Here is a 114980-nt window from a genome sequence, read left to right as displayed (position 1 = left end):
GATAAGCCACGCCCTGATGCGCTTTTTCGCAGGAGAAATTGGTGACGATGGCGCGCTGTCCATAGGCTCGGTAATCAAGTCCGATGTCGCATTGACCGCGCACCCACGATTGGCCGCCGTCGGCGCCAACCAGCAAGGAAGCATCGAGCGTGTCGCCGTTTTCCAGTTGCAGAGTGACGCCGTGCAGATCACTGCGCAAGGACACGGCACGGCCATTGACGACACGCACGTTGGGAGAAAATTTCAGCGCCGCATCGAGCGCGGCATTCAGGTTGCGGTCCTCGACGATCCACGCCAGCGCATCGACGTGCGCCGAATAGGCGTCGAACACCAGATGGCCCGGATGGTTTTCATCGTCGCCGGTGACGTCCATGCCGTCGACCGGGGCCACGCGTTCAGCGTCGAGCGCATCCCACACCTTGATCGACGACAGCAGATCGCGCGCGATCTGATTCACTGCGTAGACACGGACGTCCCAGCTGGCTTGTCCCGCGCCTGATGCTGCAGCAGGCGCAGGAGCCGGCGCCAGCAGCGTCACGCGCAAACCGGCCTGCGCCAGCGCCAGCGCAGCGGTCTTGCCGATGGCGCCGTTGCCGACGATGCAGATATCAGCAGAAGGAGAAGACGCACCCGCAGGCTTGCGCGCGGCGGCGTGGGGAGAAGAATGAGATGAGGTGCCGTTCATGGGAAAGCATTATAAACGCCTTCGCCACAGGCCTTTCCTTGATCTCCGTCACAGGAAAGAAGTATCGGAAAGCAAAAGGCTGCAAAGAAATAAAGCCGGAAATAATTAGCCCCAAGCGACTGCAAAGCGCACTCCACATGGGGCCGGCAGACTTTTTAATAAAAAAGTGGAAGCACCCTTTGCATTCTAAAATTATCTTGCTATAATTCGGCCTCTTGGCCTGGTAGCTCAGTCGGTAGAGCAGAGGATTGAAAATCCTTGTGTCGGTGGTTCGATTCCGCCCCGGGCCACCAAGAACATCAAAAGCTTAGCTTCGGCTAGGCTTTTTTTACGTTCTGCGGGTATGAAATTTTTGCCTCCATACCCTATCTGATCCCGCCCTCGCCCAATCAGTCATCGTCATTCAACGAATTGACTCTCTGCTCCCTGAGCCTCGCCAATCCGTCTTTCATTGCTTGCACTTGCGCCGCGGGATGTCCCTGCCACAGCGTGAGTTCCCCGACCACCTTGAACGGCTCCGTGGAGCGAAACGATTGCGTCGGGTTGCCCGGGAATTTTCTGTCGGTGAGATCAGGATCGTCTTCAATTGCTCCGGTCGGCTCCACCAGGTAGATTCTTTCGCGCACTTCCCCAATCGCGAGTTCGGCGCCCCAGATGGCGGCGTCCAATGTCGACGTTAAGAAAATGTATTTCGCATTTTTTCTTTGTCCGAAGTTGGAGTTGAAACCGGCTTCAATGAAATCTCCCAGTTTCAGGTCCGCCTTGGTACCGTGGAAGTAGGTCTGGGCGAATGGTTTTTGAAGAATCGGTTTGTTCTCGTGCGGGTCTTTTTCCATGGTCATTTACTTGTGCGTCGGTGCAGTTGAGCGAGACGAAATCTTATCCTACAAATTTGCGCGCCTGAACCGGCAAATCAAACGCCACCAAAACGTCCAGTGCCAGCGTACTTTCCCGTTACCGGGTAAAATCATCAGCAGTCAGCAGATTGCCGTTAAAAATTGTTTTTTATCAACTAAAAGCCGGATGGCCCCGCGACTTCGAACAACCATCATCACGTAGCAGCAAAACATGAATATCCCCGAGCAAGGCGAATTGGTATGTCTGGCTTGTGGCCAGAAACACGGCTACAAGATTCCGCTCCCTGCAATCTGGCATTATGCGACCTGCATCAAATGCCACGATAAAAGCAGCGTCACCAAGCAAATCCACCCGACCGCGTAGTCAACACGAATTCGGCAAGAATAAAAAACAAAGCGGGGCGTTCCATCTGGAACGCCCCGCTTTTTTTGATTCTTCACCTCCATCCGTGAAGAACCGTTCTTTCACCCGCCAAAACGATCAGCGCGGCTTCAGTTCCGTCAGTCCCTGCGCCGCGAGCGCCTTGAGCCAGCCGAGGCCGTCCGAGGTCGCCGCCGCCGGCACGTACTCGCAACCGATCCAGCCCTTGTAGCCCAGCGAGTCGATCAGCTTGAGCAGGTAGGGATAGTTCAGCTCGCCGATGTCCGGCTCATGGCGTTCCGGCACGCCCGCGACCTGGATGTGGCCGACGCCGGCCATGTCGCGCTTCAACTTCACGGCGACGTCGCCTTCGACGATCTGGCAGTGGTAACAATCGAACTGCACCTTGAGGTTCTCGGCGCCGATCTCGGCGCAGATAGCTTGCGCGTCGTCCTGGCGATTGAGGAAGAAGCCGGGGATGTTGCGCGTGTTGATCGGCTCGATCACCACGGTCACGCCGGCCAGATCGGCGTGATGCGCAGCGTACGACAGGTTGTCCATGTAGACCGCGCGATGCCTGGCGCGATCCTGGTCGGGACGGATCAGGCCGGCCATCACGTGCAGCGTCTTGTTGCCGATGACTTCGGTGTATTTCAACGCGGTCTCGATGCTGCGCTTGAACTCGTCTTCGCGGCCCGGCAGCGAAGCCATGCCGCGTTCACCGGCGGCCCAGTCGCCCGGCGGTGCGTTGAACAGCGCCTGCGTCAGGCCGTTGGCGTCGAGGCGCGAGCGGATTTCTTCCGGCTGGAAATCATAGGGAAACAAGAACTCGACGCCGCTGAAGCCATCTTTGGCGGCAGCAGCGAAGCGATCGAGGAAGGCATGTTCGTTGTACATCATGCTCAGGTTGGCGGCGAAGCGCAGCATCGTGATCTCCTTTGAATGGTAGCGTGCGTGGCGCGTGCCGCATGGACGGCGCGCGCCGGATAAAGCTGTTTCAGGTTCTTATTTGTTCACCAGTGTAGGCGAAGTCTTCAACACCGCGGCGGAACCGATCACCAGCATGATCGCCAGCATGTACATGCCGGTCGCGCCGCTGTGGGTCAGGTCCTTCAGATAACCGATCAGGTAAGGGCTGACGAAACCGGCCAGGTTGCCGACCGAGTTGATGGCGGCAATACCGACAGCGGCTGCGGCGCCCGACAGGAACGAAGTCGGCAGCGACCAGAACAGCGGTGCGCAAGTCAGCACCCCGGCGGCGGCCAACGACAGCGCAGCGATCGAGATCGCGGTGTTGTCCGCGAACAGCGCCGCGCCGACGAAACCGACTGCGCCCATCAGCGCCGGCACGATCAGATGCCAGCGGCGTTCACGGCGCGCATCGGCGCTGCGGCCGATCAGGTTCATCGCAATGATGGCGCAGCCGAACGGAATCGCGCTGAGCAGACCGATGTGCAGGTTGCCGGTGACGCCGGTGGCTTTCACCAGGGTCGGCATCCACAGCGTCAGGCCGTATTGGCCCATGACGAAGCAGAAGTAGATCAGGCACATCAGCCAGACGCGCTTGTCGCTGACGATGTCGGCGAAGGAGTGCACGCTTTCCTTGCCCTTCTGGTCGGCGACGATTTCATCTTCCAGCAATTTCTTTTCGTCGGCGCTCAGCCATTTTGCCTTGGCGATGCCGTTGTCCAGGTACGCCAGCGTGGCCAGGCCGATTAGCACGGCCGGGACCGCTTCGATCACGAACATCCATTGCCAGCCGTGCATGCCGGTGGTGCCATGGAAGGCGTCCATGATCCAGCCCGACAGCGGATTGCCGAGGATGCCGGCGACCGGGATGCCGGACATGAAGACGGCGATCACCTTGGCGCGGCGATGCGAGGGATACCAATAGGTCAGGTACAGAATGATGCCGGGATAGAAGCCGGCTTCGGCCAGGCCGAGCAGGAAGCGCAGCACATAGAATTGCATCGGCGTTTCAACATACATGAAGGCGGCCGACAGGATGCCCCAGGTGATCATGATGCGGGCGATCCAGACGCGCGCGCCGACCTTGTGCATGAGGATATTGCTCGGCACTTCGAACAGGAAGTAGCCGAGGAAGAACACGCCGGCGCCGAGGCCGAACACGGTTTCGCTAAAGCCCAGGTCGACCGACATTTGCAGCTTGGCGAAGCCGACGTTGACGCGATCGAGATAGGCGATCACGTAACACAGCATGAGGAAAGGCATGATGCGCCAGAATACCTTGGCATAGACGCGGTTCTGTTCTTGTTCGTTGGCGCTGGTGTTGACACCTGCGGCGCCGATATTGGTTGATGCAGTCATGCTACGACAATCTCCTGTTGATTATGTTGATATACGGCCGCTCCCACGGCCGTTGGTTTAGAGCCGCTAACAAAACGCCGCTGGCGGCGTTGCTTCTCCTAGCCGTACTTTCGTACTGTCTTCGTCGGCGCGCCTTGCCAGCGACGTTCTGTTAGCGGCTCTTACGATGCCTGCTTTAAAAAAGCAGGCAATTTAAAAAATCTGACGTGCTGATACAAAATGGGCTGGCGTGTGGCTGGCGAAAAAAAGTGAATGCTGCGGCCGGGATGCCGGCGTGAGCCGGCGTCCTTGTCGCGTTATTTTTTTGTTTTTGTTGAAGCCGGACCGAAGCGCCGAATGTCTACCAGCGCGCGTTGAACACCTCGCGCAATTCGGTCAGCGCAGCGTCGTCCAGAGGCGCGACATTGCCGCCCGCCAGATGCCACAGCTTGGCCGTTTCTTCCAGCTCTTCCAGTGCGTAGGCCGCCTTGGACACCGAGCTTTCCCACACCACCGGACCGAGGCGCTCAAGCAGCACGCCGCGCACCTTGTTGGCGAGTTGCTTCACCTGTTCCGCCACCAGCGGGTCGCCCGGACGACGATAGGCGATGAAAGGAATGTGGCCGACCTTCATCACGTAATACGGCGTGATCGGCGGCAGCACATCGTCCTGCGACCACACGCCGGAGATCGTCAGCTTGACCAGGTAGGTCGAGTGCGTGTGCACCACCGCATGCATCTCCGGATTGTTGTCGTAGACCATGCGATGCAGCGCCAGCGTCTTCGATGGCTTGTCGCCCGAGACCTGGTTGCCGGCGGCGTCGACCTTGGCGATCTTGGCCGGATCGAGATAGCCGAGGCAGGCGTCGGTCGGCGTGATCAGCCAGCCATCGTCCAGACGCGCGCTGATGTTGCCGGCCGAGCCGACTGTGTAGCCGCGCTGATAGAGACTGACGCCGGTGCGGCAGATCTCTTCGCGCAGTTGGTTTTCCGTGCTCATGCTCATGTTCAACTTACTCCTTGGCGCCGCCGAGGAAGCGCAAGGCCTTCTCGAAGAAATCGACGCTGCCGAAGTTGCCCGACTTGAGCGCCAATGCGAGCGGTTCATCGTCGAGCGTAGCCGTCGCCGGCACGCCCGGATCGATCTGCGGTCCGATGCGCAAGGCGCGCACATCGAGCGCCTGGACAACAGCGCCCGAGGTTTCGCCGCCGGCCACCACGAAACGGCGTACGCCGCGTTCGCGCAGCCCCTTGGCGATATCGGCCAGCGCCTGCTCGACCAGATGGCCGGCCTTGGCGACGCCGAGTTCTTTTTGCACCGCCTTGACTTCGTCAGGTGTGGCGGTGGCATAGATCAGCACCGGCTCCTTGTTGATATGTTCATCGGCAAATGCCAGCGCCTGCGCCACCACGGCTTCGCCGCGCGCCAGAGCCAATGGATCGATGCGATAGGCAGGATGCTTGGCCGCCCATTCGGCGACTTGCGCGTTGGTGGCCTTCGATGCACTGCCGGCCAGCACCACCGACAAGCCATCGACCTGCGGCAGTTGTGCCGCTTCGGCGCTCGCATGCAGCAAGCCGGCGCGGCGAAAATTCTCCGGCAGGCCGAGAGCGATGCCGGAGCCTCCGGTGACCAGTTTCAGTTCGGCGCAGGCTTCGCCCAGCACGTACAAATCGCGATCCGATACCGCATCGGCAATCGCCATCTTGACGCCGTCGGTGCGCAGCGCGGTGAAGCGCTCGGTCACGGCGGCGGCATCCTTGGCCACGGTGTCGTAGCGCACCAGGCCGACTTTCGATTCGGTCTGGCGTTGCAGCACGCGCACCAGGTTGGCGTCGGTCATCGGCGTGAGCGGATGGTTTTCCATGCCCGATTCATTGAGCAAGCCATCTGCGACAAACAGGTAGCCGCGATAAATCGTGCGGCCGTTTTCCGGGAAGGCCGGGCAGGCGATGGTGAAGTCGACGCCCAGTTCCTTCAGCAGCGCATCAGTCACCTGGCCGATGTTGCCGGCGTCGGTCGAGTCGAAGGTCGAGCAATACTTGAAGAAGAACTGCGTGCAGCCCTGCTGTTGCAACCAGCGCAGCGCGGCCAGCGATTGTTCGACGGCTTCGGCGGCGGGAATCGTGCGTGACTTCAGCGCGATCACCAACGCATCGGCGGCAACCGCCGGCAATTGGTCGGGAATGCCGATGGTTTGCACGGTGCGCATGCCGCCGCGCACCAGCATGTTGGCCAGGTCGGTGGCGCCGGTGAAGTCGTCGGCGATACAGCCGAGCAGAGGTTGAGCTTGAGACATAATGAACTCCTGAAATGCTTTTACTGTTTCGACGGCGGCAGGTCGATGCCCGGGAAAATCTTGATCACGGCAGAATCATCTTCACCGCCATGACCGGCAGTCGACGCCATCATGAACATCTGATGTGCAGCGGCCGACAGCGGCAGTGGGAATTTGCTGCGGCGTGCGGTGTCGAGCACCAGGCCCAGGTCCTTGACGAAAATATCGACCGCCGACAGCGGCGTGTAGTCGCCCTTGAGGATGTGCGGCACGCGGTTTTCAAACATCCACGAATTGCCGGCGCTATGGGTAATCACATCGTACAAGGCTTCGGGATCGACGCCTTCGCGCAAGCCCAGCGCCATTGCTTCAGCGGTAGCGGCGACATGCACGCCGGCCAGCAGCTGGTTGATGATCTTAACCTTGGAGCCGATACCGTGCGTGTCACCCAGGCGGTAGACTTTTCCGGCCATGCCTTTCAGCACGTCGTCGACCTTGGCGTAAACTTCGGCCGGACCGGAGGTCATCATCGTCATCTCGCCCGATGCGGCGCGCGCGGCGCCACCGGACACCGGCGCATCCAGCAGCAGCAGATTTTTTTCAGCCAGACGCTGACCGAGTGCGACGGCGAAATCCGGCGCCACGGTGGCGCTCGAAATGACAACGCTGCCCGGCTTCAACGTGGAAGCGGCGCCGTTCTCGCCGAACAGCACGGTCTCGGTCTGTGCGGCGTTGACCACCAGCGTGACGATCACGTCGACCGCCTTGCCCATCTCGGCAGGCGAGGCGCAGGCGACACCGCCGTCGGCGGCGAACTTGTCGAGTACTTCCTTGCGCACGTCACAGGCGTGCACATTGAAACCCGCGCGCAGCAAAGAGCGGGCAACGCCCAGACCCATTGCGCCCAAACCGATCACACCTACATTTTTTGACATTGTCGACTCCGAGAAATTTGGCGGCGCTGGCTGGGGACCGGATGGCCTCTCGTCTGGCTGCGCCTGGTTGGAAATAATGAATCTGCTTTCAGGCTTGGCTCAAGCGCCTCGCTGCGTTGAACATATGCGTCTGCGCCGCTGCGCGCGCCGCCATTTCGTCGCCGGCGCGAATCGCTGCGACGATGGCTTCGTGCTCTTCGCGCACCTGGCGCGAGAAGTCGTCGCGGCGTGCTTCGTTGCCGCGCGTGACGGCAGTCGCCGCTTCGAGATACTGGCTCAGGAATTCCAACGTCTTGATGAAATAGGGATTGCGCGTGGCGCTCGCCAATGCGCGATGGAAGGCCACATCGGCGGCAACGCCGTCGCTGCCTTCACGGACGTCTTCGCCGATGCGCGCCAGCGCGTTATCGATGGCGACCATGTCGGCGTCGGTACGGCGCTTGGCGGCCTGTGCGGCGACTTCGGCTTCGATGGCGCGGCGCAGTTCAACGATCTGCAAGACCGCTTCGGGAGAACTGACCTCGGTGTAATCGATGCGCAACGGCTTGATGCCGGCCTGCTCGGTGACGAACACGCCGCTGCCCTGGCGCGGCTCGACCAGGCCTTCATGCTTGAGCCGGGAAATCGCCTCGCGCACCACCGTGCGGCTGACGCCGAACTCCTGCGCCAGCACCGCTTCGGTCGGCAACTTGCCGCCGCGCGGAAAGGCGCCGAGATCAATTTTTTCCAGCAATTGCCGCGCTACCGTGTCGCTGAGCGCCTGCACAGGGATCTTCTGAAACATGCTTGTCTCTGGCTCTTTTAAGTAAGTTATACGGTCATCATACAAATTTATGTAACGCGATGCAATCCATGACTAAAAAATACTTTTTGACAATATTTAACAAAGAAGCAAGCAATATGTCAGCTGTTGGAAGGCGAAGCCGGGAAATGCGACCATGCAGCGATCGTCACGCGTTGCCTGTCGCCATTGATTGCCGCCAAATCGCTACAAAACTAGGGGCCAAATTCCATCTGTGGCACACTGCACGGATCCGTTTTTGCGGCCCAGCCCGCTCATCAACTCTGCTTATATAGACATGGCTTACGATCTTTCCGGCATGCTGGTCATCGGCATTTCCTCGCGCGCGCTGTTCGACCTCGAACACGAAAACGCCATCTACGACACCGAAGGCGTGGACGCCTACAGCGACTACCAGCGCCAACATGAAAACGACCCGCTTGAGCCCGGCACGGCCTTCCCGCTGGTCAAGGCCCTGCTCCGCCTCAATACGCTGATCCCCGACCGCCGCCTGGTGGAGGTGGTGGTGATCTCGCGCAACTCGCCCGACACCGGCCTGCGCGCCTTCAACGCCATCGAGGCGCACAAGCTCGACATCAGCCGCGCGGCCTTCACCGGCGGCGAGCCGATCGTGCATTACCTCGACGCATTCAAGATCGACCTGTTCCTGTCGCGCGACAAGAGCGACGTGCAGGCCGCCATCGACGGCGGCGTCGCCGCGGCGCAGTTGTATACCGCGCCGACCAATTACGTCGCCCCGGAAAACCAGATCCGCATCGCCTTCGACGGCGACGCCGTGCTGTTTTCGCGGGAGTCGGAACAGATTTACGCCGAAAAAGGCCTGGAAGCCTTCGTCCGTCATGAACAGCGCCATCGCAACAAGGCAATGAAGGAAGGCCCGCTGGCCAAGCTGCTGTTCGCCCTGGCTGAAATTCAGAAGCAGTTCACGCCCGAGACCTGCCCGGTGCGCATCGCCATCGTCACCGCGCGCAACAGCCCGGCGCACAAGCGCGTGATCCACACGCTGCGCACCTGGAACGTGACCGTCGACGAGGCCTTCTTCCTCGGCGGCCTGCCCAAGGCGGACGTGCTGCATGCCTTCGGCGCGCACATGTTCTTCGACGACCAGGAAGGTCATGTGGAACTGGCTTCCGCCGTGGTGCCGTCGGGCCGCGTGCCGTATGAAGGCGGCGCGCTCGGCGTGCGCAATGCCCGCAAGAGCGCCAAGCCGATCTTGCTGACGCCGCCGGCAGCGGCCGACAGCGATGCCTCGCTGGAAACATCGAAGAACTGAAGCGCCCTCTTATATGCAGGACACCAGACCGCCGGATTACACCGGCGGCTTTTTTTTGCGCCGCGGCGGTGAGCCGCAATGATCTGATATACAAGATCCCTCAAAAAAACGCACCAAGGCAGTGACGGCGACGCTCCAAATGCAATCACCACGCCGCCCGTCCGCCTTTCCATTCCCTCAAACAATGCTGCTACGGTAAAGGCTTTGCGGCCACTTTCACCCTGTCATACGCGTCGTTCTTTCTGTACGTCAATCTGATATACAAGATTGGCATGCATATTGCTCATATCGTCGGTATGAGCACCGACGCCATCAAATCCTCGATCCAGATCGCCAACCGCATCATGGAAGCGATCCTCGCCAAGCAGCTTGCCCCCGGCACGCGCCTGGGCGAGCAGCAACTGTCCGAATTGTTCGGCGTCAGCCGCACGCTGGTGCGCGAAGCGCTGACGCGCCTGGTCACGCGCGGCATCGTCACCGTCAGCGCGCGGCGTGGCTGGTTCGTCATCGAACCGTCGCCGAGCGATGCGCGTGAAGCCTTCGAGGCGCGCCGCGTGATCGAACTCGGGCTGCTGCGTCATGCACGACCGATTACCAAGAGCGCCATCGAGCAACTGCGCGATCACATCAACCGCGAACAAGCCGCCATCGAAGGCGACGACGTCGGCGCGCGCGCCTATCTGCTCGGCGACTTCCATGTGGCCCTGTGCGAATGCCTGGGCAACACGTTGCTGTCGGACACGCTGCGCGACCTCACCGCGCGCACCACGCTGACCGCGATGCTGCACCAGTCTTCCGAACAAGCCGAAGACTCCTGCGCCGAACACGTCCACATCGTCGCGGCGCTGGAACGCGGCGACCTGGCCGCAGCCGAGCAACTGATGCACGACCATTTGCAGCACGTCGAGGCCGGTCTCACCAAGGTCGAAGTCAACGACCCGCTGGCGCCGCTGCGCCAGGCGCTGGCGCCGGTCTCCGCAGTGTCGGCCGCAGCTGCCGTCAGCAACGCTTTTGTAGCACCCGCGAAGCGCAAAAATACTGCTTCGCGCTCCGTCAAAAAGCAGGCTACTTCAGCCATTTCCCTCACTTCATCTCAACTTGGAGAATCATGATGAAACTCTCGAAACTGTTGCTTGGCCTGATGGCTGGCGCGCTGCTGATTTCCACTTCCGTTGCCCGCGCCGACGCGCTCGACGACATCCAGAAGGCCGGCGTGCTGCGCGTCGCCGTGCCGCAGGATTTCCCGCCGTTCGGCTCGGTCACTTCCGACCTGAAACCGCAAGGCCTGGACATCGACGTCGCCTCGCTGATCGCCAAGAAGCTCGGCGTCAAGGTTGAACTGATCCCGGTCACCAGCGCCAACCGCGTGCCTTACCTGCAAACCAAGAAGGTCGACCTGGTCATCTCCAGCATGGGCAAGAACGCCGAGCGTGAAAAAGTGATCGACTTCACCGCCGCCTACGCACCGTTCTTCAACGGCGTGTTCGGCCCGGCCGACCAGAAGGTCAGCGGCCCTGCCGATCTGGCAGGCAAGACCATCGGCGTCACGCGCGGTTCGGTGGAAGACCTGGAACTGTCCAAGATCGTACCGGCCAGCGCCACCGTGAAGCGCTATGAAGACAACAACGGCACCATCAGCTCGTTCCTGTCGAACCAGGTGCAACTGGTCGCGACCGGCAACGTGATCGCCGCCGCCATCATCGCCAAGAACCCGCCGAAGAAGCCTGAAACCAAATTCCTGATCAAGGATTCGCCCTGCTTCATCGGCCTGAACAAGGACGAGAAGAAGTTGCAGGACAAGGTCAACGCCATCCTCGCCGACATCAAGAAAAACGGCGAACTGAGCGCACTGACAGTCAAGTGGCTGGGCCTGCCGCTGCCGGCAAATCTTTAATACCTGCAAGCCGGATCCCGCGCAACGGGGTCCGGCGCACCTGCAAGCTGAAGTGATTCACACCACCCATACTCGGAAAATGCATCCACATGGCCTATCACTTTGATTTCCTCGCGGCGTTCGATTACACCGACGTGCTGGTCAAGGGCGTGCTGACCACGGTCGAACTGATCGCGGTCGGCGGCGTCGTCGGCATCGCCGTCGGCATCTTCGGCGCCTGGGCGCGCACGCAGGGACCGCGCTGGCTCAAGCCCATCGTCAGCGGCTACGTCGAGCTGATCCGCAATACGCCCTTCCTGGTGCAGCTGTTCTTCATTTTCTTCGGCCTGCCCAGCCTCGGCATACAGATCAGCGAGATGCAGGCGGCCATCCTGACCATGGTCATCAACCTCGGCGCCTACAGCACGGAAATCATCCGCGCCGGCGTCAATGCGATTTCGCGCGGCCAGATGGAAGCGGCGCTGAGCCTGTCGATGTCGCGTGTGCAGGCGTTCCGTCACATCATCCTGCGTCCGGCGCTGCAAAAGATCTGGCCGGCGCTGTCGAGCCAGATCGTGATCGTCATGCTGGGTTCGGCGGTGTGTTCGCAGATCGCGGTGGAAGAGTTGTCGTTCGCCGCCAACTTCATCCAGGGCCGCAACTTCCGCGCCTTCGAAGCCTACCTGCTGGCCACCGCCATCTACCTGGTGATGGCGATCCTGCTGCGGCAACTGCTGCGCCTGATCGGCGACAAGTTCATCTTTGCGCGGAGGGCTTCATGATCTCCTTTTCCCTGTGGGACATCGTCCGCAACCTGCTGCTGGCGGGTCGCTGGACCGTACTGCTGTCGCTCGCCACGTTTGTGCTGGGCGGCGTGGTCGGCATGATGATTCTGTTCGCGCGCATGTCCAAACGCCCTGCCCTGCAACGCGCCGCCAAGCTGTATATCGAAGTGTTCCAGGGTACGCCGCTGCTGATGCAGCTGTTCCTGATCTTCTTCGGGCTCGCGCTGTTCGGACTGGAAGTGCCGGCCTGGCTGGCGGCGGCGCTGGCGCTGACCTTGTGGAGCGCCTCCTTCCTCGCCGAAATCTGGCGCGGCTGCGTCGACGCGATTCCGCGCGGCCAGTGGGAAGCCTCCTCGGTACTGGCCATGGGCCACCTGCAGCAGATGCGTCACATCATCCTGCCGCAGGCGCTGCGCATCGCAATTCCGCCGACCGTCGGCTTCGGCGTGCAGATCATCAAGGGCACCGCGGTGACCTCGATCATCGGCTTCGTCGAACTGTCGAAGGCCGGCACCGTGATCACCAACGCCACCTTCATGCCGTTCACCGTGTTTGCCGTCGTCGGACTTTTTTACTTTGCCCTGTGCTGGCCGCTGTCGAAGTACAGCCAATTCTTGGAAAGGAAATTCAATGCCGCTCATCGCCATTGAGGATGTCAAAAAACGCTACGGCGACAACGAAGTGCTCAAGGGCATTCGCCTGTCCGTGGATGCCGGGGAAGTGATCGCCATCATCGGCAAGAGCGGCTCCGGCAAGAGCACGCTGCTGCGCTGTATCAACGGCCTCGAAACGATCGACGAAGGTTCCATCAGCGTGGCCGGCGCCTATCTCGGCACCAGCGAACTGGAACTGAAGACGCTGCGCCTGAAGGTCGGCATGATCTTCCAGCAATTCAACCTGTTCCCGCACCTGAGCGTGGGCCGCAACGTGATGATCTCGCCGATGATCGTCAAGGGCACGTCGGAAGCCGAAGCACGCGAGCTGGCCAAGAAGAATCTGGAACGCGTCGGCCTGGGCATGAAATTCGATGCCTTTCCCGATCAGCTGTCAGGCGGCCAGCAACAGCGCGTGGCGATTGCGCGCGCGCTGAGCATGCAGCCGCAGGCGCTGCTGTGCGATGAAATCACCTCGGCGCTCGATCCCGAACTGGTCAATGAAGTGCTGGCCGTGGTGCGCAGCCTGGCCGACGACGGCATGACCCTGCTCATGGTCACGCACGAAATGCGCTTTGCGCGTGAAGTGTGCGACCGCGTGGTGTTCATGCACCAGGGCAAGGTCCACGAGATCGGACCGCCGGAAGAGTTATTCGCCAATCCGAAGACACCGGAGTTACAGCAGTTCCTTGGCATGACACACTAATAATCAAGACAACAACAACGGCAACACCTGTTCTTTTCTGCACCTCCCCTGCACGTCATGCGATGTGCAGGGGATTTTTTTAGCGGCCTGCGTTCAATGCCCGGCGGAAGAATTCCACCACCGATTGATTCAGGCTTGCGTGAAATGCGCGACGGTCGAAACCCGGGGCGCTGTTGCAGATTTCCGGCACACGCGTGGCCAGCGCCTCGTTGCAGGGGGCCAGGAAATCGAAATGCCCGGCATTCGGCACGACGTGATATTCCGGCGGCTTGGGCAAGGCCAGTCGCACGGCTTCCGCATACGATGGATGCGGAAGGATGACGTCGTCTTCGGCGCGCCATAGCTGCACCGGCATGGTGACCTCCCGCAGTCCGTCGGGAGAGAATGTGAAACCGATGGCGGGTGCGGCAACCACGGCGGCTTTGATGCGATCGTCCTTCGTGCCGTCTTTGGCGGGTACAGCGGCAGCTACCGTGCTGACCACACCGCGATTGCGCGCAATCAACTGACAGGCGAAGTCCGCGGTGTGCGCCGCGCAAAACGGTGCGATCTTCACCATATCAGGCCGCCCGCCGATGCTGACCAGCGTCGTGAATCCTCCCGCAGAAAAACCGAACATACCGATCTTCTGCGCGTCGAGTTGCACATGCCCGCTCCAGCCCGACAGCATGTAGTCAATCACGCGACTGATATGTCGCGGACGTTCGAGGATGAACAGGCTGCGACTCTGGTCGGCATAGTTGTCTCCCGTATGCGTGACCGCGGCCACCACGAAGCCCGCTTCGGCCAGCGCAATGGCGGTGTCATAGTGCCCGAGATAAGAGCCGCCTGTACCGTGCGAAATGACGATCAGCGGCAGCGCCTTGCCGTCGACCGGCGCATCGGCGGCTACCGTCTGCGTGACGGTCCTGGTGGGCAGCACGACGGGGGTCGCGGTGCTCGGATACCAGATGCCGACTTCCAGCGGCGCACCGTCCGGATCCGGCGCCGTGACATGCTGAAAACCGACCGCACCGACGTCCGCGGCAAGACAGAGCAACATGCCCATCACGGAAATCAGCAAGGCGCGCAACAGGGATATTTTTTTCATGGTGGTCAGTCGGCAGAGGTGTCGATGGGACGTACGGGAATCAGCAGGTCGGTATGCAGCAACGCCGGCGCGGTGTCGCGCGGGCTGTTGCGATAGATCTCCAGCAGCGGACGATCATCCGGCTCGTAGCCGCTGTAGGGAAGCCACAGTGAATACAGCGCAGAGATGGTGTCGTTGATCTGGGTGTAAGGACCGATCAGCGCATGCGATGCGTAGCAACCGGCCGGGATGTCGATCAACGCGATGTCCGTCGAAATGAGCGGTTCATCAATCAGCTCGGCAGCGGCAAAATAGGAAAAATCATCGCCCGCTTCAGGATCGCCATGCGCGATGCCGAGCCACTGTCTGAACGGCCGTGGGCCGACCAGTTGGTGCAGATGGCGATGCGTATGCGGGATGGTGCCGAGCGGTCCGTGATGCCTGAGCGCCTGGACCCGCATGGCGCCCAGCTCGATCAGTTGCGCCTGCGGGCCGGACGATACCGACCGCTCGTCAGCGGCGCGTTGCTTGTCGGCGATGACGTGGATCTTCTTCTGGAATTCGCGCGGCGACAACCCCGCATACTGGCGAAAGGCGCGCGTGAACGCCTGCGGACTGTCGTAGCCGGCCTCCAGCGCAATGTCGGTCACACTGCGCCGGGTTTCCGCCAGCAGCGTGGCGGCATGCGAGAGCCGCACGCGGCGTACGGTGTCCGCTACGGTTTCGCCGATCAGGCTGCGGTACAGGCGATGGAAATGAAACGGAGAAAAATGTGCGATCGCCGCCAGGTCTTCAAGACGATGCGGCGCCATGGGGTCGGCCGCAATTGCCGCCACCACGCGCGCTATACGGCTCCGATAGTTTTTCTCTGAGCGATCCGGTTTCATGGCGCCAGTTTAACCGGCGTGGCGGCGGCAAACTTAGCCGCTTTTGCTAAACGGTGCCGCCAAAGAAAAAGCCTGAGCGACGAACTCAGGCTTTTATTCAGGCTTTACGTTGTGCAGTGCGACGAACAATTCAGCGTGCGATCTGGCAGACTTTTGAACCGTTCTCGATGAATTCCACCGGACCGGTGGTGTAGCGCTCCTTGGGGATCTCCACCAGCAGGAAGTCCTTGACCTGATAGGTTGCGCCGGAAAGCGGCTTGACGAAACGGTATTCCAGCTTCAGCACGCCGTCCCGCATGGTGACCTTGTCGGCGCTGAAGATCTGGCTGCGTTCGGCGGCGTCAGGCGCCTGGATCACGCGCGTGGCGAGCAACAGCTGACGCGTTTCGAAGTATTCCGTCGAGGGCGTCAACGCGCGCTGGGATCGCATCGTCGCCGCCGGCTGGAACCAGTAATTCCAGTCGGTCTGGGAGCGGATCAGCGCGCACAGCACCGGCTGCGCCTTGTTGTCCCAATTTTTGACAAAACTCTGATAGGCGCTGCTCGGAATGGTCGAGAACGGCACCAGGCTGGCGTCTTCCTTCTTCTTCCAGAAAAACAGCGAACAGCCGGTGAGTGCTACGCTTGCTCCCGCCAGCATGCTGCATGTCATTGTCGTCGCAATAATCTTCTTCATACCTGATCCGACCGCTCCTGTTTTGCTTCTGCTATGCCTCTTGGCCGCCTGACGGCCCAGCATTAAAACATGCATTGCCGCAGATGCGCCTCATTTCACGAAAACTTTACATTTTTCCCGTCCCCCGATACCGGGCGCTGCCCCTTAGTCAGCGCCGAAACGATTTAGTTTTCCCGAACGATTAGAATTTGCGGACGTTTTTTCGAAGCCCGTCAGCGCTTTCTGAGAAAATACGCCATTGTTCCAGTTCATCATCAAAGGCCAGCCATGACTATCTCCGCCACCCCCGCCCTGTCCGCAGCAATGCGCTCCTTCGTCGAAGCCCTGCCCAAGACCGAGCTGCACCTGCACATCGAAGGCACACTTGAGCCCGAATTGCTGTTCGCCCTGGCGCAGCGCAACAAGGTCGCGCTGCCTTACGCTTCGGTCGACGCGCTGCGCGCGGCCTACGACTTCACCGATCTGCAATCCTTCCTCGATCTCTACTACGCCGGCGCCAACGTGCTGCAGACCGAGCAGGACTTCCACGACATGACCGCCGCCTACATCGCGCGCGCCCGCGCCGACAACGTGCGCCATGCCGAGATCTTCTTCGATCCGCAGACCCACACCGAACGCGGTATCGGTATCGACGTGGTGTTCGCCGGCATCGCCCGTGCGCTGCGCGAGGCGCGCGATGAACATGGATTCTCCAGCGCCATGATCATGTCCTTCCTGCGCCATCTCTCGGAAGAAGACGCCTTCGTCACGCTCGAAGCAGCGCTGCCGCTGCGCGAGCAATACCGCGACCTGTGGAACGGCATCGGCCTGGACTCGTCCGAACGCGGCAACCCGCCGGAGAAGTTCGCCAAGGTATTCGCGCGCTGCAAGGAGCTCGGCTTCCACCTGGTCGCCCATGCCGGCGAAGAAGGCCCGCCGGCCTACATCATCGGTGCGCTCGACGTGCTCAAGGTGGAACGCATCGACCATGGCGTGCGCAGCGAAGAAGACCCGGCCCTGATGGAACGCCTGGCGCGCGAGAAGATGCCGCTGACGGTCTGCCCGCTGTCCAACCTCAAGCTGTGCGTGGTCGACGACATGGCCAAGCACAATCTGGCGCGACTGCTGCGCGCAGGCCTGGCGGTGACGATCAATTCCGATGATCCGGCTTACTTCGGCGGTTACATGAACGACAACTACCTGGCCGTCGTGGCGGCGCTGGAACTCTCTCGCGCAGAGATCGTGCAACTGGCGCGCAACGGTATCGACGCCAGCTTCCTGCCGGCGGCCGACAAAGGCCGCCTGACTGCCGAGCTCGATCAGTACGCGGCGGCGCATTAAGTTACTTACCAAGTTACGCCGACAAAAACTGGCGTCGCGACCATCAGGTCGCGGCGCCGTTTTTCTTTTCAGCGACGACAATTACTGCAGCAGCTCCGCCAGCGCCAGCGTCACTACCTTGGTGGCCTTGAACAAATCGTTGAGTCGCAGGTTTTCATCCGAATTGTGACCGCGCGCTTCCATCAGCGTGCGCGGACCGGCGCCGTACAGAATCGTCGGAATCCCTTGCTTGGTGTAGTGACGCGCGTCGGTGTAGAGCGGCACGCCGTGCGCCTTGACCGGTTCACCCAGGATGGCTTCGGCATTGCGGCTGAAGGCGCCGATCAGCTTTTCCACACCCGGCAATTCGGCCAGCGGCTCGGCCAGCAGGATGCGCTGCACACCGACTTCGATGCCTGGATAACTTGCTGCAGCGGCGTCGATCACGCGACGCAGATCGCCTTCGGCGTCGAATCCGGCTTCTTCCGGAATCATGCGGCGGTCGAGGCGGAAGCTCGCCAGGTCCGGCACCACATTGGTGTTGATGCCGCCCTTGATCAGGCCGACGTTGAGCGTGGCATGGTCGATGCCGGTGACGGCGGATTTCTTTTTTGCCAGTTCCGCACGGTAGGCGTACAGCGCCTGCAGGATGCCTGTGGCCGCTTCGATGGCGTCGATGCCGGTGTGCGGCATGGCGGCGTGCGCCTGCCGGCCCTTGACCGTGACTTCCAGATGCAGGCAGCCATTGTGGGCGGAGGTGATGCCGTAGGCAAAGCCGGCCGAGACGGCGTAGTCGGGCTCGCTCAGGCCTTGTTCCAGGATCCATTTGGGACCGATGTCGCCACCGGCTTCTTCGTCGTAGGTGAAGTGGAGTTCGATGGCGCCGTTGAGAACCACGCCTTGTTTCTCCGCCGCGATCAAGGCCAGCAGCGCCCAGGTATACGTGGCGAAATCCGACTTCGACACGGCCACACCGCGGCCGTACATGACGGGACCGTGTTCGGCGTCCTGAACAATTTCACCGCCGTAGGGGTCCTTGCTCCAGCCGAGGCCGGGCGGCACCACGTCGCCATGGGCATTCAGTGCGATGGTCGGGCCGCCGCTGCCGAAGCGCTTGCGCACGATCAGGTTGGCGGCCGAGACCATGCCGTTGGCCTTGACCAGCTCATCCGGCACCGCGTGCACTTCCACGTCGAAACCCAGTTGCTCCAGCAGGGCCTGGGCGCGTGCGCCATGCGCGGCACAATCGCCGGACGGATTGTCGGACGGCACCCGCACCAGTTCCTGCAGGAAACGTGTTTGCGCGGCGTGTTCCGCATCAAGGAAGGTAACTACGGATTGTTGCAATGAAGACGGCATGAGATGACCTGTAAAAGAAAACTGAGGGGAGCTGAAGACTGCTGTAAAAACCGCATATGTGATTGTAGAAGACTTGCGCTGCGGGCGTTCAAGCCTTGTTTTAGCCTTGCTTATTCCTTTGCCATTGCCGGCGTCCGACAAAAACATGCAGCAAGTACGCTTCTTGCATAGGAAGGAAAGTCGTTGTCAAAATGCATGGGCAATATCCAATGAAAAATACACAAATGATTGTCGACAATCACAATCGCGCCGTTGCTACGGCAATAGCGCCCGTAAAGTCGTGTGAAACAACAGCTGCCGGACGTTGTCCGTGGTGCATGCGGCATGTTGACGTATCGTTTTTGGTGCGCGAACTCACCAAATTGTCGCGGATCGTTTTTTCCATTGTCGACAATGTTGGCCGCCGGTACGACTCCTGCATCGTCGCAAACCAGCTTTCGCTTCCGTCCAACCCTTGATGCCGTCTATTCCCGCCATGACCAAACCAAGCAAGACATCCCGCTCGCCCCTGGCTTCGCATCCCGCCGTCCGCGATCATTCGCCGGCCGTCGAAGAGCGCCTCTACCAGGACATCTACGATGCCATCATGGAACATCGCCTGCCGCCGCGCACCAAGCTTACTGAGCAGGTCCTGTGCCAGATTTACGATACCGCCCGGCACACCGTGCGCAAGGTGCTGTCGCGCCTGGCCACCGAAGGCATGGTCGATCTCGAAGCCAATCGCGGCGCCTTCATCGCCAGCCCCTCGCACGCCGAGGTCAAGGACATGTTCGAGTTGCGCAACATCATCGAATACGCGGTGCTCGACAAGGTCGGCCGCGAAGCCAGTACGCGCCAGATCGCCGGCCTGCGCAAGATGGTCGAAGAAGAACGCCACTCCTACCTGACCGGCGACCGGCCGCGCTGGATCCGCCTGTCGGCGCAGTTCCACCTGGCGCTGGCCGAGCTGACCGGCAACGCGCTGCTGGTCGACACCCTGCGCAAGCTGGTCTCGCGCACCACGCTGATGATCGCCAAGACCGAGGCGCCGGGACACAACGCCTGCTCCTTCGACGAACACGATACCGTGCTGGCGGCGCTCGAAAAAGGCGACATCGCGCAGGCGCAGGAACACATGGCACACCATTTGCACTTGTGTGAAGACAGGGTCCGCCCCAGCGACGACGATCACTTCGATTTGCGATCGGTGCTGGGAAAGAGTTCCTGAACACCGTCTTTCTCATTTCAAAAGAACTCATGCAACAGATACCAGCAGCAGGCAACTATCCGCGCGACCTGATCGGCTACGGCCGCAACGTTCCTCACGCCAACTGGCCTGGCCAGGCCAGGATCGCGGTGCAGTTTGTGCTGAACTATGAAGAAGGCGGAGAGAATTCCGTGCTGCACGGCGACCCGGCTTCGGAGCAGTTCCTGTCTGAAATCATCGGCGCTGCCGCTTATCCGGCGCGCCACTTGTCGATGGAATCGGTCTATGAATACGGCTCGCGCGTCGGCGTCTGGCGCATCCTGCGCGAGTTCGAAAAGCGCCAGCTGCCGCTGACGGTATTCGGCATCGCCATGGCGCTGCAGCGACATCCCGAAGTCACCCAGGCCTTCGTCGAACTGGGCCACGAGATCGCCTGCCACGGCCTGCGCTGGATTCACTATCAGAACATGGACATTGAGACCGAGCGCGAACACATGCGCGCTGCGGTCGAGATTTTCCGTGAGCTGACCGGCGTGCATCCGCAAGGCTGGTACACCGGACGCGATTCACCCAACACACGCCGGCTGGTGGTCGAGCACGGCGGCTTCGCCTACGACTCCGATTACTACGGCGACGACCTGCCGTTCTGGACCCGGGTGGCGCTGGCCGACGGCAGCGAACAGCCGCACCTGGTGGTGCCGTACACGCTCGACAGCAACGACATGCGCTTCGCTACGCCACAAGGTTTCAATACCGGCGAGCAGTTCTTCCAGTACCTCAAGGACAGTTTCGACGTGCTCTACGCGGAAGGAGAAGAGGCGCCCAAGATGCTGTCCATCGGCATGCATTGCCGCCTGCTCGGCCGCCCGGGCCGCTTCGCCGCGCTGCAGCGTTTCCTCGACTACGTGCAGTCGCATGAGCGCGTGTGGATCTGCCGCCGCATCGACATTGCCAACCATTGGCGCGAGCGGCATCCTTACGCCGGCTGAACGCGCCGCCGAAAAGAAAAAGGCTGAACGTTGTGTTCAGCCTTTTTACTTTCGAATGCCTGCTACCTGATCATTCGCCCTTGGCGCCGGCCTCGAACCACTTGCCCAATAAGGCCCGCTCGTCATCCGTAATATTGGTCATGTTCCCCAGCGGCATTGCCTTTTGCACCACGGCTTGCTGGTAGATCTGCTGCGCATGCTGCAACACGCCGTCCTTGCTGTCGAGCAGGATGCCCTTGCCAGGCACCGGCATCAGCGTGGGCTTGGCCGCATGGCACTGGATGCAGCGCGTTTCGATCACGTGCTGCACCTGGGCGAACGAGACGACCGCTGCGCTTTGTGTCGCCGGTGCAGGCTGCAGCGCCGACTTCGGCACGATCCACGCGGCCACGCCGGCGAGGATCACCACCGCTGCAGCCGGATACTGCCACTTGATGACGCCCTTGTGCTTGAGCACGAAGAACTGCCGGATCAGCACGCCGGCCAGCATGATCAGCAGCAGCACCAGCCAGTTGTTGCCGGCGCTGTAGGTCATGCTGTAGTGATTCGACAGCATCGCGAAGATCACCGGCAGCGTGAAGTAGGTGTTGTGCACGCTGCGCTGCTTGCCGCGCTTGCCGTGGATGGGATCGGGGCTCTGCCCCGCGCGCATCGACGCCACCATCTTGCGCTGGCCGGGAATGATCCAGAACAGCACGTTGGCGCTCATCACGGTGGCCAGCGAGGCGCCGGTCATCAGGAAAGCCGCGCGTCCTGAAAACACATGGCACGCCACCCAAACCGCAGCGACCACATACAGCGTGACCAGCACGCCGACCACGCGGTCGCCGCCCGGCTTGTCGCCGAACAGGCGGCAGATGGCGTCATACACCAGCCAGCCCGCAGCCAGGTAGGCCAGCGCGGCAAACACCGCCGTCGTCGCGCTCATGTCGAGCACGTGCTTGTCGACCAGGAAGGTGCCGGCATTGAACAGGTACAGCACCGAGAACAGCGCGAAGCCGGACAGCCAGGTGCTGTACGACTCCCAGAAGAACCAGTGCAGGTTTTGCGGCAGCGTCTTCGGCGCCAGCTGGTATTTCTGCGGATTGTAGAAGCCGCCGCCGTGGACCGCCCACAGCTCGCCGCCGACACCCTTCTCCAGCAGTTCAGGATCGTCCGGCCGGGTCAGGCTGTTGTCGAGCCAGACGAAGTAGAACGAGGAGCCGATCCAGGCGATCGCCGTGATGACGTGCAGCCAGCGCAGCAAGAGATTGAGCCAGTCGAAAATATATGCTTCCATTGCGCCCCGCGTAGTGAGTCGATACCGGAATTGTTTATACCATTACTGCCGAAAAAAATGCCGGATCAAAAGACCCGGCACCGAAGGAACTGAATCGACCGGCGTGACGCCCACACCGGCCGATCCGCAGAAACGCTTAGAAGTGGTATTCGGCGCGGATCATCGGCGTCTTGGCCAGCGAACCGGGGACATTGCTAGGATTGCCGAACTTGTTGCGCCAGTATTGATATTCCAGGCCGACGCGGAAGGTGTTCTTGCCCATGCCCATCGGCATACCGACGTCATACATGATCTGGCCGTCGAAATTCAGTTCAGGGGCAGTGCCGCCGCCGAATTCGTTCTTGCCCTTGGCGGCGATGTAGTTCACGTAGCCTTCAAAGGCGAAGCCGCTGGTGCCGAACGGGATACCCCAGGCGGCGTTGAGCATCGGATGCGTGTCGTAGGAATAGCGGCTGCTCATGCGCACGCCGTTGTTGAGCGGCTGATTGCTTTCCCACAGCGCCAGCAGGCTGATGTTGAGGAAGCCTGGAACATCCAGCATCACCGTCGGGCCGGCAACGATCATGCGCTTGCGCGAGCTGTAGCCTGGATCGTTTTTGGTGTTCCAGTCAAAACCGGCAGTCAGACCAAAACCGCGCGCAGGACCGAAAGAGAGGTCCTTGCCGGCGACCTTGCCGATATCCAGTGTATGGCGATAGACGATATACGCTTCTTGCGATTCGTTGTCTTTGCTATCCGACATCAGCAAGTCGACGTTCAGGTAGTTGGTACCGTATTTGTAGCCGCTGGCATGCGTAAAGTTGACGATTTTTTTCGCGATGTCTTGCGAATTGAACGGCTCGGCAAATTGCGTACCGTAGCGAATACCGATCGAATTGTCGGCCCACTCGGCAGCGTTGGCCGACATGCTGCCCATGGCCGAGACGGCCAGCGCTGCGGTAGTCAAGCACATCCCCATTGCACTCTTCTTCATACGTTTTCTCCCTTTGCGTTTCATTGAAAAATAAATCCGGATCCCATCGCTCGTCACTAGCTGCTTGCTGCAACCTGCAACGCGCGCTCCTTCATTTGCTCACCCCTATCCAACCAGGTCTGGCATCGCACACGACAACCGCCGCTGCGCAATCCGCCGGGTCCATCAATGCAAACGTCATGCCAGCCGAAAACAAGTTGTCAGAAAACTGTCGACAATGCGCCGGTGGGTACATCGGCAATGCGAAAAAATGGATCCGGCGAAGCCGATGTCCGCGCGCCGGCCGGAGCCGGTGCACAGAGGGAAAACAACCCATCTCGCGATGCCGTTGAGATGGTTGCGGCGGAAGATTGTCGACAAGATATAGAACGACAGTACTAAACCCGTTCATCGACGCAAACCTCTATTTACAAGGCTTACGCGGCCGTAAGAATACTGTTTTTAGTGCAACTCTTGCTAGAGCGGTGCAGCAAAGCACCAAATTGTCGCAAATGAAATTTTGGATTGTCGACAAAATAAAGCCGACTCGAAAGCCGACTTCACCGCTGCCTTCGCTGTCGCCGCCATCCGACGTTCTTGGCACAGTAAATGCTTTTCATCGGACATCGTTTGTAAAAACCGGACAACAAAACCGGGCCGCATTGGCGACATCACTTCACCGCCGCCTGCGCCCGGCCAACCGATCAACTGACTCCAACGGGAAGCCCACCATGCACGCCAACAAGCTCTTCAAGTTCACCGCCGCCCTGCTGCTCAGCGCCGCCTGTTCGGCCGCCTTTGCGCAGGAAACCAAGATCAAGTTCCAGCTCGACTGGCGCTTTGAAGGTCCGTCGGCGTTGTTCCTGGTGGCCAAGTCCAAGGGCTATTTCGCGCAGGAGAAACTGGACGTCGTCATCGACGCCGGCAGCGGCTCCGGCAACGCCGTCAATCGCGTGGCCTCGGGTACTTACGACATGGGCTTTGCCGACATGGCGGCACTGATGGAATTCACCGCCAACAATCCCGGCTCGCCGGGCAAGCCGATGGCCGTGATGATGGTCTACAACGACACGCCCGCGGCGATCTTCTCGCTCAAGAAAACCGGCATCAAGACGCCGGCCGACCTGGTCGGCAAGAAGCTCGGCTCGCCGGTGTTCGACGCCGGGCGCCGCGGCTACCCGATCTTCGCCAAGGCCAACGGCCTGGATGCCTCCAAGGCCAACTGGATCAGCATGGATCCGCCGCTGCGTGAAACCATGCTGGCGCGCGGCGACGTCGACGCCATCACCGGCTTCTATTTCACCTCGCTGCTGAACCTGAACGCGCGCGGCATCAAGGATGCGGACATCAATGTGATGATGTTCCCCGACTATGGCGTCAAGCTGTACGGCAACGCCATCATCGCCAACGAAAGCCTGATGAAGACCAATCCGGAAGCGCTCAGGGGCTTCCTGCGCGCCTTCGCCAAGGCGACCAAGGACGTGCTGGCCAATCCCGAAGCCGCCATCAAGGTACTCAAGGAACGCGACGGCCTGATCGACGAGAAGCTGGAACTGCGCCGCCTCAAGCTGGCCATCTCCAGCGCCATCGCCACGCCGCACGCCAAGTCGGAAGGCTACGGCCAGGTGTTCCTGCCGCGCCTGACGCTGATGGCCTCGCAAGTGTCGGACGCCTACGGCACCAAGACCCGCGTCAATGCGGAAAAGATCTGGACGCCGGCTTACCTGCCGTCGAAGGAACTGCTCAACGTGTTCGGGAAATGACCTTGCAAGCTGACACCATCGAAGCAGGCGTGCCCGTGACGGATGCGACGGATGCGACGGATACCTTCGTCGACTTCCGCCGCGTCTTCCTGTCCTATGACGGCTCCGATGAATTTGCGGTCGAAGACATTTCCCTGCAAACAAAACAGGGAGAGTTCATCGCCATCGTCGGTCCGTCCGGTTGCGGCAAGTCGACCTTCATGAAGCTGGCGACCGGCCTGAAACGTCCCACGCGCGGTAGTGTCGCCATCGCCGGCGTCGACGTCACCGGCCCGCTCAAATTCGTCGGCATGGCCTTCCAGGCGCCGACCCTGCTGCCGTGGCGCACCACGCTCGACAACGTGCTGCTGCCGCTGGAAATCGTCGAGCCGTATCGCCGCGACTTCAAGAAGAACAAGGCGCAGTACACCGAGCGTGCGCTCAAGTTGCTCAAGACGGTCGGCCTCGACGGCTATGCCGACAAGTTTCCGTGGGAGCTGTCGGGCGGCATGCAGCAACGCGCCTCGATCTGCCGCGCGCTGATTCACGAACCGAAGATGCTGCTGCTGGACGAACCGTTCGGCGCGCTCGACGCCTTCACCCGCGAAGAACTGTGGTGCGTGCTGCGCGACCTGTGGACCGAACGCAGATTCAACGTCATCCTGGTCACCCACGATCTGCGCGAAGCCGCTTTCCTGGCCGACACCATTTATGTGATGAGCAAACGCCCCGGCCGCATCGTGGCGCGCAAGGAAAATCCGCTGCCGCGTCCGCGCGAGCTGGAGCTCACCTACACCGATCCCTTCAACGCCCTGGTGCACGAGTTGCGCGAGCATATCGGCCGCGTCAGAAATACTTAAGCCGAGGCGACCATGAAAAAACCTTCTTCCCTGAACCAGGCCGCGCGCACGATGGCGCCGTGGATATTGCTGCTGGCCATCCTGGTGGTCTGGCAAATCATCTGCAGCGCGCTGGACGTGTCCGAGTTCATTTTCCCGAGCCCGATGGCGATCATCGAGGCGATGATCGAATTCGCCGGTCCGATCGCGCATCACGCGCTGTCGACCTTCTGGGTCACCATGGTGGGCTTCGCGATTGCGGTCGCGGTCGGCGTGTCGCTGGGTTTCCTGATCGGCTCGTCGCCGCTGCTGTATGCCGCGGCGTATCCATTGATGACGGCGTTCAATGCGCTGCCCAAGGCCGCCTTCGTGCCGGTGCTGGTGGTCTGGTTCGGCATCGGCGCCGGGCCGGCGATCCTGACGGCCTTCCTGATTTCCTTCTTCCCGATCATGGTCAACATCGCCACGGGTCTGGCGACACTGGAGCCGGAACTGGAAGATGTCTTGCGCGTGCTCGGCGCCAAACGCATGGACATCCTGCTCAAGGTCGGCATGCCGCGCTCGCTGCCCTACTTCTTTGCCTCGCTGAAGGTCGCCATCACGCTGGCCTTCGTCGGCTCGACCGTATCCGAAATGAACGCCTCCAACGAAGGCATCGGCTACCTGCTGGTGTCGGCCGGTTCGTCGATGAAGATGCCGCTGGCCTTTGCCGGGCTGGTCGTCATCGGCGCGATGGCGATGGCCATGTACGAACTGTTCGCGATCATCGAAAAACGCACCACACGCTGGGCGCACCGAGGCGGCAATAAGTGATCATTTTCCTGATTGTCGACAATCTGGCTATGGTAAATTCCGCAGATCATTTGAATAACGTAAAGACCGCCTGTGCGTATCCGCGCCGGTCTCTGAAGGGGAATCCGTGACTGCACCAACTTCCCGCCTGCAAATAGCGCATATCCGCAAGGCCTATCCGGGAGTGCTGGCCAACGACGACATCAACCTGAGCGTCGCGCCCGGCGAGATCCATGCCGTCCTTGGCGAGAACGGCGCCGGCAAGTCGACGCTGATGAAGATCATCTTCGGCACCGTCAAACCCGACGCCGGTGAAATCTACTGGAACGGCGCACTGGCGCACATCGCCAATCCGCAAGTCGCGCGCAAGCTCGGCATCGCCATGGTGTTCCAGCACTTCTCCCTGTTCGACACCCTGACCGTGGCGGAAAACATCGCGCTCGGCCTGGATGCCGACACCGACATGCAGGACCTGGTCGCGCGCATCCGCCAGACCGGCGAAAAATACGGTCTCGAGCTGGAACCGAATCGCCACGTCCATACCTTGTCGGTAGGCGAACGCCAGCGCGTGGAAATCGTGCGCGCGCTGCTGACCAATCCGCAATTACTGATCCTCGACGAACCGACTTCGGTGCTGACGCCGCAGGCGGTCGAGAAGCTGTTCGTGACGCTGCGTCTGCTGGCCGACGAAGGCTGCAGCATCCTCTACATCAGCCACAAGCTCGACGAAATCCGCGCGCTCTGCCACAGCGCCACCGTGATGCGCGGCGGCCGCGTGACCGGCACCTGCGATCCGCGCAATGAAACCAGCGCCGGCCTGTCGCGCATGATGATCGGCGAAGAACTGGTTCGCTTGCGCCGCGAACGCAATCCAGAGTCACAACGCAACGAGCGCAAGCTGCACGTCAATCGCCTTTGCCTGCCGAAAGCGCATCTGTTCGCCACCGAACTGCAAGACATCGAATGCGAAGTGCGTGCCGGCGAGATCGTCGGCATCGCCGGCGTGTCCGGCAACGGCCAGCAGGAATTGCTGGCGGCGCTGTCCGGTGAAGATCAGCGCGCTGCACCCAACATGATCATGCTGGGCGGCACAGCCGTCGGCCACCTGGCGCCCAACCCGCGCCGCGCCAAGGGCCTCGGCCTGGTGCCGGAAGAACGTCTCGGCCGCGGCGCCGTGCCGACGCTGAGCCTGTCGGCCAACATGCTGCTGTCGCACCAGAAAGTCCCCTACGTGAAACGCGGCATGATCGACTTCGCCTACACGCGCAAGGTCGCCGCCTCCATCATTGAGCGTTTCAAGGTCAAGGCCGGCGGTCCCGACGCGCTGGCGAAAAGCCTGTCCGGCGGCAACCTGCAGAAATTCATCGTCGGCCGCGAGATGGAGCGCAAACCGGGCGTCTTCATCGTCGCGCAACCGACCTGGGGCGTCGACGTCGGCGCCGCCGCGCAAATCCATGCCGAAATCCTGGCGCTCAAACAAGAAGGCTGTGCCGTGCTGGTGATCTCCGAAGAACTCGACGAATTGTTCGCGCTGTGCGATCGCCTGCATGTGATCGCCAAGGGACGTTTGTCGCCTTCCGTCACGATTGAACAGGCCACGCGCGAGCAGGTCGGTTTGTGGATGAGCGGCTTGTGGAACGATGACGCGCCGCCTGCACCGAACACCGCTGCGGAGGCTGCACATGGTTAAGACTATGTTCACCTCGCTCCCTTTCCGGCTCGAACTGCGCGGCGTGCCGTCGCGCCGCATGACGTATCTGTCGCCGGTCATCGCCATCATCCTGACGCTGTTGCTCGGCGCGCTGCTGTTCATGGCGTTGGGCAAGGATCCGATTGCCGGTCTCAAGGTCTTCCTGGTGGATCCGTTCAGCAGCAAGCGCGCCGTCAGCGAACTGCTGCTCAAATCGATCCCGCTGATCCTGTGTGCGCTGGGTCTGGCCGTGTGCTTCCGCGCCAGCATCTGGAACATCGGCGCGGAAGGTCAGTTCACCGTCGGCGCCATGTGCGCGGGCGCCATGCTGGTGTGGATCGACGTGCCCAACCACGCGATCCCGGGCGGCCTCGGACTGATCCTGATGATCGTCGCCGGTGTGATCGGCGGCGCGTTCTGGGCCGGCATCACGGCGCTCTTGCGCGACAAGTTCAACGCCAACGAAATCCTGGTGTCGCTGATGCTGACCTACGTCGCGCAACTGCTGCTGATGTATGCCGTCAACGGTCCGCTGAAGGATCCCAACGGCATGAACTTCCCGCAGTCGAAGGTCTTCTCGAGCGAGTTCATGCTGCCGATGCTGATGAGCGGTACGCGCCTGCACATCGGTTTCGCGGTCACCATCGTGGCGGCGATCGTGATGGCGGTGTTCATGATGCGCAGCTTCCGCGGCTTCTCGCTGATGGTCGGCGGCGTCGCTCCTCACGCGGCGCGCTACGCCGGCTTTTCCAGCCGCAACGCCTTGTGGGTGTCGCTGCTGATTTCGGGCGGCTTCGCCGGTCTGGCAGGGGCGTTTGAAATCGCCGGGCCGATCGGCCAGCTGTTGCCGTCGGTGTCGCCGGGCTATGGCTTCGCGGCGATCATCGTCGCCTTCATCGGTCGCCTGCATCCGATCGGCGCAGTGTTCGGCGGACTGATCATGTCGCTGCTGTACCTGGGCGGCGAGCTGGCGCAATCGCGCCTCGGTCTGCCGTCGGCGATCACGGGCGTGTTCCAGGGCATGCTGCTGTTCCTGCTGCTGGCGTGCGACACGCTGATTGATTACCGCCTGCGCTGGAAACAGCAAGCTTAAGGAATACGACACATGGACCAACTCGCTCCCCTCATCGCGGCCTCGATCAACGCCGGCACGCCGCTGCTCCTGGCGGCCATCGGCCTGCTGATCAACGAACGCGCCGGCGTACTCAACCTCGGCGCGGAAGGCATGATGCTGGTCGCCGCGATCGCCGGCTTCGCAGTCGGCTACACCACCAAGAACCCGCTGCTGGGCTTCATGGCCGGCGCCATTTGCGGCATGCTGATGGCGACGCTGTTTTCGTGGCTGGCGCTGATTCTGGCGACCAACCAGGTCGCCACCGGACTGGCGCTGTCGATCTTCGGCGCCGGACTGTCGGCATTCATCGGCCAGCGTTTCGTCGGCCTCGCCCTGCCGTCGCAAAGCACCGGCATTCCCGGCCTGAACAATCTTCCCTTTATCGGTCCGGCCTTCTTCACCCAACACTGGATGGCCTATGTCGCGCTGTTGTTGTGCGCGGCGATTGCGTGGTTCCTGTACCGCACGCGCGCCGGCCTGATCTTGCGCGCGGTCGGCGAGTCGCCGGAGTCGGCGCATGCGCTCGGCTATTCGGTACGCGGCATCCGCTTCCTCGCGCTGCTGTTCGGCGGCGCCTGCTGCGGCCTGGCGGGCGCGTATTTGTCGCTGGTCTATACGCCGATGTGGGTCGAAGGCCTGGTCTCCGGTCGCGGCTGGATCGCGCTGGCGCTGACCGCCTTCGCCACCTGGCGTCCGGCACGCGTCTTGCTGGGTTCCCTGCTGTTCGGCGGCGTGACGATTCTGCAGTTTTATCTGCAGGGCGTCGGCGTGACGATTCCGTCGCAGATCCTGTCGATGCTGCCCTACGTCGCCACCATCGTGGTGCTGGCGCTGATCTCGCGCAATCCGGACTGGATCCGCCTGAACATGCCGGCGTCGCTGGGCAAGCCGTTCCGCCCGGGGGCATCCTGATTTTGTTGTTGGTTTTTACAGTTCGTTTTGCAGTGCATTTTTAATTGAACCGATTTTGATTTTTCAACAGGGAGAGAAAGTATGAAAATTTCGCGCAGGGCATCGATTGCGATGCTCGCCACACTGGCCGCCGCCACCTTGATCGGCTGTGGCAAAAAAGAAGAAGCGGCTCCCGCAGCTGCCGCCGCGCCTGCTGCTGCAGCGCCGGCCGCGGCCGAACCGCTGAAGGTTGCCTTCGTCTACATCGGCCCGGTCGGCGACGCCGGCTGGACCTTCGCCCACGATAACGGCCGCAAGGCGGTCGAAGCGAAGTTCGGCGACAAGGTCAAGACCACCTTCGTCGAAAACGTCCCTGAATCGGCAGCCGACGCCGAACGCGTGATGCGCCAGCTGGCCACCGACGGCAACAAGCTGATCTTCGGCACCACCTTCGGCTACATGGAAGCGATGCTCAAGGTCGCCAAGGAATTCCCGGACGTCAAGTTCGAACATGCCACCGGCTTCAAGACCGCCGACAATCTGGCGCAATACGACGTGCGCACCTATGAAGGCGCGTATCTGGCAGGCGTGGTCGCCGGCAAGATGAGCAAGTCGGGCAAGCTGGGTGTGGTCGCTTCGGTGCCGATTCCTGAAGTGGTCCGCAACATCGACGCTTTCACCCTGGGTGCGCGCTCGATCAATCCAAAAGCCACCACGCGCGTGGTCTGGGTCAACAAGTGGTTCGATCCGGGCAAGGAACGTGAAGCCGCCACCACACTGATCGGCCAGGGCGTCGACGTGCTGATGCAAAACACCGATTCCGCTGCCGTCGTCCAGACCGCACAGGAAAAAGGCGTCTACGCATTCGGCTGGGACAGCGACATGACCAGCTTCGGCCCGAAGGCCCATCTGGCGGCGTCGATGATCAACTGGGGCGTGTACTACACGGCGCGCGTGCAAGCGGTGCTGGACGGTTCGTGGAAGACCGGCACGACCTGGCTCGGCCTGAAGGAAAACGGCATCGACCTGGGCGGCTTCAATCCTGAACTGCCGGCCGACGTCAAGGCGCTGGTGGAAGAACGCAAGAAGGGCATCGCCGACGGTTCCGCCCCGATCTGGAAGGGTCCGATCAAGGACAACACCGGTAAGGAACAAGTCGCCAAGGACGCGGTGGCTGATGACGGCTTCCTGCATGGCGTGAAGTTCTACGTCGAAGGTGTGGAAGGCAAGGTACCGGGCTGATCGTCCGCACCGCAGTCCGGCATGACCTGCCTGACTTGCCAATGTAGCAATCTGCCGGAGACATCACTGTCTCCGGCATTTTTTTGTGCGCCCGCTTTGCCTGCGCGGCGGCATAATGGCCTCCTTGTCCAAGGAGATCCGCCATGCCCGAGCCGCTTCCCACCCGCCTCCTGCACGTCACCATCGAGCGTCCCGTACAGGACGTGTATCGCTTCGTCGCCAATCCGGAAAACATGCCGAAATGGGCTTCCGGCCTCGGCAAGGGCATACAGCAAGTCGATGGAAAATGGTTCGCCGACACCCCGGAAGGCAAGCTGGAAGTCCGTTTTGCGCCGGCCAACGACTTCGGCGTGCTCGATCATGAGGTGGTGCTGGCTTCCGGCCGGAGCGTGGCCATCCCCATGCGCGCGGTGGCCAACGGCGACGGCTGCGAGCTGACTTTCACCCTGTTCCGCCAGCCTGAGATGGACGACGCCAAATTCAATGAAGACACCGCCTGGGTGACGCGCGACCTGGAAGCCCTCAAGACCTTGCTGGAGGCCTGAGTGCCGCCGATGGCCTCTATCGCGCCGGCGCGCTGACTGTATAATGCCAATCCAACACCGGCCTCGCGCCAGACGGAACCTCCCCGAACGCAATGAACCTGCAGTTTTCCCACTAGGAAAACGCGGGCACTGAACAACTTATGCAAAAAGCACGCAAACCGATCGACATCAAGATATCCACGGTGGTCGCCATTTCCGCGATCCTGCACGAAACCGATCCGGCGGCGCTCGACCAGGCCCTCAAGGACATGACCGGCGGCGTGTCCGACTTCTTTGAAGACGAATTCGCCGTGATCGACATCGGCGCACTGGACACCGGCGCTGCCGGCATCGACTGGACCGCGCTGGTGGCTTTGTTCAAGCGCTATCGCCTCAATGCGGTCGCCGTACGTAATGCGCCGGAAGAATTGCACGCCGAGATCGCCGCGCAGGGACTGTCCATCGACGGCGGCGCGCCGCGTCCGCAACAGCCGCAGGAAACCGAAACTGCCGTTGTTGCAGAGGAAGCGCCGAAGCCGGTTGCTGTAGCTGCGGCCCCGGCTCCGGCCGCTGCTTCTGTGCAAGTTCAGGCCGCTCCGGTTGTACCGGCAGCCGCCACAATGATCATCGACACCCCGGTGCGCGCAGGCCAGCGCATTTATGCACGCGGCGCCGACCTGGTGATCATGGCGGCGGTCAACAACGGCGCCGAGATCATCGCCGACGGCAGCATCCACGTCTACGCCCCGCTGCGCGGCCGCGCCCTGGCCGGCGCCAGCGGCAATACCAGCGCGCGCATCTTCGCGGCGAGCCTGGAAGCGGAACTGGTGTCGATTGCCGGCGTCTACCGTACCTTCGAGAACGGTCATCCGCCCGAACTGGCGCAAAAACAGGTGCAGGTGCGCCTGACCGGCGACCGTATCGACGTGCTGCCGATCAATACCAGCAAATAATTCGGTAATTTAGTATTCGCATCATCAAGTATTCAAATCTGATCTTCTAAGGAGTCTTTTGTGGCAAAAATCATCGTTGTGACATCCGGTAAAGGCGGCGTCGGCAAAACGACGTCGAGCGCCAGTTTCGCATCGGGTCTGGCCCTGCGCGGACACAAGACCGTCGTCATCGACTTCGACGTCGGCCTGCGCAACCTCGACCTGATCATGGGCTGCGAACGCCGCGTGGTGTACGACCTGATCAATGTCGTCAATCAGGAAGCCACGCTGAACCAGGCCCTGATCAAGGACAAGCACTGCGACAACCTGTTCATCCTGCCGGCCTCGCAAACCCGCGACAAGGACGCGCTGTCGGAAGAAGGCGTGGAACGCGTGCTGGGCGACCTGCAAAAGATGGACTTCGAATACATCATCTGCGATTCGCCGGCCGGTATCGAACACGGCGCCGTGATGGCGCTGACCTTCGCCGACGAAGCGATCATCGTGACCAATCCGGAAGTCTCCTCGGTGCGCGATTCGGACCGCATCCTCGGCATCATCCAGGCCAAGTCGCGTCGCGCCCTGAGCGGCGGCGAGCCGGTCAAGGAACATCTGCTGATCACCCGCTATTCGCCCAAGCGCGTCGAAGCCGGCGAAATGCTGTCCTATACCGACGTCCAGGAAATCCTGCGTATCCCGCTGGTCGGCATCATCCCTGAATCGGAATCGGTGCTGCATGCCTCCAACCAGGGCAATCCGGCGATCCATCTGAAGGAGACCGACGTGTCCGAGGCTTACCAGGACCTGGTCAGCCGCTTCCTTGGTGAAGACCTGCCGCTGCGCTTCACCAGCTACGAAAAGCCGGGCCTGCTCCAGCGTATTTTCGGAGGTAAATGACATGGCTTTGCTTTCCTTCCTGTTTCCGCCCAAGGCAAAAAGCGCCACCGCTGCCAAGGAACGCCTGCAGATCATCATCGCGCGCGAGCGCGGCGGCCGCCAGGGCCAGGGGTATGATTTCCTGCCGGCGCTGCACAAGGAACTGATCGAGGTGATCTCCAAGTACACCAAGGTCAATGCCGACGACATCAAGATCTCGCTCGACCGCCAGGGCAACCTCGAAGTACTCGACGTGAACGTGGTGCTGCCGGATTCCGACGCGCCTTAAGCTCTATCCCACTGCGCCGGACGGTGCGACATCGCGGAAATTTGCAGCACAGTAAAAGTGACGAAATCGGGGCGAGACAAGGAAAAAAGCGCAGCAAGGCCGAGGCCTTGCGAGCATTTTTGACGCTGTATTCGCGCCGATTTTCGACATCTTTTACGATGCAAATTTGCGGGATGTCGCACCCAATCCGGCACGGTGCTTTTCGGGGGCCGGATTCATCGCCGCCGAAAACTTCTCCCTGCATGCCATGCACATTTCCATCTTCAGCCGCTCCGCCGACGACCTCGCCCTGATCGCGCGCAGCCTGCCTGCGCACGACTGCGAAGCCGTGCAGCAGCGCGCGGACCTGCGCCGTGCGCAGGCGCAATTGCTGATCGTGGATGTAGCCGACGCCGGGGAACATCTGGCTGAAATCGTGCAAGCGGCGACGCTGCCGGTGCTGCTGCTGGCAGGCGACGCGCTTGCCGAGCTGGCGGCGTTATCCGAATACGCCGGCCGGCGGCTGGTCGAGAGCGAGTTCAAGCCCTTGCGCCGCCACGCCCTTGCCGCGCGCGTGGCCTTGCTGCTGCAGCGCGCCTATCCCGATCACGATGCGCGACAGGTGCAGCAATTCGGCGACTATCGTTTTGAGACGCCCGCGCACGTGGTCACGCATGCAGGCGTGCCGGTCACGCTGACGCAAAAGGAATTTGCGCTGGCGCTGCTGCTGTTCGCCAGCCTCGGCCGGCCGCTGTCGCGCGTCACCCTGCTGGAAAGCGTCTGGGGCGTGGAAGACGACAACGCCGTGCCGACCCGCACCATCGACACCCACATCTCGCGCGTGCGCAGCAAGCTTTCGCTCAAGCCGGAAAACGGCTACCGGCTCAGCACCGTGTACGGCTACGGCTACCAGCTGGAGCGGCTGCACGCTCCCGCTGCCGCCGCGAAGAAGTAGACGACGTGTCAGGCGCACGCACCGATCATCTTCTTGCGCGCATGGCGGCGGCGCTGGCGCATGATCCTGCATTTCGCCACGGCCGCTTTGTCGACACTGACGCCGGCCGCGTGCACCTGACCGACTCAGCCCCCGGCGATGACGACCGCCCTTGCATCGTCTTCACTCCTGATGGCCCCAACGTGGTGGCTCACTATCAACACCTGGTTGCTCTGCTGGCGCCGCATTTCCGCGTGGTCTGCTTCGACATGCCGGGATTCGGCTTTTCATTGCCGGCGGCGAATTACACCCACTCGCTGGATCAGGGCGCACGGGTGGTGCTGGCGGTGCTGGATCAACTGCAGATCGGGCGCGCCACGTTGGCGTTCAGCTGCGCCAACGGCCTGTATGCGATTCGTGCGGCGCAACTGGCGCCGACGCGCATCGCCAGCCTGATGCTGACGCAAACACCAGCGCTGGCGGCCATGCAAGCGTGGGCCTACCGGATGATTCCGCGACCATTGCGCGTGCCGGTAGCGGGACAGCTGATCACCTGGCTGGCCCGTCGCAAACTGGCGCAGCTGTGGTATCGCAGCGCCTTGCCTGCAAACACGGATGCCGGCGCGTTTCAGGAAACCGCCCGCCGCTCGTTCGATGCCGGCGGCTGCTTCTGCCTGGCAGGCGTGGTGCAGGGGCTGTTGCGCGAAGCTTCCCTGGCCTCGTTGCCGAACGTCCCTTGCACGCTGATTTGGGGCGATCTTGATCGCTCCCATCGGGACACGTCGCCGGAGTCCCTACGCGATTGCCTGCCACGGGCGGAGATCGTGCAGTTCGGTGACTGCGGGCATTTTCCCGACCTGGAACAGCCGGAGCGTTACGCACGGCAAATTGTTGCTCATATGGAAAAATTTCCTGCGCACGGTGTCGCTTCATAGCCTGCATAAATAGTCATTATTGATACACTTCAAAACCCCTTTACCCGCAGCGGGTATAATACCGAGTTGATATTTCCCCATTTTTCGCAGCGCTTAGCCTGCAAAAACCTAGAGTCGCCATGCACTTGCTTGCCGTCGGACTGAACCACACTACCGCGCCCGTTTCCCTGCGCGAAAAAGTGGCATTCCCGGCCGACCAGATCGGCCAGGCGGTGGCGTCGGCGCGCGCCTGGTTCGGGCGAGCGGATCTGAGCTCCCATCTGGCGCAAACCGGTGAAGCAGCGATCCTGTCGACCTGCAATCGCACCGAGCTGTACGCCGCCAGCACTGCGGCAGCGGGTGGCGCGGGTGGCACGGGTGGTATTGATGCAGCCATCGACAGCACCGCGCATTTCCTCGCCGATTACCACAAACTTTCCTACGCCGAACTGCGTCCTTTCCTGTATGCCTTGCCGCAGGACAATGCCGTGCGTCATGCCTTCCGCGTCGCCTCCGGGCTCGACTCGATGGTGCTGGGCGAACCGCAGATCCTCGGCCAGATGAAAGACGCCGTGCGCCAGGCGGATGCCGCCGGCGGTCTCGGCACCTATTTGCATCAGCTGTTCCAGCGCACCTTCGCAGTCGCCAAGGAAGTCCGCAGCACCACCGAAATCGGCGCGCACAGCGTGTCGATGGCCGCCGCCGCAGTGCGCTTGTCGCAACGGATTTTCGATTCAATCTCGGGCCAGCATGTGCTGTTCATCGGCGCCGGTGAAATGATCGAGCTGTGCGCCACCCACTTCGCTGCACAAAACCCGAAATCACTGACTGTCGCCAACCGCACGCTGGAACGCGGCGAAACGCTGGCGCATCGCTTCAACGGCGCGGCGCTGCGCCTGGCGGATCTGCCGACGCAGTTGTCGAAGTTCGACATCGTGGTGTCCTGTACCGCCTCGTCGCTGCCGATCATCGGCCTCGGCCTGGTCGAGCGCGCCGTCAAGGCGCGTCGCCACAAACCGATTTTCATGGTCGACCTGGCCGTGCCGCGCGATATCGAATCCGAAGTCGGCCGTCTGGACGACGTCTTCCTGTACACCGTCGACGACCTCGCCTCGGTCGTACAGAGCGGCGTCGAAAACCGCCAGGCCGCCGTCGCCCAAGCCGAAGCCATCATCGAAACCCGCGTGCAGTCCTTCATGCACTGGATCGACAGCCGCGCCGTGGTGCCGGTGATCCAGGACCTGCACGACGCCGGCGAATCGCTGCGCATGGCCGAACTGGAACGCGCCCGCAAGCTGCTGGCCAAGGGTGAAGACATCGACGCCGTACTCGATGCGCTGTCCCGCGGTCTCACCGCCAAATTCCTGCACGGTCCGCAACAGGCCCTGCATCATGCGCAAGGCGACGAGCGCACCCAGCTGGTCCAGCTGCTGCCGCAACTGTTCCGCACCAAACGTTAGCGACTCCGTTCGCCGGCCGGCATCCTTGCGATCGCCGGCATTCTCTGCCCCCTGCTTGTAACGCGGGCATCGCATCACCCCCTCATTTCAGTAAAGTCAGTCCATGAAACCCTCCATGCTCGCCAAACTCGACCAGCTCGCCGAACGGCTGGAAGAACTCAATAACCTGCTGATGCAGCAGGAAGCCACGTCCGACATGGACAACTACCGCAAGATGACGCGCGAACACGCCGAGCTCGGTCCGCTGGTGGCGCTGTACCTGACCTATTCACAGGCCGCGAACGACATCGTCACGGCTCAGGAGCTGCTGTCGGATCCCGACATGAAGGAATTCGCACAGGAAGAAATCAACGGCGCCAAGGCGCGCATGGAAGCGCTGGAAGCCGACCTGCAAAAGATGCTGCTGCCGAAGGATCCCAACGACGAGCGCAACATCTTCCTGGAAATCCGCGCCGGCACCGGCGGCGACGAATCGGCACTGTTCGCCGGCGACCTGCTGCGCATGTACACGCGCTTCGCCGAGCGTAATCGCTGGCAGGTGGAAATGATGTCGGCTTCCGATTCGGAAGTCGGAGGCTACAAGGAAGTGATCGTGCGCATCGCCGGTTTCGGCGCGTATTCGCGCCTGAAATTTGAATCCGGCGGCCACCGCGTGCAGCGCGTGCCGGCCACCGAAACCCAGGGCCGCATCCACACCTCGGCCTGCACCGTGGCCGTGATGCCGGAAGCCGATGAGGTCGAAGACGTCGATATCAATCCGGCCGACATCCGCATCGACACTTACCGCGCCTCGGGCGCGGGCGGCCAGCACATCAACAAGACCGACTCGGCGGTGCGCATCACGCACATGCCGACCGGCATCGTGGTGGAATGCCAGGACGACCGCAGCCAGCACAAGAACAAGGCCTCTGCGCTGAAGGTGCTGGCGGCGCGCATCAAGGACGTGCAACTGCGCGAACAGCAATCCAAGGAAGCCGCCACGCGCAAATCGCTGATCGGTTCAGGCGACCGCAGCGAGCGCATCCGCACCTACAATTTCCCGCAGGGACGCATGACGGACCACCGCATCAACCTGACGCTGTACAAGCTGGATTTCATCATGGACGGCGATCTGGAAGAGCTGACCAATGCGCTGATCACCGAGCATCAGGCGGAGTTGCTGGCGCAGCTGGGCGATGAATAAACAGTGGCGATTGTTCAGCACGGCCGGCCAGTAACCCAGCATTGTCGCGGCCTGTGGCACAATGCAACCGCATCGGAACCAATTGCAAACGGACCTCTCTGAGGGTACAGCTTAGGCTAGCCATTTCCGAATAACATCAAAATCAAACGCTCATGAAATCGTCCAAATCCCTGTTCCTGTCAGTCGCCCTGTTGTGCATCGCCCTGCTCGGCGCCGCTCTTTATTTGCAGATCGTCGAAGAGATGATGCCTTGTCCGCTGTGCATCATCCAGCGCTACATCTTCGTCGCCATCGCCATCATCTGCATCATCTTCGCCTTCCTGCCGCCCGGTTCGGCCAAGCTTGGCGCCGGCCTCGGCACGCTGGCTGCGCTGGGCGGCATCGCCACCGCCGGCTGGCATCTGTGGGTGCAGGCGCATCCGGGCACTTCCTGCGGCATCGACCCGCTGGAAACTTCCCTGAACACCATCCCGACCGCCACGCTGTTCCCGACCCTGTTCAAGGCCGACGGCCTGTGCGCCAATCCGTATCCTTTCCTCGGACTGTCGATTCCGCAATGGTCGCTGATCTGGTTCGCCATCATCGCCATCGTGCTGGTGCGTCGCATCGTCAAGCGCGGTTGATTTTCTGTGAGTGATTTTCCGGACATCCGGCCAGGCGTCAGTCTGGCCGAGGCGCTGCGCAGCGCCCCGCTCGATCCGCTGGAAAATCGCATCCTGATCAGCCATGCGCTGCAACTGACGCGCATCCAGCTGATCACCCAATCCGAACGTCAACTTACACCCGATGAAGCGGCGCAGCTGAGCGCGCTGTTCCGTCGTCGCCTGCAGGGCGAGCCGATCGCCTACATCGTCGGCGAGCGTGAATTCTTCGGCCTGGCGATGCAGGTCACACCGGATGTCCTGATCCCGCGCCCCGACACCGAATTGCTGGTGGAGCTGGCGCTGGAACGTTTGCCGCAGAACGGCCGGGCGCTCGACATGGGCACCGGCTCCGGCGCCATCGCGGTGGCCATTGCGCACACGCGGCCGGATGTCTCAATGACAGCGCTCGACGTCAGTGAAGGCGCGCTCAAGGTCGCGGCGGGAAACGCGCTGCGGCATGGCGCAAAGGTGGAATTTTTACGCAGCGACTGGTACGCCGCGCTGGGTGAGGCCACGGCTCCATACCTCGACCTGATCGTTTCCAATCCGCCTTACATCGTCGCCGGCGACGTGCACTTGTCGCAGGGCGATTTGCGCTTCGAACCGATCGGCGCGTTGACCGATCACGCTGACGGCTTGTCGGCGCTGCGCATCATCATCGACGGTGCGGCGACCTATCTGAAAGCGGACGGGTGGCTGTTGATGGAACACGGCTACGATCAGTCGGAGGCCGTGCGCAAGCTGCTGGAGCAGCGCGGTTTCGCCGAAGTGCAAAGCTGGCGCGACTTGGCCGGGATCGAACGTGTCAGCGGCGGCAGGCTCACTGGTTCGTAAAAAATATTCATCTCAAAATAAAAAACCGTCGTCCTGATTTTCATCAAAACGACGGTGCTTGCTGACTTCACCTGCAAGATAAATCAGGCAGCCTGTTTGCCACCTGCCGGCACATGCGGCTTCTGACCTGCGTCGAACATCCGCAACAAATCCGTTTCCTTCTGCTTGGCCGCTTTCAGGTGGCGTTCCTTGACGTGTCCATAACCGCGAATATCTTCCGGAATGCGTGCAATCGCCGTTGCCTGAGCAAGATTGTCGGCGTTGAGTTTGCTCAACAAGCCACCGACCGTCTTGCAGTATTCGCCGATCAGCGCGCGCTCCTGCTTGCGCTCTGCGGTGTAGCCGAAGACGTCCAGCGGCGTGTTGCGCAAGAAACGCAGTTTCGCCAGCACGCCGAAGGCGCGCATCATCCACGAACCGTATTCCTTCTTGATCAGATGACCGTTGTTGTCATGCTTGGCCAGCAGCGGCGGCGCCAGGTGGAATTTCAACTGGTAGTCGCCCTCGAACATGCCGGCGATTTTTTCGCGGAAGGCCGGTGCGGTGTAGAGGCGCGCGACTTCATATTCGTCCTTGTACGCCATCAACTTGAACAGGTAAGTCGCCACTGCCGTGCTGAGCTTCATCGCCTTGCCGGCTTCGCCCAAGGCAGCTTCCGCATGCTGTGCCTGCGCGACGAAATCGCTGTACTGGCGCGCATAAGCGGCGTTCTGATATTGCGTGAGGAAGTCGATCCGCTTGGCCAGCACTTCTTCCAGCGCAGGCGGACGCTTGAAGTCGATCACCTGCGCCGTCATGCCGTTGCGACGTGCGGCTTGCGCCACCATGTCGGCGTCGTGCGCGGCGGCGCGACCCCAGCCGAAGGCCTGCTTGTTGAACTCGACCGACAAGGCGTTGAGTTCGATGGCCTTGAGCAGCGCGCCTTCCGACAATGGCACCCAGCCGCGTTGCCATGCATAACCGAGCATGAACATGTTGGTCGCGATGGCGTCGCCCATCAACGCGGTGGCGATGTTGCCGGCGTCGATCAGGGCCACGCGGTCTTTGCCACAGGCACTCTGGATGCTGCCCTCGGCGGACTCTGCCGGGAACTGCCAGTCCGGATTGCGCACGAAGGCTGCGGTCGGCATGCGGGTGGCGTTGACGGCCGCATGCGTGCGTCCCTCGCCCATGCGCGACAAGGCGTCGCGGCTGGCGGTGACGATCACGTCGCAGCCGATCACCAGGTCTGCAGCGCCGGTACCTACGCGCGTCGAATACAGGTCGTCGGGACGTTCGGACAGGCGCACGTGCGACATCACCGGCCCGCCCTTTTGCGCCAGGCCGCTCATGTCGAGCACCGAGCAAGCCTTGCCTTCGACGTGCGCCGCCATCGCCAGGATCTGGCCGATGGTGATCACGCCGGTGCCGCCGATGCCGGTGACGACGATGCCGTAGGTGTCGCCCATGGCAGGCAATTGCGGCTCGGGCAGCAGCGGTCCTTGCACTTGACCTTGACCGGCAGCTTCGGTCTTTTCCACCGCGACGCGTTTGGCTTTTTTCAGCTTGCCGCCTTCCACCGTGACGAAGCTCGGGCAGAAGCCGTTCACGCAGGAGTAATCCTTGTTGCACGACGATTGATTGATCTGGCGCTTGCGGCCGAATTCGGTTTCCAGCGGCTCCACCGAGAGGCAGTTGGACTGCACGCTGCAATCGCCGCAGCCTTCGCACACGGCTTCGTTGATGACGGCGCGCTTGGCCGGATCGGGATAGGCGTCGCGTTTGCGGCGGCGGCGCTTTTCCGAGGCGCAGGTCTGGTCGTAGATCATGGCGGACACGCCCTGCACTTCGCGCAGCTCACGCTGCACAGCGTCGAGTTCGCTACGATGGCGGATGGTCACGCCTTCGGCCCACGGCGTGCCGGCGGGATACTTGTCCGGCTCGTCGGTGACGACGATGATCGGACGCACGTTCTCGGCGGCCAGCTGGCGCGAGATCATGGCCGGATCGAGCGGGCCGTCGAACTCTTGTCCGCCGGTCATGGCGACGGCGTCGTTGTACAGAATCTTGTAAGTCATGTTGACCTTGCCCGCCACGGCGGCGCGCACGGCCAGCAAACCCGAATGGAAATACGTGCCGTCGCCGAGGTTGGAGAAGACGTGCTTCTCGCTGGTGAACGGCGCCTGTCCGACCCAGGTCACGCCCTCGCCGCCCATGTGCGAAAAGATAGTCGATTCGCGATCCATCCAGGTCACCATGTAATGACAACCGATGCCGGCCAGCGCGCGGCTGCCGTCAGGCAGTTTGGTCGAAGTATTGTGCGGGCAACCCGAGCAGAAATGCGGGATGCGGTCCTTATTCGGATCGGGCTTGGTGCTGACGTTGAGCGTGGCTTCCTTGGCTTCGAGGAAAGCGATGCGCGCCTTGACGCGCTGCTCGATCGGATGGCCGGCGTAGTACTTGGAAATGCGCGTGGCGATGGCGCGCGCGATCTGCGCCGGGCTCAGTTCATAGGTCGCCGGCAGCAGCCAGTTGCCGTGGCCTTCGCGCGGTGAACCGCTCCATTCGCCGGTGTCGTCGAACTTGCCGACCACGCGCGGACGCACGTCGTCGCGCCAGTTGTAGAGTTCTTCCTTGATCTGGTATTCGAGGATCTGGCGCTTCTCTTCGACCACCAGGATTTCATCGAGGCCTTGCGCGAACTCGCGCACTCCTTCGGCTTCCAGCGGCCAGGTCATGCCGATCTTGTAGAGACGGATGCCGATGTCGCGCGCAACTTGCTCGTCGATGCCGAGATCGTAGAGCGCCTGGCGCGTGTCGAGATAGGACTTGCCGGCGGTGACGATGCCGATGCGCGCACGCGGGCTGTCCCAGATGATCTGGTTGAGCTTGTTGACGCGGGCGTAGGCCAGCGCGGCGTACCACTTGTAGACGTTCATGCGCGTCTCTTGCTCGAGCACGGTGTCGGGCTGGCGGATATTGAGGCCGCCCAATGGCAATTCAAAATCGGTCGGAATGATCGGCTGCACGCGCTGCGGATCGATCTCTACCGACATGCCCGATTCGACGATGTCGGTCACGCACTTGAGAGACACCCACAGGCCGGTGTAGCGGCTCATGGCCCAGCCGTGCAGGCCGTAGTCGAGATATTCCTGCACCGACGACGGATACAGCACCGGGATGCCGCAAGCCTTGAGGATGTGTTCGCTCTGGTGCGCGGTGGTGGATGACTTGGCGGCGTGGTCGTCGCCGGCGATCACCAGCACGCCGCCGTGCTGCGAGGTGCCGGCCATGTTGGCGTGCTTGAAGACGTCGCCGCAGCGGTCCACGCCGGGGCCCTTGCCGTACCACAGCGAAAACACGCCGTCATATTGCGCGCCCGGGAACAGGTTGACCTGCTGCGTGCCCCACACGGCGGTGGCGGCCAGGTCTTCGTTCATGCCGGGATGGAATTTGACGTGGGCGGCGTCGAGATATTTCTTGGCCTTGGCGGCGGTCTGATCGACCGTTCCCAAAGGCGAGCCGCGATAGCCGGTGACGTAACCGGCGGTGTTCAATCCGGCCTGGAGATCGTGCTGCCGCTGCAACATCGGCAGCCGTATCAGCGCCTGGATGCCGGTCATGAAAACGCGACCGCGCTCCAGTGAATATTTGTCGTCCAGGGAAATGTCGTCCAGCAACAGGCGTTCGCTGGAAGGTAGGGGTGCGTTCATGCATTGTCTCCGTGCCAAAAATCGTGTCTTTGTTTGCACATGGATCTGTTCGAGATCCTGCTTAAAACTCGTCCGCCTTGTGGGCGAATGGTTCTGTTCTTTTGATGCGGCTACAGTAGCACAAGCCGCGTATTGCCGCTACGCACGGCGCAGCATGCGGGCGGCGGCCTTGTCAGTGTACTGACAGTGCACTGACAAGGCGCTGACGGCAAAAAAAAAGCCCCTGCGCTTGGGCAGGGGCTGATGCGCAATTGGTGTGGATCAGTTGCTGCGAATCAGGCAATGGGCAGGTTTTGTTCGCCCGGCAACAGCATGTTGGCCGGCAAGGCGTCCTGTACCTTCAGTTGCTCGTACAGCGCGGTGAAATCCGGCGCCGTGTCGTCGAACAGTTGCTGGAAGTCGCGGATGACGAAATAGGTTTCCTGGTACGAATCGATCTTGTACAGCGTGCGCATGACGCGTTCAACCTGGAACGGGATGCGGTTCGGCTGCAGATTCTGTGAACCGCGCAGAGCGTAATCGACCTCGCCGCCCGACGACAGGATGCCGGCGCCGTAGATGCGCAAACCCTCGGGACTCTGGATCAGGCCGAACTCGATGGTGTACCAGTACAGGCGCGCAAGGAAAGCCAGGCCGTCGAGCTTGAGCGCCTTGAGGCCGCCCTTGCCGTACTCCTGCAAATGCTCGGCAAACACCGGATTGAACAGCAGCGGCACATGGCCGAAGAAATCGTGGAATACGTCCGGCTCGACGATGTAGTCGAACTCGCTCTCTTCGCGCAGCCACACGGTGACCGGAAAACGGCGGTTGGCGAGATGCTCGAAGAAAGTATGGTCCGGCACCAGACCCGGCACGGCGACCAGTTGCCAACCGGTGGCCTTGTACAGCGCCTCTGTGGTGCGGTCGAATTGCGGAATGCCTTGCGAGACGTCGAGCGCCTTGATGCTGTCGAGGAAGACGTCGCAGGCGCGGCCCGGAATCAGTCTTGCCTGGCGCTCGTACAGGCGTCGCCACAGCGCATGCTGGGCGGGCGTATAAGCGGTCCAGTTCTGATCGACGACGAAGTTCTTGTCGGCGTTGCTGTAGTCGCCGCGCAAGGCGCCGCTGTCCGACTTGGCGGCCACGCTGGCAAAGAAGTCGTCGGTGCTGGCGGAGTTGTTCATGAAGTTCTGCTGGAAAATACCTGGAAGCCGCCATTATCGCCGATTTCGGCTTGGCGGCCGCATGGCTGCACGGTTTGCGGGAGAATTCGGGTGCGGTTCAGACCTTCGGTTTGCCGAGGCCGAAAACCCTGCTGATCCATTTGAACAGCGCGCGCATGTTGGCCTTGATGATGTAGTCCAGCATTGCCGCCTGCTCCTCCATGGCTTCCTGGAACAACGTGACCGGACTGGCCGGTTGCAGCTTCAGGTAAGCGTCCGCTTCGCCGTAGTCGCGATGGATTTCCATGCCGGCCTTCTTGGCGATGTGCATCATCACCTTGTTGGACGACAGGCAATGCATGTACAGCGTGTCGACATCGGCGTTGCGGCAACGGATCGCAGCGCGCACGAACAGCTTGGTGCCGACCCCCATGCCGCGCGCTGCCGAGGACACCGACACGCCGAACTCGGCAACGCGCGCCTTGAGCGTGGCGCCGCTGACGGGCGATGCTTCGCGCGGTGCGAAAGCGAGATGGCCGGCGCCCAGCAGGCGCATCTTGCGGTCATAGACGCCGAAGATCGTGTCGCGTGAAAAATCGATATTTTCGACATAGCGCGTGACCAGCTCATCGGAGAGCTTGCTACCGAAACGCAGCAGCCGGTCTTTTTCCTCCAGCGCCAGGAAATGCCGCAGCAGATGCCGCCGCGCGCGTGGCGACAGCTCCTTGACCAGGATCATCGGCTTTTCTGATGCCTCGGCGAGGGCGCTGAGTGTGTGCTTCAGGCGGTCCAGCCTGGCGCGCAATTGCGTGATGAAGGGTGACATGGGCGGGGCGGCTTAATTGGCGGCGTTGGCGGCATATTCCGCCACCGCTTCCGTGCGCGCGGCCACGATTGCTTCCGGGATGCGCTGCGGCTGTTCCTTGAACTTTGCGGCGATGGCGCCGGCGTCCACGCCCTGGGCCGCCTTGAGCGCGCCCATGAGGTAGTCCAGCTGCGGGAAGGCGACGTCCTCAAAACCGGTGCGCCCGCGCCGGTCGCATTCTGACGCCTGCAGCATGTCGTGGAAGCGCGCCGGCTTGCGGAAGCCGTCGCAGCGCGCCAGCAAATTGACGATCGTCGCCGGACGCAGTTCGAAGGCGCGGCCGACGTTGCCATGTTCGCGCGCGGTGATCACGGCGACGTCGCGGCAATCGTTGGGCACCTTGAGGCGATCGCAGATGCCTTGCACCAGCTCGACGCTGCGGCCTTCGTGGCCGTGATGGCTGGGCCACAGATCGGGCGGCGTGGTGCCCTTGCCGAGATCGTGCATGAGCGCAGCGAAACGCACACCCAGCGAATAGCCGCGGCCGGCGGCATAGTCGAGCACCATCATGACGTGTACGCCGGTGTCGATTTCGGGATGGTATTTAGCCGGTTGCGGCACGCCCCACAGCGCGTCCAGTTCCGGCAGGATGCGCGCCAGGGCGCCGCAGTCGCGCAGCACGTTGAACATGCGCGAGGGGGTCTGTTCCATCATGCCGCGCGCCAGCTCCTGCCACACGCGTTCAGGCACCAGCGCGTCGACCTCGCCGGCGGCGACCATCTTCTGCATCAGCACATTGGTTTCGGGCGCGACCGTGAAATCGGGAAAGCGCGCGGCGAAACGCGCCAGGCGCAGGATGCGCACCGGGTCTTCGATGAAGGCGTCGGAGACGTGGCGGAATACGCGTCGGCGAATATCTTCCTGACCGTGATAGGGATCGACCAGTACGCCGTCTTCGCCCTTGGCGATGGCGTTGATGGTGAGGTCGCGCCGCGCCAGGTCCTGCTCGAGCGTGACCGCGCTGTCGGTGTGGAACACGAAACCCTTGTAGCCCGGCGCCGTCTTGCGTTCGGTGCGCGCCAGCGCGTATTCCTCCTGGGTGTCGGGATGCAGGAACACCGGGAAGTCCTTGCCGACCGGACGGAAGCCTTGTGCGAGCATGTCTTCCGGCGTGGCGCCGACGACCACGTAGTCGTGATCCTGCACCGGCAAGCCGAGCAGTTCATCGCGCACCGCGCCGCCGACGACGTAGATCTTCATCTGCGGCTCAATGGTCGGGCAGGACTTCTTTTTCGACCAGCGCTTCGGCGACCCACTTGGCTACGGCAGGATGCGCCACCACGCGGTCAACATAAGCCTGCAAGGCCGGCGCCAGCGATACGTGGAAGCTGCGGAAGCGCATCACCACCGGCGCGTAGAAGGCGTCGGCGATCGAGAAGTCGCCGAACAGAAATTCATGATGACCGAACTGCGACAGGCAGTCTTCCCAGATTTCGCAGATGCGGCCGATGTCGCCCTGCGCTTCGGCCGTGCGGCCCTTGCCCGGATAGCTGCCGCGGATGTCCATGCTCATGGCGCTGCGCAGGCCGGTGAAGCCGGAGTGCATTTCGGCCGTGATGCTGCGCGCGACAGCGCGGGCAGCGGTCTCTTGCGGCCACAGTTTACGGTCGGGAAATTGTTCGGCCAGGTATTCACAGATGGCCAGCGAATCCCAGATATGGGTCTGGCCGTCGAGCAGCACCGGCACACGGCCGGCGGCGGAATATTCGGCGATCTTGCTGGCGGTGTCGGGCTGGTCGAGACAGATGCGGATTTCGCGGAATGGAATATCGAATGCCGTCAGCACCACCCATGGGCGCATCGACCAGGAGGAATAATTTTTGTTGCCGATGACCAGCGTGATGGCGTTCTTGCCGGCCTTTTCCAACGTCGCCGACAGGGTCGGATCAAGTTCGGTGTTCTGCATGGCTATCCTTAAAAAATGGTTGGCTTCAGCGCCGTGCGCCGCGGCGATGGGCGTCCATCTGCTGCTGCATGTGCACGCCGGCAAGGTAACGCGGTGCAATCGCTTCCAGTGCGGTCGGCATGATGTGCAACTCAGGCGCCATCGGCGCGCTCGCCACATTGTCCACCTGCATGGAAGCCAGATTATCGCGACTCATCATGCGTCCTGGCAAATGTTCCAGCAAAAAAGCCTGCAAGGACGCCAACGCCGGCGGCAATCCGAACACCGGACGCGGATGGCCGGAACACAATCCGGCCAGCTGCACCAACTGGCGCAGCGTGTAGACCTGCGGCCCGGCCAGCTCGTAGCTCTTGCCTTGCGTGGCTTCATTGTGCAGGGCACTGACGAAAGCCTGCGCCACGTCGCCCACATACACCGGCTGGAAACGCGCATCGGCGCAACCCAGCGGCATGACGGGGAAACGCTTCTGCAGCGCGGCGAACAGGTTGAGGAAGTTGTCGTGCTCGCCGAACACCACCGAAGGCCGGAACACCGTGGTCGCGACAGCGGCGTCCGAGAAGGCAGCAACTTCGCCCGCCGCCTTGGAGCGCTGATACATCGAAGGCGCCTGTGCCGACGCGCCCAGCGCACTCATGTGCAGGTAACGCCGCACGCCATGCCTGGCGCAGGCGGCCACGATCTTGCGCGGCAATTCGACGTGAGCGCGTTCGAAATCGGGCCCCCAGGCGCTGCCGCGCGGTCCGCTGCGCGAATGCAGGATGCCGACCAGATTGATGACGACATCAGCCTGGGACACCAGCCGATCAAGTACGGCCTCGTCATGCACGTCGGCGATGGTGGTGCGCACCGTCGGCATCACCAGCAAATGCTTGCTGCGCTCGTAGCGCCGGGTCGGCACCGTGATTCTGGCCGCCGTGCTGCGCACCAACTGGGCGACCAGCTGGCTGCCGATGAATCCGGAGCCGCCGATGATCAAGATGTTTTTGTACGCCATGGCCGTCATCGCTTTCTTTGCTTCTGGGCCGCCACGCGGTATCAAGGCAGGTCGGTCGGGGTATTGGTGCGCGGCGCCACCGTGCCGAGACGCTGCTTGAGCGACTGCGGCTTGTTCTCGAACAGGGCGGCGTAATAAGTAGCGTTGGACATCACGTTCTTGACGTAGCCGCGCGTCTCGTTGAATGGAATCGACTCAGCGAAAATCGCACCCTCAACACTGCGGTTCAGCGTCGAGCGCCAGGTGCGCGGACGTCCGGGACCGGCGTTGTAGGCGGCGGTCGCCAGCGCCTGCGAACCGTCGAGGTTGTTGAGCACCATGTTCAGGTAGCTGGTGCCCAGCAGCAGGTTGGTGTTGATGTCGTTGATCTGGTCTTGCGAAAACTCGGTCAGGCCGATTTTCTTGGCGACGTATTTCGCAGTGGACGGCATCAGCTGCATCAGGCCGGAGGCGCCGACATAGGATTTGGCGTTCTTGATGAAGCGCGATTCCTGGCGGATCAGGCCATAGACCCAGGCGTTTTCCAGGCCGAGCGGACGCGTGTTGGCGGTCATTTCGCTCAGGTGCGGCGCCGGGAAGCGCTGGGTGAAGTCCATTTCCTGCTTGGTGCGGTCGGAGGTGTTCACCATGCGGTCGAGCACATCGCTCTGACGTGCGAACTCGGCGGCGGCGAGCAACTGGCGGTCGCTCATGCGGCGCAATTCCCAGTTCCATTCACGGATGCCTTCGTAGCGCATGTTGAGGTCATAGAACTTGAGTGCGCGCTTGAAGCCGCTGTTCTGCGCCATCGGTGCGATCTCGGCCGGCGTCGGCGGCGTCGGACCGGCGGGGATCACGATTTTCTGGCCCAGCTCTTCGGTGGCCAGCTGGCCGTAGAAGCTGACGTTCGAGGCGATCGACTGGAACAGGCGCTGGGCCGATTCGGTCTGGCCGTCTTCCTTTTGCGCGCGCGCCAGCCAGTAAGTCCAGGTGATGTCGCTGCGCAGCGAAGCCGGCATGGATTCGATGGTGGATTTCACCAGCTTCCAGTCGCCGGCGCGCAGGGCGATGCGTACTTTCCACTGATACGCTTCGTAGGACAGCGGCGCGTCCTTGGTCTTGCGCCAGTAGTCGATGGCTTCCGGCATCAGCTTCATCGACGCCGGCAAGGCGATCTGGGCCCAGGCGATGGCTTGTTCCTGCGCGGTCAGGCCGGAGGCGCCACTGAGGAAAGCGGCGGCCTGCTGCGGATTGTTCTTGGCGGCGCGGCCGATGGCGATGATGTACAGCTCATGCGCGGTACGGCCCTGGCCTGGTCCGCGCGCCAGCAGCGGCGCCGGCTTGTCGATCACCTGTTGCAGGGTGACGTCGCCGTTGTCGGTAAAGATCGCGGCGCGGCGCGCCACCATGATGCCGCCGGCTTCAACCGCCTGGCGGATCTGCGCCCAGATGTCGCTTTCGCCGAACTGATGGTTTTGCGCCAGCGTGCCGATCAGGTCGCTGCAACCCTGGCCGTAGTCCTTGGGACTGGTGAGCAAGGCGCGCGCTTCGTCGGCGACATTCTGGCCCTTGAGCGCGCGCGAATTCAACGCGAAGCATTTGACCTGCACGTCGTCGTTCAACACGAACAGCGGATATTGTTCATCGAAGGTGGTCCAGTCGCCGGTCTTGCCCAGCGCCAACAGCCAGTCGTTGCGCAGGCGATCGCCGATCGCGGTGCCGTCGTAGCGAGTCAGGAAATCGCGGATTTCCGACACCGGCGCGGTGAAGTCGCGCACGCGTGGTTTCAGCCGATAATAGTCGACGTAGGAAGGAATGACATAATCGGGCAAACGCGCCGCCAGATTGAGTGCCGTGGCCGAATCGTCGACCCTTGAGGCGTCGCGCAGCGCAAGGAAAACATCATCCTGGGAAGCATTGGCGGAGGGACGTTTCTGTGCCTGTGCCGGCAGCGAAAAACTGATTGCCGCCGCAGCAGCGCATGTGATCACGACCACGCATTTCTTTAATTGCATTCTTATACAACCTTCGATTGAAACAAATGACGACTTCAAGGATAGCACGCGATTCTGCGCACACTGACGCTGTCGGGAGCACCCTGCAAACAGTGGCAGAAACAAGCGCTGCTTCGGAAAAATCCGTCTTGCGCACGCATTTGCTCGCCGCCCGCAAAGCCATGACGCCGGCCGCCAGAGCCGCGGCTGAAACGATGATCTGCAGCCGTCTGCTGGACTGGCTGCAAAAGAATCCGGTCGCTCGCCTCGGCGTGTACCACCCGATCCGCCAGGAACCGGACCTGCATCCGGCTTATAACGCGCTGGCGGCACAAGGCGTGCACCTGTCTTTGCCGATAATTCGCGGAAAAGACGCTCCGCTGGAATTCGTCCGCTGGACGCCCGGAGAAACATTGGTAAAAGACGCCATGGGCACCTCGGCGCCGGTACATGGCGAGACCGTGCGCCCACAGGCCTTGCTGATCCCCTGCCTTGGCTTCAATGCGGCGCGCCTGCGGCTCGGCTATGGCGGCGGCTTTTACGACCGCACGCTGGCGCAGGAGCCGCGCCCGCTGGCCATCGGCATCGCGTATGCCGGGGCGTTGGCCGAATTCTCAGGGCAGCCGCATGACATTGCGCTGGACCTGATCCTCACCGATGCGTGAAACGACAGCGCAATAAAAAAGCCGGCTCAAGGCCGGCTTTTTATTGCTTGCAAGCTGCGTCAATCCACCAGTCGTTGCCAGATTGCCATGGTCGCGGCGGGCTGGTTCAGCGTGTAGAAATGCAGACCAGGCGCACCGCCTTCCAGCAATTGCTCGCACAGCTGCGTCACCACGTCGAGGCCGAAGGCCCGGATCGAATCGGCATCGTCGCCGTAGCTGGCCAGCTTGAGGCGGATCCAGCGCGGGATTTCGGTGCCGCACATGTCCGAGAAGCGCATCAACTGGGTATAGTTGGTGATCGGCATGATGCCCGGCACGATGGGCGCGTTGACGCCCAGCTTTTGCGCCTCATCGACGAAATTGAAGTAAGCGTCGGGATTATAGAAATACTGCGTGATTGCGGCATCGGCGCCGGCCTTGATCTTGCGCGCAAAGTTCTGCACATCGTCCTGCGGCGATTTAGCCTGGGGATGCATTTCCGGGTAGGCGCCGACTTCGATGTGGAACCAGTCGCCGGTTTCGGCGCGGATGAACTCGACCAGCTCGTTGGCGTAGCGGAATTCACCAGACGAAAAATCGGCGGCGCCGAAGCCGCTCGGCAAGTCGCCGCGCAAGGCGACCAGCTTCTTGATGCCGTGCGACTTGTACTCGGTCAGGATAGCGCGCAAGGCGTCGCGCGAGCTGCCGATGCAGGACAGATGCGGCGCGGCCACATGGCCTTCGCGGATGATTTCCAGCACGGTGTCGAGCGTGCCCTGCTGGGTCGAACCGCCGGCGCCGAAAGTGACCGAAAAATACTTCGGCTGCAGCTCGGCCAGCTTGGCGCGCGTGACGCGCAGTTTTTCCGTGCCTTCAGGTGTCTTGGGCGGGAAAAACTCGATGCTGAAATTATGTTGTGTCATGAGAATTCGATCCAGAAACGATCAGGCCCGGCCCGACTTCAGCAGCAGCGTCGACAAGGCCCACGAAACAATGCTGTACAACAGCGCGCCGCCCACTGCGGACCAGAAGCCGCCCACATGGAAACCACCCACCAGTTGCGCCACCACCCAGAACATCAGGCCGTTGATCACGAGAATGAACAAACCCAGCGTGAGCAGGGTCACCGGCAAGGTCAGGACCACCAGCACCGGACGCACCAGCGTGTTGACGAAGCCGAGGATCAGGGCCGCGATCAGCGCGGCGCCAAAGCTGTCGACTTGCACCGAATGCAACAGGTAAGGCACGGCCAGCAAGGCCAGCGCATTGATCAGCCAGAGTATGAGCAGACGCATGTGGTTTCCTTTTAGCCGGTGCAACGGATAACACGACAGGCAAACAAACGAACGAAGAACAACCAGGCGACGGCATGGCCGCCGCCTGTCAGGCTAATTAATAACGGTAGTGATCAGGCTTGTAAGGGCCATCCGACTTCACGCCGATATAAGAAGCTTGTTCCGCAGTCAGTGTGCTCAATTGAGCATTGAGTTTCTTCAACTGCAAACGTGCAACCTTTTCGTCCAGGTGCTTCGGCAGCGTGTAGACGCCGACCGGGTAGTTCTTGGTGTTCACGAACAGTTCGATCTGGGCGATGGTCTGATTGGCGAACGACGAGCTCATCACGTAGGACGGATGGCCGGTGCCGCAACCGAGGTTGACCAGGCGGCCTTCGGCCAGCAGGATGATGCGCTTTCCGTCAGGGAAGATGATGTGATCGACTTGCGGCTTGATGTTTTCCCAGGTGTATTGCTTCAGTGCGGCGACTTCGATTTCGTTGTCGAAGTGGCCGATGTTGCAGACGATGGCCTGGTCTTTCATCTTCTTCATGTGATCATGCGTGATCACATGGTAGTTGCCGGTACATGTCACGAAGATGTCGCCGTGTTCAGCAGCGTAATCCATGGTGACGACGCGATAGCCTTCCATTGCCGCTTGCAGTGCGCAGATCGGATCGATTTCAGTGACCCAGACTTGTGCCGACAGCGCGCGCATGGCTTGCGCCGAGCCCTTGCCGACGTCGCCGTAACCAGCGATGACGGCGACCTTGCCGGCGATCATGACGTCGGTGGCGCGCTTGATGCCGTCGACCAGCGATTCACGGCAGCCGTACAGGTTGTCGAACTTGGACTTGGTGACGGAGTCGTTGACGTTGATGGCAGGGAAAGCGAGTTTGCCGTCCTTGAACATCTGATACAGACGATGCACGCCGGTAGTGGTTTCTTCGGTCACGCCCTTGACTTGCGCCAGACGCGTGGAATACCAGCTTGGCGAAGTCGCCAGCTTTTTCTTGATGGAGTTGAACAGGCAGATTTCTTCTTCCGAACCCGGGTTGTTCAGCACCGATGCGTCTTTTTCAGCGCGTGTACCCAGATGCAGCAGCAGGGTTGCATCGCCGCCATCGTCGAGGATCATGTTGGCTTGTTCGTTGTCGCCGCCTTGCCATTCAAAGATGCGGTGCGTGAACTCCCAGTACTCGTCCAGCGATTCGCCCTTGAACGCGAATACCGGCGTACCCTTGTCGGCGATTGCCGCGGCAGCATGGTCCTGGGTGGAGTAGATATTGCAGGATGCCCAACGGACCTTGGCGCCCAGCGCTTCCAGCGTCTGGATCAGCACGGCGGTCTGGATGGTCATGTGGATCGAACCGGTGATGCGCGCGCCCTTGAGCGGCTGGGCAGCAGCGAATTCTTCGCGGATGGCCATCAGGCCGGGCATTTCAGTTTCAGCAATCTTGATCTCTTTGTGGCCCCATTGCGCCAGGCTGATATCAGCGATTACATAGTCTTTTGTGGAATTGGTAGTCATGGCTGCGGCGTTGTTCACGCCCTCCTTTCGTAGAAAACAGAAAAAAAGTAACGTGAGCGCAGTTGCATATTGACGGTATCAAGCCTGGCAAGATCGATGTCTTGTCGCAACGCTCCTTGATACGGAAAGGCATTGTAAATCAGTTTACGTGCGCCGTGCCAGCGCACGACGCAATCCGGCCACAACAAGGCCGGATTGCGTCAGAGGAATTACAGACCGGCGGCAGCCTTCAGTGCAGCAGCCTTGTCGGTCCGTTCCCACGAGAATTCCGGCTCTTCGCGGCCGAAGTGGCCGTAAGCGGCGGTCTTCTGGTAGATCGGACGCAGCAGGTCCAGCATTTGCACGATGCCCTTCGGACGCAGGTCGAAATGTTCCAGCACCAGTTCGGCCAGCTTTTCGTCACTGATCTTGCCGGTGCCGAAGGTGGTGACCATGACCGAGGTCGGCTTGGCGATACCGATGGCGTACGACACCTGGATCTGGCAACGCGACGCCAGGCCGGCGGCCACGATGTTCTTGGCGACGTAACGGCCGGCGTAGGCTGCCGAACGGTCGACCTTGGATGGATCCTTGCCGGAGAACGCGCCGCCGCCGTGCGGTGCTGCGCCGCCGTAGGTGTCGACGATGATCTTGCGACCGGTCAGGCCGCAGTCGCCTTGCGGACCGCCGATAACGAAACGGCCGGTCGGGTTGATCAGGTAGCGGGTGTTCTTGATCCACTCCGCCGGCACGACCGGACGGATGATTTCTTCGATCGCGGCTTCTTCGATGGCCTTGTGTTCCATTTCAGGCGCATGCTGGGTCGACAGCACGATAGTGTCGATGGCGACCGGACGGCCGTCGACGTACTTCAGCGTGACTTGCGATTTTGCATCTGGACGCAGCCATGGCAGGCGGCCGTCCTTGCGCAGTTGCGACTGACGCTCGACGATACGGTGCGCGTAGTAAATCGCGGCCGGCATCAGTTCAGGTGTTTCATCGCAGGCGTAGCCGAACATCAGGCCCTGGTCGCCGGCGCCCTGGTCGAGGTCGAGGCCCTTGCCTTCGTCAACGCCCTGGGCGATGTCCGGCGATTGCTTGTCGTAGGCGACGAGCACGGCGCAGCTCTTGTAGTCGATGCCGTAGTCGGCGTTGTCGTAACCGATGCGCTTGATGGTTTGGCGGGCGACGTCGATATAGTCGACGTTGGCGCGTGTAGTGATTTCACCGGCGAGCACGACCAGGCCCGTGTTGCACAGGGTTTCGGCAGCGACGCGGGAGAGAGGATCCTGTTCAAAGATGGCATCCAGAATCGCATCGGAAATCTGGTCGGCTACTTTGTCTGGGTGGCCTTCCGAGACGGATTCGGAAGTAAAGAGAAATTCATTGGACATCACATGCTCCTGCAGTATAGAGATTAACCGGTGTCGCGGCCTTATCCCTAGCCTGCGACGCTTTAGCGAAATTTATATCCCGTCTCGCAAGTTGTCATTAACTCGACGGCTTTCATGCTATTTTACGCGTCTTGCAAAAATTCGGCAATTTCACAGCATTATTTACGGTAACGGCAAGTATGCTTTTTTCTTTATTCCGCCTGTTGTCATTTTTTCCGCTGCCCTTGTTGCACCTGATCGGGATAGCGATGGGATGGCTTGTTTACCTGGTGTCGCCGTCCTATCGGAAGCGCCTTAAAAACAACCTGACACGTGCCGGCCACGGACAGCATTTGTTGTCCGCCGTCAACGAAGCGGGCAAGGGCATCTTCGAATTGCCATTCGTCTGGTGCGCCGCCCCCAAACGCGTCTTGCGCACCGCGCGCGTCGAAAATTGGGAATTAGCTCAACAAGCGCTGGATGCAAAAACCGGCGTAGTCTTCCTGACCCCGCATCTGGGCTGCTTTGAAATCATCGCCCAGGCCATTGCCGAGAAAACATCTCTTACCGCGCTCTACCGCCCGCCGCGCAAGGCAGCGCTGAAGCCGCTGATCGAGGGTGCGCGTTCGCGCCCCAACCTGCATCTGGCGCCAGCCAATCTGTCGGGTGTGCGCGCTTTGCTCAAGGCGCTCAAGAAAGGTCAGGCAATCGGCCTGCTTCCGGATCAGGTGCCGCAACATGGCGAAGGCGTCTGGGCCGACTTCTTCGGCAAACCGGCCTACACCATGACATTGTCGGCCAAAATGCATCAGATGAGCGGCGCGCCGATCATCCTGTCGTACGCCGAGCGCCTGTCATGGGGCCGTGGTTTCGTGATCCGTTTCGTGGCGTTTGAAGAAACGCTGGGCGAGACGCCGGAACAACAGGCCCGCGCCATCAACCTGGCGATGGAAAAACTGATCGCGCGCTGCCCGGCGCAATATATCTGGAGCTACAACCGCTACAAGACGCCGCCCGGCGTGACTTTCCCCGGGGCGCAACAATGAGGGCGCTGATTGCATTGATGTGGTTACTGCACTGGTTGCCACTACCTATCCTCGGCCGGCTCGGGGAAGGACTTGGTTCGCTTCTGTTCATCATCATGAAGCCGCGCCGCCACATCACGCTGACCAACCTGCTCCTGTGCTTCCCCGAGAAGACCCAGGCCGAACGTGAAACCATTGCCCGCCAGCACTTCCAGGCGTACGCCCGCAGCGCGCTTGAACGCGGCGTCCTGTGGTGGGCGTCGGAGGCGCGGCTGAAGCGGCTGATGGTGGTCGAACCGCGCGTGCCGGTGGACATCATCAAGTCGGGCCCGACCATCTTGCTCTGTCCACATTTCGTCTGCCTGGAAATCCCCGGCATTGCGCTGGTGCTCAATTCCGATCTGTCGATCTGCACCATTTACTCGAAGCAACAGAATGAAATTATCGACCAGGCTCTGCTTAAAGGCCGCTCCCGCTTTCGTCCGGTGACTCTGCTGGCGCGCGAAAAAGGCGTCAAGCCCATCATCCGCGCCATGCGCGACGGCTTGCCGTTCATCATGCTGCCGGATATGGATTTCGGCATGCGCGATGCCGAATTCGTCCCCTTCTTCGGCGTACCTGCCGCAACGCTGACCGCGACTGCCCGCATTGCCGCAGCGACACATGCCAACGTTGTGCCGATGATCACGACCTTCCTGCCGAATTACAAGGGCTGGAAAACCACGTTCTATCCGGCCTGGGAAAACTATCCCGGCGGCGACATCGTGGAGGCGACCCGTCGCATGAATGCCTTCATCGAAGAGCGCGTGCTGGAAGCGCCGTCGGAATATTTTTGGGCGCATAAGCGCTTTAAAACGCACCCTCCGGGCACACCTAATGTATACGGCCTTGATTAGTGTGACCGCCTATAATTAATGTCATGAAGATCAAATTCACCAAAATGCACGGCGCCGGCAACGACTTCGTTGTCATCGACGCCATCCACCAGGACATCGCCCTGACGCCGGCGCAATGGAAGTTCATTGCCGACCGCCGCTTCGGCATCGGCGCCGACCAGATGCTGGTGGTGGAAAAGACGGAGTCCGACGGCATCGATTTTCGTTACCGGATTTACAACGCCGACGGCGGTGAAGTCGAGCAGTGCGGCAACGGCGCACGCGCTTTTGCGCGTTTCGTCAGCGACAAGGGACTGACCCACAAGCGCGTTATCCGTGTGGAAACAATGTCGGGCATCATCGAGCCGACGCTTGAAGACGATGGCCGGGTCACGGTCGACATGGGCGCACCGGTGCTGGTTGCAGAACAAGTGCCGTTCGATCCGTCCGGGCTGGAAAGCAAGGCCGAAGGCGATGATGCATTGTGGCCGCTCGACGTTGATGGCAAGACAAGCTGGATTTCAGTCGTATCGATGGGCAACCCGCATGCGGTGCAGATCGTGGCCGACACCGAGGCGGCGCCGGTACTGATCGACGGACCGCTGATTGAGCGCCATGCGCGCTTCCCCAGGCGCGTCAACGCCGGCTTCATGCAGGTAGTCGATCGGCACAACGTCAACCTGCGCGTATTCGAGCGCGGCGTCGGCGAAACGCTCGCTTGCGGCACCGGTGCGTGCGCTGCTGTAGTTGCGGGCATCCGGCGCGGCCTGCTGGACACGCCGGTAGCGGTGCAAACCCACGGCGGCGAACTGGTGATCAGCTGGGCAGGGCCGGGCAAGCCGGTCATGATGACCGGGCCGGCGGTATCGGTATTCGAGGGCGAGATCACTATTTGAACGTATCTGATATGGATACGCAAATAAGACACGCACATAGATACTCAAGTAAGACACTCAAATAAAAAGAGATGGCCGCGGCCATCTCTTTTTATTTTCCTGCGATGAGCCCTGCTCAAGACTCTTCGGCAAGGTCGCTCTCTTCTTCACGCTCGTCGTCATCTTGCGGCAACGCTGTTTTGAGGCGGTACAAGCGCTGCCGATAATTGCCTTCCGGACCGTTCAGGCTGCAATCGACGTCTTCAAACAGCCGGCCAATGCGATTAAGCACCTGCCGCTCATCGCCGGTCTCTATTAATATCAGGCGCCGTTTGCTGCGCGCGTAGTAGTCGCGAATGTCCACCACCAGGCAATGCCCGCAGTCAGCCTGCTTCAGGTCGATCAACAAGGCTTCTGGCCGGGTCAGCCCGAACAGGATCGCCAGCTCCAGCCGCGCCGCCAGGAACGGATAGGCACTCAGGAAGTCGCGCGTCATGTGGCCGCGGGCTTCGACAGCCCAGGCGGCAGCAGCCGGGCGATCGGCAATCTTGGCCAGCAGTTCCCGCGCATCGGCGTTGTCTTGCACCGCCGCCTTTTGCAGCCAGTACACCGCGCGCACATCGTTGGCGGGATCTTCCCTGCGGTTGCGCCATGCACTGCTGCCGCACTCCAGTTGCCCCAATGCATGCCCCATTTCGGCTGCGCGCTCCAAGTAATGCTGCGCATCGGCGAGATTGCGCTGGGAGAACTCCGGCTTCAGATAAATACGCGACAAGGCATACCAAGCCGCCGCAAGGCCTCGCTCGCCTGCCAGGGTCAACCAGCGAATCGCCTTCTTATAATTAGCAGAACCAAAACCGGGGAAGGAGCGCCCGCCGTTCTCATTCATGCGCGCAAAGAACAGCCCCAGCGACAGTTGCGCCGACTTGTCGTCAGCATAGGCCGCCAACTCCAGCAGAGATTGCGCTTCGTCAGCATTGACCTCGTTGATTTCGGCAAGTACTTGCGCAAGCCGCGACAACAAGGCGATGTTTCCCTCACCCAGATGCCGGGCCAGTCCTTCGGAAGGCGCATTCAGCTGCGGCAAATCCGCACCGTATTGCGCCAGCAGGGAACGCGCCAGCGGCAAGGAGCGGCGAATGAAGTCCCCCCGATCCTGACGCAGCCAAGCCGCGTCCGCCAGCGCCAATTGCGCCTGACCGACGCCGGCGTCGGCAGCTTTCTGCGCCCATTGGGTTGCAGTGACCTGTTCGGCCGCGTGTTGTTCGCCGGTCGCAGCGGCGACGTCGGCCGGCTTTCGGCCGCCCTGTTGCTGCGACAGCAACCACTGCGCTTCAGCCGTACCGGCATTGGCCTCCGATTCCAACGCCTTGACGGCCTTGCCCAGCATTGCCTGAGCCTCGGGTTGCGCCTGATGCGCCAGCACCAGCCGCGCGAAACTCAGCCCGGCCAGCTTGCGACCGGCCTCGAAAGCGCGCTCATACCAGAGCACATAATCAAGCGGCTTCGGCGCCTGCGCCACCACCTCATAGGGAATATGCTCGCCAATCAGCGTCCAGGCATCCGGCACCCCTTGGCGCGCTGCGCGGTCAAGCCAGTGCAGCGCAGTGGCGAAGCTCTGCGGCAACCCATTGCCGCCAAACAAATAGCGCCGACCCAAGGCCAACTGGGCTTCCGACTGTCCGGCGCGCGCCGCACGAATAATTGCCAAATCTTCCCGACTCGCCATAAATCAATCCAAGCACTCTTTCGAAGGAAAAAATTATCCCCTATAAATCATAATATTTTTTTAATACTCCATTTAAGAGAGCAAATTGGAGCTTTAAAACAACAATTCAAGTCTTTAATAGCGGCTTTGTTGCCTCAAAGGCAATTGAATAGCCATACGCTCGTTGATCGCTCGGAAAAATCCCGATTGTGGGACATTCACCTCGAAAGCGTTAGAAAAAAACAACAGTCGTGTAGGAGTTTCGGAATTTCAACCAAAACTTCGTCCGCCAAACGACCAATCTGAGGCCAGCGCTAATGAGAACCCTTAATGTCTCACCATCCGACTAGATGTACGGATCCTCAAGACTATTTTTATAGAAGGATGTCAAATGAAAAAATCTCTGCTTGCACTGGCCGTTCTCGGCGCGTTTGCAGGTGCTGCACAAGCACAAAGCTCCGTCACTATCTACGGTATCGTTGATACCGGCGTTACATACACAAGCAAGGCTCAAACTCCAGCTGGCGGCACTAACACCGGCAGCAAGTTTGCTCTGAACTCCGGCAACATCCAAGGTTCGCGCATCGGTTTCAAGGGCGTTGAAGATCTGGGCGGCGGTCTGAGCGCAGTGTTCAACCTGGAAACTGGCTTCACCAACGACAACGGCGGCCTGCAAGGTTCCGACGCTGTTACTGGTTCGAACCTGTTCCGTCGTAAGTCGGTTGTTGGTCTGGCCGGTGGTTTCGGTTCGGTTCTGGTCGGTCGTCAAACTGACTTCGCTGACACAATCAGCGCCTACACTGGCGTTGCTGATTTCGGCGGCGTTATCCAAAACGCGGGTTCGGCTCTGAACCGTTTGCAAGGTACACGTACCAACAACTCGATCAGCTACACCACCAACAACCTGGCTGGCTTCACAGCTAACGTGTTGTACGGTTTCGGCGAAACAGCTGGCAAGACAACTGCTGGCCAATCGTTCGGTCTGGGCGTCAAGTATGACAACGGCCCACTGGGTCTGGGTGCCAACTACTACCAATCCAAAGCTGGTCCAACTCCTTCGGACACCAGCATCATTCCAGCGACTGCTACAACAGCAACTTTGAGCACTACTGCTGCCAATACTGGCAACACAGCAGTTAAGGTGTTCAACCTGGTCGCCAGCTATCAGTTTGGCCCAGCACGCGTCTACGGTAACTGGTCGCGCGTCAAGCAAGACTTGAACACCCAAGCAAATCTGGCAGGCCTGGCAACACCAGTTGCTCTGACAGCTGCAAACCGTGTCACTACAGCAACTCTGGCAAACTCGCGTAAGTCGGACCAGTTCGAACTGGGTACAGCTTACTCGCTGACTCCATCGTTGAAGCTGCTGGCTGCTGTGGAATACACAACAGCTAACTTCGACGGCCTGAATGGCAAGGGCAAGCTGACTCAGTACAACATCGGTACTGACTACTGGCTGTCGAAGCGTACTGACCTGTACGCATTCGTGTCGAACCTGCGTGCTAAAGACATGCGCAATCCAGGCGCCTATGGCGACACAACTGGTAACGACGCTAGCCAAACAGCAGTTACTGTTGGTATCCGTCACAAGTTCTAATTTAAGCGTCTGAATCTCTGACGTGCAAACGTCAGAATCAGAAACTTAAGCTGAACAATTCGGGCTTACATGAGCAATCATGTAAGCCCGTTTTTATTGGGGAAGCGGCCTGGTCGCCTTCGCCAAGAATCAAGTTGTCAGCACTACCGATAGCGTAGATAATCTCGCGATATTGCGGCAATGCAATCCGGCGCGCCTGGCGCGACTTTCCGGAACAACCACACTCTAAAAACGCTCATGACCACCCACCTGGATTCCGATTCGATCGCCGACTATTTGCTCGACCATCCTCACTTCTTTGAGGAGCATGCCGAATTGCTCGGCAGGATCAAGCTGACCAGCCCTTTGCTGGGTCGCGCCATCTCATTGCAGGAACGCCAGATGGAAATCCTGCGTGAAAAGATCAAGGTGCAGGAATTGCACATGGCCGACCTGATGCGCATCGCCCAGGAAAACGACGAGATCACCGGTAAATTCCAGGCCTGGACACGCGCCCTGCTGCTGGCGCGCAATGACGCAGACCTGCCGCAGGCGCTGACCCGCAACCTGCAGGAAATCTTCAACGTGCCGCAAGTCACCTTGCGCCTGTGGAACGTCGCCGAGAGCCACAACGATAACTGGTACACCGCGACCGTCTCGGAAGATGCGCGTATTTTTGCCAATGGCCTGACGACGCCGTTCTGCGGCGCCAACAACGATTTCGAAGCCGCCAGCTGGCTGGAAGATGCAGCTTCCGTGAAGTCGCTGGCGATGCTGCCGCTGCGCGTGGGCGCCGCGCCAGAAGCCTTCGGTTTGCTGGTGCTCGGCTCGCCCGACCCAAGCCGTTTCAGCGCAGACATGGCCACTGATTTCCTCAGCCGCATCAGCGAAACCGCCAGCGCTGCGCTGGCCTGCCTGCTACACTGATTTATCCCGACTTCCATCCCGACCGTGTGAGCGCCGACGCCAACCAAGCCGAAATCGACCGCTATCTCGACACCTTGCTGAGCCAGCGCATGCTGTCGCCGCACACGGTGAGCAATTACGGTCGCGACCTGGCCGAGTTGTCCGAGCTGGCGCAAGCCGCCGGTGCTGAGTTGGACGCAGTTTCCCATTTCCAGATACGCAAGTTCGCCGCGCAATTGCACGGCCGCGGCCTCAACGCGCGCTCCATCGCGCGCAAATTGTCGGCCTGGCGCGGCTTCTACGACTGGCTGTCCGAACAGGGCCGGCTGAAATCGAATCCGGTCGACGGCGTCAAGGCGCCCAAGAAATCCAAGCCGCTGCCCAAGGCGCTGGCCGCCGATGACGCCGTCCATCTGGTGTCCCAACCCAATCCGCTCAAGGACGCCGCCGCGCCCGCCCAATTATGTAATCGCGCCATGTTCGAGTTGCTGTATTCCAGCGGCCTGCGCGTTTCCGAACTGGTGGGCCTGGATGTGCGATACCGCCAGGAAGCTGGCTATGTGTCAGCCGGCTGGGTCGACATGGACGGCAATGAAGTGACCGTCACCGGCAAAGGCAACAAGATGCGCAGCGTGCCGGTCGGCACACCGGCTATGGAAGCGCTGAAAGCCTGGCTGACGGCACGCGAGACCGTCATCGCGGGGCATGCCGACGCCGAGCGGCGCGCGCTGTTCCTGAGCGAGCGTGGTGCGCGCATGTCGCCGCGGGTCGCGCAATTGCGGCTCAAGGCGCATGGACAGGCATTGGGCCTGGCCACCAACGTCCATCCGCACGTGTTGCGCCACTCGTTCGCCTCGCATGTCCTGCAAGGCTCCGGCGATTTGCGCGCGGTGCAGGAGATGCTCGGCCACGCCTCGATCACCGCAACCCAAGTCTATACCTCGCTCGACTTCCAGCGCCTGGCGCAGGTCTACGACGCCGCCCATCCGCGCGCTAAAAAGATTGCCGGTAAATAAGCTTTGCCTCGTGCCCTGACAAAGCCGCCGTCGGCGAATTGCGGCATAATTCGGGTAGGTCTTCGACAGCGCGCCGCATCGGCGGGCCGCCCTCACACCAGCCGCACCAGTCACATTAGCGATATGCCATGAAATCCAAAGCCGACACCACCGCCAACGCACTCCCCCACGACCCCGCCGCTGCGCAGGCTCTGGCCGAGCTGCAATTGCGTGATGCATCGGTACGCGTCACACAGGCGCGCGTGAGCGTCATGGCGGCGTTGCTAAACGCACGCAGCGCGGTGTCGCATCAGGATATCCAGGACAAGCTGGTCGACATGGATCGCGTCACGCTGTATCGCGCGCTCGATTGTCTGACCGAGGCCGGGCTGGCGCACAAGATTGCCAGCGACGACCGCATCTTCCGCTACAACGCCGGCACCGGCGCCGAACATCACGATCACGGCAGCCATGGCGGCCATCAACACGCCCACGGCCATGCCCAGCATCAGCACGGTCATTTCAAATGCACGCGCTGCGCCCGGGTGTTTTGCCTGGATGGCAGCGGTGAGGCGGGTTTTCTTGAAAGTGTTTTACCCTCGTCCGGCAAGCGCCAGACCACGACAGCGCAGTTGCAGACCGCCCTGCAAAAATCCTTGGGCAAAGGCTTCCGCAGCCACGAAATCGAACTGACCATCAAGGGTTGGTGCGCAGACTGCGCGGACGACTGAGTTCCCGCCGAGCGGCGGTTGAATAAGGCTTGATTCCTTCTCATGCACCGGTCAGACGACGCAGATGATTGGTTAGCTGCCGCACCGAACGCACCTTCACATCGACATAAGACGGATGCATGGTCTGCATCCTGCGCACGCCGGCTGCTGAAAAATGCGGATTGCCGACCAGGTATTGAGTAATCCACGCCGTGCGCACACCCAGCTCCTTGGCCGACTTCAGATTGACCACGGTATCTTCGACCAGAATGCAGCGATGCGCGGGAACACGTTCACGGGCCAGCAATTGTTGCAACATCTGCCGCGACGGTTTGGGCTTGAGCTTGCCGTGCACGCGCATCGATTCGATGGAAATATGTTTGTCGAAATGACGATGCAGCCCAAGATGTCGCACCACGTCGCGCGAGTAACGCAACGGCGCATTGGTCAGCAGGATCTTGCGTCCCGGCAGGCGCTCGAGCAGATTGAGCAGGCCGCGCTCGGCGCGGATCATGCCGAACAGATCGGCGAAGTCGTGCGCGTCGCGCAGGAAATCTTCCGGCCGCACCTGATGATGCTGCACCATGCCCAGCAAGGTTGCTCCGTACAGGCGCCAATAGCGCTGCCGCATCGCGTTGACGGCATCCTGATCAGCTGGCAAACCCTGCTCCCTGAGCACGCGCTCCATGAACGTATTCATGTTGGCGTTGATCGCCGGAAAAATCGCGTGCGACGCGTTGTGCAGCGTGTTGTCGAGATCGAAAAGCCAGAGCGGTGTAGTATTCGGCACAGTCAAAAGAAATGAGATAAGTGAAGAAAGCGCAACGATGCGACGCCTGATTATAGTGACATTCAGCTGGCTGTTCTGCCTTTATCTGCCGGCTGCGAATGCTGCCGACACGCCGTCCCGAATCCCGCGTACAGAGCATCGCGGCGCCTTGTTCAAGGTGCAGGACGCGCACCACACGCTGTACCTGTTCGGCACCATCCACGTCGGCGCGGCGAACTTCTATCCGCTCGAACCACGCGTGATGCAGGCATTGGAACAAGCGCCCGCCATCGCGCTTGAAATCGATCCGAAGAAGACGCCCTCCATGCAGGCGGCCGTGCTGCGCTACGGCTTCTATCCCGAAGGCCAGAGCTACCAGACCGACCTCAGTCCACAACTGCAGCAACAGGTCCAGGCTGCGCTGAAAAAATACAATGTCCCGGCCGAAGCAGTCGCGCGCTTTCGTCCCTGGATGATCGCCAGCCTGCTGACCGTGCAGGAGTTCGACAGCAAGGGCTACCGCGCCGACCTCGCAGTCGACAGCCATCTGGCCGACTTCGTCACCAAGCGCAACAAACCGGTGATCGAACTGGAAGGCGCCGAAACCCAGCTGGCGCTGTTCGGCGCGCTGAGCCGGCAACAGCAAAGCCTGCTGCTCGAAGACACCCTCAAGGAGCTCGACGATCCCGACAGCGCAGCGCGTGTGGTGGAGCTGGCCGAGTTCTGGCGCACCGCCAACCTGTCCGGCCTGCAAGGCCTGCTCGACGAAATGGCCAACGACGGCAGTTTCGTCGGCCGCTTCACCAAGGACGTCTTGCTGGACCAGCGCAACCCTGCGCTGGCCGAACGCATCGGCGGCCTGCTGACGAGCCGGGATCGCATTTTCGCCGCCATCGGCATCCTGCACCTGGTCGGCCCGACCAGCGTGCCGGCCTTGCTGCAGCAGCGCGGCTTCAAGGTCGAACGGATTTATTGAATCCTCTCGTGCACATGCAATAAAAAAGGCGCCGCCGGTTTCCCGGGGCGCCTTTTTTGCGTGATGCGCTGGCGATGTTCAATGCGAGCGGATCATGGTGCCGAAGGCCTGTTCGGTCAGCACTTCCAGCAGCAGCGAATGCTCGATGCGGCCGTCGATGATGTGAACGGTGTTCACGCCCGACTTGGCGGCGTCCAGCGCCGACGAGATCTTCGGCAGCATGCCGCCGGAGATGGTGCCGTCTTCGAACATTTCGTCGATCTCGCGCGCCGACAGATCGGTCAACAGATTGCCCTTTTTGTCTTGCACGCCGGCAATGTTGGTCATCATGATCAGCTTTTCCGCATGCAGGATCTCGGCGATCTTGCCGGCCACGACGTCGGCATTGATGTTGTAAGCCTGGCCGTCGTCGCCGAAGCCGATCGGCGAAATGATCGGGATGAAGGCGTCGTCCTGCAGCGCCTTGACCACCGCCGGATTGATCGCCTCGATTTCACCGACGAAGCCGATGTCGAGGAATTGACCCGGATTTTCCTTGTCCGGCATCTGCATCTTGCGCGCGCGGATCAGGCCGCCATCCTTGCCGGTCAGGCCCACTGCCTGGCCGCCGTAGTGGTTGATCAGCATCACGATATCCTGCTGCACTTCGCCGCCCAGCACCCACTCCACCACTTCCATGGTTTCTTCATCGGTGATGCGCATGCCCTGCACGAAGGTGCCCTGCTTGCCGATTTTCTTGAGTGCATTGTCGATTTGCGGACCGCCGCCGTGCACCACCACCGGATTCATGCCGACCAGTTTCAGCAGGATCACATCGCGCGCGAAGCCGTGCTTGAGACGTTCTTCGGTCATTGCATTGCCGCCGTATTTGACGACGATGGTCTTGCCGTGGAACTTGCGGATGTACGGCAACGCCTCGGCCAGGATTTCAGCCTTGATGATGGGGTCAACGTCGGTCAGGTCGGTCAAATCGGTCATGTGCAATTCCTGGGCAGGAGAGATATTCGGAATGTCCGCGATTTTACATGGAAAGCGCGATCCGATTGTGGCGGATATCGGGTTTTATCGGCCTCATGCAAAATCGGCCTGTGCCCGCCAAGCCGCACCGGCCATGCATGGGCGAGGCTCAGCTCGTGCAGCTGCGCATTTCCTGATTCGGGAATTTGGCCTTGAGGCCGTCCAGCGCCGTCTTGGTTGCCGCATCGACATTGCGCCATTGATAAGCCTGCTTGTTCGACGTTACGTTGCGCGCCATGATGCGCGCGCTGCGCACACCCTGCGGGATCAGCCGGCCAATGTAGGCCTTGGCCGCTTCTTCGGTCTTGAACACGCCCAGAGAAATGGCCCAGCGCAAGGCCGGATTGGGCTGGGATTCGGGCATCACGTAGAAGTCCTGGATGCCGAGGCGGCGCAGTTCGGCTGCCTTGCGGTCGGCGCCGTCCTTGCCGTCCTGCGTGGGGATATAGACCATGTGGCTGGCGGCTTCCTGCACGCTGCGCGTGGTCGGCTTGACCGCCAGGTTGAGACTGCTCAGCTGGGCATCGAATTTACGCACTTCGACGGCGTTGAAGTTGCCGATTTCGGTACAGGCGACGACCGGAGCGGCAGGAACAGCAGGGACAGGATCAGCGACGGGCGCCTTGACCTCCGGCGGTGTCGCATCCGGCTTGCCTTGTTTCGCGTCCTTGGCGGCATCCGCCGCCGCGACCGCCCCCGCGGGCGCATCGGCCTTGGCCGGCGCCACCAGTTTTTCGCTGTTGGCCGGCAGGATGGTCAGTGTTTCGGGATGCAACTGCTGCGTCAGGCGCTTGGGCTCGTGGCGCTCGGAGGCGGTCGCGCCGAGATAGCCCCGCTGCATGGCGAACAGGGCCGCATTGCCGATCAACAGTAGCCAAAAAAGCAATTTCAGCATGAGTAACCATCAGTCCGATTTGTCGGGATCATCATCTTCATTCCGCCGACGCTGCATGCAGGCCGATCAACACCAGATTATCGACTTTTTCGCAGGGCGTTGACAAATAAGGCGCCAACACCGGCCCGGCACCGCCCGCCAGCACGCACAGGACTTCTTCATGCGCTTGCCGGTGCGCCGCGACGGCGCGCTCGATGGCGCCGGTCTGCGCTGCAATGCAGCCGGCGATGATGGCGTCCGTGGTGTTGTCGGCGAACGGCGTGGCGACCGTGCTGATGCTTTGTATCTGCGGCAACTGCGCCGTATTCAGGGCCAGCGACGTCGCCATCACGCCCAGTCCCGGCAAGATCATGCCACCGAGGAAATCGCCGTCCGGCGTGACCGCGTCGACCGTGGTGGCGGTGCCGCAAGTAGCCACGATCAGCGCACGCTGCGGAAACAGCGCATGCGCCCCGATGGCCGAAGCGAAACGGTCGCAGCCTAACTGGCCGGGATTCTTGTAATGATTGCGCACGCCCGCCAGTTGCGGCTGCGATGCGAACCAGTCGATGCGCAGCCCGTCTCCGAAGACCGCATGCAGCGTTGCCTGCAAGGCTTCCCGGACCGCAGGACCGGCCACGTTCGAGACCAGCGCACGCAGCACCGGCAAACCCTGCCATGCCTGCTCCAGCGTCGTCACGTCGCCGCGTGCAACGGCGCCGACGTGGCGCCAGCGGCCCGCGGTGGCGACCGAAAAAACTGGATCCGCCGGAATACCCCATTTGATCAGCGTATTACCGACATCGATCAGCAGCAACATGGCACTACTCCTGCAAACGCAAGGACACGTCGCCGGCGGTGACGGCTACGCGCCCGCTTGCGGTATCCATCAGGAAACAGCCCTGCTCGTCGACGCCGACGGCGACACCCTCGTGCAGCACACGGCCGTCGTCGAGGATGCGCACGGTACGGCCGGGGTAGGCGTGCAAACGATTCCAGCGCGCCACGAAATGCCTGAATCCGCGCGCATCGAAATCGGCCAGCGCATCCGACAAGGCGCTCAGCAAAATCGCCAGCAGGCGCTCGCGATCGTGGGTCAGCAATTCTGACACGTCGGCCACGGCGCGGCCGATGCGCTGCTGCAGATCCGGCGGCATGGTCAGGTTGACGCCGATACCGATGACGGTCCAGGTTCCGGTAGCACCCGTGCTTTTATCTTGCGCGGTCTCAATCAGGATGCCGGCCAGCTTGGCGCCGTCACGCAGGACGTCGTTGGGCCATTTCAATTCGACGTCGATGCCGAAGATGCCAAGCGCCTCGGCCAGCGCCACGCCGACGGCCAGCGGCAATCCGATCAGCGCATGCAGCGGACGATTGAATTTCCACGCCAGCGAAAACGTCAGCGCCGAGGTCTTGGTGGTCTGCCACGGTCGTCCCGCGCGCCCGCGCCCGGCGGTCTGCGACTCGGCCACCAGCAGCACCGGCGCAACCAGCCTGCCGCCGTCGACAGCGGTGACGCGCGCCAGCAGATCGACATTGGTCGAGCCGGTTTCGGCAACCACTTCGACCGCGACGGTCTTGGCGTTATCGTTGCTGGAACTGGCGATCAATGCGGCGATGCGCTGGGCGGAAATCGTCGTGGCGAGTGAAGTTTCGGTGGCGTGCATGGCGCACATTGTAACGGTTGTCCAAGGTGCAAGCGAAGGAGAAATCGGTTACGCTCGCTGCCATGGACGCTCCTTATCGACCGCCACAATCGCCCGCACCAGCCGCCCCGCCTGCCTCTGCCCCTGCTCCTGCTCCCATCGCAACCGCAGTCGCCCGGCCGGCGGCCTCTGCGTTTGCACGCGTCAGTTTGCTGATCTATACGCTGCTGATCGTGTACGCCAGCTGGTACCCGTTTTCGGGCTGGCGCGACATGGGATTGCTGCCCTACGATTACCTGTGGGCGCGGCTGCCGTATTACTGGACCGGCTTCGACCTCTGGACCAACGTGGTCGGCTACGCGCCGTTCGGTGCGCTGGTGGTGTATGCGCTGTATCCGCGCGTGCGCTCGCTGTGGGCGGTGCTGCTCAGCGCGCTGGCCGGCGTCGCGCTGTCGGCCGTGATGGAAGCGGTGCAGACCTACCTGCCCACGCGTATTCCCTCCAACCTGGATCTCATCACCAACAGTTGCGGCACCTTGCTGGGTGCGCTGATCGGCGCCTGGACCAGCCGCTACTTCCTGCGCCAAAGCCGCTTGCTGGAAGTACGGCGCAGCTGGTTTTCACGTGAAGCCAGCCGCGGCCTGGTCGTCGTCGGGCTGTGGCCGCTGGCGCTGATCTATCCGCAAAACCATCTGTTCGGCCTCGGCCACGTCGTGCCGCCGCTGTCGAGCCTGCTGTCGGACCTGCTCGACACGCCGATCGATCTCGCCACCTGGTGGACCAACAGCGCCCAGCTCAGCGCCGAACAATATTGGCTGGCCGAAATCATCGTCACCGCCTGCGGCCTCACCGGCGCCGTGCTGACCATGCTCCTGCTGCTGCGCAAGGCGGCGCCGCGCAACATGCTGATGGCGGTCTACCTGCTCGGCGCGGTGTTCATCAAGTCGCTGTCCTGCGCGCTGTTTTTCGCGCCTGACAACGCCTTCGCCTGGTTCACGCCGGGCGCCGCCGGCGGCATGATCGTCGGCGGCCTGATGCTGGCCGGCCTGTCGTTCGCGCCATTGGTGGCGCAGCGGCGCATCGCCGGGCTGGCGCTGATCTTCAGCCTGCTGGCGACCAATGTAGTGCCGGCCAATCCGTATTTCGTCTCGACGCTGCAGACCTGGGTGCAGGGAAAATTCCTCAATTTCGACGGCGCCGCGCAATTCCTCTCAGTGCTATGGCCGTTCCTGGCGCTGTGGTTCCTGTATCACCCGGTGCATCGCCGGACCGGCAGCCAGGGCGCGCATAAATGACGAGGTGTATCATGACGCCTTTGATCTACTCGGAACATCGCCATGGCAGATACTCCTGACACCGCCGACAAGCCGTTCTACGAACATCACGTCTTCTTCTGCCTGAACCAGCGCAAGCCGGGCGAGCGCACCTGCTGCGCCGACAAGGGTGCACAAGCCGCACAGGAACACGCCAAGAAGCGCATCAAGCAACTCGGCCTGGCCGGTGAAGGCAAGGTGCGCATCAACAAGGCCGGCTGCCTGGAACGCTGCGAAGAAGGCCCGGTTGTGGTCATCTATCCGCAAGGCACCTGGTACACCTTCGTCGACAACGAAGACATCGACGAAATCATTGATTCGCACATCGTCGGCGGCAAGATCGTTGACCGCCTCAAAATTTAAATACGCCGCACTCCATGAACGCACAAACACAAGCCTTTCTGATTCCCGGCGCCGTCGGCCAGCTGGAATGCGCGCTGGACCTGCCGGACCCCGAGCAATTCGCCGCACCGCGCGGCCTCGCGCTGGTGGCCCATCCGCATCCGCTGTACGGCGGCACCATGGACAACAAGGTCGCGCAAACGCTGGCACGCTCGTTCCTCGCGCTTGGTTACGCCACGGTGCGCATGAATTTCCGCGGCGTCGGCAAATCCGAAGGCGTGCATGACCACGGCAATGGCGAAACCGACGACATGGCGCTGCTGCTGGCGCACATGCGCACGCAATATCCCGACCTGCCGCTGGCGCTGGGCGGGTTCTCGTTCGGCACCTTCGTGCAGGCGCAGTTGCAGCAACGGCTGATTGCAGCAGGCACACCCGCCGAGCGCCTGGCGCTGGTCGGCACCGCCGCCGGCAAGTGGCCGATGCCGCAGGTCCCGGCCGACACCATCCTGATCCACGGCGAGCTGGACGACACGATTCCGCTCACGGCGGTGCTGGACTGGGCGCGGCCGCAAGAGCTGCCAGTCATCGTGATCCCCGGCGCGGATCACTTTTTTCACCGCAAATTGCAACATATCAAGAACCTGATAGTCCAACTCTGGCATCGCTGATTCCTGTTTTATGCTCCTGCTACGGAGCATGAGACAGGAATACTCTGCAAGCCGACGCCGCGCAGCCTTGTTGTCAGGCTCGGCGTTTATAATCCCGGTGCGATGTTCACTCATCTCTTTTCAAACGACAGTCCCGCATGCAGTCCGGCGGGACACATTTTTTACACCCGAAGATGAAAAAACTACTCGCGGCCATTGCCGCAACCGTCCTGAGCTTCTCGGCAGCCGCCCAGAGCCTTCCGCCCCCTAGCGTCGCCGCCAAATCGTGGCTGCTGCTGGATGCGTCGAGCAACCAGATCATCGCTTCGCAGGAAGCCGACACGCGCGTCGAACCGGCGTCGCTGGTCAAGCTGATGACCGCCTACCTGGCCTTCGCTGCCGTGCGCGACAAGCGTCTCGACCTGAACCAGGAAATCAGCGTCTCGGTCAACGCCTGGAAAGTCGATCCGAGCAGCTCCAAGATGTTCATCGAGCCGAACAAGCCGGTCTCGGTCAACAACCTGCTGTACGGCCTGATCTCGGTCTCCGGCAATGACGCCGCCGTGGCGCTGTCCGAAGCCGTCTCCGGCACTACCGATGCCTTCGTCGTGCTGATGAACCGCGAAGCGCAACGCCAGGGCCTGACCGGCACCCACTTCAGCAACCCGCACGGTTTGCCGAGCCCGGACACGTACACGACCGCGCGCGACCTGGCGATCCTGTGCCGCAACCTGATCAATGACTTCCCCGACTTCTACAAAACCTATTACTCGGTCAAGAAGTTCACCTACAACAACATCACCCAGCCCAATCGCAATCGCCTGCTGTGGCTTGATCCGACCGTCGACGGCATGAAGACCGGCCACACCGACAGCGCCGGCTATTCGCTGATCACCTCGGCCAAGCGTCCCGTCGCCAACGGCGAGCGCCGTCTGATCTCGGTGGTCATCGGCACCGTATCCGACCACGTCCGCACGCAGGAAAGCCAGAAGCTGCTGAACTGGGGCTTTCAGAATTTCGACGCTGTGAAGCTGTACAGCAAGGGCCAGGCGGTCGACACGCCTGACGTCTGGAAGGGTTCGCAAGGCAAGATCAAGATCGGCTTCATGCGCGATGTCTACGTGACCGTGCCGAAGGGCACCGCCGACAAGATCAAGCCGCGCGTTGAACGCAACGATCCGCTGATCGCGCCGATTTCGGAAAACGCCAAGGTCGGTACATTGAAGATCATGATCGACGACAAGGCCGTCACCGAATTGCCGCTGGTGGCGCTGGAATCAGTCGGTCCGGCCGGCATCTTCGGCCGCGCCTGGGATTCGCTGCGCTTGCTGTTCAAGTAAAGTATTCAGCCGGGCGCGGCCTGCAGGTTGCGCCCATAAAAAAAAGCCACCGCGAGGTGGCTTTTTTTACGGCCGTCCGCCGAAGGGGCGACGGATGACCGGCTTGCAAAGATGAATGCTTACGCCGTCACTGCTTCCTTGGCGACAACCGGTGCTTCTTCCGGCGCCGAGCTGCGGATCAGGTGATCGAAGGCGCTCAATGCCGCCTTGGAACCTTCGCCGACCGCGATCACGATCTGCTTGTACGGCACGGTCGTCACGTCGCCGGCAGCGAACACGCCGGGAATCGAGGTCTGGCCCTTGGCGTCGATTTCAATTTCGCCATGCTTGGACAGAGCCACAGTACCCTTCAGCCATTCCGTGTTCGGCACCAGGCCGATCTGGACGAAGACGCCTTCCAGTTCGATGTGCTTCACTTCACCGCTGACGCGTTCCTTGTAGCTGATGCCGTTGACCTTCTTGCCGTCGCCGGTGATTTCGCTGGTCTGTGCCGAAGTGACGATGGTGACATTGGACAGGCTCTTGAGCTTGCGCACCAGCACCGCGTCGGCCTTCAATTCTGCCGCGAATTCCAGCAGCGTGACATGGCTGACGATGCCGGCCAGGTCGATGGCCGCTTCCACGCCGGAGTTGCCGCCGCCGATCACCGACACGCGCTTGCCCTTGAACAGCGGACCGTCGCAGTGCGGGCAGTACGCCACGCCGTGATTGCGGTATTCGTCCTCGCCCGGCACGTTGACTTGCCTCCAGCGTGCGCCGGTCGACAGAATCACGGTCTTGCCCTTCAGCACACCGCCGTTGGCCAGCCTGACTTCGATCAGGCCATTGCCCGGCACCAGTGCTTCGGCGCGTTGCGTGTTCATGATGTCGACGTCGTAAGTGCGGACGTGTTGTTCCAGCGCGGTGGCGAATTGCGGGCCTTCGGTTTCCTTGACGGAGACGAAGTTTTCAATCGCCAGCGTATCCAGCACCTGGCCGCCGAAACGTTCGGCGACGACGCCGGTACGGATGCCCTTGCGCGCTGCATAGATCGCAGCTGCTGCGCCGGCAGGACCGCCGCCGACGATCAGCACGTCGTAGGCTTCTTTCGCGCTCAGTTCTTCACCCTTGCGGGCGGCGGCGCCGGTATCCAGCTTGGCGAGGATTTCTTCCACGCCGGTGCGACCCTGGCCGAACACTTCACCGTTCATGTAGACGGTCGGCACAGCCATGATCTGGCGCTTCTCGACTTCGTCCTGGAACAGCGCGCCGTCCACCGTCACCGCACGGATGCGCGGGTTGATGATCGACATGACGTTCAATGCCTGCACGACTTCCGGGCAGTTCTGGCAGGTCAGCGAGATATAGGTTTCAAACGCGTAATCGCCATCCAGGTTGCGGATCTGTTCGATCACCTTGTCGTCGAGCTTGATGGGATGGCCGCCGACTTGCAGCAGCGCCAGCACCAGCGACGTAAATTCGTGGCCCATCGGGATACCGGCGAACTGCACGCTGATATCGGTACCGGGGCGATTCAATGAAAAGGACGGCTTGCGCACGGCGTGATCGTTGCGTTCAACGAGCGTGATGCGCTCGGACAGCGTAACGATTTCCTGCAGCAGCTCCTGCAACTCACGCGACTTGGCGCCATCATCCAGCGACGCGACGATCTCGATAGGCTGCGTGACCTTTTCCAGGTAGGCTTTCAATTGGGCTTTGAGATTGGCATCCAGCATGATGATTTCCACTTTCCTCTGATGTGAGACTTCAATATTGTCCGGACTCCGCCGCTCGGCCTCGTGAGCTCTGCGGCGTTGCTTGCGCCGAATCCGGACGGGTGCTTCAGTTTTTGTTTCTGTACTTCTTGATGCTTAACTAATGCGTTAAATCGTTGAGTGGTCGTAGCGAGCGGTCCGAGGTCGAAGCGGGAAGCGCAGTCGTACGGATGTACGGCGAGCATCACAGCTTTGAGATCGGGCCGCGCAGTAGCCCAATCAGCGATTTAGATCTTGCCGACCAGATCCAGGGAAGGCTTCAGTGTTTCTGCGCCTTCAGTCCACTTGGCTGGGCAAACTTCACCTGGGTGCGAAGCAACGTATTGCGCTGCCTTGACCTTGCGCAGCAGTTCGGAAGCGTCGCGGCCGATACCGTTGTCATGGATTTCCAGAACCTTGATCTGACCTTCTGGATTGATCACGAAAGTACCGCGCAGTGCCAGGCCTTCTTCTTCGATCAGGACTTCGAAGTTGCGAGCCAGTGTTGTGGTTGGGTCGCCGACCAGTGGGTATTGGACCTTCTTGATGGCTTCCGATGTGTCGTGCCATGCCTTGTGGGCGAAATGGGTGTCGGTCGACACACCGTAGATTTCCACGCCCATTTTCTTGAATTCAGCGTAGTTGTTGGCCAGGTCTTCCAATTCTGTCGGGCAGACGAAAGTAAAGTCAGCTGGGTAGAACACGAACACGGACCATTTGCCCTTCAGGCTTGCTTCGGTGATGTCGACGAATTTGCCGTCGTGGTAAGCAGTTGCTTTGAATGGCTTGACTGTCGTATTGATCAGGGACATTGCTATTTCCTTTACTTGGGGTTGAAAGAGAGTGAAGCCATAGTAAAGCGCCTCTATATATTAATCAAATTTATTTGTTTAATACTTTCGATTGCGTTTGACTATCGACATTCGTATGGAACGGCTTGCCGAAATGACAAGGGACAAGCTGCATATGGGCGCGAAAGCGCCGGATGCAAGCGCCGGGCTTGCTGCGACGGAGCTACTGATCGCTTACACTGCCGGCTCACCGTTCGAGTGAAATCAGGAGACGGGGTTCGTTCCCGCCGCAATATTACTTCAGCACGGCAACACGCGTGTGACCGGGCAAAACACGGAGGCTAAAATACGATGACCAGCAAACCCACCGCTTCCCGCCGCGCCGATTATCCCCATTTCCACGCCCTGCAGACGCGCTGGATGGACAACGACGTCTACGGCCACGTCAACAACGTCGTCTACTACAGCTGGTTCGATACGGCAGTGAACCATTTCCTGATAGCAAGCAATGCACTGGACATTCCGGGCGGTGACGTCATCGGCCTGGTCATTGAGACCCACTGCAATTATTTCGCGCCGGTCAGCTTTCCGGACACGGTGCAGATCGGCGTGCGCGTGGCCAGCGTGGGCAACTCCAGCGTGCGCTACGAGGTAGGAATCTTCCGTGAAGGCGACGACACCGCCGCCGCGCAGGGGCATTTCATCCACGTTTACGTCGATGCGGCGACGCGACGGCCTGTGACAGTGCCGGAGCGCATGCGTACGGTGCTGCAGACAATTTTGCGGACATAAAAAAACGGCCATCTTTCGATGGCCGTTTTTCCTTTGACGGTGCTCAGCGTAACCGATTACGCCGCCAGCTTCTTCTGCAGCGCCACCTTCACTTCCACCAGCTCGCGCGGCAGATTGTGCTTGAGCTTGTCGAACAGCTCGGTGTGCAGTTCGATTTCCTGGGCCCAGGCCGCCTTGTCGATCGAGGTGATCGTGGCGAACTGTTCCGGCGTGAAGTCGATGCCGTCCCATTGCAGGTCTTCGTAACGCGGCGACACGCCGAAGATGTGGGGCACGCCGCCGACGCGCACGCCTTGCGGATCTTCGATGCGTTCCAGCATCCACTTCAGCACGCGCATGTTGTCGCCGAAGCCGGGCCAGACGAATTTGCCGTCGGCGTCGGTACGGAACCAGTTGACGCAGTAGATCTTCGGCAGCTCGGCCGGCGACGCGGCGATCTTGCGGCCCAGGTTCAGCCAGTGCTGGAAGTAGTCGCTCATGTTGTAGCCGGCAAACGGCAGCATCGCGAACGGATCGCGGCGCACCACGCCTTGCTGGCCGACAGCGGCGGCAGTGGTTTCAGAGCCCATGGTCGCAGCCATGTAGACGCCTTCGACCCAGTTGCGCGCTTCGGTCACCAGCGGCACGGTGGTCGAACGGCGACCGCCGAAGATGAAGGCCGAGATCGGCACGCCGGCCGGGTCATCCCAGGCAGCATCGATGACGGGATTCTGTGTCGCGGCGACGGTGAAACGCGCGTTCGGATGCGCCGCCTTGCGGCCGGTTTCCTTGGCGATTTCCGGCGTCCAGTCCTTGCCTTGCCAGTCGACCAGATGCGCAGGCGCTTCCTTGGTCATGCCTTCCCACCAGACGTCGCCGTCGTCGGTCAGCGCGACGTTGGTGAAGATGGTGTTGGCGCGCAGCGAGGCCATGCAGTTGAAGTTGGTCTTCTCGTTGGTGCCCGGGGCAACGCCGAAATAACCCGCTTCCGGATTGATCGCGTACAGGCGGCCGTCTTCACCCGGTTTGATCCAGGCGATGTCGTCGCCGATGGTGGTGACTTTCCAGCCGTCGAAGGACTTCGGCGGAATCAGCATGGCGAAGTTGGTCTTGCCGCAGGCCGATGGGAAAGCCGCTGCGACGTAGTGCTTTTTACCCTCAGGAGATTCCACGCCGAGGATCAGCATGTGTTCGGCCAGCCAGCCCTGGTCGCGACCCATGGTCGAGGCGATGCGCAGCGCAAAGCACTTCTTGCCCAGCAGCGCATTGCCGCCGTAGCCGGAACCGTAGGACCAGATTTCGCGGGTCTCGGGATAGTGAACGATGTACTTGGTTGGATTGCACGGCCAGGCGATGTCTTTCTCGCCGGCTTGCAATGGCGCACCCACGGTATGCACGCACGGCACGAAATCGCCGTCGGCGCCCAGCACGTCATACACGGCCTTGCCCATGCGGGTCATGATGCGCATGTTCACCGCAACGTAAGGCGAATCGGACAGCTCGACGCCGATGTGGGCGATCGGCGAACCCAGCGGGCCCATCGAGAACGGCACCACGTACAAAGTACGGCCGCGCATGCTGCCGTCGAACAGACCGTTCAGGGTCGTGCGCATTTCGGCAGGATCGGTCCAGTTGTTGGTCGGGCCGGCGTCATCCTTGTTCTTCGAGCAGATGAAGGTGCGGTCTTCCACGCGCGCCACGTCCGACGGATCGGAACAGGCCAGATAGCTGTTCGGACGCTTGTCCTGGTTCAGCTTCTTCATGGTGCCGGCGGCGACCATCTCGGCGCACAGGCGATCGTATTCTTCCTGCGAACCGTCGCACCAGTAGATGCTGTCCGGCTTGGTCAGCGCGGCGATCTCGGCGACCCAGTTGATCAGTTTTTGGTGTTTGACGAAAGCGGGGGCGTTCAATGCGGCGACGCCTTCCATGACAGGTTGATTCATAAACACTACCTCCAATGCCTAAAGTTAAATCGAATTCGTTGGCACGGCAGGATCGTCGTTGCATGCAGCCGGCGAGGCGGGTGGCGCCATCAGCCGGTGGTACGGCGGTCTTGTCGAATGCTTCAGGCCTTGCCTGAAGCCATTCATAAAATCAGGCGCGAAAGATTGTTCCGCAGCAGCCGACTTTATGAAAATCAGGCGGCGATTGTACACCCGTACCCTGCTTGTTTGTAGTGAAAAGTAACCGACTAATGTAGTAGGAAATACGCTTTTAACGCGATTGCGTTTTTTCATTACGAAGCAGCGCAGCAAAAGGTCTTTCGCCTGCCAAGCCTTATTGAATGGACATCCTGCGCACAGCAAAGTGCCACAGGACAAGCGGCCGACATCGCGTCAGCGATTCACCGACATTGCTGCGCAGCAGCGCTCAACGTTGGGACTCTGCCAACAAATTGATTGCCACAACAAAGAGGCAGTAGAAAGAGACCGCAGAAAAGGGATCTCAGAACGCGCAGGCGACGAAATCGACGAAAGCCTTGATCTTGGCCGCGCGATGGTTCTTTTGCTGGACCAGCACCGAGACATCCGGACCAGGCGCCAGCCAGTCCGGCAACACCGGCACCAGTTCGCCGCTGCGCACCGGCGGGATCAGCGACACCGACATTTGCTGGACGATGCCGCAACCGGCCTTGGCCGCCTCGATCAGCGACTCGACGTGGTCCATCGCCAGCGCGCCCTTGGGCACGTAGCTGTGGCTTTCCTTGCCCTTGCTGAACTGCCACGGGCGGACCATGCGCGATTTCGGATTGAGGAAGCCAAGGCAAGGGAAATCGGCCAGCTCCTGCGGCGTCTTCGGCACGCCGTGGCGCGCGACGAATTCGGGCGAGGCGCAGCACATGTAGCTGGTCTTGAAGACGGTTTTGGCGATCAGGTTGGAGTCAGGCAGATCGCCGATGCGGATCAGCACATCCACGCCCTCTTCCACCATGTCGATCATGCGGTCGCCGACCGTGATCTTGAGTGCGATGTCGGGATACTGCGCGAGGAACTGCGGCAGCGCCGGTGCGATGTACTGGCGGCTGATCACGCTGGGCATGTCGACGCGCAGGGTGCCGGCCGGCAGCGCCTGCGATTGCATCATGCTGCCTTCCAGATCGCTCATGCCGCCCAGCAGCAGCAAGGCCTGCTCGTAACAGCGGCGGCCCTCTTCGGTCAGCGACATGCTGCGCGTGGTGCGGTTAAGCAGCTTGGTGCGGAAATGCGTCTCCAGCGCCGACACCTGGTTGGTCACCGACGAGGTCGAAATCCCGAGTCGGTCGGCCGCACGGCTGAAGCCGCCGGCTTCGACGACGTTGCAAAACACTTTCAGGGCATCCAGGCGGTCCATGTTTGCTGTTCTTCTCCGGCGAATGGTGAGTAACGAAGGGCAATGTGCGGGTGCTGCCGATTATCCACGTTTTCACCATTCTGTATTGTCGTCGGACCCGTTTTTCTCAAGCCTTTCCGTCCCTAGACTAGCTTCATCGCTGCAAACAAGAACGCGGCGTCAACCATCCACCGACTTTTGAAGGAAACGCCATGAACGCGACATCTAACACCACCATGACCGCCGTACTGTTGACCGCCAACGGCGCGCCGCTGCAAACCACCAGCATTGATCGTCCTGTCGCCGGCGCCGGCCAGGTGCTGGTGCGCATCCGCGCAGCCGGACTCAATCCGCTCGACGCCAAGATCCGCGCCGGCAAGGCTGGACATGCCCAGGCACAACTGCCTGCCGTACTCGGCATCGACATGGCCGGCGTGGTGGAAGCGATCGGCGCCGGCGTCTCCGGCTTCAAGGTCGGCGACGAGGTCTATGGCATGACAGGCGGCGTCGGCAGCGTGCAAGGTTCGCTGGCGCAATTCGCCGCCGTTGATGCCGACCTGCTGGCGCACAAGCCGGCCAACGTCGGCATGCGTGAGGCCGTCGCCCTGCCGCTGATCTTCATCACTGCATGGGAAGGCCTGGTTGATCGCGCCCATGTGCGCAGCGGCCAGAAGGTGCTGGTGCATGGCGGCGCCGGCGGCGTCGGCCATATCGCCGTACAGATCGCCAAGGCCTTCGGCGCCGACGTCTACGCCACCGGCTCGGCCGAACAACGCGACGTCATCACCGGCTACGGCGCCACCTTCATCGATTACCGCGCCGCCACGGTGGAACAATACGTGCAGCAATACACCGCCGGTGAAGGTTTCGACATCGTCTACGACACCGTCGGCGGCGCCACGCTGGATGCCTCCTTCATCGCGGCGAAGCGCTACCACGGCCACGTCGTCAGCTGCCTCGGCTGGGGCACGCATGCCCTGGCGCCGCTGTCGTTCCGCGCCGCGACTTACTCGGGCGTGTTCACGCTGATGCCGCTGCTGAGCGGCAAGGGCCGTGCACATCATGGCGAGATCATGGAACAGGCCACCAAGCTGATCGAAGCCGGCAAGATCGTGGTGCAGGTCGATCAACGCCGCTTCGGTTTCGACCAGGCCGATGCCGCCTACGACGTCATCGACGCCGGCGGCGCACGCGGCAAGCTGGTGATTGAGATTCCGGCTTAAATTCCGGCCTTGTATTTTCATCGGCTGAACCGACGCGGCAAAAATCCGGCGGGCGTTTTATGATGTGGTTTTCCCCAACACCAACCGCCTTCCGGAGACCACATGAAGATCGCCATCCTCGACGACTACCAGGACAGCGTCCGCCAACTCGACAGCTTCAAGCTGCTGGAAGGCCACGACGTCAAGGTATTCAACAACACCGTGCGCGGCGTCGGCCAGCTGGTCGCGCGCCTGGCGCCGTTCGACGCGCTGGTGCTGATCCGCGAACGCACCGTCTTCACCAAAGCCATCCTGGAAAAACTGCCTGCGCTGAAACTGATTTCGCAAACCGGCAAGATCAGCGGCCACGTCGACGTCGCCGCCGCCACCGCGCAGCGCATCGCCATCGTCGAGGGCGTCGGTGATCCGACCGCGCCGGCCGAACTGACGTGGGCGCTGATCATGGCGACCGCACGCCGCATCCCGCAATACACCGCCAACCTCAAGGCCGGCATCTGGCAGCAAGTGTCGGCGACACCGGAACGCAATCCCATCGGCGTCGCCCTCAAGGGCCGCACGCTGGGCATCTGGGGCTACGGGAAAATCGGCCGCATGGTGGCCGGATACGGCAAGGCCTTCGGCATGAAGATCGTGGTGTGGGGACGCGACGCCAGCCTGGAGCAGGCGCAGAAAGACGGTTACACGGCAGCCGCCAGCAAGGAAGAATTCTTCTCGACGGCAGACTTCATCTCGGTGCATCTGCGCCTCAACGACGCCACGCGCGGCATCGTCACCGCGCAAGACCTGGCGCAGATGAAACCGACTGCCACCTTCATCAACACCAGCCGCGCCGAGCTGGTGGCAAGCGGTGCGCTGGAGACGGCGCTGCAGCAAGGCCGCCCGGGCTTCGCCGGTCTCGACGTGTTCGAAACCGAACCGCTGCCGCACGACTCGCCGCTGCTGCGCATGGACAATGTGGTGGCCACGCCGCATCTCGGCTATGTGGAAAAAGACGGCTACGAGCTGTACTTCCGTGCGGCCTTCCAGAACATCGTCGACTTCGCCAACGGCGCGCCGAAGAACGTGCTCAATCCTGAGGCGTTGGCTTGACGCGCACCGGCGTCGGCGGCGCATACTGCAAATGCTGAGCGTGCGACACCTTCCATAGGTGCATCCAGCCGGGCGGCCATGACAGCGGCGGCCCGGCGTACGGCTCCACTCCCCTGCGCACGGCGATGACCGGCAAATGTTCCGGCATTGATCCGGCGTGATCCCATCCCATGCTGTAGGCATGATGCGGCAGCAGCGCATCGCACACCGATGCAAACCACGCCGTGTGATCCTCATCGCGTCCGAGCGCCTGGGCCAGGCCCTGAGGATCGAATTGCGCCAGTGCGCTGGCCAGATCCTGCGCGCTCGCACCGGGCGTGTCGCCCCAGCCGAAAATCGGATTGAAGTTGTAATCCGCGCCCGAGCCGTACCAGCCTTCACGCCACGGCCGTTCGTTCCAATGACGCGGGCCCGCGAACAAATGCCAGCGCCAGTGCAAGCCTGAAGGCTTGGGCCAACTGTATAGATACAGGCGCTGATAACCGGCCGCGTGCAACTCGCGCACCATCGCCATCAGCCGCGCATGCGGCATGCGATCGGGAGGCTGGCGTCGGAACAGGATGGGCGTGCCGTCGGCATGCTGCACTTCATCGGATGACAAATTCAAATCGAGCGTGCGCACCTCGCTGCCGAAGCGCGCAGAAATCCATCCCGTCAATAAATTAACGGAGACGATGACGCCATAGCCGCGATGGCGATGGAAGATGACGGTGCCGGGAGCAATCGGTTTCATATCTCGATTTTATCCAACTATCAAAAACCTGACCGGGCAGCATCAGTGATCAGCGCGCACGCAATGAGCGATTCAGAAAAATAATTCGCCGCGCAGTTCCCGCAGCGGTCAAAAAAACACCTTCACAATTTCCACATGGAAATTATTGAAAGCCAATCTGCATGCGGCTTTGCGGACGATCTTGTAGACAACATGCATATCGTTTTACCAATAGAATGCGTGGCACGCAATTTGCGTAATAACAACTGAGTGCCGACATTAATCATTAAACATAAGTGCGGCGCGGATAGGTCTTGCGGACTTCTTCAAAAAAAGGGACAACACATGAATGAACACGTAGCGATTCAAACCGAAACCTTCCTGCCGTATATGCGCGACGTCACAAAATGCGAACAGTCGCTGCAGGAACTGAATCTGATGTGGCGTGTGATTGAAGCCTCGGCAAAAATGAACTGCCCCAGCGAAGCCAAGACCATCCTGCCGACCATGGCGGCAACGCGCACCGGCTTCAGCCGGTTGGAACGCGAGTTGGTGGTCAGCCTGGTCCAGGAAAAAGTCCGCAACGTGCTCACCGAAATCGGCACCAAGGCGCAGTACGTGATCGACATCGTGGTGCGCAATCTGTTCGAGCGCACCGCCGATGTCGGCTTCCTCGCCACTGATCGCGAACTGTGCAATTTTGTCGCCGGCGTCACTGACGGCCCCGACAGTGCTGATGCGATCCGCTACCGCCTGCGCGAGTACCGCAACAAATACACCGTCTACGACGAGATCATGCTGCTCGACACCGAGGGCAACGTGCTGGTGCAGATCGACCCCGCCACGCCGCTGGAACACAGCGCCGATGCGCTGATCGCCGAGACGCTCAACTCCGATACGTATGTCGAGACCTTCCGCTTCAGCGACCTGCGTCCCGGCAAGGAACGTGCACTGATTTATTCGCGCCGCATGCAGCATCCCCAAACTGGTGCGGTAGTCGGCATCCTGTGCCTGTGCTTCCACTTCGAAGAAGAAATGGCCGGCATCTTCTCGTCGCATCGCGACGCCGAAGCGCGCTCCAACATGCTGCTGCTCGATGCCGACAACCGCGTCATCGCCAGCGCCGACAAACTGTGGATCCCGGTCGGCACCGAAGTGCCTGTCAATCGCGACGGCAACGCCGCGCTGATGCTCTTCTGCGGCCGCGAATATCTGGTGCGCACCGTGTCCTCCGACGGCTATCAAGGCTATCCCGGCCCAAGCGGCTGGCAAGGCCAGGTCATGATTCCGGTTGAGGTCGCCTTCAGCGGCGTCATCAGCGACGTGCTCACCAAACTGTCGCCGGAAATCGCCGAAGGCTTGCTGTCGCACGCGCATTCGTTCTGCCCGCCGCTGTACGACATCATGACCGCTGCCAAGACCATCCAGCGCATCGTCTGGAACGGCCAGGTCATGACCGCCGGCCAACGCGGCGAAATGCTCAAGCTCAAAACCATCCTCGACCAGATCAGCGAGACCGGCAATCGCAGCAACGAGTTGTTCGCGCAATCGATCCATGACCTCTACCAAACCGTACTGGTGTCGGGTATGCGCGATGCCGAGTTCACCACCAGCCTGCTGGTCGATCTGCTCGACCGCAATCTCTACGAGCGCTCAGACGATTGTCGTTGGTGGGCGCTCACGCCGGAACTGCGCAGCGCGCTGGCGCAACCGGCGCAGGACCAGGCCACGGTCGAGAAGATGACCAACATCCTGGCCTACATCAACGGCCTGTATACCGTCTACACACGCATCTTTGTTTACGATCGCCATGGCCGCATCATCGCCAGCACCGGCGACAACACCGACGAGGTCGTCGGCAGCAACGTTGATGAAGACAGCCTGCGCCAGGTGCTGTCGCTGCGCACGCAGCAGCAGTACTACGTCAGCGCCTTCACGCCGAGCGCACTGTACGACGGCAAAGACACCTACATTTATCACGCAGCGGTGCGCGATCTCGAGAACGAAGCCGTGGTGGTCGGCGGCATCGGCATCGTGTTCGACTCGACGCCGGAGTTTTCCAACATGCTCTCCAGCGGCATCACCGCCAAGAAGAACATGAAGGCCTTCTACATCGATCGCAATGCACGCATCATCTCGACCACCGACAGCGCACGCAGCGTCGGCGAAATACTCGACATTGATCCGGCGCTGCTGACGATCGCCAACGGCGACCGCGCGTCGCAGGTGGCGGTACATGACGGCGAATACGCCATCGTGGCCTGCTCGGTGTCGAACGGCTACCGCGAATTCAAGGTCAGCGACGGTTACCAGGAAGACGTCATCGCGGTGGTGTTCGAATCCTTCGGGGCAGTGCAAGGCGCGGGCTCGCAAACCGACGGCCGCCAGTATCTGCTCGAAACCGACCCGACCATCACCGACGGCAACGAATACGCCACCTTCTTCAGCGACCACAATCTGTTCGCCATCTCCGCCGCCCACGTGGTGGAAGCGGTGCCGTTCAGCGAAGTGCTGCCGACCTCGATGGGCTCGCGCCCGGAACAGATCGGCGTGCTCAACCTGCGCCGCGACGACGGCGACGGCAAGCGCAAGGAATTCGTCTGGGTGTTCGATCTCGGCCAGATGATGCGCGGCACACGTTCCGCGGTCAGCGGTAGCAGCCAGGTCATGATCGTGCGCGAAGGAGAACACACCATCGGCCTGCTGGTCGATGAGTTGCATGCGGTGCCGCAGTTCAATCCTGCGCAGATCATGCACACGCCGTTCGCGATGCAGGGTGCATCGATGCTGGTGACGCAGGTGATCAAAGCCAACAACGGCCAGTTGCTGATCCAGGCGATCGACGTCGAGCGTCTGTTCGCGCTTCTGATCGACGGCCAGATTGCGATGCCGCCTGAGCTTGCGGAAGCTGCCGCGCAATCGGAAGCCCCGGTAGTCGCAGCTGACGGCAAACGCACGGTAGAGCTGCTGGCAGCGTAATCAAGAGTTGATTTGCACGGGCCGCCGGTAGCGTGATGTGGGGTATGATGGCTGGGACTTTTTCTGATTTTCCATGATCATGACTTTACGCATCATCGCCACCGGCGGCACCTTCGACAAGCACTACGACGAGCTCACCGGCCAGCTTGTTTTCGCCAGCAGCCACCTGCCCGGGGTCATCGCACGCGCACGCCTGACCGTTCCCGCCACGCTGGAAGAACTGCCGCTGCTCGATTCGCTCGACATGCAGGACATTGACCGGCGCCGCGTGCTCGCCTCATGCGACCGCTCGGAAGAAAACGCCATCGTCGTCATCCACGGCACCGACACCATGCAGGACACCGCGCGCGTACTCGGCGCGGCGCAGCTGGCCAGGACCATCGTACTGACCGGCGCCATGATTCCTTACGCCATCCACGGCTCGGATGCGCAATTCAATTTCGGTTTCGCCTGCGGCGTGGCGCAACTGCTGCCGCACGGCGTGTATGTCGCGATGAATGGCCGTGTGTTCGCCTGGGACAAAGTCGTCAAAAACCGCGGCGCGGGCGTGTTTGAAGAAATCGAAACGGAAGACTGAGGCCATCTCACCGGAGGAGACGATGTTCAGTCTTCTCCGCTTTCCGCCGTGCCGGCAGGCGCGTAGTCCTGCAACGCCGACATGTTCTGATGGAACCATCCCCCCAATTGCTCAAGCACCGGCGTCAATGACTGCCCCGGCGGCGTCAGGCTGTACTCCACCTTGGGCGGCACCTCCGCATACACCACCCGGCGCACCAGGCCGTCGCGCTCCAGCTCGCGCAGCTGCAGCGTCAGCATGCGCTGCGTCACTTCCGGAATGCTTCTTTGCAACTGCCCGAAGCGCAACGTCCCGGCGCTGAGGCGATACAACACCAGCGACTTCCATTTGCCGCCGACCAGATCCAGCGCCATGTCCACTGGACAACGATCAGGTGATGCAGCTTTCATGGCGGCTCCAATAGGTACATTTTTGTGGGTATTGCACATGCATGTACATTCTATTCAATACCTGGCCCAGCTCCTACACTGTTGACTTCTTAACCACATTTTGGAGTCAATAATGAAGCAAGAAACCTATCTGGTGTATGGCGCGACAGGCGCACAAGGCAGTGCCGTGGTGAGCGCACTTAGGGCTGGCGGCAAGAACGTGCGCGTGCTGCTGCGAAATACCGACAACAAATCCTTGTTTGAAGGCCCCGGCGTGGAAGTCGCCTTCGGCGACCTGGATTCGCCGGCGCAACTGTTGGCCGCGAACCGTGATGTCGCGGGTGTCTACTTTGCCCTGCCATTGCAGTTCAACGTCGACAAGGCGGTTGGTTGGGGGAAAAATGCCATCGATGCCGCCGTTGCAGCCAAGGCGCCGCTGATGGTCCTCAACACCAGTATCGTCGGCGCCAGAGAAGCAGGCCAGGCGACCGGCAGCGTCGCCATTGACATCAAGACCGAGCTTGAACGCTATCTGAAACAAGCCTCCATCCCCAGCATCGTATTGCGCCCCACCCTGTATCTGGGCAATCTGACGGCGCCTTTCGCGACGCCGTCCATCGTCAACGATAGCGTGTTGGCCTACCCGGTGCCCGCCGACCAGAAAGTGTCCTGGATCAGTTGGGAGGAAACCGCCGCCTATGTCGTCGCCGCCCTGCAACGTCCCGATCTGGCCGCACGACGACCGACATTCGACATCGGCGGCGCACAGGCGGTCACGGGCGATGAACTGGCCGCCGCCATCGGCAAGGCCGTGGGTCGGAGCGTGTCCTATTTCCCCCTGCCGATAGAGCATTTCGAAGCCGGTCTGACCGCAGCCTTCGGCGCGGAGACCGGCAGCGCGCTGGCCAATCTGTATCGCTACATGACCGATCCTGCGCAGGCCGGCATCCTTGATATCGATCTGCGTGCGGCCAGGGCTGAGCTGTCCGTGTCGCAGACATCGATCGACACGTGGGCCGCACAGATTCCCTGGAAAGCCTTGGCGGGGAACGCCATGGCGCAAGCCTGAGCAACCGAGTCCGACTTCCGACGAAAAAAACACATGAACACCACCTCATCCGAAAAAATGCAGATCGAAATCTGGAGCGACATCATGTGTCCCTTCTGCTTCATCGGCAAACGCCTCTTTGATGAGGCGCTCGACACCTTCGCGCACAAGGAGCAGATTCAGGTTGTCTGGAAAAGCTATCGTCTTTTCCCCGACGTCCGTTACCAGGAAGGAAGTGACGCCTGCACCGTCCTGGCCAAGACCAAGGGCCTGACGAGATCGTCCATGCAACAAGCAATCGCGCACGTTACTGCATTGGGCCGCGACGTCGGCATCCGATTCGATTTCGACCGTCTGCAGATGGTCGACACATTCGACGCACTGAGAATGGTGCACTGGGCCGCGACGCACGATCTTGGAAGCGATCCGGGAAGCAGAATGAAGGAGCGCCTGTTCCAGGCATTCTTTGAAGAAGGCTTGAACCTGGAGGACCGCCGGGTCCTGGCGCAACTGGGGGACGAGCTCGGACTGGATACGTCGGCGACGGAAATCATGTTGTCGTCGCGCGCCTATGCCGCTGAAGTCGAGGAGGATGTGGCGCAGGCAAGGGAGATCGGCGTCCGCGGCATCCCCTTCTTCGTGCTGGATCGAAAACAGGCGCTGTCGGGGGCGCAATCGGCAGCCGCCTTCAGCACGCTGTTGCACACCGCGTTCGACGGATGGCGGCAAAAAACCGTGTCCCCTGCCGAAGTCGCGATGTCGGGAGAAAGTTGCTCTCTGGATGGTCAATGCTGAGCTGTTGTGATCGCCGGCGCCTGCATCGCGCCGGCGTCACAACGCTCATCCTGCTGCCGAATGCCTGAGCAGATCAGAACCGGTGCTGCATGCCCAGGGTGACGCCAACCTGGCTGTTGCCGAAGCCGACGTCGTCACGCGACAGGCCGACCAGCTGGTTGTTCTTCGCCTTGGCGTAAGCGCCGCTTGCATACAAATCGGTACGCTTGGACAAAGCGTATTTCAGACGCAGCGAATACATGATCGGATCGGCATCGGTGACCAGGTTCTTCTGGTTCTGATAGTAGATCGTGCCGATCAGGCTTAAGGCCGGTGTGAATTTGTACGTTGCACCGCCCCAATAAAAATCGCTGCGCAGGTCGGTCGCACCGGACGCCAGGCTCCTCTTGAAGTAACGGTAGCCGAGGTTGAACTTCAGTGTTTCCATCACCTGATAGCCGGCAGCCAGATGCACCGTGGTGGTCTTGTCGAAGGAGCCGCCCGGCACCGCAGCCGTACCGTTGACGCGATCGTAAGTGGTCGCCAGCGAGAACGGGCCGTTGCCATACGCCACGCCGACGCCATACTTGGAAGTGTCATTGACGCTGCCGGCCACTTCGCCGAAGCCATACATTGCGCCCAGCTTGAAACCGCCGAAGTCGCCCTGGTATTTGACCAGATTGGACACGCCGGTCGGCATGCCGTCCTTGCGCCCGCCGGTGGCACCGGCCGACGTCACCCAGGAATATTGCGCCGAGTAACCCATCGGATCGAACGGCAAAATGAAATCGTAAGTGGTGCTGAAGGAGCGGCCTGCGACAATGCGACCGAAGCTGCCTTCGAGGCCGACGTTGGACTGGCGGTTGAACAGCTGGCCGGCGTCGCCGTCAAAGGCGCCGTTGTCGAGCTTGAAGCCGTTTTCCAGCTGGAAGATTGCTTTCAGACCACCGCCCAGATCTTCGGTGCCGCGAAAGCCGATGCGCGAGGTATTCATCGCGCCGGAACTCATGCGTGTGACGCTGCCGCCGGTGGCGCCTGCGTTATTGAGGTATTCGATGCCGGTGTCGATCAGGCCGTACACGGTGACATTGCTCTGCGCCGCCGCCGTGCCGCAGACAGTCGACAGGATGGCTGCCGTCAATAATTTCTTTTGCACTCTGGTTTCTCCTTGGTAAAAATCGTTTTTATGGTTGTGGTGTTGCGGTGTTGTTGCGCTGAAAATCAAAAAGCCCACAAAGCCTGTTCCGGCAATGTGAGCCAGTACTCGCCCTGCTCCAGCTTGTGCGGCGCGTAAGCGCGCAAGCCGACCGTCGTGCTGTCCGCGCTCTTGGCTTTGAACAGGCACTCCCACCGGTCTCCCAGGTACATGCAGGTGGAAAGCGGTAGGCGAATGGCGTTGTCGGTCTGGTGGTCTGAGATGCGGACTTGTTCGAGGCGGATGATGCCGGTGGCCTCATTGCCGGTATTGCCGCCGCGCGCGCTGGCGACCACCGTGCCGCCCTCGACCTGCAAAGTGACGCGCTGGCCGTCGCGCTGCAGCACCCGGCCCTTGAGACGATTGTTGCTGCCCATGAACTCCGCGGTGAACAACGTGTCGGGCGTCTGGTACATGCTTTGCGGCGTACCCTGCTGTTCGATCTTGCCGTTGTTGAGCAACAGGATGCGATCCGAAATCGCCATCGCCTCGCCCTGGTCGTGCGTGACCATCAGCGCCGACAAGCCGAGTCGCACGATCAGTTCGCGCAGGAAAGCACGCGCTTCTTCACGCAGCTTGGCGTCGAGATTGGACAGCGGTTCGTCGAGCAGGATGACCTGCGGGTTGTAGACCAGCGCACGTGCGATCGCGACGCGTTGCTGCTGGCCGCCGGACAGTTGATGCGGAAAGCGTTCGCCCAGATGGCCGAGTCCGAGTTGCGAGAGCACGGCCTTGACGCGCTCTGCAATCTCAGTGCCGCCCATCTTGCGCAGCTTGAGGCCGTAGGCGACGTTGTCGAACACCGTCTTGTGCGGCCACAGCGCGTACGACTGGAACACCAGGCCGAGGTTGCGTTCTTCGGCCGGCATTTCATAGTTGCGCGACCCGTCGAATACGCGGCGCTCGGCGATATCGATGGTGCCGGCCTTGGGCGACTCCAGTCCTGCGACGGCGCGCAGCAGCGTGGTCTTGCCGCTGCCCGAAGGCCCAAGCAAGGCGACCACTTCACCGCGCTGCAATTGCATGGAGACGCCCTTGAGAATCGGATTGGCGCCGGCGCCGCTGCCGTAGTCGAGGTGCAGGTCGTTGACGGTGAGTTCTGACATGATCATTCCTTTGATTGCAGGCTGCGGCGATCACGCCGCAGTCTCGTATGTTGAGTAAGTTAATCGTGCAATTTGATGCCGAAGCGCAGGGCGATTCCGAGACCGATGGCGACCAGCGTGATGTTGATGAAGGACAGCGCCGCCACCAGTTCCACCGCGCCCGCAGCCCACATCGAGACGATCATCGAGCCGATCACCTCGGTGCCCGGCGACAGCAGGTAGACGCCGGTCGAGTACTCACGCTCGAAGATCAGGAACACCATCAGCCACGCACCCAGCAGGCCGTACTTCACCAGCGGCAGAGTGACGTCGCGCGTGACCTGGCCGCGTTGCGCACCGACCGCGCGCGCCGCCTCCTCCAGCTCGGGGCCGACCTGCAGCAAGGCGGTGGTGATCAGGCGCAGGCCGTAGGCCATCCACACTACCGAATACGCCAGCCACACCGAAAAGATCGTCGAACGCAACGAGCGCAATTGCGGGATGAAACTGTCCGACAGCCAGCGCGCGACGTCGTTGTCGAAGCCCTTGAGGAAGTTGTCCAGCAGCGAAGGCACGAACAGGAACACCCACAGGAAGGACAGGCCGGCCAGCAAACCCGGCACGGCGCGCGGCACCAGCACGCTGTAGTCGAGGAAGCGTGTGATGCCGTCGTTCTTGCGATGCATGGCCAGCGCAATCGCGCTGTAGCACACCACCGCGAGCGCGCCGCCGATGACGCCGATCAGCACCGTGTTGACGATGCCGCGCACCAGCGAAGGCTGGCTCCAGACGTCGCGGAAGTTTTGCAGCGTCAGCACTTCCATCAGCTTGACACCATCGCCCCAGTGCGACACGAAGGTGCGCAACGCGATGCCCGACAGCGGCACGATCACGGTGAACAGCAGCCAGAAGGCGATCAGGGCAAACGCGATCCAGCGCCACTTGCCAAGCGGCAGCGCCTTCTGGCGCGCGCCCTTGCCCTTGATCGAGACGTACTTGTTTGCCGACTTCAGCAACCAGCGCTGCAGCATCACCAGCGGCATCGTCACCGCCACCAGGCAGACCGCCACCGCCGCCATCAGATGGTAGGAAGGCGTGCCGAGTTTGTTGGTCAGCTTGTAGAGATAAGTCGCCAGCACCAGATGGCCTTCCGGATCGCCCAGCACCAGCACCAGGCCGAACACTTCGAAACCGAGGAAGAACACCAGCACGCCCGAATAAGCCAGCGCCGGCATGATCATCGGCAGCGACACGTTGAGCGCCACTTGCAGGGGCGAGGCGCCGGCGACCCGCGCGGCCTCTTCGACATCCGAGCCGAGACTCTTCAGCGCCGCCGATGCGTACAGATAGACATGCGGTACATGCGTCAGGCCGGCGATGACGACGATGGCCGGGAAGGAATACACGTTCCACGGATCGCCTTCAAAACCGACCACCGAAAGCAGGTTGCGCACCCACACGGTATAGAACCCGACCGGTCCCATCGACACCACGTAACCGAAGGCGATCACCATCGGCGAGACAAAGATCGGCACCAGCAGCATCGGCGCAATCCAGGCACGCCCGGGCAAGTCGGTACGCACCATCAGGAAGGCCAGCATGCCGCCCAGCGGCACCGCGATCAATGCCAGCCCGGAGGCGAGATAGAAACCGTTGATGAAGGCCTGGCGAAAATCCGAGTCGTCAAAAATGAAACGATACGAATCCAGCGTCAACGTCTTGACCGGTGCGAAGAACGGCGCCGACAAAAAGCTCTGATAGAAAATCAGCAGCAGCGGCACGAAGATGGCCAGCGACGCCAGCGCGACCACGACGCCGCGCGGCCAGTTCAGGCGAAACCGGGCGCGCCGTATCGGCAAGGTGCCGGGAGTGGAAGAAAGTGTTTGCATGAGAACCTGCCGTTTCTGGTGATGAAGCCGCCCGCCTGCCCCGTCATCTACAAAATCAAGACAAGCCGGGGGCCTGGGAGGCGCAACAGCTGCGTCCCCATGACGGGTACTACGTGATGAATGTCGCTACAAGGCAGTGCGGCTGTGCGCCGGACTTGTCGCTGCCGGCGTTTACTTCTTGCCGGCCGCATCCTTCCATTGCTTGAGGAAAGCCAGGCGCTTGGTCTGGTCCAGATATTCCAGCAAGTCGGTGTTGACCGGCATCGGCTTCAGGGCCGCGCCGAGTTGTTTGGTCAACTCGGCCGAGGTAGTCGCGCCGGTCACGTCGCCGCGAATCGCAAACAATTGCGCGTCATTGGCGATGATGGTCTGGCCGCGCTTGGACAGGATGTAATCCAGCCACAGCTTGCCGGCGTTGATGTTCTTGGCTGACTTGTTGATGAAGATCACGCGCGACAGCACCAGGTTGTAGTCCTTGGTGAAGGCGATGCCGATCGACGGATCCTTCTTGGCGCGCGTCAATGCGTACGGACCGAGGATGTTGTAGCCGATCAGGTTCTCGCCCGACGAGATGCGTTCGAGCATGGTGCCGGTGGACGACTGCACGCGCACCGCCACGCCGCCGAGCGCTTTGGCGAACTCCCAGAACTGCGGATTGAGTTTCAGGTCGTGCGTGATCAGGCTGAAGCCGACACCGGACTTCTCGATGTCGTAGGTGGTGACCTTGTTCTTGTACTTGTCGAGCCTGGTGGTCAGCAGCTTGGTGAAGTCGGCGTGCGTGGCCGGGACTTCGGCTTCCGGCACCAGGCGCTTGTTGTAGACGATCGCGGTCGGCTCGAAAGTCGTGCCGTAAGCGGTGTCCTTCCAGTTGGCCCAGGCCGGGACGGCGGCGGCTTCCGGCGACTTGTAGGCCAGGCCGTAGCCTTCCGACGCCAGCTTCATCTGCAGGTCCATCGACGACGACCACATCACGTCGGCGGTGGCGCCGCCGGCGGCGGCTTCGGAGATGAAGCGGTTGTAGACTTCGGTGGAATTCATGTCGTTGTACTCGACCTTCACGGCCGGATATAGCGTGCTGAAATCGCGGATCAGCGCTTCCGCCGCCTTGGAATCGGTGGTGCTGTAGACCACGACCTTGCCTTCCTTCTTCGCCGCTTCGACTACCTTGGCATAGTCGGCGGGATAGCCGGCCGGTGCCGGTGCCTGCGCCGATGCCGTCACGGACAAAATCGATAACGGCAAGGCCAGGGCCAATGCGATGCTGATACGGCGCTTTTGGAACATGTAGTCTCTCCTGATGGTCCTGATTGTTCTGATTTTGATGTCTGGGCTGTGGTCATCTGACCAGGCCCAGTTCCTGCGATTGCCTGCGATATTGCTCGACCAGCTTGCTCACGTAGTCGGTCAGTTGCGCGCCGGTCATGGCGAACGGATACAGTCCGCCAGCCATGCGCTGACGCTGGAATTCTTCGGTCGCCATGATCTGGTTGAAGACCGCCACCCAGCGCCTATAGTCGGCGTCGCTGACCTGTGCGCTCATGTAGAAACCGCGGATGATCGGCCACACCACGTCGAAACCCTGCTCGCGCGCCGTCGCCACACCGGCCAGCACGCCCGGCAGACGTTGTTCGGACAGCACCGCGAGCACACGGAACGTGCCGTCCCTGATCGATGCGGCCGCCTCCGACGCGTCGCCGGAAACCACCTGCACGTGATTGGCTTGCAGCGCAGCGAAAGAATCGCCGCCGCCTTCGAGCGCGACGAAACGGAAGTTGCGCGGATCGATGCCGGCGCGGCGCGCGATCATCGCCACCTTGAGCCAGTCTTGGCTGCCGACCGTACCGCTCATGCCGATGGTGATCTTGTCCGGTTCGCTGCGCATGGCGTCGACCAGTTCACGCAGGTTCTTGTAGGGCGATTCGCTGCGCACGGCGATCATGCCGTAGTCAACGCCGAAGCCTGCCAGCCAGCGCACATCCGACACTGCGGCCTTGCCGAACTTTCCCTGCGCCAGGTTGAGCAGGGAGCCGCCTGAAAATGTCACCAGCGTATCGGGCCCGCCGCGCCGCTGCGACACCACCGAACTCCAGGCCACGGCGCCGATGCCGCCGGGCAGGTAGCTGATCTTGATTGGCGCGTCTGCGGCGTTGGCCGCATGCAGGGGCAGAACCTTGCGCATCATCTTGCAAGCGCCGTCCATGCCGCCGCCAGGTTTGGCCGGTACGATACATTCCACCGCCTGCGCCGATGGCGCGTGCAGCCCGGCGACGCCGATCAACAAGGCGCACGCCGTCAACAGATGACGCCGGATGAGCGGATTCATGATGATCCTCAAACGGGCAAGATAACGAGTACGTGGCGATACGAATACGAGAAAGCACTTGGCAATATACGAATCGAAGTTCGCAAACAAGTACGCAAACAGGTGCGATGGCTCATGCTGTGTCTCCAGATTATGATTCTTGTTATTTTTGATTTGATTATGTGGGCGGATGCTACGCGGCCAAACTTTCATTCGGCTTTCAGTGTTGCGAAAGCATTGGCCGCCGTGCCGCAAAGCCGCTATTGCAAAGGCTGCGCTTCTGTTAGCATCCGCAACTATTCGTCGCATTGCAGCGCTGGCCAGTCTGATTTTTTTCATGCTGTTCTCCTTGTTGCAGTGCATTTCGACGTTCCGTATTTCATCACGTCGCTTCTCATTCATGGCACCGGCATCATGCGCATTCTATTGGTTGAAGATCATGTCGAACTTTCCCGCTGGCTGTCCAAGGCGCTGCAGGACGCGCACCTGACCGTCGAGTGCGCCAGCAACGGCGACGATGCCGACAGCCTGTTGCTGACGCAGGAGTATGCGCTGGTCATCCTCGACCTGACGTTGCCGAAGATGGATGGCCTCGATGTGCTCAAGCGCCTGCGTGCACGCGGCAGCCGCACACCGGTGCTGATCCTGACTGCGCGTGGCGGGCTCAATGACCGCGTCAACGGCCTCAATCTCGGCGCCGACGATTACCTTGCCAAACCCTTCGAGCTGGTGGAACTGGAAGCGCGCGTGAAGGCGCTGTTGCGGCGTACGCAAGGCAATGAAGCGGTCACCATCCAGTGTGGCGCATTGAGCTTCGACACGGTGTCGCGCATGTTCACTTATGGCGATGCGATGCTGGCGCTGACGCCGCGCGAGCATGCGGTGCTGGAGACGCTGATCACGCGCGCCGGCCGCACCGTCGCCAAGGAAAAGCTTTTCCAGGAAGTATTCTCGCTCGACGACAATGCCAACGTCGACGCCATCGAAATCTACATCCATCGCGTGCGCAAGAAACTCGACGCCGTGGAGCAAGGCCGTGTCTCCATCACCACCTTGCGCGGCCTTGGTTATCTGCTGCAAGCCGCCGGATGATACTCAAACCGATCGCTACCGGACTCGGCAGTCTGCGCAGCCAGCTGATGCGCTGGCTGCTGGTGCCTCTGCTGATACTGGTGGCGCTGGATGCGGTCTCGGTGTACTACAACGCGCTGGAGGTGGCCGACATCGCCTACGACCGTTCGCTGCTGGCGTCGACGCGCGCGTTGGCCGAGCGCGTGTCCATCGTCAACGGCCAGGTGGTTGCGGATGTTCCCTATGTGGCGCTCGACAGTTTCGAAACCGACACGCTGGGTCGCATCTACTACAAGGTGACCGGGGTCAAGGGTGAATTCGTCTCCGGCTACGACGACTTGCCGCCGCTGCCGGCCAACGTCAAGCGCTCGGAAGCGTATCCGGCGCTGGTGCGCTTCTACCAGGCCGATTACCACGACCAGCCGGTGCGCATCGCCGCGCTGTACCAGCCGGTTTACGACGACACGATGCGCGGTATCGCCATGATCCAGGTCGGCGAAACCATGGACGCGCGCCGTGGCATGACGCGCAAAATCCTGTTCGACACCATGTGGCGTCAAGGCGTGCTGGTGACGGTGGCGGCGCTGCTGGTGTGGTTCGCGGTGCGCTTCGTGCTGCGGCCGCTGATGCAGCTGCGCAGCGAAGTGGAGTCGCGCGCGCCGACTGATTTGTCCGATTTTGATCCTGCGCGCGTGCACAAGGAAGTGCGGCCGCTGGTGCTGGCCATGAACGGCTACATGGAACGTCTGCAAACCCTGATCACGGGACAGCGGCGCTTCATTGCCGACGCCTCGCATCAGTTGCGTACGCCGCTGACGGTATTGAAGACCCAGGCCGAACTGGCGCTGCGTGAATTCGATCGCACGCCCAATGATCCGCGCGCCCTGCGCGAACTGGTCGAGAGCATCGCCGGCACCACCGACTCCACCGTGCATCTGGCCAATCGCCTGTTGACACTGGCGCGCGCCGAACATGGCGCGGTCGAAGGCGGCATCGTACCGGTCTCGCTCACTGACGCCGCCCGCCAGGTCGCACTCGAACTGGCGCAAAACGCCGTGGCCAAACATATCGATCTCTCCTTCGACGCCGCCGGAGAGGTGTTGATCGACGGCAGCCCTTTGCTGCTGCGCGAACTTGTAGTCAATCTGCTCGACAATGCGATCCGCTATACGCCGGTCGACGGCCGCATCGCGGTGCGCGTGGGACACCAGCAGATCGCTGCGGACTCGCATGCATTACTGGAAGTGGAAGACACCGGCGCCGGCATCCCGGCCTCGGATCGCGAACGTGTCTTTGCGCCGTTTTACCGTGCGCCGTCGGCGCAACTCGCCAATCCGCATGGCGCCGGCCTGGGCATGTCGATCGTGCGCGACATCGCGTCGGCGCATGGCGCCGAGATCATCCTGGCCGACGGCGCTGAAAATACCGGCTTGCTGGTGAAGGTGCGCTTCCCGGCATCGAAGCGCGCCTGAATTCTCAGTCCTGGCGCTGCTCGTGCCGCACCGCCCAGTCACGGCAAAAATCCAGCAATGAGGCCAGCCGCACCGACAGCACGCGATGCTTGTTGCGCACCATGTAGAAATGGCGGCGCAAAGGCGGCAGCGGCGTCGCCAGTTCGATCAACCGCCCCGACTCCAGCAGATCCGCGACCACCGCGCGCGACAGGCAGCTGATGCCCATGCCTTCCGCGGTGGCGCGCTTGATCGCCTCGGAATTGCCGAACTCGCAGGCGGACGGCAAATGATGCAGGTAAGGCAGCAAGGCGTGCTCGACCGCTTCGCGTGTGCCGGAACCCGCTTCCCGCAGCAGCCAGTCGGCTTCGCTCAGGGCCTTCAGCGTCAGCTCCTTGCCCTGCGCCGCCAGCGCATGGTGCGGCGAAGCGACCACGATCAGTTCATCGGTCATCCACGGTTCGACGTCGACATCGTTCGCATGACACGGTCCTTCGATCAGCGCGGCATCGACTTCAAAATTGCTGACGGCGTTGACGATGTCGGCGGTGTTGGCCACCAGCGCGCGCACGCGCAACTGCGGATGATCGCGTCGATACGCCGCCACCATCTGCGGCAGCATGTAACTGCCGATGGTGGTGCTGGCGCCGATGTGCAATTCGGCGCCGACCTGGTCAGGCGTCAGGAATTGCTGCTCGATGGTGTTGGCGGCGTCGAGCAGGTGCTGCGCCTGCGGCAACAGCAGGCGGCCGTTGTCGTTGAGCATGAGGCGCTTGCCGACGCGATCGAACAGTTGCACCGCGAGCGTGTTCTCGAGCTCATTGAGCGCGGCGCTGGCGGCCGACTGCGACAGCGCGACCAGATCAGCTGCAGCCGTCGTACTGCCGGATTGCGCCACGGCCAGGAAGATTTGCAATTGCCGGAGGGTAATTTTCATGTCGAATCGCTTGATGATTCATTAATCTACTTGTTATTCAGGTAGATATTAGCAAGATAACGCGTTTTTCTTTTAAATAACAGAGCGCTAAAGTGCCTTCATTGCTCAGTCCTCAATGTCAGGTACATCATGAACACCCCGCCGCTCTCCGTCGTCGCCACCCCGTCAGCCCCTCCGGCGCAGTTGAACCGCATCCTGCCCGGCCTGGCTTTGAGCGCCGCGCTGGCGCTGGCCTCGATCGAAGCCGGCCGCCTTGCCTGGTTGCAGGCGCATGGTTTCAGCGCGCTGACGATTGCGATCGTGCTCGGCATGCTGGTCGGAAATACCGTCTATCCGCGCGTGGCCACCGATTGCAGCAGCGGCGTGGCCTTCTCCAAACAGAATCTGTTGCGCCTCGGCATCGTGCTGTACGGCCTGCGCCTGACTTTCCAGGACATCGCCCACGTCGGCGTGAGCGGCGTGGTGATTGACGCCTGCATGCTGATGTCGACATTCGCGATCGCCTGTTTTTTCGGCGTAAAGGTATTCAAGCTGGATCGCAACGCCGTGATGCTGATCGGCGCCGGCAGCTCGATCTGCGGCGCGGCGGCGGTCATGGCGACCGAGCCGGTGCTGCGCGCGCGCAGCGAACAGGTGACTGTAGCGGTGTCGACAGTGGTGGTGTTCGGCTCGGCGGCAATCTTCCTGTACCCGCTGTTGCACAGCCTGAATTTTCTGCAGGGCCACGCCGACTTTGGCGTCTATATCGGCTCAACCGTCCATGAAGTGGCGCAGGTGGTGGCGGCGGCGCGCTCCATCGACGATCACACCGCCAACACCGCGGTGATCGCGAAGATGGTGCGCGTGATGATGCTGGCGCCGTTCCTGCTGATCCTGTCGACTTACATGCAGCGCGGCCGCTCGACGACCGCCGCTGAGGGTCGCGCAAATACCTCGCGCTTGGCCGGCGTCCCGTGGTTCGCCTTCGCCTTCGTCGGCGTGGTGGCGCTGAACTCGCTGCTGTCGATCCCAGCTGCCGTAACCGGTGCCCTGCTCGACGCCGACACTTTCCTGCTGGCGATGGCGATGGCGGCCTTGGGATTGACCACGCATCTGTCGTCGGTGCGCCGCGCGGGGATCCGTCCGCTATTGCTGGGGGGATTGCTGTTTGCCTGGCTGATTGCGGGCGGTGCGGCGGTCAATGCAGCGGTCACCTGTTTATTGCCCTGAAAGCAATTCAGCCGTATTTTCATCAGCCGCAGTATCTTCCCGCATACGCCGCCTGTCAGGGCGGCAATCCCTTTCCCTTCCATCAAACGGGGCTTTGTGCACCCGGCTCCGGGCAAAAGAAGAACAAACACCGTATTCGGCGTGTTATTGCCTCTTTGCCATAGCTTTCCCGGCACTAACATTGCACCAGCATGGTTAGCTTGGGCGCCGTGCCGCAGAGGCAAACGACAGGAACCCGCCGCGATATGTCATCCCCACATTCCAGTTTTCCGATTCCCGTCCGTATACAGTGCACGCAGACAGTGATGTCGCGGCAGGGAGCCAGGGGCTGAAAGCCGGAGATCCAGCCGCCATGAATTGCCCTTTTGCAATCCATGGAACACCGGACGCCCTTGCCGAATCGACAGAACATCAGCACTGACAAATCAGGTTCATTCAATTTTTTAGAGAATCACGCGCATATATGAATATTCTAGTTACTGGCGGTTGCGGCTACAAAGGTACGGTTCTGGTCCCCAAATTGCTCGCGCGCGGCTACAAGGTGCATGTCCTCGACATCATGTGGTTCGGCAATTACCTGCAGCCGCATCCGAACCTGACCGTCACGCAAGGGGACGTGCGCAATATAGACCAGATCTCGCTCGACGGCATCGACACCATCATTCATCTGTCTTCGGTGGCCAATGACCCATGCGGCGACCTCGATCCGAAACTGACCTGGGAAGTCAGCGCGCTGGCAACCATGCAACTGGCCGACAAGGCCGTGCGCAAAGGCGTCAAACAATTCATCTATGCGTCCTCCGGCAGCGTCTACGGCGTCAAGGAAGAACTGCAAGTGACCGAAGACCTCGAACTCAAGCCGATCTCCGAATACAACAAGACCAAGATGGTCTCCGAGCCGGTGCTGCTGAGCTACAAGGACCGCATGGTGGTGCAGATCGTCCGTCCCGCTACCGTGTGCGGCTATTCGCCGCGCATGCGCCTGGATGTGTCGGTCAACCTGCTGACGATGCAGGCGCTGTCCAAGGGCAAGATCACGGTGTTCGGCGGCGCGCAAGTGCGTCCCAACATCCATATCGACGACATCACCGACGTCTATCTGCACCTGATCGATCATCCGGAAGTCACCGGCGTCTACAACGCCGGCTTCGAGAACATCTCGATCCTGGATATCGCCAAGATGGTTGCCAAGCACATCCCGGTCGACATCGTCGTCACCGAATCGAACGACCCGCGCTCGTACCGCGTCAACTCCGACAAGCTGTTGGCGACCGGATTCAAGCCGTCCAAATCGGTCGAAACCGCGATTACCGAAATCATCGAAAAGTACCGCAGCGGTGTGCTGAAAGATGAAGATCGTTACTACAACCTGAAATGGATGGAGCAGACTGTGCTGGCTCCCAAAGCGGCGTGACTGCCATGACCAAGCCCGAAAATTTGTCGACAGCCGTCTACAGCGCCTATGCCAGCCGCCTGCAAGATCTGCTCGGGCGTACTGACTGGTCGGGCGTAGCGCAGCTGGGCCACGCCATGCGCGAATGCTGGAAAAACGGCCGCCAGGTCTTCTTCTGCGGTAACGGCGGCAGCGCCGGCAACGCCATCCATCTGGCCAACGATTACCTGTACGGCATCGCCAAACGCACCGGCGGCGGCATGCGCGTGTCCTCGCTGTCGGCCAATGCGGCAGTGATCACCTGCCTGGCCAATGACATCGGCTATGACAGCATCTATTCCGAACAACTGGCGGTGCAGGCACAGGCCGGCGATCTGCTGATCGTCCTGTCGGGCAGCGGCAATTCGCCCAACATCCTGAAAGCCCTGGAGCAGGCCAAGGCCATGAACGTGACCAGTTGCGCCATCCTCGGCTACAGCGGCGGCAAGGCCAAGGCCATGGCGGACCTGCCGATTCATTTCGCGATCGACGACATGCAGATCGCGGAAGACATGCAGCTCATTCTCGGCCACATGATCATGCAATGGCTGTATGAAAATCCGTTAGAGGCATAATGAAATTCGAACGCTTTGCCGTTTTAGGCAGTAATTCGTTTGCCGGCGCTGCGTTCGTTGCACGCGCACTGGCAGATGGCGCGGAAGTGATCGGATTCAATCGGTCCCCCGAGGGTTCTGATATTTTTCTCCCTTACAAGCAATCTCCCAACCGCAGCCGCTATACGTTTTACCAGGCCGACATCAACCATGACCTGGAGAAAATCCTCGGCGTGCTGGAACAATTCCGCCCGCAGGTCATCGTCGACTTTGCCGGCCAAGGCATGGTGGCGGAAAGCTGGCAGGATCCGGCGCAGTGGTACAACACCAATATCATCGCCAAGGTCCGGCTGCACGATCAGTTGCGCCGATACGACTGGCTGCAACGCTACGTCCGCATCTCGACGCCGGAAGTCTACGGCAGCCAGGATAGCGTGATTCCGGAAAGCTTCCAGTATCTGCCCAGCACACCGTACGCGGTGTCGCACGCCGCCATCGACATGAGCTTGCGCGCGTTTCATCAGAACTACGGTTTTCCTGTGGTGTTTACCCGCTATGCCAATTTCTACGGCCCTGGGCAGCAGTTGTATCGCATCGTCCCGCGCACCATCATCTATGCACTGACCGGCCGCAAATTGCAGTTGCATGGCGGCGGTACGGCGGTGCGCGCATTCATCGCCGCCGAGGACGTCGCCGATGGCATCATGCGGGCAGCGGCCGATGGCAATCCGGGCGAGATTTATCACTTCTCTTCTGACCGCTTCATGACCATCCGGCAAGTGGTTGAAATCATCTGCGAGCGGGTCGGCGTGGCATTCGATGCATTGGCGGAAGTCGCGCCCGATCGTGCCGGCAAGGATCAGGCCTATCTGATGGATTCGACCAAAGCCAAGACCAAACTGGGATGGGCTGAAGCGATCAGCTTTGAACAAGGCGTCGACGCGACGATACGCTGGGTAAAAGACAATCTGGACGAAATCAATCACCTGCCGCTGAACTACATCCACAAGGCATAAGCGGCGACTGCCGCGCATCGGAACACGACCATGACCACCATTCAAAATTTCCTGCCGGAGCAATATCGCCAGACCGGCGCGCTCGAGATCAATCACAATTATCTGCACGATCAGTTCGCCGATCATGACGAAATCTGGCTGAAAATCCGGGAAGTCGTCCGCCGCGGCGACTTCACGCTGGGCTCGGAAGTCGACCTGGTCGAGAAAGAGTTTGCCGCCATCAATGGCGTCAAGCACGCCATCGGCGTCGGCAGCGGCACCGATGCGCTGTTCCTCAGCCTCAAGGCTCTGGGCATCGACAAGGGCGATGAAGTCATCACCACGCCATACACCTTCTACGCCACCATCGGCGCCATCGTGACCGCAGGCGCCACGCCCGTGTTCGCCGATGCCCGCGACGACTACAACATCGACCCGGCTGAAATCGAGAAAAAAATCACGCCCAGAACCAAGGCCATCATGCCGGTGCATTGGTCCGGCAAGCCTTGCGACATGGAGACGATCGAAGCGATCGCGAAGAAGCACGGACTGGCGATCGTCAGCGACGCCTGCCATGCGATCAAGGCCACCTACAAAGGCCGGCAAGCCGGTGAACTGGGCACCATTTCCTGCTTCAGCTTCCATCCGTTGAAGAACCTCAACGTATGGGGCGACGGCGGCATCATCGCCACCAATTCCGACGAACTGGCCGACAAACTGCGCCTGCTGCGCAACCACGGATTGGCAGGTCGCGACGAATGCCGCATCTTCGCCTACAACTCGCGGCTGGACACGGTCCAGGCGGTGGTTGCGCGACACATGCTGGCCAAGATCGAGCACATTACCGCGTCCCGCATCACCAACTCAAACTACTTCGACGAGGCGCTGCGCAGCATCCCGCAAATCACGATTCCGGCGCGCGAAAACGACGTGAAGCAGGTCTACCATCTCTACATGGTTCGCTGCGAACGACGCGATGATTTGCAAAAATATCTGGTTGAAAACAATGTCGACGCCAAGGTCCACTACCCGGTGCCAATGCACCTGCAACCGGCTGCGGCCTTTCTCGGTCACAAGTTGGGCGACTTCCCGGTGACGGAAGCCATCGCTGCGTCGGCGCTGTCATTGCCGGTACATGAATTCATCACACGCGAACAGCAAGACCGCGTGATCCAACTGATCAAGGCGTTTTATGGCTGACAAGATCGTCGTCCCCTTCGTGGACCTGGCGCGCCAATTCCGCGGCATCGAAGCTGAACTGACCCAGGCTTTCCTCGACGTCGGCCGCAGCGGCGGCTACATCATGGGCGCGCGCCTGGAATCGTTTGAGCGCAAGGCTGCCGAGTTCATCGGCGTGCGTCATGCGCTCGGCGTGGCGGATGGTTCGGACGCCCTGTTCCTGGTGCTCAAGGCCCTGGACATCGGCCCGGGCGATGAAGTGATCACCGCCACCAATTCTTTCATTGCCTCGGCATGGGTCATTGCCGCAGTCGGCGCCACCCCGGTGCTGGTCGACGTCGCCGAAGATTTCAACATCGATCCCAAGTTGGTCGAAGCTGCCGTCACGCCACGGACCAAAGCCATCATCCCGGTCCATCTGACCGGCCGTCCGGCGCCGATGGACGAGATCAATGCGATTGCGCAGAAGCACGGGCTGTTTGTCCTCGAAGACGCCGCCCAGGCCATCGGCGCACGCTACCGCGGCAAACGCACCGGCGCATTGGGGCACGCAGCCGGTTTCAGTTTGCATCCACTGAAAAACCTCGGCGTCTACGGCGACGGCGGACTGATCACGACGGACGACGACGCGCTCGCCGCCAAGCTGCGCTTGCTGCGCAATCATGGCCTGCGCAATCGCGACGAGTGTGAAATCTGGGGTTTCAATTCGCGCCTGGACACGATGCAGGCGGCGTTCGCCGAGATCAAGCTCGGCTATCTGGACGGCTGGAATACGCGCTGCCGCGAGATCGCCAACACCTATGCGACCGGCCTGGGCGATTGCGTGCAGGTACCGGTAGATCAGGCCTGGGAAGAATGCGTTTATCACAACTTTGTAATCCGTACGGAACGACGCGATGCCCTGATGGCGCATCTTTTGCAGAACGGCGTCGATACCCGTGTGCATTACCCGATTCCGATTCACCTGCAGGATGCGGCCAAGCATCTGGGGTACAAGCTGGGCGATTTCCCGCATGCGGAGTTGTACGCAAAGACCATGATCAGCTTGCCAATCTATCCTGAACTGAGCGATGCGGAAGTAAATCATGTGGTGGATTCGGTGCGGTCGTTTTTCTGACGGACGGACCTGGTCAGCGGCGACATTCCGGATTTCGCAAACAATAGAGAAACAAGTACTTGATTCAACCGGTTATTGCAGCTTTACGGGACGTGCTGTCGAATTAAGATAGCGTCGAATGCTGCACCGTTGTTTCCAGATGAATTGCATACCTAGCCTTAATGGAGTGAACGTGGGAAAAGAAATCGATTTGTTGGTCAACTATCCGAAGGCCAAGCGCAATGTCGAAGGACGTGGCGCCGAAAAAACCGAGGCTGATCGTGCTCTGGCGCGCCAGTTCGGCAAAGACTTTTTTGACGGTGATCGCCGCAATGGCTACGGCGGATTCAACTATTTCTCCCGCTTCTGGCAACCCGTCATTCCTACGTTCCAGGAACATTTCGGCCTGACTTCCGCCAGCTCGGTGCTGGATATCGGCTGCGCCAAAGGCTTCATGATGCACGACCTGGCCGAGCTGATTCCCGGCATTACGGTCAAGGGGCTGGATGTCTCCAGCTACGCGATCGAAAACGCCATGGAAGACATGAAGCCGCACGTGCAAGTTGCCGATGCCCGCAGCTTGCCGTTTGCCGATAATTCTTTCGATGTCGTCATTTCAATCACCACGATCCACAATCTTAACCGTGAAGATTGCGCGAAGGCATTGCAAGAGATCGAACGTGTCAGCAAAGGGCAGGCGTTCATCACTGTCGACGCCTACCGGGACGAAGAAGAAAAAGCCCGCATGTACGCCTGGAACCTGACTGCGCAAACCATCATGCATGTCGACGAATGGAAAGCCTTCTTTGATGAAGTCGGCTATACCGGCGACTACTTCTGGTTCATCCCATGACTCCCGATATCGCCAAGGAACTGCTGTTCCGGATGAAACGCATCCGGCACATCGAAGAAGAAATCAGTGTGCGCTACGCCGAGCAGGCCATGCGGTGCCCAGTGCATCTTTGCACGGGGCAAGAGGCAGTCTCCGCAGCAGCCGGCCTGGCGTTGAAAACCACTGATTTTGCCGTTAGCGGCCATCGTGCGCATGGCCACTACATGGGAAAAGGTGGCGATGTTCCGGCCATGCTCGCGGAAATGTATGGCAAGAAAACCGGCTGCGCAGGCGGCCGGGGCGGCTCCATGCATCTCATCGATGAGTCGGTTGGATTCATGGGCAGCACTGCGATCGTGGGCAACACCATCCCGGTCGGCGTCGGCCTTGGCTTGTCCTTCAAATTATCCGGAACGGATCAGGTCAGCTGCATCTTCTTTGGCGACGGCGCAGTCGAGACTGGTGTATTTTACGAATCGATGAATTTTGCCGCAGTCAAAAAACTGCCGGTGTTGTTCGTTTGCGAAAACAATCTGTATTCAGTGTATTCGCCGTTGCACGTGCGGCAGCCGGAAGGCCGCAAGATATTCGAGCTGGCAAAGGCAATCGGCGTCGAATCGGCGCATGGCGACGGCAACGACGTCGAGCTGGTCTATACGATGCTGGCGGACGCAATTGCCCGTATCCGGACAGGCGCCGGACCGCAGTTCCTGGAGTTTGATACGTATCGTTGGCGCGAGCACTGCGGGCCGAACTTCGATAACGACATCGGTTACCGCACAGAGCAGGAATATCTGGAAAATCGCGCCTTGGAGCCAATCAAAAAGCAGCAGGATAAATTGCTGCAGGCGAAGCTGATCACGACAGCCGAGATCGCCGCACACGAAGAAAGCGTCCGCGTCGAAACCGATGCGGCCTTCCGCTTCGCTATCGAATCCCCGTTCCCGGACAAAGCCGACGTTTACAGAAATATCTATGCTTGAATCGACTTCCCACCCCACCAGGCAACTGACCTTTTCAGCGGCGATCAATGAAGCGCTGAACATTGCCATGCAGGCAGACGACAAAGTCATCTGCTACGGCTTGGGCACTGACGACCCCAAGGGCAATTTCGGCACAACGCTCGGCCTGCAAGAAAAATTTGGTCCGCAGCGCGTGTTCGACATGCCGCTATCCGAAAACGCGATGACCGGCGTAGCCATCGGCGCCTCCCTGAACGGCATTCGCCCCGTGATGTGCCATCAACGCTTCGACTTCTTTTTGCTGGCGATGGACCAATTGGTCAACGGCGCCGCCAAATGGTTTTACATGTTCGACGGACAACGTTCGGTGCCGATCACCATTCGCCTGGTCATAGGCCGTGGCTGGGGCCAGGGTCCGACTCACTCGCAGAATTTGCAAGCCTGGTTCGCCCACATCCCGGGTCTAAAGGTCGTGATGCCGACCTCTCCCGCCGACGCCAAGGGCATGTTGCTGTCATCAATTTTCGATCCCAATCCTGTGGTGTTCATCGAACATCGCTGGCTGCACAACATGGTTGGCGATGTTCCCGAAGGCGACGTGCGCACACCAATCGGGCCACTCCGGATCGCCCGCTCCGGATCCGATGTGACCATCGTTTCCATGTCCTACATGACCGTCGAAGCGCTACACGCGGCCGACTATCTGCAAAAACGCGGCATCTCGTGCGACATCCTGGATCTGCGCTGCGTCAATCCCATTGACTGGCCCGCCATCTTCTCCTCGGTGCAAAAGACCGGCAAGCTGCTGGCGCTGGACAGCGGCGCCGAGACAGGCTCCATCGCAGGTGAAGTGGTCGCCCGCGTTGCAATGAACTGTATGTCGAGCCTGACCACAGCACCCGCGCGTCTGGCCATGCCGGACGTACCGGAACCCACCAGCTTTGGCATGACCAAGGGATTCTATGTCCGCGCCAGCGACGTCGCGGTGAAGATTCTGGACATGCTGGGACTGGAGCACGGTGATGTGCACGAGCAATTGATCGAGCCCACACCTCACGATGTGCCAGGATCCTGGTTCACCGGTCCCTTCTGACGATGAACCACAGCATTCAGGCTTGATGGTGGCGCGTCATCATGAACACCAACAAGGAGACACTGTAGTGAGCAATGAACAGCAACTGCCACAGATGAAGGCCGCAGTACTCTCTCGTCTCGCACAACCGCTGGAAGTCATTCCCAATATCTCGCTCACGTTGCCGCAGCGCGGACAACTGTTGGTCAAACTCGCTTATAGCGGCGTTTGCCACAGCCAGCTGATGGAAGCCCGCGGCTTGCGCGGGCCGGATGCCTATCTGCCACACCTGCTCGGGCATGAGGGCTCGGCCAAGGTCATTGCAATCGGCGAAGGCGTGACCAAAGTTGCCGTCGGTGACCTGGTCGTACTCGGCTGGATCAAGGGTGACGGTATTGACGGCGGCGGCGCGCGCTATAAGTGCGACTGCTTCGATCATGACATCAACGCCGGTGGTGTCACGACCTTCAATGAATATGCGCTGGTCTCCGAAAACCGTGTTGTCCCCCTGCCCGCCGGCGTACCGCTTGACGTCGCCGTGCTATTCGGATGCGCGGTTCCCACCGGCGCCGGCATCATTACCAACGACCTCCGCCCGGCCGCCGGAAGCACAGTCGCGATTTTCGGCTTGGGCGGCATCGGTCTGAGCGCCCTGATGGCGACCATGCTTTTCGATTGCGCGCAGGTCATCGCGGTCGACATCTCTGCAGACAAGCTTGAACTGTCCCGATCGTTCGGTGCGACGCATACCATCGACGCCAGCAGAGAAGATCCCGTCGCGGAAATACGCAAACTAACCGCAGGACGCGGAGCGGACTATGCAGTGGAAGCATCCGGCCAGGCCAGTGTCATTGAGCAGGCATTTGATTCCGTACGCCGCGGTGGCGGCGCCTGTGTATTTGCCTCGCATCCGGCCCATGGAACACGCATCAGCATCGACCCTTTCGAATTGATCTGCGGAAAAGAAATCAGGGGAAGCTGGGGAGGAAGCTCCAATCCGGATCGCGATATCCCCCTGTTCGCCAAGTTGTACCTTGAAGGACGCCTGCCATTGGAAAAACTCCTGACGCACCGGTATCGCCTGGATCAGATCAATCAAGCGCTCGACGACATGGAGCAACATCGCGTCGTTCGCCCGTTGATCGAAATTGATCCAAGCCTGGGAACGACGACGTGAGCAATCCGACAATGAAACAGCGTGTGACGGACGGTCCTGCCGACTTCGACAAGCGTCTCAGCCCGCCCTCTCAAGGCGCTTGAATTTCATTGTCTGCAATGCGAATGAGATAAGCATATGACTGCACTCAATCTGAAGAAAAAGATTTTCGATACTCCCGGATATTCGAGGGATGTCCAGCTCACGCCGGATGAGCTGGCGGTGTTTCGTGAGGCGATCACCGAGCAATGGCTGTCGGTGATTGGCGCAGCCCATCCTGAACTGGTTTCTCAATTCAAGGAGATCGGCATCGGCAACTATCATCAACTCGCCCATTTGCTGAAGCACGAAACAATGTGGCCAAAGCAGACGCGTTGCTTGCCCAAACATAGCTGCAACAAGATCAAGGTTTTGCCCTTTTTTCAAACCTTGCGTGACGAACTGGGCGATTTCGCGATCTCCGACGTGTTTTATGGCGATACCCACGAAGATGGCCGTGAAGAGATTTACTGGCGCCTGGTGAGACCCGATGCCACCAAGGATGTCGGCGGCATGCATGCAGACAAATGGTTCCACGACGTGATGAACATGAGCGGGCAGGCATTTCCGCCGGGATCGGAGACCGTCAAGATATGGATTCCCATTTTTTCCCAGCCGGGAAAAAATGGTTTGATGATCGTGCCCGACTCCCATCGGAAGACGTATCGTTATCATGGCGTCGCCGGCGCCGGCGGGATGAAGCCGATCATCGATGAAGACGTCACGACACTGGGCGCCGAACTGATGCTCACCGAGCCTGGCAACATGCTGATTTTCAACGATGGAATCCTGCATGGCGGTGCGCTCAACAGAGGCGACCAGACGCGTGTCAGCATCGAAATCACGATGGTGTTTGCGAACGGAACTGCAACATAACTTGCATCGCAATCGGGGATGAATCCGGCGCAGCTTCCCGACTCCGGTCTTGTCAGGAATTATTCGACCGGCATTAAAGTGCAAAAAATACCGGCGAATCTGGCTTTCGCCTTATCAACAAAATCCCCTTAGTGGAGAAGAGCATGCTTACCGTCGTCATCCCGACCAAGAACCACGGCAGTTATCTGGAACACTTGATTGCCAACGTCATTTTTGCGGAGAAATCCCCGGTTACCAATCTGCTGATCTGCAACGATGGATCGACCGATGATACCGCCGCCATCCTCGCAAAATTTTCGGGGGACAAGCGAATCCGAGTGTTTCATAACGAAAAAAGTATCGGCGCGATCAGTTCGGTAGTAATGATGTACGCCCATGTCAAAACGCCTTACATGATGTTCCTGGCGAGCGACGATTACTTTTTCCCCGAGAAGATCGCAAAACTTCTGGATGAGACGATCAAAAATGACGCCTATGTCGGCTTTGGCAAATATGTCATTGAAGACGGCCCCCAGACCATTGAACTGAACCACGGAGGATGGCAAGCGAGACGCCAGCCCGGCGCAGATGAGTTCTGCTCGATCCTGGGGTTCGATCACTACACTTCGTTTATCGTCAGCATTGTCAAGTGCGCAGCACTGCCGCAGTATGGAGCGAATAATTCACCGTGGGATTTGTCACTCGATCGGATAGTGAAAGCGGACGGACTCGGCGAATTCCGTGCGCAGGATTGGGCTCTGGCCCTCGATATCGCGAAGGACTTCCCTGATCGCTTTTACTTCATGGACGAATATTGCGGCTGCTTCCGCAAAGTTGCGTCTCAGCTGTCTTCCGATGAAACCTATGTTCATACAGGCCGTGCCGCCTATGAAATGGCAACTCTGATCCTGAAGCATCTGCAAGACTACAATCTGAGAAAAAGGATCAAGGATTCGGAGTTCTTCAGGAATGCAGTAAGAAATCTCTTCTATGCCAAGGCAGGCCAGATAACCGAGGCGGCAAAGCAAGGCCATAACTTTGTGGAAATCTACAAGCCGATACTTCTGGCGGCAGACTCTCTTCTCATTAATATGTAAATTAAAGACAGTCTTGTCTGCCACATCGATACATGAAAAACTCTTCACAGGCCACAATAGACTTCCCGGATTTTCCGGGCGCGTCGGATACGCTCAAAAGCGTATTGGTCGTCGGTGCGCAAAGCACCATCGGTCGCGGCTTACTGGATAGTTTTGCATCCTCCGGCGTTTCCGTTTGGCACACCAGTCGACGCAAGGAAGGGATAGACCCACGCGGACTATCTCTGGATCTGTTGCAACCGACTGAGACTTGGGAATTGCCAAAGACGCCGGTTGACGTCGCGTTTCTGTGCGCCGCAGTGACTTCCTTGGCGCAATGCATGAATGAACCTGAAGCAGCTTACGCCGTCAACGTGTTGCAAACAGTCGCGCTGGCAAGAAAGCTCGCCGAGGCTGGTACCTTTGTCATTTTCATCTCGACCAATCTGGTGCTGGACGGACGTACTCCCTACGCCGGAATTGACGAGCCATTCAATCCGCAGACAATTTACGGCCGGCAAAAAGCAGAAGCGGAACAACGCCTGCTTGCTCTTGAGAAACAGAAACGGATAGCGATCGTCAGATTCGGCAAGGTCATCGCGCCAGGCTTGCCTCTTTTTGAAGGATGGGCCAGCAGTCTGCGCGCGGGGGAAATGATTCAACCATTTCAGGATATGGTCATGGCGCCTGTCGCATTGTCGTTTGCAATCGAGGTTTTGCGCAGGGTCGCGCTGATGAAACAGCCGGGCGTCATGCAGGCAAGTGCGGCCGATGACATGACCTTCGCAGAAGCGGCACGACTGATCGCACAACATGTGCGCGCGCATCCTGGCCTCGTTGTGCCACGCACCCGGCCGGCGGAAGGACCGTTTTCACCATCTCATTCGACATTCGATGCGAAAGGCTTGACCACACTTGGCCTTCTGGCCCCGCCACCGGAACAGGCTTTCGATTATTTTTTGCCGACAGGCGTTATCCATTGAAGACGAATATCCTGAGCATGGAACCCATACAAAGCCGTACCCTGGCACCTATCTCGACCGAGAGCCCGACATGACAGAACTTGTAACCCGTACAGTTGGGCATGCGCCCGTCTCCTTGTCCATGAAGATCCTGAGAGCGTTCGTGAAAATGCTTCCGGGCAGAATGCAGGATGCCGCCTCCAAATGGTATTTTTTCCGTCAAATACAGACTGGAAATTTCAAAAGCATCGAAGCGGAATGGGATCGCCTGTCGACCTGGCTGAAACCCGGCGACTGGTGCATCGATGTTGGCGCCAACGTCGGCCGCTACAGCCTGAAAATGTCGGAATTGGTGGGCCCGTCCGGCCAAGTCATCGCGTTTGAACCGCTGACGCACACGTTCAATCTGCTGACCCATTTTGTCGAGAAGGGAAATTACGGCAATATCACCCTGCTCAACGCCGCCGCAACCGAACAGCCCAGCCTCATCCGCATGGCGTCGGATGTCACGCCGCTGAATGCCTCATTCATTTTCGATACGAAGACCCGATCCCGTATTTCCAACGCCGACGGCGATGCCGGCGAGAGCAAACTGGGATTGAGCATTGACGCGCTTAAGCTGCCGCATCGGGTGGCGTTCATCAAAGTGGACGTCGAGGGCCATGAACTGTCCGTCTGCAAGGGCATGGCTGAGTTGATTGCACGCGATCATCCGGTGCTGGTGATAGAAGATCACGACAACAAGAGCGGCGTGGCGGAATTTTTGGCCCCGTTCGGTTACCGGGGTCGGCGCGCTTCGGACAATGCGCGCAATCTGGTGTTTACAAAAGACGAATGAACTTGCCGTTTTTTTGGCGGCTTGCTCATCAAGTTATCTGAATGGGTTCTGGTATGCGTGCACTGCTACTTGCTGCTGGGCTTGGAACCAGGCTGCAGCCGTTAACCAATTTCCTCCCCAAGTGCCTCGTTCCCATCAACGGGCGACCGCTATTGGACTATTGGATCGAGAATCTGCTCGCACAAGGCGTCGACGAAATCCTCATCAACACCCATTACCGCGCGACGCTGGTGGCCGATTATATCGACCAAAGCAGCTGGGACAGGCGGGTCGTTCTGGTCCACGAAGAACACTTGCTCGGCACCGCCGGCACGGCATTGGCCAACAGGGATTTTTTCCGTAATGAACCATTCCTGATTGCACATGCGGACAATCTGACGCGTTTCGATTGCGCCGAATTCATCGATGCCCATCGACGTCGACCAGTTGATGCGGCATTGACGATGATGCTGTTTGAGACCGGGGATCCACGGTCGTGCGGCATCGTTGATCTGGATGAAAAAGGCTTGGTGCAGGCATTCCATGAAAAGGTCGAGAACCCGCCAGGCAATCTGGCCAACGCTGCCGTCTATATCGTCGAGCCGTCCGTTGTGGGATTCATGGCGGCATTGGGCAAATCCGAAATTGATTTCAGTACGGAAATCATTCCGCATTTTGTAGGCCGCATTTCCACGTTTCTGAATAGCGCATATCACCGCGATATCGGCACCATCAAGAGTTGGACAGACGCGCAGCAAGATTTCGGCATGCCACCGGCACTTCCGCAAAATGCGAGGGCATGGGAAAAACTGATTGCCTCTGTGGGCTCCGATTTGCCTGAACTCATGGCCAATCTGACAATAAAATAAATTCAACCCTTGTCTCCTGCGGCTATCCTGTCGGCAGATTCTCCCACCCTGTCAACGCCACTGTTCTGCTGGAGAAATTGCTTCGCACCTCCCGAAAAGGGAGTCATTTAGTCGACCGCCGTTTCGACCAAATTAAATGTTTGCCCGCTATTTATGAGGCTGTTTCCCCGATGGAATGCCTCGGCCAACGGGTATGCTCGTCAAAAAATGGGTTTTCCGGCTTTTCTCTGCAAGAATGCAGCTAAAAAGGGGGAAACAGCGCACTCAATGCCTGAACAGGTATCGTTTGCCAGCAACAACTGCAGTCCCCCCTTGAACGGAAAGTCGCCTCGGAGAATAAATTGGATAGTTCGTCGTTCCCGCATACAGCAGACATTGCAGAGATAAAAGCACGCGCCGGCGCCGCTGCACGCATCGTATTTGTGGCAGGGAATTTCAATACCGTCCATCCAGGGCATTTGCGGCTGCTGAAATTTGCGTCTGACTGCGGAGATTTTCTGGTGGTCGGTGTGGCGGGAGACCATGTTCCGGGCGCATTGCTTCCTGCAAAATTGCGCTTTGACGGAATTACGGCAATCGGCTTCGTCGACTATGCATTCGTCATGAATGCAGCACCGGAAGACATCATTCGCGTCCTGCAGCCGACAATCGTCGTCAAAGGCGATGAATACGAAGCAAAGAACAACCCGGAACAAGCAGCCGTCGACGAATATGGCGGCAAGCTGATGTTCAGTTCCGGTGAAATGCGCTTTTCGTCATTTGATTTGCTAAAGCGCGATATCCTCGAACCAAACCTGTCTTCGATCATCCGCCCTCAGGACTATCTTGAGCGGCATGGCTTTTCGATGCGGGATTTGCGCGCAACGATGGAGAAGTTCAAGGGTTTCCGTGTCACGGTCATCGGCGACCTGATCGTCGACGAATACGTCAATTGCGAAGCGCTTGGCATGTCGCAGGAAGACCCTACGCTGGTGGTGACGCCAATCTTGCAAAACCGGTTTATCGGAGGCGCGGGAATTGTTGCGTCGCACGCTTGCACACTGGGCGCCGAAGTCAGTTATTTCTCCGTAGCCGGCACCGATGTTGCTGCAGATTTCGCACGTGAAAAACTACAGGAATACAATGTCGCTGCAACAATTTTTGACGACGACAGTCGGCCGACAACGTTGAAACAGCGCTTCCGCGCTGCAGGCAAGACCTTGCTGCGTGTCAGCCATCTGCGTCAACATGACATCGAGCCCAAGCTCGCCCGTCGTTTCATCGACAAAGTCAAAAGCGGCCTGGCCGCATGCGATCTGGTGATTTTTTCAGATTTCAACTACGGCTGCCTGCCCCAGGCTGTGGTCGACGAATTGATTACGGCTTGCGTCGAACGCAATATCCCTTTCGTCGCCGACAGCCAGTCGTCGTCACAAATGGGCGACGTCTCGCGGTTCAAGGGCGCCATGTTGCTGACGCCTACCGAACGCGAAGCACGCCTCGCGATACGAGACTACAACTCCGGCCT

The 114980-nt window shown here is 60.6% G+C and carries 107 protein-coding genes, 1 tRNA gene and 1 riboswitch (2 of these 109 cut by a window edge); of the genes, 65 read left to right on the top strand and 43 right to left on the bottom strand.

Translation table 11 applies throughout. The features are described from left to right. A protein-coding gene (locus E4P32_RS10060; protein ID WP_116434330.1) for an FAD-dependent oxidoreductase crosses the window boundary here: on the bottom strand, positions 1–685 show its 5' portion. 578 nt of this gene lie to the left of the window's left edge; only the first 685 of its 1263 coding nucleotides appear in the window; its start codon is at positions 683–685; its stop codon lies beyond the left edge, outside the window. A 217-nt stretch (positions 686–902) separates the two neighbouring features. On the opposite strand from E4P32_RS10060, the gene E4P32_RS10055 reads away from it, so the two are divergent. Further along, positions 903–978: transfer RNA gene (locus tag E4P32_RS10055), tRNA-Phe, on the top strand. A gap of 96 nt (positions 979–1074) precedes the next feature. Here E4P32_RS10055 and arr read toward each other — a convergent pair. The 7 genes from arr to E4P32_RS10020 all read right to left on the bottom strand — a co-directional run bounded on the left by arr (position 1075) and on the right by E4P32_RS10020 (position 8208). Further along, positions 1075–1521, bottom strand: a complete 447-nt coding sequence (gene arr, locus E4P32_RS10050; RefSeq protein ID WP_167735712.1) for an NAD(+)--rifampin ADP-ribosyltransferase — start codon at positions 1519–1521, stop codon at positions 1075–1077. Positions 1522–2023: 502 nt separating this feature from the next. Further along, the gene (gene otnI / locus E4P32_RS10045; protein ID WP_116434333.1) at positions 2024–2830 is read right to left on the bottom strand and encodes a 2-oxo-tetronate isomerase; all 807 of its coding nucleotides are present in this window, start codon (positions 2828–2830) and stop codon (positions 2024–2026) included. Positions 2831–2908: 78 nt separating this feature from the next. Further along, positions 2909–4231, bottom strand: a complete 1323-nt coding sequence (locus tag E4P32_RS10040) for an MFS transporter (RefSeq protein WP_116434334.1) — start codon at positions 4229–4231, stop codon at positions 2909–2911. A 340-nt stretch (positions 4232–4571) separates the two neighbouring features. Beyond that, complete coding sequence (locus E4P32_RS10035) at positions 4572–5216, bottom strand: aldolase (RefSeq protein WP_116434641.1); 645 nt, start codon at positions 5214–5216, stop codon at positions 4572–4574. A gap of 7 nt (positions 5217–5223) precedes the next feature. After that, complete coding sequence (gene otnK, locus E4P32_RS10030) at positions 5224–6510, bottom strand: 3-oxo-tetronate kinase (RefSeq protein ID WP_116434335.1); 1287 nt, start codon at positions 6508–6510, stop codon at positions 5224–5226. Positions 6511–6530: 20 nt separating this feature from the next. Continuing rightward, on the bottom strand, positions 6531–7424 hold the full coding sequence (gene ltnD, locus E4P32_RS10025) for an L-threonate dehydrogenase (RefSeq protein ID WP_116434336.1): 894 nt from the start codon (positions 7422–7424) through the stop codon (positions 6531–6533). Positions 7425–7512: 88 nt separating this feature from the next. Beyond that, a complete protein-coding gene (locus E4P32_RS10020) occupies positions 7513–8208 on the bottom strand; it encodes a FadR/GntR family transcriptional regulator (protein WP_116434337.1) in 696 nt (231 codons plus the stop codon). 295 nt (positions 8209–8503) lie between these two features. Here E4P32_RS10020 and E4P32_RS10015 point away from each other — a divergent pair, with 295 nt between their 5' ends. The 6 genes from E4P32_RS10015 to E4P32_RS09990 all read left to right on the top strand — a co-directional run bounded on the left by E4P32_RS10015 (position 8504) and on the right by E4P32_RS09990 (position 13516). Continuing rightward, the gene (locus E4P32_RS10015; RefSeq protein ID WP_233526637.1) at positions 8504–9499 is read left to right on the top strand and encodes a 5'-nucleotidase; all 996 of its coding nucleotides are present in this window, start codon (positions 8504–8506) and stop codon (positions 9497–9499) included. Positions 9500–9795: 296 nt separating this feature from the next. Beyond that, the gene (locus tag E4P32_RS10010; protein ID WP_116434338.1) at positions 9796–10611 is read left to right on the top strand and encodes a GntR family transcriptional regulator; all 816 of its coding nucleotides are present in this window, start codon (positions 9796–9798) and stop codon (positions 10609–10611) included. Continuing rightward, complete coding sequence (locus E4P32_RS10005) at positions 10611–11393, top strand: transporter substrate-binding domain-containing protein (RefSeq protein WP_116434339.1); 783 nt, start codon at positions 10611–10613, stop codon at positions 11391–11393. Before E4P32_RS10010 ends, E4P32_RS10005 begins: the two co-directional genes overlap by 1 nt. Positions 11394–11482: 89 nt before the next feature. After that, complete coding sequence (locus E4P32_RS10000) at positions 11483–12154, top strand: amino acid ABC transporter permease (protein WP_116434340.1); 672 nt, start codon at positions 11483–11485, stop codon at positions 12152–12154. Beyond that, positions 12151–12807 carry an amino acid ABC transporter permease gene (locus E4P32_RS09995; RefSeq protein ID WP_116434341.1) on the top strand — a complete coding sequence of 219 codons (657 nt, stop codon included), beginning with the start codon at positions 12151–12153 and terminating at the stop codon, positions 12805–12807. Before E4P32_RS10000 ends, E4P32_RS09995 begins: the two co-directional genes overlap by 4 nt. Continuing rightward, a complete protein-coding gene (locus tag E4P32_RS09990) occupies positions 12788–13516 on the top strand; it encodes an amino acid ABC transporter ATP-binding protein (RefSeq protein WP_116434342.1) in 729 nt (242 codons plus the stop codon). The genes E4P32_RS09995 and E4P32_RS09990 overlap by 20 nt, the downstream gene beginning before the upstream one ends. Before the next feature lie 79 nt (positions 13517–13595). Here the strand turns inward: E4P32_RS09990 and E4P32_RS09985 are convergent, their stop codons facing one another. The 3 genes from E4P32_RS09985 to E4P32_RS09975 form a co-directional block, all read right to left on the bottom strand. After that, the gene (locus E4P32_RS09985) at positions 13596–14606 is read right to left on the bottom strand and encodes a dienelactone hydrolase (protein ID WP_116434343.1); all 1011 of its coding nucleotides are present in this window, start codon (positions 14604–14606) and stop codon (positions 13596–13598) included. Between the two features lie 5 nt (positions 14607–14611). Beyond that, positions 14612–15472, bottom strand: coding sequence for a GyrI-like domain-containing protein (locus E4P32_RS09980; protein ID WP_116434344.1), 861 nt, complete (start codon positions 15470–15472; stop codon positions 14612–14614). Between the two features lie 130 nt (positions 15473–15602). Next, a complete protein-coding gene (locus E4P32_RS09975) occupies positions 15603–16148 on the bottom strand; it encodes a hypothetical protein (protein WP_116434345.1) in 546 nt (181 codons plus the stop codon). Positions 16149–16415: 267 nt separating this feature from the next. On the opposite strand from E4P32_RS09975, the gene E4P32_RS09970 reads away from it, so the two are divergent. Further along, positions 16416–17468, top strand: coding sequence for an adenosine deaminase (locus E4P32_RS09970; RefSeq protein WP_116434346.1), 1053 nt, complete (start codon positions 16416–16418; stop codon positions 17466–17468). A gap of 81 nt (positions 17469–17549) precedes the next feature. Here the strand turns inward: E4P32_RS09970 and E4P32_RS09965 are convergent, their stop codons facing one another. Then, a complete protein-coding gene (locus E4P32_RS09965; RefSeq protein ID WP_116434347.1) occupies positions 17550–18806 on the bottom strand; it encodes a M20/M25/M40 family metallo-hydrolase in 1257 nt (418 codons plus the stop codon). 475 nt (positions 18807–19281) lie between these two features. On the opposite strand from E4P32_RS09965, the gene E4P32_RS09960 reads away from it, so the two are divergent. Beyond that, the gene (locus tag E4P32_RS09960) at positions 19282–20013 is read left to right on the top strand and encodes a GntR family transcriptional regulator (protein WP_116434348.1); all 732 of its coding nucleotides are present in this window, start codon (positions 19282–19284) and stop codon (positions 20011–20013) included. Positions 20014–20042: 29 nt separating this feature from the next. After that, a complete protein-coding gene (puuE, locus tag E4P32_RS09955) occupies positions 20043–20981 on the top strand; it encodes an allantoinase PuuE (RefSeq protein ID WP_116434349.1) in 939 nt (312 codons plus the stop codon). 70 nt (positions 20982–21051) lie between these two features. Here the strand turns inward: puuE and E4P32_RS09950 are convergent, their stop codons facing one another. After that, complete coding sequence (locus E4P32_RS09950; RefSeq protein WP_116434350.1) at positions 21052–22260, bottom strand: urate hydroxylase PuuD; 1209 nt, start codon at positions 22258–22260, stop codon at positions 21052–21054. 136 nt (positions 22261–22396) lie between these two features. Further along, positions 22397–23233 carry an outer envelope protein gene (locus E4P32_RS09945; RefSeq protein WP_116434351.1) on the bottom strand — a complete coding sequence of 279 codons (837 nt, stop codon included), beginning with the start codon at positions 23231–23233 and terminating at the stop codon, positions 22397–22399. A 710-nt stretch (positions 23234–23943) separates the two neighbouring features. On the opposite strand from E4P32_RS09945, the gene E4P32_RS09940 reads away from it, so the two are divergent. The 17 genes from E4P32_RS09940 to prmC all read left to right on the top strand — a co-directional run bounded on the left by E4P32_RS09940 (position 23944) and on the right by prmC (position 40091). Next, complete coding sequence (locus E4P32_RS09940; RefSeq protein WP_116434352.1) at positions 23944–24975, top strand: ABC transporter substrate-binding protein; 1032 nt, start codon at positions 23944–23946, stop codon at positions 24973–24975. Continuing rightward, entirely contained in the window at positions 24972–25814 is an 843-nt protein-coding gene (locus E4P32_RS09935) for an ABC transporter ATP-binding protein (protein ID WP_116434353.1), read from the top strand. Before E4P32_RS09940 ends, E4P32_RS09935 begins: the two co-directional genes overlap by 4 nt. 12 nt (positions 25815–25826) lie before the next feature. Beyond that, complete coding sequence (locus tag E4P32_RS09930) at positions 25827–26606, top strand: ABC transporter permease (RefSeq protein ID WP_116434354.1); 780 nt, start codon at positions 25827–25829, stop codon at positions 26604–26606. A 106-nt stretch (positions 26607–26712) separates the two neighbouring features. Next, complete coding sequence (locus tag E4P32_RS09925; RefSeq protein WP_116434355.1) at positions 26713–28275, top strand: ABC transporter ATP-binding protein; 1563 nt, start codon at positions 26713–26715, stop codon at positions 28273–28275. A gap of 4 nt (positions 28276–28279) precedes the next feature. Further along, a complete protein-coding gene (locus E4P32_RS09920; protein WP_116434356.1) occupies positions 28280–29368 on the top strand; it encodes an ABC transporter permease in 1089 nt (362 codons plus the stop codon). A gap of 12 nt (positions 29369–29380) precedes the next feature. Continuing rightward, positions 29381–30301, top strand: coding sequence for an ABC transporter permease (locus E4P32_RS09915; protein ID WP_116434357.1), 921 nt, complete (start codon positions 29381–29383; stop codon positions 30299–30301). A gap of 81 nt (positions 30302–30382) precedes the next feature. Further along, entirely contained in the window at positions 30383–31522 is a 1140-nt protein-coding gene (locus E4P32_RS09910) for a BMP family ABC transporter substrate-binding protein (RefSeq protein ID WP_116434358.1), read from the top strand. A gap of 143 nt (positions 31523–31665) precedes the next feature. Further along, a complete protein-coding gene (locus tag E4P32_RS09905; RefSeq protein ID WP_116434359.1) occupies positions 31666–32067 on the top strand; it encodes an SRPBCC family protein in 402 nt (133 codons plus the stop codon). Positions 32068–32207: 140 nt separating this feature from the next. Beyond that, on the top strand, positions 32208–32999 hold the full coding sequence (minC, locus tag E4P32_RS09900; RefSeq protein ID WP_116434360.1) for a septum site-determining protein MinC: 792 nt from the start codon (positions 32208–32210) through the stop codon (positions 32997–32999). Positions 33000–33059: 60 nt separating this feature from the next. Continuing rightward, entirely contained in the window at positions 33060–33875 is an 816-nt protein-coding gene (gene minD, locus E4P32_RS09895) for a septum site-determining protein MinD (protein WP_116434361.1), read from the top strand. A gap of 1 nt (position 33876) precedes the next feature. Then, entirely contained in the window at positions 33877–34143 is a 267-nt protein-coding gene (gene minE / locus E4P32_RS09890) for a cell division topological specificity factor MinE (protein ID WP_116434362.1), read from the top strand. 247 nt (positions 34144–34390) lie between these two features. After that, complete coding sequence (locus E4P32_RS09885) at positions 34391–35077, top strand: winged helix-turn-helix domain-containing protein (protein WP_116434363.1); 687 nt, start codon at positions 34391–34393, stop codon at positions 35075–35077. Between the two features lie 5 nt (positions 35078–35082). Beyond that, entirely contained in the window at positions 35083–35991 is a 909-nt protein-coding gene (locus E4P32_RS09880; RefSeq protein ID WP_233526638.1) for an alpha/beta hydrolase, read from the top strand. Positions 35992–36110: 119 nt separating this feature from the next. After that, entirely contained in the window at positions 36111–37430 is a 1320-nt protein-coding gene (gene hemA / locus E4P32_RS09875) for a glutamyl-tRNA reductase (protein ID WP_116434365.1), read from the top strand. A 103-nt stretch (positions 37431–37533) separates the two neighbouring features. Then, a complete protein-coding gene (gene prfA, locus E4P32_RS09870) occupies positions 37534–38613 on the top strand; it encodes a peptide chain release factor 1 (protein WP_116434366.1) in 1080 nt (359 codons plus the stop codon). 152 nt (positions 38614–38765) lie between these two features. Next, positions 38766–39236 (top strand): disulfide bond formation protein B, encoded by a 471-nt coding sequence (locus E4P32_RS09865; RefSeq protein ID WP_116434367.1) that lies wholly within the window; start codon positions 38766–38768, stop codon positions 39234–39236. Between the two features lie 6 nt (positions 39237–39242). Next, positions 39243–40091, top strand: a complete 849-nt coding sequence (gene prmC / locus E4P32_RS09860; protein WP_116434368.1) for a peptide chain release factor N(5)-glutamine methyltransferase — start codon at positions 39243–39245, stop codon at positions 40089–40091. A gap of 83 nt (positions 40092–40174) precedes the next feature. Here prmC and E4P32_RS09855 read toward each other — a convergent pair whose 3' ends face one another. The 7 genes from E4P32_RS09855 to E4P32_RS09825 form a co-directional block, all read right to left on the bottom strand. Continuing rightward, positions 40175–43783, bottom strand: a complete 3609-nt coding sequence (locus E4P32_RS09855; RefSeq protein WP_116434369.1) for an indolepyruvate ferredoxin oxidoreductase family protein — start codon at positions 43781–43783, stop codon at positions 40175–40177. Positions 43784–44058: 275 nt separating this feature from the next. After that, positions 44059–44946 (bottom strand): phenylalanine 4-monooxygenase, encoded by an 888-nt coding sequence (phhA, locus tag E4P32_RS09850; protein ID WP_116434370.1) that lies wholly within the window; start codon positions 44944–44946, stop codon positions 44059–44061. A gap of 97 nt (positions 44947–45043) precedes the next feature. Beyond that, a complete protein-coding gene (locus E4P32_RS09845; protein WP_116434371.1) occupies positions 45044–45751 on the bottom strand; it encodes a GNAT family N-acetyltransferase in 708 nt (235 codons plus the stop codon). Positions 45752–45763: 12 nt separating this feature from the next. After that, positions 45764–46990 (bottom strand): multifunctional CCA addition/repair protein, encoded by a 1227-nt coding sequence (locus E4P32_RS09840; protein WP_116434372.1) that lies wholly within the window; start codon positions 46988–46990, stop codon positions 45764–45766. A gap of 7 nt (positions 46991–46997) precedes the next feature. Then, on the bottom strand, positions 46998–47696 hold the full coding sequence (locus E4P32_RS09835) for a glutathione S-transferase family protein (RefSeq protein ID WP_116434373.1): 699 nt from the start codon (positions 47694–47696) through the stop codon (positions 46998–47000). 25 nt (positions 47697–47721) lie between these two features. Then, complete coding sequence (locus tag E4P32_RS09830; RefSeq protein ID WP_116434643.1) at positions 47722–48690, bottom strand: complex I NDUFA9 subunit family protein; 969 nt, start codon at positions 48688–48690, stop codon at positions 47722–47724. A gap of 41 nt (positions 48691–48731) precedes the next feature. After that, positions 48732–50684: a lytic transglycosylase domain-containing protein gene (locus E4P32_RS09825; protein ID WP_116434374.1), complete on the bottom strand. Its 1953-nt coding sequence runs from the start codon at positions 50682–50684 to the stop codon at positions 48732–48734. Positions 50685–50776: 92 nt separating this feature from the next. Here E4P32_RS09825 and E4P32_RS09820 point away from each other — a divergent pair, with 92 nt between their 5' ends. Then, a complete protein-coding gene (locus tag E4P32_RS09820) occupies positions 50777–51328 on the top strand; it encodes a 5-formyltetrahydrofolate cyclo-ligase (protein WP_233526639.1) in 552 nt (183 codons plus the stop codon). A gap of 59 nt (positions 51329–51387) precedes the next feature. Here the strand turns inward: E4P32_RS09820 and metF are convergent, their stop codons facing one another. From metF to metK, 4 genes are all read right to left on the bottom strand, one after another. Then, complete coding sequence (metF, locus tag E4P32_RS09815; RefSeq protein ID WP_116434376.1) at positions 51388–52230, bottom strand: methylenetetrahydrofolate reductase [NAD(P)H]; 843 nt, start codon at positions 52228–52230, stop codon at positions 51388–51390. A 21-nt stretch (positions 52231–52251) separates the two neighbouring features. Then, a complete protein-coding gene (locus E4P32_RS09810) occupies positions 52252–52602 on the bottom strand; it encodes a phage holin family protein (RefSeq protein ID WP_116434377.1) in 351 nt (116 codons plus the stop codon). A 97-nt stretch (positions 52603–52699) separates the two neighbouring features. Beyond that, complete coding sequence (gene ahcY, locus E4P32_RS09805) at positions 52700–54112, bottom strand: adenosylhomocysteinase (protein ID WP_116434378.1); 1413 nt, start codon at positions 54110–54112, stop codon at positions 52700–52702. A 47-nt stretch (positions 54113–54159) separates the two neighbouring features. After that, a riboswitch (S-adenosyl-L-homocysteine riboswitch) is annotated at positions 54160–54236 on the bottom strand. Between the two features lie 85 nt (positions 54237–54321). Further along, the gene (metK, locus tag E4P32_RS09800) at positions 54322–55485 is read right to left on the bottom strand and encodes a methionine adenosyltransferase (RefSeq protein ID WP_016834859.1); all 1164 of its coding nucleotides are present in this window, start codon (positions 55483–55485) and stop codon (positions 54322–54324) included. Positions 55486–55616: 131 nt separating this feature from the next. On the opposite strand from metK, the gene E4P32_RS09795 reads away from it, so the two are divergent. From E4P32_RS09795 to dapF, 3 genes are read left to right on the top strand one after another with little or no spacing between them, the layout of a single operon-like run. After that, on the top strand, positions 55617–56510 hold the full coding sequence (locus tag E4P32_RS09795; RefSeq protein WP_255419422.1) for a lysophospholipid acyltransferase family protein: 894 nt from the start codon (positions 55617–55619) through the stop codon (positions 56508–56510). Beyond that, positions 56507–57385, top strand: a complete 879-nt coding sequence (locus tag E4P32_RS09790; RefSeq protein WP_116434380.1) for a lipid A biosynthesis acyltransferase — start codon at positions 56507–56509, stop codon at positions 57383–57385. The genes E4P32_RS09795 and E4P32_RS09790 overlap by 4 nt, the downstream gene beginning before the upstream one ends. A 23-nt stretch (positions 57386–57408) precedes the next feature. Further along, positions 57409–58260: a diaminopimelate epimerase gene (dapF, locus tag E4P32_RS09785; RefSeq protein WP_116434381.1), complete on the top strand. Its 852-nt coding sequence runs from the start codon at positions 57409–57411 to the stop codon at positions 58258–58260. A gap of 115 nt (positions 58261–58375) precedes the next feature. Here dapF and E4P32_RS09780 read toward each other — a convergent pair whose 3' ends face one another. Next, positions 58376–59968: an SEL1-like repeat protein gene (locus E4P32_RS09780; RefSeq protein WP_116434382.1), complete on the bottom strand. Its 1593-nt coding sequence runs from the start codon at positions 59966–59968 to the stop codon at positions 58376–58378. A 370-nt stretch (positions 59969–60338) separates the two neighbouring features. Here E4P32_RS09780 and E4P32_RS09775 point away from each other — a divergent pair, with 370 nt between their 5' ends. The 4 genes from E4P32_RS09775 to E4P32_RS09760 all read left to right on the top strand — a co-directional run bounded on the left by E4P32_RS09775 (position 60339) and on the right by E4P32_RS09760 (position 64155). Beyond that, a complete protein-coding gene (locus tag E4P32_RS09775) occupies positions 60339–61544 on the top strand; it encodes a porin (RefSeq protein ID WP_116434383.1) in 1206 nt (401 codons plus the stop codon). Between the two features lie 237 nt (positions 61545–61781). Next, positions 61782–62450 (top strand): DUF484 family protein, encoded by a 669-nt coding sequence (locus E4P32_RS09770; protein WP_116434384.1) that lies wholly within the window; start codon positions 61782–61784, stop codon positions 62448–62450. 26 nt (positions 62451–62476) lie between these two features. Further along, positions 62477–63445 carry a tyrosine recombinase XerC gene (gene xerC / locus E4P32_RS09765; RefSeq protein ID WP_116434385.1) on the top strand — a complete coding sequence of 323 codons (969 nt, stop codon included), beginning with the start codon at positions 62477–62479 and terminating at the stop codon, positions 63443–63445. A 128-nt stretch (positions 63446–63573) separates the two neighbouring features. Continuing rightward, complete coding sequence (locus E4P32_RS09760) at positions 63574–64155, top strand: transcriptional repressor (protein ID WP_116434386.1); 582 nt, start codon at positions 63574–63576, stop codon at positions 64153–64155. A 40-nt stretch (positions 64156–64195) separates the two neighbouring features. On the opposite strand, the gene E4P32_RS09755 is transcribed toward E4P32_RS09760, so the two are convergent. Then, a complete protein-coding gene (locus E4P32_RS09755) occupies positions 64196–64924 on the bottom strand; it encodes a pyrimidine 5'-nucleotidase (RefSeq protein WP_116434644.1) in 729 nt (242 codons plus the stop codon). Between the two features lie 37 nt (positions 64925–64961). Between E4P32_RS09755 and E4P32_RS09750 the strand changes: the two genes are divergently transcribed. Continuing rightward, the gene (locus E4P32_RS09750) at positions 64962–65879 is read left to right on the top strand and encodes a TraB/GumN family protein (protein WP_116434387.1); all 918 of its coding nucleotides are present in this window, start codon (positions 64962–64964) and stop codon (positions 65877–65879) included. 78 nt (positions 65880–65957) lie between these two features. Here the strand turns inward: E4P32_RS09750 and argB are convergent, their stop codons facing one another. From argB to E4P32_RS09730, 4 genes are all read right to left on the bottom strand, one after another. Next, positions 65958–66857: an acetylglutamate kinase gene (argB, locus tag E4P32_RS09745; RefSeq protein ID WP_016834869.1), complete on the bottom strand. Its 900-nt coding sequence runs from the start codon at positions 66855–66857 to the stop codon at positions 65958–65960. Between the two features lie 148 nt (positions 66858–67005). Continuing rightward, the gene (locus E4P32_RS09740) at positions 67006–67791 is read right to left on the bottom strand and encodes a hypothetical protein (protein ID WP_116434388.1); all 786 of its coding nucleotides are present in this window, start codon (positions 67789–67791) and stop codon (positions 67006–67008) included. A gap of 37 nt (positions 67792–67828) precedes the next feature. Further along, a complete protein-coding gene (locus E4P32_RS09735; RefSeq protein WP_116434389.1) occupies positions 67829–68590 on the bottom strand; it encodes a type III pantothenate kinase in 762 nt (253 codons plus the stop codon). Positions 68591–68594: 4 nt separating this feature from the next. Then, a complete protein-coding gene (locus E4P32_RS09730; RefSeq protein ID WP_233526640.1) occupies positions 68595–69437 on the bottom strand; it encodes a biotin--[acetyl-CoA-carboxylase] ligase in 843 nt (280 codons plus the stop codon). Positions 69438–69499: 62 nt separating this feature from the next. Between E4P32_RS09730 and E4P32_RS09725 the strand changes: the two genes are divergently transcribed. The 4 genes from E4P32_RS09725 to E4P32_RS09710 all read left to right on the top strand — a co-directional run bounded on the left by E4P32_RS09725 (position 69500) and on the right by E4P32_RS09710 (position 73061). After that, positions 69500–70711 (top strand): VanZ family protein, encoded by a 1212-nt coding sequence (locus E4P32_RS09725; RefSeq protein ID WP_233526641.1) that lies wholly within the window; start codon positions 69500–69502, stop codon positions 70709–70711. Between the two features lie 42 nt (positions 70712–70753). Then, on the top strand, positions 70754–71092 hold the full coding sequence (locus tag E4P32_RS09720; protein WP_116434391.1) for an NAD(P)H-dependent oxidoreductase subunit E: 339 nt from the start codon (positions 70754–70756) through the stop codon (positions 71090–71092). A gap of 14 nt (positions 71093–71106) precedes the next feature. Further along, the gene (locus tag E4P32_RS09715; RefSeq protein WP_116434392.1) at positions 71107–71742 is read left to right on the top strand and encodes an alpha/beta hydrolase; all 636 of its coding nucleotides are present in this window, start codon (positions 71107–71109) and stop codon (positions 71740–71742) included. Positions 71743–71915: 173 nt separating this feature from the next. Next, on the top strand, positions 71916–73061 hold the full coding sequence (locus E4P32_RS09710; protein ID WP_116434393.1) for a D-alanyl-D-alanine carboxypeptidase family protein: 1146 nt from the start codon (positions 71916–71918) through the stop codon (positions 73059–73061). Between the two features lie 119 nt (positions 73062–73180). On the opposite strand, the gene ahpF is transcribed toward E4P32_RS09710, so the two are convergent. Continuing rightward, positions 73181–74776: an alkyl hydroperoxide reductase subunit F gene (gene ahpF, locus E4P32_RS09705; RefSeq protein ID WP_116434646.1), complete on the bottom strand. Its 1596-nt coding sequence runs from the start codon at positions 74774–74776 to the stop codon at positions 73181–73183. Between the two features lie 266 nt (positions 74777–75042). Then, the gene (ahpC, locus tag E4P32_RS09700) at positions 75043–75606 is read right to left on the bottom strand and encodes an alkyl hydroperoxide reductase subunit C (protein WP_116434394.1); all 564 of its coding nucleotides are present in this window, start codon (positions 75604–75606) and stop codon (positions 75043–75045) included. A 330-nt stretch (positions 75607–75936) separates the two neighbouring features. Here ahpC and E4P32_RS09695 point away from each other — a divergent pair, with 330 nt between their 5' ends. Continuing rightward, on the top strand, positions 75937–76377 hold the full coding sequence (locus E4P32_RS09695) for a thioesterase family protein (protein ID WP_116434395.1): 441 nt from the start codon (positions 75937–75939) through the stop codon (positions 76375–76377). Between the two features lie 56 nt (positions 76378–76433). Here E4P32_RS09695 and E4P32_RS09690 read toward each other — a convergent pair whose 3' ends face one another. After that, on the bottom strand, positions 76434–78302 hold the full coding sequence (locus E4P32_RS09690; RefSeq protein WP_116434396.1) for a phosphoenolpyruvate carboxykinase (GTP): 1869 nt from the start codon (positions 78300–78302) through the stop codon (positions 76434–76436). Positions 78303–78804: 502 nt separating this feature from the next. Further along, positions 78805–79689, bottom strand: coding sequence for a LysR family transcriptional regulator (locus E4P32_RS09685; protein WP_116434397.1), 885 nt, complete (start codon positions 79687–79689; stop codon positions 78805–78807). A gap of 191 nt (positions 79690–79880) precedes the next feature. On the opposite strand from E4P32_RS09685, the gene E4P32_RS09680 reads away from it, so the two are divergent. Both E4P32_RS09680 and E4P32_RS09675 read left to right on the top strand, forming a co-directional pair. Continuing rightward, complete coding sequence (locus tag E4P32_RS09680) at positions 79881–80891, top strand: zinc-dependent alcohol dehydrogenase family protein (protein WP_116434398.1); 1011 nt, start codon at positions 79881–79883, stop codon at positions 80889–80891. A 102-nt stretch (positions 80892–80993) separates the two neighbouring features. Then, positions 80994–81980 (top strand): D-2-hydroxyacid dehydrogenase family protein, encoded by a 987-nt coding sequence (locus E4P32_RS09675; RefSeq protein ID WP_116434399.1) that lies wholly within the window; start codon positions 80994–80996, stop codon positions 81978–81980. Here E4P32_RS09675 and E4P32_RS09670 read toward each other — a convergent pair. Further along, entirely contained in the window at positions 81958–82713 is a 756-nt protein-coding gene (locus tag E4P32_RS09670; protein WP_116434400.1) for an L-asparaginase, read from the bottom strand. The genes E4P32_RS09675 and E4P32_RS09670 overlap by 23 nt on opposite strands. 324 nt (positions 82714–83037) lie before the next feature. On the opposite strand from E4P32_RS09670, the gene E4P32_RS09665 reads away from it, so the two are divergent. Next, entirely contained in the window at positions 83038–85671 is a 2634-nt protein-coding gene (locus E4P32_RS09665) for a chemotaxis protein CheW (protein ID WP_116434401.1), read from the top strand. A 79-nt stretch (positions 85672–85750) separates the two neighbouring features. Beyond that, positions 85751–86248, top strand: coding sequence for an asparaginase domain-containing protein (locus E4P32_RS09660; protein ID WP_116434647.1), 498 nt, complete (start codon positions 85751–85753; stop codon positions 86246–86248). 26 nt (positions 86249–86274) lie between these two features. Here the strand turns inward: E4P32_RS09660 and E4P32_RS09655 are convergent, their stop codons facing one another. After that, the gene (locus tag E4P32_RS09655) at positions 86275–86637 is read right to left on the bottom strand and encodes a helix-turn-helix domain-containing protein (RefSeq protein WP_233526642.1); all 363 of its coding nucleotides are present in this window, start codon (positions 86635–86637) and stop codon (positions 86275–86277) included. A 112-nt stretch (positions 86638–86749) separates the two neighbouring features. Between E4P32_RS09655 and E4P32_RS09650 the strand changes: the two genes are divergently transcribed. Continuing rightward, the gene (locus E4P32_RS09650; protein WP_116434403.1) at positions 86750–87685 is read left to right on the top strand and encodes an NmrA family NAD(P)-binding protein; all 936 of its coding nucleotides are present in this window, start codon (positions 86750–86752) and stop codon (positions 87683–87685) included. A 33-nt stretch (positions 87686–87718) separates the two neighbouring features. Beyond that, positions 87719–88459 carry a DsbA family oxidoreductase gene (locus tag E4P32_RS09645; protein ID WP_116434404.1) on the top strand — a complete coding sequence of 247 codons (741 nt, stop codon included), beginning with the start codon at positions 87719–87721 and terminating at the stop codon, positions 88457–88459. Positions 88460–88532: 73 nt separating this feature from the next. On the opposite strand, the gene E4P32_RS09640 is transcribed toward E4P32_RS09645, so the two are convergent. The 5 genes from E4P32_RS09640 to E4P32_RS09620 all read right to left on the bottom strand — a co-directional run bounded on the left by E4P32_RS09640 (position 88533) and on the right by E4P32_RS09620 (position 94930). Beyond that, a complete protein-coding gene (locus E4P32_RS09640; protein WP_116434405.1) occupies positions 88533–89594 on the bottom strand; it encodes a porin in 1062 nt (353 codons plus the stop codon). Between the two features lie 65 nt (positions 89595–89659). Further along, on the bottom strand, positions 89660–90739 hold the full coding sequence (locus E4P32_RS09635) for an ABC transporter ATP-binding protein (protein ID WP_116434648.1): 1080 nt from the start codon (positions 90737–90739) through the stop codon (positions 89660–89662). 59 nt (positions 90740–90798) lie between these two features. After that, entirely contained in the window at positions 90799–92607 is a 1809-nt protein-coding gene (locus E4P32_RS09630) for an iron ABC transporter permease (protein WP_116434406.1), read from the bottom strand. Between the two features lie 171 nt (positions 92608–92778). Continuing rightward, complete coding sequence (locus E4P32_RS09625) at positions 92779–93891, bottom strand: ABC transporter substrate-binding protein (RefSeq protein WP_116434407.1); 1113 nt, start codon at positions 93889–93891, stop codon at positions 92779–92781. A 52-nt stretch (positions 93892–93943) separates the two neighbouring features. After that, positions 93944–94930 (bottom strand): tripartite tricarboxylate transporter substrate-binding protein, encoded by a 987-nt coding sequence (locus tag E4P32_RS09620; protein WP_116434408.1) that lies wholly within the window; start codon positions 94928–94930, stop codon positions 93944–93946. 393 nt (positions 94931–95323) lie between these two features. On the opposite strand from E4P32_RS09620, the gene E4P32_RS09615 reads away from it, so the two are divergent. Together E4P32_RS09615 and E4P32_RS09610 are read left to right on the top strand one after the other, a co-directional pair. Continuing rightward, positions 95324–96001, top strand: a complete 678-nt coding sequence (locus E4P32_RS09615; RefSeq protein WP_116434649.1) for a response regulator — start codon at positions 95324–95326, stop codon at positions 95999–96001. After that, on the top strand, positions 95998–97452 hold the full coding sequence (locus E4P32_RS09610) for a sensor histidine kinase (RefSeq protein WP_116434409.1): 1455 nt from the start codon (positions 95998–96000) through the stop codon (positions 97450–97452). Before E4P32_RS09615 ends, E4P32_RS09610 begins: the two co-directional genes overlap by 4 nt. A 4-nt stretch (positions 97453–97456) precedes the next feature. Here E4P32_RS09610 and E4P32_RS09605 read toward each other — a convergent pair whose 3' ends face one another. Then, positions 97457–98368, bottom strand: a complete 912-nt coding sequence (locus E4P32_RS09605) for a LysR family transcriptional regulator (RefSeq protein ID WP_116434410.1) — start codon at positions 98366–98368, stop codon at positions 97457–97459. Positions 98369–98497: 129 nt separating this feature from the next. Between E4P32_RS09605 and E4P32_RS09600 the strand changes: the two genes are divergently transcribed. The 16 genes from E4P32_RS09600 to E4P32_RS09525 form a co-directional block, all read left to right on the top strand. Continuing rightward, a complete protein-coding gene (locus E4P32_RS09600; protein WP_116434411.1) occupies positions 98498–99577 on the top strand; it encodes a YeiH family protein in 1080 nt (359 codons plus the stop codon). A 463-nt stretch (positions 99578–100040) separates the two neighbouring features. Beyond that, entirely contained in the window at positions 100041–100991 is a 951-nt protein-coding gene (locus E4P32_RS09595) for an SDR family oxidoreductase (RefSeq protein ID WP_116434412.1), read from the top strand. A 5-nt stretch (positions 100992–100996) separates the two neighbouring features. After that, positions 100997–101584 (top strand): SIS domain-containing protein, encoded by a 588-nt coding sequence (locus E4P32_RS09590; RefSeq protein WP_116434413.1) that lies wholly within the window; start codon positions 100997–100999, stop codon positions 101582–101584. Continuing rightward, positions 101584–102579, top strand: a complete 996-nt coding sequence (locus E4P32_RS09585; protein ID WP_116434414.1) for a GDP-mannose 4,6-dehydratase — start codon at positions 101584–101586, stop codon at positions 102577–102579. Before E4P32_RS09590 ends, E4P32_RS09585 begins: the two co-directional genes overlap by 1 nt. Positions 102580–102609: 30 nt before the next feature. Beyond that, positions 102610–103758 carry a DegT/DnrJ/EryC1/StrS family aminotransferase gene (locus E4P32_RS09580; protein WP_116434415.1) on the top strand — a complete coding sequence of 383 codons (1149 nt, stop codon included), beginning with the start codon at positions 102610–102612 and terminating at the stop codon, positions 103756–103758. After that, positions 103751–104854 carry a DegT/DnrJ/EryC1/StrS family aminotransferase gene (locus E4P32_RS09575; RefSeq protein WP_116434416.1) on the top strand — a complete coding sequence of 368 codons (1104 nt, stop codon included), beginning with the start codon at positions 103751–103753 and terminating at the stop codon, positions 104852–104854. Before E4P32_RS09580 ends, E4P32_RS09575 begins: the two co-directional genes overlap by 8 nt. A gap of 172 nt (positions 104855–105026) precedes the next feature. After that, entirely contained in the window at positions 105027–105686 is a 660-nt protein-coding gene (locus tag E4P32_RS09570) for a class I SAM-dependent methyltransferase (protein WP_116434650.1), read from the top strand. Then, on the top strand, positions 105683–106648 hold the full coding sequence (locus E4P32_RS09565) for a thiamine pyrophosphate-dependent dehydrogenase E1 component subunit alpha (protein WP_116434417.1): 966 nt from the start codon (positions 105683–105685) through the stop codon (positions 106646–106648). Before E4P32_RS09570 ends, E4P32_RS09565 begins: the two co-directional genes overlap by 4 nt. Then, a complete protein-coding gene (locus E4P32_RS09560) occupies positions 106641–107720 on the top strand; it encodes a transketolase C-terminal domain-containing protein (protein ID WP_116434418.1) in 1080 nt (359 codons plus the stop codon). Before E4P32_RS09565 ends, E4P32_RS09560 begins: the two co-directional genes overlap by 8 nt. Before the next feature lie 67 nt (positions 107721–107787). Further along, a complete protein-coding gene (locus E4P32_RS09555; protein ID WP_233526643.1) occupies positions 107788–108876 on the top strand; it encodes a zinc-binding dehydrogenase in 1089 nt (362 codons plus the stop codon). 117 nt (positions 108877–108993) lie between these two features. After that, entirely contained in the window at positions 108994–109770 is a 777-nt protein-coding gene (locus E4P32_RS09550; protein WP_116434419.1) for a phytanoyl-CoA dioxygenase family protein, read from the top strand. 143 nt (positions 109771–109913) lie between these two features. Further along, entirely contained in the window at positions 109914–110846 is a 933-nt protein-coding gene (locus E4P32_RS09545) for a glycosyltransferase family 2 protein (RefSeq protein WP_116434420.1), read from the top strand. Positions 110847–110878: 32 nt separating this feature from the next. Beyond that, positions 110879–111808, top strand: coding sequence for a sugar nucleotide-binding protein (locus E4P32_RS09540; protein WP_116434421.1), 930 nt, complete (start codon positions 110879–110881; stop codon positions 111806–111808). A 70-nt stretch (positions 111809–111878) separates the two neighbouring features. Continuing rightward, positions 111879–112625: an FkbM family methyltransferase gene (locus E4P32_RS09535; protein WP_116434422.1), complete on the top strand. Its 747-nt coding sequence runs from the start codon at positions 111879–111881 to the stop codon at positions 112623–112625. Positions 112626–112678: 53 nt separating this feature from the next. Then, positions 112679–113473, top strand: a complete 795-nt coding sequence (locus tag E4P32_RS09530; protein WP_116434423.1) for a nucleotidyltransferase family protein — start codon at positions 112679–112681, stop codon at positions 113471–113473. 341 nt (positions 113474–113814) lie between these two features. Continuing rightward, positions 113815–114980 carry the 5' portion of a PfkB family carbohydrate kinase gene (locus E4P32_RS09525; RefSeq protein ID WP_116434424.1) on the top strand. The gene runs 379 nt beyond the window's last position, so only the first 1166 of its 1545 coding nucleotides appear in the window; the start codon lies at positions 113815–113817; its stop codon lies off the right edge, out of view.

Source organism: Herbaspirillum sp. 3R11 (assembly GCF_004563925.1).
Classification (GTDB): domain Bacteria; phylum Pseudomonadota; class Gammaproteobacteria; order Burkholderiales; family Burkholderiaceae_D; genus Herbaspirillum.
This window is presented reverse-complemented; position numbering and strand designations above follow the sequence as displayed.

Excerpts from the sequence above, each read along its gene's own strand:
- arr (WP_167735712.1), bottom strand. The coding sequence starts at position 1,521 with ATGGAAAAAGACCCGCACGAGAACAAACCGATTCTTCAAAAACCATTC.
- otnI (WP_116434333.1), bottom strand. The coding sequence starts at position 2,830 with ATGCTGCGCTTCGCCGCCAACCTGAGCATGATGTACAACGAACATGCC.
- E4P32_RS10040 (WP_116434334.1), bottom strand. The coding sequence starts at position 4,231 with ATGACTGCATCAACCAATATCGGCGCCGCAGGTGTCAACACCAGCGCC.
- E4P32_RS10035 (WP_116434641.1), bottom strand. The coding sequence starts at position 5,216 with ATGAGCATGAGCACGGAAAACCAACTGCGCGAAGAGATCTGCCGCACC.
- otnK (WP_116434335.1), bottom strand. The coding sequence starts at position 6,510 with ATGTCTCAAGCTCAACCTCTGCTCGGCTGTATCGCCGACGACTTCACC.
- ltnD (WP_116434336.1), bottom strand. The coding sequence starts at position 7,424 with ATGTCAAAAAATGTAGGTGTGATCGGTTTGGGCGCAATGGGTCTGGGC.
- E4P32_RS10020 (WP_116434337.1), bottom strand. The coding sequence starts at position 8,208 with ATGTTTCAGAAGATCCCTGTGCAGGCGCTCAGCGACACGGTAGCGCGG.
- E4P32_RS10015 (WP_233526637.1), top strand. The coding sequence starts at position 8,504 with ATGGCTTACGATCTTTCCGGCATGCTGGTCATCGGCATTTCCTCGCGC.
- E4P32_RS10010 (WP_116434338.1), top strand. The coding sequence starts at position 9,796 with ATGAGCACCGACGCCATCAAATCCTCGATCCAGATCGCCAACCGCATC.
- E4P32_RS10005 (WP_116434339.1), top strand. The coding sequence starts at position 10,611 with ATGAAACTCTCGAAACTGTTGCTTGGCCTGATGGCTGGCGCGCTGCTG.
- E4P32_RS10000 (WP_116434340.1), top strand. The coding sequence starts at position 11,483 with ATGGCCTATCACTTTGATTTCCTCGCGGCGTTCGATTACACCGACGTG.
- E4P32_RS09995 (WP_116434341.1), top strand. The coding sequence starts at position 12,151 with ATGATCTCCTTTTCCCTGTGGGACATCGTCCGCAACCTGCTGCTGGCG.
- E4P32_RS09990 (WP_116434342.1), top strand. The coding sequence starts at position 12,788 with ATGCCGCTCATCGCCATTGAGGATGTCAAAAAACGCTACGGCGACAAC.
- E4P32_RS09985 (WP_116434343.1), bottom strand. The coding sequence starts at position 14,606 with ATGAAAAAAATATCCCTGTTGCGCGCCTTGCTGATTTCCGTGATGGGC.
- E4P32_RS09980 (WP_116434344.1), bottom strand. The coding sequence starts at position 15,472 with ATGAAACCGGATCGCTCAGAGAAAAACTATCGGAGCCGTATAGCGCGC.
- E4P32_RS09975 (WP_116434345.1), bottom strand. The coding sequence starts at position 16,148 with ATGAAGAAGATTATTGCGACGACAATGACATGCAGCATGCTGGCGGGA.
- E4P32_RS09970 (WP_116434346.1), top strand. The coding sequence starts at position 16,416 with ATGACTATCTCCGCCACCCCCGCCCTGTCCGCAGCAATGCGCTCCTTC.
- E4P32_RS09965 (WP_116434347.1), bottom strand. The coding sequence starts at position 18,806 with ATGCCGTCTTCATTGCAACAATCCGTAGTTACCTTCCTTGATGCGGAA.
- E4P32_RS09960 (WP_116434348.1), top strand. The coding sequence starts at position 19,282 with ATGACCAAACCAAGCAAGACATCCCGCTCGCCCCTGGCTTCGCATCCC.
- puuE (WP_116434349.1), top strand. The coding sequence starts at position 20,043 with ATGCAACAGATACCAGCAGCAGGCAACTATCCGCGCGACCTGATCGGC.
- E4P32_RS09950 (WP_116434350.1), bottom strand. The coding sequence starts at position 22,260 with ATGGAAGCATATATTTTCGACTGGCTCAATCTCTTGCTGCGCTGGCTG.
- E4P32_RS09945 (WP_116434351.1), bottom strand. The coding sequence starts at position 23,233 with ATGAAGAAGAGTGCAATGGGGATGTGCTTGACTACCGCAGCGCTGGCC.
- E4P32_RS09940 (WP_116434352.1), top strand. The coding sequence starts at position 23,944 with ATGCACGCCAACAAGCTCTTCAAGTTCACCGCCGCCCTGCTGCTCAGC.
- E4P32_RS09935 (WP_116434353.1), top strand. The coding sequence starts at position 24,972 with ATGACCTTGCAAGCTGACACCATCGAAGCAGGCGTGCCCGTGACGGAT.
- E4P32_RS09930 (WP_116434354.1), top strand. The coding sequence starts at position 25,827 with ATGAAAAAACCTTCTTCCCTGAACCAGGCCGCGCGCACGATGGCGCCG.
- E4P32_RS09920 (WP_116434356.1), top strand. The coding sequence starts at position 28,280 with ATGTTCACCTCGCTCCCTTTCCGGCTCGAACTGCGCGGCGTGCCGTCG.
- E4P32_RS09915 (WP_116434357.1), top strand. The coding sequence starts at position 29,381 with ATGGACCAACTCGCTCCCCTCATCGCGGCCTCGATCAACGCCGGCACG.
- E4P32_RS09910 (WP_116434358.1), top strand. The coding sequence starts at position 30,383 with ATGAAAATTTCGCGCAGGGCATCGATTGCGATGCTCGCCACACTGGCC.
- E4P32_RS09905 (WP_116434359.1), top strand. The coding sequence starts at position 31,666 with ATGCCCGAGCCGCTTCCCACCCGCCTCCTGCACGTCACCATCGAGCGT.
- minC (WP_116434360.1), top strand. The coding sequence starts at position 32,208 with ATGCAAAAAGCACGCAAACCGATCGACATCAAGATATCCACGGTGGTC.
- minE (WP_116434362.1), top strand. The coding sequence starts at position 33,877 with ATGGCTTTGCTTTCCTTCCTGTTTCCGCCCAAGGCAAAAAGCGCCACC.
- E4P32_RS09885 (WP_116434363.1), top strand. The coding sequence starts at position 34,391 with ATGCACATTTCCATCTTCAGCCGCTCCGCCGACGACCTCGCCCTGATC.
- hemA (WP_116434365.1), top strand. The coding sequence starts at position 36,111 with ATGCACTTGCTTGCCGTCGGACTGAACCACACTACCGCGCCCGTTTCC.
- prfA (WP_116434366.1), top strand. The coding sequence starts at position 37,534 with ATGAAACCCTCCATGCTCGCCAAACTCGACCAGCTCGCCGAACGGCTG.
- E4P32_RS09865 (WP_116434367.1), top strand. The coding sequence starts at position 38,766 with ATGAAATCGTCCAAATCCCTGTTCCTGTCAGTCGCCCTGTTGTGCATC.
- E4P32_RS09855 (WP_116434369.1), bottom strand. The coding sequence starts at position 43,783 with ATGAACGCACCCCTACCTTCCAGCGAACGCCTGTTGCTGGACGACATT.
- phhA (WP_116434370.1), bottom strand. The coding sequence starts at position 44,946 with ATGAACAACTCCGCCAGCACCGACGACTTCTTTGCCAGCGTGGCCGCC.
- E4P32_RS09845 (WP_116434371.1), bottom strand. The coding sequence starts at position 45,751 with ATGTCACCCTTCATCACGCAATTGCGCGCCAGGCTGGACCGCCTGAAG.
- E4P32_RS09840 (WP_116434372.1), bottom strand. The coding sequence starts at position 46,990 with ATGAAGATCTACGTCGTCGGCGGCGCGGTGCGCGATGAACTGCTCGGC.
- E4P32_RS09835 (WP_116434373.1), bottom strand. The coding sequence starts at position 47,696 with ATGCAGAACACCGAACTTGATCCGACCCTGTCGGCGACGTTGGAAAAG.
- E4P32_RS09830 (WP_116434643.1), bottom strand. The coding sequence starts at position 48,690 with ATGGCGTACAAAAACATCTTGATCATCGGCGGCTCCGGATTCATCGGC.
- E4P32_RS09825 (WP_116434374.1), bottom strand. The coding sequence starts at position 50,684 with ATGCAATTAAAGAAATGCGTGGTCGTGATCACATGCGCTGCTGCGGCG.
- metF (WP_116434376.1), bottom strand. The coding sequence starts at position 52,230 with ATGACACAACATAATTTCAGCATCGAGTTTTTCCCGCCCAAGACACCT.
- E4P32_RS09810 (WP_116434377.1), bottom strand. The coding sequence starts at position 52,602 with ATGCGTCTGCTCATACTCTGGCTGATCAATGCGCTGGCCTTGCTGGCC.
- ahcY (WP_116434378.1), bottom strand. The coding sequence starts at position 54,112 with ATGACTACCAATTCCACAAAAGACTATGTAATCGCTGATATCAGCCTG.
- metK (WP_016834859.1), bottom strand. The coding sequence starts at position 55,485 with ATGTCCAATGAATTTCTCTTTACTTCCGAATCCGTCTCGGAAGGCCAC.
- E4P32_RS09790 (WP_116434380.1), top strand. The coding sequence starts at position 56,507 with ATGAGGGCGCTGATTGCATTGATGTGGTTACTGCACTGGTTGCCACTA.
- dapF (WP_116434381.1), top strand. The coding sequence starts at position 57,409 with ATGAAGATCAAATTCACCAAAATGCACGGCGCCGGCAACGACTTCGTT.
- E4P32_RS09780 (WP_116434382.1), bottom strand. The coding sequence starts at position 59,968 with ATGGCGAGTCGGGAAGATTTGGCAATTATTCGTGCGGCGCGCGCCGGA.
- E4P32_RS09775 (WP_116434383.1), top strand. The coding sequence starts at position 60,339 with ATGAAAAAATCTCTGCTTGCACTGGCCGTTCTCGGCGCGTTTGCAGGT.
- E4P32_RS09770 (WP_116434384.1), top strand. The coding sequence starts at position 61,782 with ATGACCACCCACCTGGATTCCGATTCGATCGCCGACTATTTGCTCGAC.
- E4P32_RS09760 (WP_116434386.1), top strand. The coding sequence starts at position 63,574 with ATGAAATCCAAAGCCGACACCACCGCCAACGCACTCCCCCACGACCCC.
- E4P32_RS09750 (WP_116434387.1), top strand. The coding sequence starts at position 64,962 with ATGCGACGCCTGATTATAGTGACATTCAGCTGGCTGTTCTGCCTTTAT.
- argB (WP_016834869.1), bottom strand. The coding sequence starts at position 66,857 with ATGACCGATTTGACCGACCTGACCGACGTTGACCCCATCATCAAGGCT.
- E4P32_RS09740 (WP_116434388.1), bottom strand. The coding sequence starts at position 67,791 with ATGCTGAAATTGCTTTTTTGGCTACTGTTGATCGGCAATGCGGCCCTG.
- E4P32_RS09735 (WP_116434389.1), bottom strand. The coding sequence starts at position 68,590 with ATGTTGCTGCTGATCGATGTCGGTAATACGCTGATCAAATGGGGTATT.
- E4P32_RS09730 (WP_233526640.1), bottom strand. The coding sequence starts at position 69,437 with ATGCACGCCACCGAAACTTCACTCGCCACGACGATTTCCGCCCAGCGC.
- E4P32_RS09725 (WP_233526641.1), top strand. The coding sequence starts at position 69,500 with ATGGACGCTCCTTATCGACCGCCACAATCGCCCGCACCAGCCGCCCCG.
- E4P32_RS09720 (WP_116434391.1), top strand. The coding sequence starts at position 70,754 with ATGGCAGATACTCCTGACACCGCCGACAAGCCGTTCTACGAACATCAC.
- E4P32_RS09715 (WP_116434392.1), top strand. The coding sequence starts at position 71,107 with ATGAACGCACAAACACAAGCCTTTCTGATTCCCGGCGCCGTCGGCCAG.
- E4P32_RS09710 (WP_116434393.1), top strand. The coding sequence starts at position 71,916 with ATGAAAAAACTACTCGCGGCCATTGCCGCAACCGTCCTGAGCTTCTCG.
- ahpF (WP_116434646.1), bottom strand. The coding sequence starts at position 74,776 with ATGCTGGATGCCAATCTCAAAGCCCAATTGAAAGCCTACCTGGAAAAG.
- ahpC (WP_116434394.1), bottom strand. The coding sequence starts at position 75,606 with ATGTCCCTGATCAATACGACAGTCAAGCCATTCAAAGCAACTGCTTAC.
- E4P32_RS09695 (WP_116434395.1), top strand. The coding sequence starts at position 75,937 with ATGACCAGCAAACCCACCGCTTCCCGCCGCGCCGATTATCCCCATTTC.
- E4P32_RS09690 (WP_116434396.1), bottom strand. The coding sequence starts at position 78,302 with ATGAATCAACCTGTCATGGAAGGCGTCGCCGCATTGAACGCCCCCGCT.
- E4P32_RS09685 (WP_116434397.1), bottom strand. The coding sequence starts at position 79,689 with ATGGACCGCCTGGATGCCCTGAAAGTGTTTTGCAACGTCGTCGAAGCC.
- E4P32_RS09680 (WP_116434398.1), top strand. The coding sequence starts at position 79,881 with ATGAACGCGACATCTAACACCACCATGACCGCCGTACTGTTGACCGCC.
- E4P32_RS09675 (WP_116434399.1), top strand. The coding sequence starts at position 80,994 with ATGAAGATCGCCATCCTCGACGACTACCAGGACAGCGTCCGCCAACTC.
- E4P32_RS09670 (WP_116434400.1), bottom strand. The coding sequence starts at position 82,713 with ATGAAACCGATTGCTCCCGGCACCGTCATCTTCCATCGCCATCGCGGC.
- E4P32_RS09665 (WP_116434401.1), top strand. The coding sequence starts at position 83,038 with ATGAATGAACACGTAGCGATTCAAACCGAAACCTTCCTGCCGTATATG.
- E4P32_RS09660 (WP_116434647.1), top strand. The coding sequence starts at position 85,751 with ATGACTTTACGCATCATCGCCACCGGCGGCACCTTCGACAAGCACTAC.
- E4P32_RS09655 (WP_233526642.1), bottom strand. The coding sequence starts at position 86,637 with ATGAAAGCTGCATCACCTGATCGTTGTCCAGTGGACATGGCGCTGGAT.
- E4P32_RS09650 (WP_116434403.1), top strand. The coding sequence starts at position 86,750 with ATGAAGCAAGAAACCTATCTGGTGTATGGCGCGACAGGCGCACAAGGC.
- E4P32_RS09645 (WP_116434404.1), top strand. The coding sequence starts at position 87,719 with ATGAACACCACCTCATCCGAAAAAATGCAGATCGAAATCTGGAGCGAC.
- E4P32_RS09635 (WP_116434648.1), bottom strand. The coding sequence starts at position 90,739 with ATGTCAGAACTCACCGTCAACGACCTGCACCTCGACTACGGCAGCGGC.
- E4P32_RS09630 (WP_116434406.1), bottom strand. The coding sequence starts at position 92,607 with ATGCAAACACTTTCTTCCACTCCCGGCACCTTGCCGATACGGCGCGCC.
- E4P32_RS09625 (WP_116434407.1), bottom strand. The coding sequence starts at position 93,891 with ATGTTCCAAAAGCGCCGTATCAGCATCGCATTGGCCCTGGCCTTGCCG.
- E4P32_RS09620 (WP_116434408.1), bottom strand. The coding sequence starts at position 94,930 with ATGAATCCGCTCATCCGGCGTCATCTGTTGACGGCGTGCGCCTTGTTG.
- E4P32_RS09615 (WP_116434649.1), top strand. The coding sequence starts at position 95,324 with ATGCGCATTCTATTGGTTGAAGATCATGTCGAACTTTCCCGCTGGCTG.
- E4P32_RS09610 (WP_116434409.1), top strand. The coding sequence starts at position 95,998 with ATGATACTCAAACCGATCGCTACCGGACTCGGCAGTCTGCGCAGCCAG.
- E4P32_RS09605 (WP_116434410.1), bottom strand. The coding sequence starts at position 98,368 with ATGAAAATTACCCTCCGGCAATTGCAAATCTTCCTGGCCGTGGCGCAA.
- E4P32_RS09600 (WP_116434411.1), top strand. The coding sequence starts at position 98,498 with ATGAACACCCCGCCGCTCTCCGTCGTCGCCACCCCGTCAGCCCCTCCG.
- E4P32_RS09595 (WP_116434412.1), top strand. The coding sequence starts at position 100,041 with ATGAATATTCTAGTTACTGGCGGTTGCGGCTACAAAGGTACGGTTCTG.
- E4P32_RS09590 (WP_116434413.1), top strand. The coding sequence starts at position 100,997 with ATGACCAAGCCCGAAAATTTGTCGACAGCCGTCTACAGCGCCTATGCC.
- E4P32_RS09585 (WP_116434414.1), top strand. The coding sequence starts at position 101,584 with ATGAAATTCGAACGCTTTGCCGTTTTAGGCAGTAATTCGTTTGCCGGC.
- E4P32_RS09580 (WP_116434415.1), top strand. The coding sequence starts at position 102,610 with ATGACCACCATTCAAAATTTCCTGCCGGAGCAATATCGCCAGACCGGC.
- E4P32_RS09575 (WP_116434416.1), top strand. The coding sequence starts at position 103,751 with ATGGCTGACAAGATCGTCGTCCCCTTCGTGGACCTGGCGCGCCAATTC.
- E4P32_RS09565 (WP_116434417.1), top strand. The coding sequence starts at position 105,683 with ATGACTCCCGATATCGCCAAGGAACTGCTGTTCCGGATGAAACGCATC.
- E4P32_RS09560 (WP_116434418.1), top strand. The coding sequence starts at position 106,641 with ATGCTTGAATCGACTTCCCACCCCACCAGGCAACTGACCTTTTCAGCG.
- E4P32_RS09550 (WP_116434419.1), top strand. The coding sequence starts at position 108,994 with ATGACTGCACTCAATCTGAAGAAAAAGATTTTCGATACTCCCGGATAT.
- E4P32_RS09545 (WP_116434420.1), top strand. The coding sequence starts at position 109,914 with ATGCTTACCGTCGTCATCCCGACCAAGAACCACGGCAGTTATCTGGAA.
- E4P32_RS09540 (WP_116434421.1), top strand. The coding sequence starts at position 110,879 with ATGAAAAACTCTTCACAGGCCACAATAGACTTCCCGGATTTTCCGGGC.
- E4P32_RS09535 (WP_116434422.1), top strand. The coding sequence starts at position 111,879 with ATGACAGAACTTGTAACCCGTACAGTTGGGCATGCGCCCGTCTCCTTG.
- E4P32_RS09530 (WP_116434423.1), top strand. The coding sequence starts at position 112,679 with ATGCGTGCACTGCTACTTGCTGCTGGGCTTGGAACCAGGCTGCAGCCG.